Origin of the sequence: Pseudomonas sp. KB-10, from assembly GCF_018221585.1 — a bacterium.
GTDB lineage: Bacteria > Pseudomonadota > Gammaproteobacteria > Pseudomonadales > Pseudomonadaceae > Aquipseudomonas > Aquipseudomonas yangonensis.
On sequence record NZ_QYYB01000007.1, the window covers coordinates 170,943 to 281,913 of the forward strand.

Genomic DNA, 110,971 nt, shown 5'->3' on the forward strand with positions numbered 1-110,971 from the left:
CAGGGGTGATCGATATGCAGCTGGCCGACATCGTACTCGTGGGCCTGGGCCAGCATCGCGGGCAGGATCAGAGCGAGGCCCAGCAGGGTTTTGCGCAGGTTCATAGGGATTGTCTCCGGGTGGGTATGGTTGAAAACATGACACTTCTTCAGTTGGCGAATCGGGTTCCGGGCAGCAGACACAGCGAGCGGTCGAGCACCCACATCAGCAACAGCGAGACGCCCACCAGCGGAAAGATCATGCCCAGCACGATCATCACGCCGATGGCGGTCTTCCAGCGCGGCAGGTCATGGCGCAGCGGCGGTACGCCGAGACGACCGACCGGGCGGCGTTTCCACCAGATCACCAGGCCGCTGAGCGCACTGAAAATGATCAGCAGGCAGACCAGCGCCATCAGTATCTGGTTGGCCAGGCCGAACATCTTGCCTTCGTGCAGCTTCACCCCGCTCTCCACGGCCCGCGCTACCAGGCCGTAGTCCGCCCAGCGCACATCGGCCAGCACTGCGCCGCTGTATTGATCCAGGTGCAGGGTGGCGTCGTTGCGCGGGTCGTCGGCGAACAGTCCGATGCTGTAAACGCCCGTGGCGCCCTGCGGGAAGCTGATGCTGTAGCCGCGCTGCACGCCACGCGCATCGGCGGTGTCGACCACCTGCTGCAGGCTGATGCGCGGCGCAGCCGGGCCGTGATCCTGGCCGGCATGGCCGCGGTGCGCCGCATGCGGATCGGATGCCGGCAGCGGTGTGACCTCCGCCGCCCAGGACACGGTCTGCTCGCGGCTGCTGTTGAGGCTGCCGGCAAGCTGCCCGGATTTCGGCACGTCATCCCACATCGCCGCAGGAAACTGATTCCAGGCACCGGCGAACTGGGCGCCCCAGAAGCCGGTCCAGGTCATCCCGGTGAGCAGCATGAACAACAGCAGCAGCGAGCCCCAGAACCCGGTCACCGCATGCAGGTCGCGCCACAGCAGGCGCCCTCGCGCATGCAGGCGCGGCCAGAGTATGCCGGCCGGGTTGTTGCCGCGCGGCCACCACAGGTACAGGCCGGATACCACCAGCACGATGCCCCAGCCGGCGGCCAGCTCGATCAGCCGGTCGCCCAGGGTGCCGATCATCAGGTCGCCGTGCAGGGTGCGCGCCACGGCCTGCAGGTTCCATTGCCCGTCCTGCTCGCCGAGCAGCGTGCCGCGGTAGGGATCGACGAACAGGTTGAGCAGACGGCCATCCTGCTCGATGACGAACTGCGCGCTGCGCCCTTCGCCAACAGGGGGCAGGTACTTGCTCACCGAGGCACCGGGGTACAGCTGCTCGACCAGTGCCAGCTGCTGGTCGGCGCTGACGCGCTGCTCGGCCGCTGGCGCCAGCATCAGATGCGGGTACAGCCAGGTATCGAGCTGCGGCTTGAACAGATAGATCATCCCGGTGATCGACAACAGGATCATGAACGGGATGACGAACAAGCCGGCATAGAAATGCCAGCGCCAGGCCAGGTTGTAGAAAGACGGGGCCGCACGAACAGGTGCGGAGCTATCGGGGGAAGACGCCATGAAGCTTTCTCCAGCCCACCGCGGTCATGGACACGCGGTCAGGCATTCGCATGATAGGGACGCCCGGAGCGGGCGGACGGATCAGGCGAAAAAGGGAGAAGCGCGGGGATTGGCCGGAGGCCAGCGATAACGGCTGATGCGCGGCAGATGCAGCGCGGACGCCGACCAGCTGCGCTCGACAGTCAGCAGCCCGAGCAGGCCGAAGAAGGCCGCGAGAATGCTGGCACTGAACAGGCTGGCCAGGGCGCAGTTGGAGCCGGTGGCCGGGTTCGGCGCGACGATGCCGGAGCCGTCCAGATCAGCCCCTGCGCCGAAGTTGCCCTCGAACGAACAGTACTGCCCGTCCAGTCCGCTGAGCTGCATGCCGGCCATCTGGCCGTGGCTGATGGCACAGACGAACGCACTGAACAGAATGCTGAAGTACAGCACCCAGGCGGTCAGTGAGCGGTCTTTGCGGGCCAGTTTCATGGAGCGTGACTCTAAACAGAGGATGGCAGCGCGACACTGCGGTACGTTGCCGCAGAGGCCTGGTACGGGAGTCTAGCAGGCCGTTGAATAAACGTAGACGAGGCAGCCAATGCAAGGCAAAAACAGGCGAAAAAGCGGAGTTTACAAGCTGTAAATGAGTATTTTGAGCCTGTTTTTAACGCAGCAGTGGCAACGCAGATAGTTTTTCAACAGCCTGCTAGCAGGCGCCGGGCACTTTATCGTCAACGCCAGGGCGCTGCTGCCAGCAGGGTCTCGCAACGCACCTGGAGGAACTCGCGCAGCAGATGCACCGCCTTGCTCAGTTGAGCCCGGTGCGCGCAGACCAGATACAGCGGCGTCGGCTCGCCCAGCCAGCCAGGCAACAGCACCTGCAGGCGCCCTTCACGGACATCCTCGGCCACGTCCAGCCAGGACTTGTACACCACGCCCTGCCCGGCCACGGCCCAGCGTCGGGTGACATCGGCATCGTCGCACACCCGGTTGCCGGCAACGCTCATGACCATCTCGCGCTTGCCGTCCTGGAAGCGCCAGCGGTCATGCACGCGGCCGTGCAACATGTACAGCAGGCAGTTGTGCTGGCGCAGCTCCTCCACCGTCTGCGGCGTCCCCTGCCGTGCGAGATAGGCCGGCGAGGCGCAGAGCACGCGGCGATTGTCCAGTGCCACCGGCAAGGCGACCAGGCTGGAGTCTTCCGGTGCGCCATAGCGCAGGGCGATGTCCACCGGCTCGCGGAACAGATCGGCGACCCGGTCGGCCAGTAGCAGGCGCAGCTGCAATTGCGGGTGCTCGCCCTGAAATTCGTCGAGCCAGGGCAACAGGGTGTTGCGGCCGAAGTCCGAGGGTGCCGACAGCTGCAGCATTCCGCGAATGCCGTCCTGGCTGCCGGCCAGTTGCTGGCGTCCCTCCTCCAGGCTCTGCAAGGCCAGGCGCGCGTGCACCAGATACAGCTCACCCTCGGGCGTCAGGCGCAGGCTGCGCGTCGAGCGCGCCAACAGGCGCACCTGCAGTTGCTGCTCCAGGCGCTTGAGCGCGGCGCTGGCCACCGCCGGCGAGACATCCAGCAGCCGCGCGGCGGCCGACAGGCTGCCGGTTTCAGCGGTACGCACGAAGAGTTGCAGGTCATCGAAACGCAGCATGGCGGCTCACTTTCAAAATAATGATGAAAGAGACTCTATCCGCAGGCGCTTTTTTCAACCAGCAGAACAGATGACCATGGCCCCTATCGCCTGAACCCGTAAACCGGAGCCCTAGCATGAAAGCCGTCGCCTACTACCAATCCCTGCCTGCCGAGCACCCCGAAGCCCTGCAGGACGTACACCTCGATGCGCCGTCCCCCAGCCCGCACGACCTGCTGGTGGAAGTGCGCGCCATCTCGGTCAACCCGGTCGACACCAAGATCCGCAAAGGCGTCGCCCCCGAAAACGGCGCAGCCAAGGTGCTGGGCTGGGACGCAGCCGGCGTGGTCAAGGCGGTGGGCAGCGAAGTCAGCCTGTTTCAGCCCGGCGACCGGGTGTTCTATGCCGGTGCCATCGACCGTGCCGGGGCCAACAGCGAGTAGCATCTGGTCGATGAGCGCATCGTCGGCAAAATGCCGCAAAGCCTGTCGTTCGCCGAGGCGGCGGCTCTGCCGCTGACCGCCATCACCGCCTGGGAGCTGCTGTTCGAGCGCCTGCAGATCGCCGAAGGCTCGACCGATCAGGGCCAGAGCCTGCTGATCGTCGGCGCAGCCGGCGGCGTTGGTTCGATCCTCACCCAGCTGGCGCGACGCCTCACCGGCCTGACCGTGATCGGTACCGCCTCGCGCCCGGAAACCCAGGCCTGGGTCCGCGAGCTGGGCGCGCATCACGTGATCGACCACAACAAACCACTGAGCGAGGAGCTGGCGCGCATCGGTGTTGGCCAGGTTACCCACGTCGCCAGCCTGACCCAGACCGACCAGCACTATGCCCAGCTGATCGAGTGCCTGCAGCCGCAGGGGCGCCTGGCGCTGATCGATGACCCGCTGCAACCGCTGGACGTGATGCAGCTCAAGCGCAAGAGTCTGTCGCTGCACTGGGAGCTGATGTTCACCCGTTCGCTGTACCAGACCGACGACATGATCGAGCAGCATCGCCTGCTGCAAGGGGTATCCGGGCTGGTCGACAGCGGCGTGATCAGGACCACGCTCGGTGAGCATTTCGGCACCATCAATGCCGCCAACCTGCGCCGCGCCCATGCGCTGCTGGAAAGCGGCAAGGCCAAGGGCAAGATCGTCCTCGAAGGGTTCTGAAGCGCTTATGCATGCGCTGCAAGCAACAGAGTGACTGGCTGGGCCGGGCTGAAACAAAAGGCTGTCCGGCCCGGCAGACACCGTTCATCGCCAGGCCATGCGCAGGGTGATCGGCCGCTTGATCCAGGTCAGAAAAGAGTCATCCAAGGGGTCTAGCATGACCTTCCCTAGCAGGCGTCGACGAATCGACGCGCCTCAAGGAGGTGGTCAGCATGAAGATTGTCGTTCAACCACAGGGTCACGGCAGCAAATGTTGCTGGCAGGTTCGCCTGGACCAGCATTGCGTAAGTTTTCGCAGTGAAGAGGAGGCGCGCCAGTTCGTCGCCAGGCTGCAAGCCCGCCTGCGCGCACCGCATACCCTGCCCGACTGGCCCGCGCAACGACGGGCGAGCTGACGCTCAGCACAACGCCTTGCAGGAGCGGACGTGTCCGCGAATGGCCTGACACCCTGCCGGCTCTTGTCGCGAATAAATTCGCTCCTACATCGGCGCCTGGCGCAGCGCCGGGCTGCGCAGCATGTCCAGTACGGTGTCGACCAGCGCAGGCGCCTGTTGCGCCAGGTCGAAGTTGGGCACCAGCAGCCAGTTGGCCTCGATGCCCTCCATATAGGCATGCAGGCACACGGCCGCCCGCGCACAATCCAGATCCTCTGGCAGCTGCCCCTTGTTGACCGCATTGCCCAGCGCCTTGGCGATACGCTGATCGCACTCGAGGCTCAGCGCCTGCATGCGCTCGCGTAAGCCGAGCAGCTCACCGGTGTATTCACACTTGTAGCGCAGGATGTCGTGGGTGCGATGGGTTTGCGGCTCGCAAGCCAGGCGCGTCAGTGCCTTGATCAGCAACTCGCGCATGCAGCCCAGCGGATCGGGCTCGTCCTCGCTCTCGCTGGCCCGCGCCAGTTCTTCGAGCGGCAGGCGCAGGCGTTCGAGCATGGCCTGGAACAGGTCGATCTTGTTCTCGAAGTGCCAATAGATGGCGCCGCGAGTGACACCGGCCTCCTTCGCCACTTCGGCCAGAGACGCACGGGAAACGCCCTGGGCATGGAACACCCGCTCGGCAGCATCGAGTATCTGCACCCGCGTCGCCTGCGCTTCCTCTTTGGTTCGTCTGGCCATCTCTGCTACCTGTTTCAGCCTTGCCGTAACCCTCCGGTAAAGGAGGACGGGCGAGAGTATGCAGGCAGCTTTAGGCATTTACAAACATTCACGTACGTAAGTATATTCCTGCATCGCTTTTTTACCCCTGCCTTCGTCCCCTTCGCCCTTTGGGCCATGATTCGATAAAAACGAGGTTCTCAGATGCACTCGAAGCCAGCCTTCGCTGTCTTGGTTTCCGCCATCGCCGTGGCAATGCTCGGTCTCACCGGTTGCCAGGAATCCAGCGCCCCACAGTCCCAGCAAACGCCTCAGGTCGGAGTGGTCACGCTCGAAGCCAAACCCTTTACCCTGACCAGCGAGGTGCCGGGACGCACCAGCGCCTATCGCATCGCCGAAGTGCGCCCGCAGGTCAATGGCATCATCCAGAAGCGCCTGTTCACCGAGGGCAGCGAGGTCAAGGCGGGTCAGCAGCTGTATCAGATCGACCCGGCCACCTACGAAGCCGCTTTCAAGAGCGCCCAGGCCACGAAGTTGTCCGCCAAGTCGCTGTCGGATCGCTACAAGCTGCTGGTCAACGACAAGGCGGTCAGCCAGCAGGCCTACGACGAAGCCCGCGCCGCCAGCCTGCAGGCCGACGCCGCACTGGAGCAGGCGCGCATCAACCTGCGCTACACCAAGGTGATGGCGCCGATCAGCGGCCGCATCGGTCGTTCCGCTGTGACCGAAGGCGCGCTGGTCAGCAACGGCCAGGCGGGAGCCATGGCCACCATCCAGCAGCTCGACCCGATCTACGTCGACGTCACCCAGTCGAGCAAGGAATTGCTGCGTCTGCGCCGCGATATGGCCGAGGGCCGTCTGCAGAAGGCTAGCGACAGCGCTGCCAAGGTCGCGCTGAAGCTGGAAGACGGCAGCCGCTACGCCCATGAAGGCACCCTGGAGTTCTCCGAAGTCGCGGTGGACGAAAGCACCGGTTCGGTCACCCTGCGCGCCGTGTTCCCCAACCCCGATCACCTGCTGCTGCCGGGCATGTTCGTGCATGCCGAGCTGCTTTCCGGGGTCAAGCAGAACGCCATTCTCGCCCCGCAGCAGGGCGTGACCCGCAACCAGCGCGGCGAGCCGACGGCGATGGTGGTGGGTGCCGACAACAAGGTGGAGCAGCGCGTGCTCAAGGCCGATCGCACCGCCGGCAGCGCCTGGCTGGTCGAGGATGGCCTCAAGGAAGGTGATCGCCTGATCACCGAAGGCCTGCAGTTCGTGCAGCCTGGCGCCGAAGTGAAGGCCGTGCCGGCGAGCAACGTCAAGACCGAACAGCCTGGCCAAGACGCCGAACCCGCCAACGGCCAGGACTAACGGAGAAGTACTGAATGTCCAGATTCTTTATCGACCGGCCGATCTTCGCCTGGGTGATCGCCCTGGTGATCATGCTGGCCGGCGGCCTGTCCATCCTCAAATTGCCGATCAACCAGTACCCGAGCATCGCGCCGCCGGCCGTGTCCATCCAGGTCAGCTACCCGGGCGCTTCGGCGCAGACGGTGCAGGACACCGTGGTGCAGGTGATCGAGCAGCAGCTCAACGGCATCGACGGCCTGCGCTACGTCAGCTCGGCCAGCAACTCCGACGGCAGCATGGAAATCGTCGTGACCTTCGAGCAGGGGGTCAACCCGGATATCGCCCAGGTCCAGGTGCAGAACAAACTGCAGCTGGCCACCCCGCTGCTGCCGCAGGAAGTGCAGCAACAGGGTATCCGCGTGACCAAGTCGGTGAAGAACTTCCTCATGGTCATCGGCGTGGTGTCGAAAGACGGCAGCATGACTCGTGAGGATCTGTCCGACTACATCGTCTCCAACCTGCAGGACCCGATCTCGCGGACCAAGGGCGTCGGCGACTTCCAGGTGTTCGGCGCGCAGTACGCCATGCGCATCTGGCTCGACCCGGCCAAGCTCAACAGCTTCCAGCTGACCCCGGTGGACGTGCGCAGCGCCATCCAGGCGCAGAACGTGCAGATTTCCTCCGGCCAGTTCGGCGGCCTGCCCGCATCGCCTGGCAACCAGCTCAACGCTACCATCATCGGCAAGACCCGTCTGCAGACCCCGGAAGAGTTCCGCAAGATCCTGCTCAAGGTGCAGGCCGACGGCTCTCAGGTGCGCCTTGGCGACGTCGCCAAGGTCGAGCTGGGCGGCGAGAACTACGCCATCAATGCGCAGTTCAACGGTCTGCCGGCCTCCGGTCTGGCGGTTCGCCTGGCCACCGGCGCCAACGCCCTGGACACCGCCAAGGCGGTGCGTGAGACCATCTCCAACCTGGAGCCGTTCTTCCCGGCCGGCATGGAAGTGGTCTTCCCTTACGACACCACGCCGGTGATCTCGGCCTCCATCGAAGGGGTGGTGCACACCCTGTTCGAAGCCATCGTGCTGGTGTTCCTGGTGATGTTTCTGTTCCTGCAGAACCTGCGCGCCACCATCATCCCGACCATGGCGGTGCCGGTGGTACTGCTCGGCACCTTCGGCGTGCTCGCCGCGTTCGGTTTTTCCATCAACACCCTGACCATGTTCGCCATGGTCCTGGCCATCGGCCTGCTGGTGGACGACGCCATCGTGGTGGTGGAGAACGTCGAACGGGTGATGCGCGAGGACGGTCTGTCGCCCAAGGAGGCGACCAAGAAATCCATGGGCCAGATCCAGGGCGCGCTGATCGGCATCGGCCTGGTGCTCTCGGCGGTGTTCCTACCGATGGCCTTCTTCGGCGGCTCCACCGGGGTGATCTACCGGCAGTTCTCCATCACCATCGTCTCGGCCATGGCCCTGTCGGTGCTGGTGGCGCTGATCTTCACCCCGGCGCTGTGCGCCACCCTGCTCAAGCCCATCGACAGCGATCACCACGAGGCCAAACGCGGCTTCTTCGGCTGGTTCAATCGCACCTTCGAGCGCGGCAGCAATGCCTATCAGCGCGGCGTTGCGGGCATGATCAAACGCAAGGCGCCGTACCTGCTGCTGTATCTGGTGATCGTCGCCATCATGGCCTGGATGTTCACCCGCATTCCCACCGCCTTCCTCCCCGAGGAAGACCAGGGCGTGCTCTTCGCCCAGGTGCAGACGCCGTCCGGCTCCAGTGCGGAGCGCACCCAGGTGGTGGTCGACGAAATGCGACAGTACCTGCTGGAAGACGAGGCGAGCACGGTCAAGTCGGTGTTCACCGTTACCGGCTTCAACTTCGCCGGCCGCGGCCAGAGCTCGGGTATGGCCTTCATCATGCTCAAGCCCTGGGGTGAACGTCCGGGTGAGGAGAATGGCGTGGCGGCGCTGGCGCAACGTGCGCAGATGCACTTCTTCAGCTTCCGCGACGCGATGGTGTTCGCCTTCGCTCCGCCGGCGGTGATGGAGATGGGTAACGCCACCGGCTTCAACTTCTTCCTGCAGGACCAGGCGGGCGTCGGCCATCAGGTGATGAACGAGGCGCGCGACAAGTTCCTGCAACTGGCCAACCAGCATCCGGTGCTCGATAGCGTGCGCGCCAACGGCTTGCGTGACGAGGCGCAGTACCAGTTGCTGATCGATGACGAGCGCGCCCGCGCACTCGGCCTGTCGCTGGCGGATATCAACAGCACCCTGTCGATTGCCTGGGGCGCCAGTTACGTCAACGACTTCATCGACCGCGGTCGGGTGAAGAAGGTCTATCTGCAGGGCGTGGCCGACGCGCGCATGGCCCCGGAAGACCTGAACAAATGGTATGTACGCAACGACCAGGGTCGCATGGTGCCGTTCAGCGCCTTCGCCAGTGGCGAGTGGACCTACGGCCCGCCCAAGCTGGCGCGCTACAACGGCGTCTCGGCGGTGGAAATCCTCGGTGCACCAGCGCCCGGCTACAGTACCGGTGATGCCATGGCCGCCGTCGAGGAAATCGCCTCGCAACTGCCACAGGGCGTTGGCTACTCCTGGACCGGTCTGTCCTACGAGGAGCGCCTGGCAGGCTCGCAGACCACTGCACTGTTCGTGATCTCCGCCATCGTCGTGTTCCTGTGCCTGGCAGCACTCTACGAGAGCTGGTCGATCCCGTTCTCGGTGATGCTGGTGGTGCCGCTGGGGATCATCGGTGCCTTGCTGTTCACCGAACTGCGCGGGCTGTCCAACGACGTGTTCTTCAAGGTCGGCCTGCTCACCACCATCGGTCTGTCGGCGCGTAACGCGATCCTTATCGTCGAGTTCGCCAAAGCCCAATACGAGCAGGGCATGACCTTCGCTGAAGCCGCCATCGAAGCCTGCCGGATGCGTCTGCGCCCGATCATCATGACCTCGCTGGCGTTCATCCTCGGCTGTCTGCCGCTGGCCATCGCCAGTGGTGCCGGCGCGGGCAGCAAGCACGCCATCGGCACCGGGGTGATCGGCGGCATGCTCAGCGCGATGATCCTGGCGATCTTCTGGATTCCGCTGTTCTACGTAGTGGTCTGCTCGATTTTCGAGAAGAAGCGCCCCGAGCCGGCCAGTGAAAAAGAAAAGGAGGTACTGCAATGAGGCAGTCCCTGTTGTCCCTGGCCGTAGCCGCCGCTCTGCTCAGCGGCTGCAGCCTGATTCCCGACTATGAACGCCCTGACGCTCCGGTGGCCGCAGACTGGCCGCAAGGCGAAGCCTATGGCAGCGCCGCCAGCGAAGGCAGCCGTGCGGCGGCCGACCTGCAATGGCGCGAGTTCTTCCGCGACCCGGCGCTGCAGCAACTGGTGCAGGTGGCACTGGAGAACAACCGCGACCTGCGTGTCGCTGCGCTGAACGTCGAAGCCTATCGCGCGCTGTACCGCATCCAGCGCGCCGACCTGCTGCCTTCGGTCTCCGCCGATGGTGCCGGCACTCGCCAGCGCCTGCCGGCCGACCTGAGCCAGACCGGTGAAGCCCGCACCAGCGGCCAGTACAGCGCGACCCTGGGCGTCAACGCCTGGGAGCTGGATTTCTTCGGCCGTATCCGCAGCCTCAGCGAGCAGGCCCTGCAGCAATACCTGGCCACCGAACAGGCCGCGCGCAGCACGCAGATCAGCCTGGTCGCCAGCGTCGCCAACGCCTACCTGCAATGGCAGGCGGATCAGGCGCTGCTGCAATTGACCCAGGACACCCTGAAGACCTTCGAGGAAAGCTACCAGCTGACCCAACGCAGCTTCGACGTCGGTGTCGCCGATGCGCTGGCCCTGAGCCAGGCACGCAGCTCGGTGGACAGCGCCCGCGTCAGCCTGGCGCAGTACCAGCGCCTGGTCGCCCAGGATCGCAACGCCCTGGCTCAACTGCTCGGCACCGGCCTGCCGGCCGACCTGCCGCAAGGTCTGGCATTGAACGCCGAACTGCTGGAGCAGGTTCCGGCCGGTCTGCCCGCCGACCTGCTGCAGCGTCGCCCTGACCTGCTGCAGGCCGAGTACCAGCTCAAGGCCGCCAACGCCAATATCGGTGCGGCGCGCGCGGCCTTCTTCCCCAGCATCAGCCTGACCGCCAATGCCGGCACCGCCAGCAGTCAGCTGTCCGGCCTGTTCGACAGCGGCTCGGGCACCTGGCTGTTCCAGCCGCAGATCAGCCTGCCGATCTTCAACGCCGGCCGCCTGCGCGCCAACCTCGACTATGCCGAGCTGCAGAGCGATATCCGCGTCGCCGAGTACGAGAAAGCCATCCAGGTGGCGTTCCAGGAAGTCGCCGACCGCCTCGCCGCGCGCACCACCTACCGTCAGCAACTGGACGCCCAGCGCGCCCTGCTGGAAACCACCGAGACCTACTACGACCTGGCCGAGCGCCGCTACCGCACCGGCGTGGACAGCTACCTGACCCTGCTCGACGCCCAGCGCCAGCTGTTCAGCGTGCGCCAGCAGCTGATCACCGACCGCCTGGCCCAGCTCAGCAGTGAAGTCGAGCTGTACAAGGCTCTGGGTGGTGGCTGGAGCGATACGGGGAGCAACGCCCCACAAGGTTGATCGCGCGTAACCCGCTTCAAGGACGACCTTACCCAACGCGCCGCCCCCGCAGTCTTTGCGGGGGCGTTTTTTTGTGCTTCGTATTTCTTGTGCATATCGCTTACAGACCGAGCGTAATCCCCCTAGGCCTGCGGCGGCCGGGTCTTGGCTTTTGCTCTTGAAGCCCGGATCTCACAGACGACGCCCAAGCCCCCTTCAGGAGGCCGAGTGGAATCACCGTGGAAGGGGTTGAGCGACATGGATGTCGCGAGAGCCGTGATGGGCCAGGGATGGCCCTTCGTCGGTGGGCCGCATCCGGTCGTGCCCCTGGAGCGGTGATGGAGCGAGGGAACCCCGGCGCAGCCGGGGCCGTATGAACGGGGTGCCCTTCTCTTTGGTTACTTTCTCTTGGGCAAGCAAGAGCTACGAAGCGCAGCGAAGTAACAGCCGCAGGCTGGCCCGAAGGGTGAGCGCAGCGAATCAAGTGACTCGCCCGTAAGGGGCGAAACCCATCAGATCCAACAACGCGCCAATGGATAGTGCCAAGTCCCACGACGACAAAGTCCGGAAAAACGCCGTGAACCGCGAATGTCAGCCCAACGCAGCCAACAGCTGCGCGCAATCCTGCGCATGCAGCTCGGTCAGCTCCGGCCAGGGGTTGTCCGGCAGGTTGACCAGCACGCCGCGCGCACCCGCAGCCTGGGCACATTCCAGGTCGAAGCGGTAGTCGCCGACCATCACCAGCTCCTGCGGCTTGACCGCCCAGCGCTCGGCCAGGTGCAGCAGTCCGCCCGGATGCGGTTTGGGCGGCGCCTCATCGCGGCCAAGGATATCGGCCGTGGCGAAGCAGTCATCCAGGCCGATGGCCTGCAGGGTCAGCAGAGCCAACGGATGGGCATTGCGGGTCAGGATACCGAGCTGGCAGCCGCGCTCGCACAGCGCGCGCACCAGGTCGATAGCGCCCGGCGCCGGGCGCGAGGCCACGGCCAGTTCGCGCTCGTGCTCCAGCAGCCAGGCATGCTTGGCTGCAGCCTCCTCTGCCGGCAGCGCCGCCAGGTGATGGAGGATGTCGTCTTCCTCAGGAATGCCCAGCGCCCGCTTGATTGCGGGGAAATCATGCACCGCCAGAGTCAGGGTGCCGTCCATGTCGAACACCCAGTGGCGCGCGTCGCGCAGTGTTCTCACTTCCAGTCCTCACGTACGCGGGTCAGACCTTCCTGAGCAGCCGAGGCCACCAGTTCGCCCTGGCGGTTGTAGATGCTGGCGCGGGAGAAGCCGCGGGCATTGCCGGCCCAGGGGCTGTCCATGGCGTACAGCAGCCAGTCGTCCATACGCAGGTTGCGGTGGAACCACAGCGAGTGGTCGAGGCTGGCCACCTGCATGAACTTCTGGAACACCGACACGCCGTGCGGCTGCATCGAGGTGGTCAGCAGGTTGAAGTCGCTGGCGTAGGCCAGCAGGTACTTGTGCAGCTGCGGGTCATCCGGCAGCTCGCCGGCGGCGCGGAACCAAACGTACTTGACCGGCTCGCAAGGCTGCGGGGCGAAGGGGTTGATCAGGGTGACCGGGCGGATCTCGATGGGCTTGTCGCTGATCGCACGCTCGCGCATGCGCTCGGGGATCATCGGCGCCACCATGCGCGCCAGATCGGTTTCAGACTTCAGGTCCTCAGGGCCTGGCACATCCGGCATCTCGCTCTGATGGTGAAAGCCTTCCTCATCGTACTGAAACGAAGCACTGCAGAAGAAGATCGGCTTGCCCTTCTGCACCGCGACCACGCGGCGGGTGCTGAAGCTGCCGCCATCGCGGGTGCGCTCGACCTGATAGACCACTGGCAGGCTGGCATCGCCAGGGCGCAGGAAGTAGCCGTGCATGGAGTGCACGTGACGCGCCTCCTCGACGGTCTGGCTGGCGGCGGAAATGCATTGGCCAAGCACCTGGCCGCCGAACAGTTGGCGAAAACCGAGATCCTGGCTGCGGCCACGGAACAGGTTTTCCTCGATCTGCTCCAGGCTGAGCAGCGCCACCAGATTATCGAGAACCTGAGTCATGGGGTGTCATCTCCTTGCACGGGGTATACGCAATTGCGGGTAGGCCGGCAGCGACGTCAGGCGTTCATCCCAAACGGCGCGGCCAAGGGTGAAATGGTAAAGACTTTGCAGCCCGCTGTCGGCATCGCCGAGCAACTCGCGTAAGGCGTCGTCGAAGTAGCAACCGATACCCGTACCGGAAAGCCCTGCCGCTTCGGCTTCGAGATAGAGCAACTGACCGATCTGGCCACACTCCCAGTAGAGCCTGGGATAGCGCCAGGCGCCATTGGCCAGGGCGCCCTCCACCCGCGCCAGCATGGCCAAGGCCACACAGCCATCGGCGGCGATGTCCTGCCCGCAACTGAGAAAGCCCGCCAGACCACGGGCGTCGCCTTCTAGCAGGCGGTACAGCGGCAGCTCGTCATCGACCCGCTGCCACAGGTAATCCGCACGCAGTGGCTGCACGCCGTTGCCTGTGCGATCCAGCCAGTACAGCCCAGGCGCCAGACCCTGCACGCGGTGGACGAACAGCAGCAGGTCGATCTCGTTCGGCTCTCCGTTCACGGCGAAGGGCACCGGCGACTGCTGCGGCATCAGCCGGCGCAGCCAGGCCAGCAGCAGGTCAGCCTGGATGCCGCTGCGGCCGTCCATGGCCTGCGCACTGCGTCGGCGATGCAGGATTGGCCGCAGTGGCAGGCCGGGGTTGTCGGCCCGTGCGTTGGCCGCATCCAGGCTCCAGACCGCGCGAGGACGTGCCGGCGCGCGGCACAGCCCATGCACCCGCTGCAGCTCCGGCCAGTGGCGATACTCGCGCGACAGACGATTGGGCGCCCCGACCCGCTCGAGCTGCGCCAACCCGTTCAGCAGGGGTTCGGGCAGCGCGAACTCCATCGCCTGCGCCGGGCCGATCCACAGCAGGCAGTCGCCGTGTTCGGCCTCATGAAAGTCGTCTCCGTCCAGCCCTAGCAGGCCGTCCAGACGAGCCTCGGCCACACCGTGCAGCATGCGCACCTGCCAGCCCTGCACGCTGGCGGCGATGGCCAGCGCCGCCAGGGCATGCCCCAGGTCGTGCTGGCAGTAACGGTAGGCGCGCTCGCCGTACTTCCAGGCCTCGCGCCAGGCGATGCTGCTCAGCCCCAGGAGAAAACCACCGGGCGGCAGACTGTCGGCAAGCTGCCGGCCAAGCGGCGCGGGCAGCTCGCTGCGCACCTCCAGCGCATGGACATCCGCGGCATAGTGGGCCAGCACAGCGACCTCATCCACGGCACCTGGCGGCAACAGCAGATAGGCCTCGGTCGGGTGCAGGTTGCCGGATGACGGGTTGACCCGCAGCGCCCAGCGATTGCCGCCGGCTTCCTTCCAGGCGGAAATGGCCAGGCTGTCGTACAGCAGTTGCGAGACGCTGGCGCGATCCAGCGGCGCAGGCGGTGTCTGCGGCCCGGCAAAGGCCGTGTCGTAGCCCGGCCCCTCTTCCAGCGGGCGGTGGTACAGCTCGATCAGCCGCGCCCCCGCATAGCGGCGAAACGGCGCCGGCTGGGTCGCCCAGTCCAGCTGCCCCGGCCCCGGCGCGAAGCGTTCCGGCGCGTGCTTGCTGAGCTGGTGATAGGCGAGCACATCCTTCATCGTCCGGCCTCCCACTGCTCGCGACGAATGCGGTGGAGCACATGCAGTTGCAGCGGATGACCGTCCGGCAGTCGCGGGTGGAGAAAATCGCCGGCCTCGTCGCGCTGCATGCCGATGCTGCGCATCACCGCCTGCGACGGCAGATTGGCCGGCACGGTAAAGCTCACCACCTCGTCCAGCCCAAGCTGCTCGAAGGCCACGGCGAGCGCGGCGCGCGCCGCTTCGCTGGCATAGCCCTGGCGCCAGTGCGCCCGCGCCAGTCGCCAGCCGATCTCCATTGCCGGCACGAAAGGCGCCTCGAAGCCGACCTGCGCCAGGCCGGTGAAACCGATCAGCTCGCCGCTGTCGCGCCGCTGCAGTGCCCAGAAGGTGAAGCCATATTGCTCATGATGCGCACGCAAGCGCGCCAGCAGGTGTGCACTCTGTTCGGCGTCCAGTGGCGCAGGGAAATGGCGCATCACCTCGGCGTCGGCATTCAGCGCGGCCAGCGCCGGCAGATCAGTGTCGCGCCAGGCGCGCAGCAGCAGCCGTTCGGTGGAGGTTTCGATCAGGGGCATGGCAGTTGTCTCGATTGGCTGCGACCATAAGCCGTCAATTCGCTTGAGTCGTCATTGTATGCCGCTACCGCTGGTCTACCACGAGGATTACAGCCCGCCCTTCCCGGCCGGGCATCGTTTTCCCATGGAAAAATTCCGCCTGCTGCGCGATCACCTGGTCGATAGCGGCTTGACCACGGATGCAGAGCTGCAACGCCCGGAGCTGTGCCCGGCGGAGATTCTCGCCCTGGTTCACTGCCCTGATTACATCGCCCGCTACATGGCCGGCGAGCTGTCATACGAGGACCAGCGCCGCCTCGGCCTGCCTTGGAGCGATGCGCTGGCGCGGCGCACCGTGCGCGCCGTGGGCGGCTCGCTGCTGACTGCCGAACTGGCCCTGCAACATGGCCTGGCCTGCCACCTGGCGGGCGGCACGCACCATGCGCACTACGACTTTCCCTCCGGCTTCTGCATCTTCAACGACCTGGCGGTGATCGCCCGTTACCTGCTGGAAGCCGGCCGCGTGCACCGCGTGCTGATCTTCGACTGCGACGTGCACCAGGGCGACGGCACCGCGCGGCTGCTGGAAGACGAACCGGACGCCGTCACCGTGTCGCTGCATTGCGAGCAGAACTTCCCGGCACGCAAGGCGCAGAGCGACTGGGACATTCCCCTGCCGCGCGGCATGGGCGACGCCGATTACCTGAAGGTGGTGGACGACACCCTGAACTACCTGATGCCCATCTATCAGCCGGATCTGGTGCTCTACGATGCCGGCGTCGACGTGCACAGGGACGATGCCCTGGGCTACCTGCAACTGACCGACGCCGGTCTGGCCGCCCGCGACGAAGCCGTGCTGCAGCACTGCCTGGGCCGCGACATTCCCGTACTCGGAGTGATCGGCGGCGGTTACTCGAAGGATCACGCCGCCCTCGCCCGCCGCCACGGTATCCTGCATCACAGCGCCGCAAGGGTGTGGGCGGCGCGAGGGTTGCGCTGAGGATCAGCCCAGCACCTTGTCCAACGCCTGCTCCAGCGTCTTCACCGTGCGCTCGACGTTACCCAGCTTGTCCAGCCCGAACAGGCCGAGGCGGAAGGTCTGGAAGTCCGCCGGTTCATCGCATTGCAGCGGCACGCCGGCGGCGATCTGCAGGCCGACGGCGGCGAACTTGGCGCCGGTCTTGATCTGCGCATCGTCGGTGTAGCAGACCACCACGCCAGGCGCCTCGAAGCCCTTGGCGGCGACGCTTCTGAAGCCGCGCGCCGCCAGCAGCGCACGCACCCGGTCGCCGAGTTCCTGCTGCTGCTCACGCACCTTGGCAAAACCTATGGCCTTGGCCTCGAACATGGCGTCGCGAAAACGCGCCAGGGCATCGCTGGGCATGGTGGCGTGGTAGGCGTGGCCGCCCTGCTCGTAGGCCTGCATGATCTGCAGCCACTTCTTCAGGTCGCAGGCGAAGCTGGTGCTCTGGGTCGCCTCGACACGCGCCTGCGCCGCTTCGCTGAGCATCACCAGAGCGCAGCAGGGCGAGGCGCTCCAGCCCTTCTGCGGCGCGCTGATCAGCACGTCGACGCCACAGGCCTGCATGTCCACCCAGAGGGTGCCGGAGGCGATGCAGTCGAGCACGAACAGGCCGCCGACCGCATGCACCGCATCGCTCACCGCGCGCAGGTAGTCGTCCGGCAGGATCATGCCCGAGGAGGTTTCCACGTGCGGAGCGAATACCACCTGCGGCTTCTGCTCGGCGATGCTGGCCAGCACCTCGTCCAGCGGCGCCGGAGCGAAGGCGGCCTGATGGCCTTCGGCGACCGGGCGCGCCTTGAGTACATAGGACTCGGCGGGAATGCGGCCCATGTCGAAAATCTGCGTCCAGCGGTAGCTGAACCAGCCGTTGCGCAGCACTAGGCACTTCTGCCCGGTCGCCAGCTGGCGCGCCACCGCCTCCATGCCATAGGTGCCGCTGCCCGGCACCACCGCCACGGCATGGGCGTTGTAGACCTGCTTGAGGGTGGCGGAGATATCGCGCATCACGCCCTGGAACGACTGCGACATATGGTTCAGCGAGCGGTCGGTGTAAACCACCGAATATTCGAGCAGGCCATCGGGATCGATGTCGGGGCAGATCTGGGACATAGCGGACTCCAGCCGAAAAGGTTCGAGCTGAACCTGCCCCAACCCGGGGCAAATGACAAGGCCGGGGAGCACTCGGGTAGAATGCGCAGCCTTTCTCAGACCGTTCTGCTGCCATGACCACAAGCACTTCACCCAACGCTCATCACGTCGCCATCATCGGCGGCGGCCCGGCCGGGCTGATGGCTGCCGAGGTGCTGGCGCAAGGCGGCGTGCGCGTGGAGCTGTTCGACGCCATGCCCTCGGTGGGGCGCAAGTTCCTGCTGGCCGGCGTCGGCGGCATGAACATCACCCATTCCGAGCCCAAGGAAGCCTTTATCGGCCGTTACGGCGAGCGCCAGGCCGAGGTCGCAAGGCTGCTGCACGAGTTCGATGCCGACGCCCTGCGCGCCTGGATTCATGGCCTGGGCATCGACACCTTCGTCGGCACCTCCGGCCGCGTGTTCCCTACCGACATGAAAGCTGCACCGCTGCTGCGCGCCTGGCTGCGCCGCCTGCGCGAGCTGGGCGTGACCATCCACACGCGCAGCCGCTGGCTGGGCTGGAACCAGGACGGCAGCCTGCGTATCGCCGGCGCAGACGGCGAACGCGCACTGGCCGCCGATGCCTGCCTGCTGGCCCTGGGCGGCGGCAGCTGGGCGCGCCTGGGCTCCGATGGCGCCTGGACGGCCCTGTTGCAGCAGCGCGGCGTCGAAGTAGCGGCCCTGAAACCGAGCAACTGCGGTTTCGAAGTGGCCGGCTGGAGTGAATATCTCAGGGAGAAATTCGCCGGGGCGCCGCTGAAGAACGTCGCCTTGAGGCTGCCCGGCCAGGCGCCTCGCATCGGTGAATTCGTGCTGACCGCAGGCGGCATCGAAGGCAGCCTGGTGTACGCCTTTTCCGCCGATATCCGCCGCGCCATCGAGGCCGACGGCCAGGCCCTGATCCATCTCGACCTGCTGCCACAGATGCCGCTGGCCAAACTGCAGCAGGCACTGGCCAGGCCACGCGGCAAGCATTCCATGGCCAAGCACCTGCACCGCCAGGCCGGCCTCGACGGCGTGAAAGCCGCCCTGCTGCGCGAGCTGGCCCCGGCCGAGGCCTTCACTGATCCCGCCACGCTTGCTCCGTGGATCAAGGCGCTGCCCATCACCCTGCTGCGCACCCGCCCGCTGGACGAGGCGATCAGCAGCGCCGGCGGCGTGCCCTTCGAGGCTGTGGATGACGGCCTGATGCTCAAGGCGCTGCCCGGCGTGTTCTGCGCCGGTGAAATGCTCGACTGGGAAGCGCCCACCGGTGGCTATCTGCTCACCGCCTGCTTCGCCAGCGGGCGGGTGGCCGCGCAGGGCGTACTGAACTGGCTGCAGTAGCCCGGATGCAATCCGGGGAACATCGCGCCATGCCCCCTGATTTCATCCGAGCTACGGTTGAAAAAGCGCGCATGGCGCTGTGACACCGCTCGGCGTACAGCTATGCTCTTTTCCAGCGCTCCCCCACACAGGTAATCCCCCGCCGTGATTCCGCTGCTGGTCTGCGACGACTCCAACATGGCGCGCAAGCAATTGATCCGCGCCCTGCCGGCTGAATGGTCGGTTTCCCTCAGCCAGGCGAGCAACGGCGAGGAGGCGCTGGCCCTGATTCGCCAGGGCTTGGGCCAGGTCATGCTGCTCGACCTGACCATGCCGGTACTCGACGGCTATCAGACCCTCGCGTCGCTGCGCGCCGAAGGGCTGAGCACCCAGGTGATCGTGGTCTCCGGCGACGTGCAGGAAGAAGCCGTGCGTCGCGTACGCGAACTGGGCGCCCTGGCGTTCATCAAGAAACCAGCCGACCCGGAAATTCTGCGCCAGACGCTGATCGAGCTGAAACTGTTCGACCCTCAGGGCACACCGGCCGCGCAGGCCCAGGCTGCGGCGCTGTCGGAGCTTAAGGTGAGCTTCCGGGATGCGCTGCGCGAGGTGAGCAACGTCGCCATGGGCCGCGCTGCCGCCCTGCTGGCCAAGGTGCTCGGGGTGTTCGTGCAGCTGCCGGTGCCGCAGGTCAATATCTTCGAGGTCAGCGAACTGCACATGACCCTGCTCGACGCCCAGCGCGGCGAGCGCTTCAGCGCCATCTGCCAGGGTTTCATCGGCGAGGCCATCGCCGGCGAGGCGCTGCTGCTGTTCCATGATTCGGAAGTGAACGACATGGCGCGCCTGCTCGGCTGGCAGCCGAAGAACGAAGCGCAAACCTCGGAGATGCTGCTGGACCTGGCCAGCATCCTGATCGGTGCCTGCCTTGCCGGCGTTGCCGAGCAACTCGACCTGCGTTTTTCCCAGGGCCACCCGCAGCTACTGGGCCAGCATGCCAGCCTCGACCAGCTCATCCAGGTCAACCGCCAGCGCTGGCGCAAGACCCTGGCCGTGGAGATCAGCTACAGCCTGGAGGGCCACGCCATCCATTTCGACCTGCTGCTGTTGTTCACCGAAGACTCGATCAAGCGCCTGACCGCCAAGATCGGCTACCTGATGGAGTAAGGCCATGCCTGCGCAGATCGATATCAAGGAAGTCCACTGGCTGCTCGACATCGTGCAATGCATCGACGTCGGCGTGGTGGTGCTCGACCGCCAGTACCGCGTCGAGGTGTGGAATGCCTTCATGGAGAACCATTCAGGGCTTGGCCCGGATCAGGTACAGGGCCGCTCGCTGTTCGAGCTGTTCCCCGACATCGACCGCTCGTGGCTGGAGCGCAAGGTGGAAAGCGTGGTGCAACTCGGCACCCGCGCCTTCAGCCTGTGGCAGCAGCGCCCCTACCTGATGCGCTTCAAGAGCTACCAGCCGATCACCGGCCAGGCCGATTTCATGTACCAGAACGTCACCCTGCTGCCACTGGCCGGCCAGCCGGTGGAGCATGTGTGTCTGGTGATCTATGACATGACGGCGGCGGCCGTGGCGGCGCAGGCACAATCGACTAACTGATGCGCTCGTAGCCCGGATGCAATCCGGGGCCGATGCCAGATGCTCCCGGACTTCATCCGGGCTACGGTTCCGACGAAAAAGGGATTTACATGCTGCGCAGCGTTGAACTGAAAACCTTCGTCCCGGCGCGGGACTTCGAACTGAGCAAGGACTTCTACCAGGCGATGGGCTTCAAGCCCGGCTGGTCGGACGATCAGATGGCCTACTTCAGCCACGGCGAACACTGTGCGTTCCTGCTGCAGAACTTCTATGTCAAGGAGCAGGCAGAGAACTTCGTCATGCACCTGCTGGTGGAGGAAGTCGATACCTGGTGGGCGCAGATTCAGGCTGCACGCCTGGACGAGCGTTTCGGCACGCGCCTGATCGCGCCGCAGGATCAGCCCTGGGGCATGCGCGAGTTCATGGTATTCGACCCCAGCGGCGTGCTCTGGCGCATCGGCCAGAACAGCTGACTCGTCGCGGCTAAAGCCCCTCCCACATGCAACAAGCTGCGCCTGTGAGAATGAAGCTATTCACTTAGAGCTTTATGAGCTTGGCTCCGCTCTCCCATTTACTAGGGGCACGCCTGGTGGAGAGCAGTTGGGGAGAGGGCTGAAAACACCGCAAAACTGCCAATTCTCCCCTCTCCCTAACCCTCTTCCAGAGGGCGAGGGGACTGGTGGCGTTCGACCGTTTCCTGTGAGAGCGACATTACGCCTGTGGGAGGGGCTTTAGCCGCGAGCTTTTCCGATGACTACTTCTTGCCGCCCTTGGGCTTGCTGCCGAAGCTCGGCACCTTGCGTACTGCCCTGACCTTGGGCTTGGCGTCTTCTTCCTCGAACCAGCGGCCGAGGTGAATATTGCCTTTGCCAGCGGCCTTGCCCGCACCGGGGATCAGCTTCTGCTTGGGCTTCTTGGGTTTTTTCAGCACCTGGCCACCGACCGCAGTCAGCGGTACGCGGTGATCAGGAATGAAATCCGGTTCGTCGACACGCTTGATCAACTGCTGAGTCAGGTTCTCGATCGCTGCCAGTTGATCCACTTCGTCAGCGCAGACCAGGGAGATCGCCTCGCCCGTGCTGCCGGCGCGGCCGGTACGGCCGATGCGGTGCACGTAATCCTCGGCGTTGACCGGCAGGTCGAGATTGACCACCAGCGGCAGGTCGTCGATGTCCAAGCCGCGCGCAGCCACATCGGTGGCCACCAGGATCTGCACCTCGCCGGCCTTGAAGCGCTCCAGCGCGCGCAGGCGGCTCGGCTGTGGCTTGTCGCCATGGATCGAGTCGGCGGCCACGCCCATGGCCAGCAGTTCCTGCTCCAGCTGATCGACGCCCTTGCGGGTCTTGGCGAACACCAGCACCTGGCCCCAGCGTTTTTCCTGCAACAGGTGCAGGAACAGCTCGCTCTTGCGCTTCTTGTCCACCGGGATCAGCCACTGCCTGACGCTCTTGGCCGCAGCGTTGCGCGGGCTGACCTCCACTGACAGCGGGTCGCGCAGCAGCTCGCCGGCCATCTGCCGGATGGCATCGGAAAAGGTGGCGGAGAACAGCAGGGTCTGGCGCTTCTTCGGCAGCGCGCTGAACAGCTCGTCCAATTCGCGGGCGAAGCCCAGGTCGAGCATGCGGTCGGCCTCATCCAGCACCAGGGTCTGCAACTGGGAGAACTTCACCGCGTTCTGCCGGTACAGGTCGAGCAGACGGCCCGGCGTGGCCACCAGCACGTCGACGCCCTTGCGCAGCTTCATCATCTGCGGGTTGATGCTGACCCCGCCGTATACCGCATAGCTGGTCAGCGGCAGATTGCGGCCGTAGGCCTGGAAACTCTGCAGCACCTGCTCGGCCAGTTCACGGGTCGGCGTCAGCACCAGCGCACGCACCGAGTTGCTGGCCACCTGCGGGCCTTCCAGAGTCAGGCGCTGCAGCAGCGGCAGCGCGAAACCCGCGGTCTTGCCGGTGCCCGTCTGCGCCGCAGCCATCAGGTCGCGGCCCTTGAGCACGGCGGGGATGGCCTGGCTCTGCACCGGAGTCGGGGTCTGGTAATCGAGTTCGGCGAGAGTGCGCAGCAGCGGCTCGATCAAACCGAGGGAGGCGAAGGTCATGGGGCAACCGAATCGGAAAGGAAACAGGCGCGCAGTTTAACCTGTCCCTATATGTAGGAGCGGCTTCAGCCGCGAAAATCCTCGGCAAATCGCCGTAGGAGCGGCAGGGCAGCATTCCGCTTTAACCGCGACAAAAGCTCGCCGCTAAAGCGCCTCCCACAGAAACGAAAGACGTTGTAGCCCGGATGCAATCCGGGAACATGCGCCACTCTCCCCGGACTGCATCCGGGCTACCAACCCGCAGCAGCTTCAGCCGCAGCAATCCCCAACGCGCGAGAAAAACCGTGGGAGGGGCTTTAGCCGCGATAAAAGCTCGCGGCTAAAGCCGCTACTACAGGTATGAGGCCAGCTCAGCAAGCGCTGGCCAGCAACGCCCGCACCTTGGCCGCCGAGAGGTTCTGCAGCTGGCAGAGAAAGGCATGATCGGCCTGGTACCGGCCATGGCGTTCGCGTAGCAGGCCGAACAGATGCAGGGTCAGGTTCGCCGCCATCTCGGCATCGGCCAGGGCGCGGTGAGCGCGGCCGGTATCCGGCAGGCCGGCCCAGGTGTTGAGGTTGCCCAGCTTGTGGCTCGGCGCCTCCGGCAGCAAACGCCGTGACAGCAGCAGGGAACAGGCGAACGGCTGCAAGCGACGCCGGCGCACGCGCGCCAGCTCGGCGTCCCAGAACTTCTGGTCGAAGGACGCGTTATGCGCCAGCAACGGCCTTTCGCCGATGAAGTCGGCCACCTCGTTCATCACCTGCTCCGACGGCGGCGCCTTGCGCAGCATGGCGTTGCTGATGCCGGTCAGCTGCTCGATGAACGGCGGCACCCAGGCGCCACTGTTCATCAGACTCTGGTAGCGGTCGACGATGCGCCCGTCCTCGATGATCGCCACGCCGATCTCGGTGGCACGCGCCTTGGCCGGCGACACGCCGGTGGTTTCGAAGTCGATGACGGCGATGGATTCCACGTAAAACCTCGGAGCTTGTGAAGAAGTCGGCGCGAGCGGAGACCGGTGACGTTGGGGATGCGCACGACAGGCAGAGTGTATTGAACTGCATGAGCATTGCGAGCACAGCCGACGCGCGAGATGCGAACACCGTCGACTGACACGATCTCAGTGATTGCGCAGCAAAAGATTGCCTTCGATGGGCACGTACAGGCTGGCAGCCCGGATCAGCGACTGCGCCGTCAGCCCCGGCACACCGAAGGCGATGGCATCCAGGCCACGACTGCGCACGCGTTCGAGCAACAGGTCGAAATCACCGTCCCCGGAGGCCAGGACGATCTCGTCGACGCGCTCGGCGGCGTCGAGCACATCGATGGTGATGCCCACGTCCCAATCCCCTTTGGCCGAACCGTCGGCACGCTGGATATAGGGTTTGAGCTTCACGGTGAAACCCAGCTTGCGCAGGATTTGCTGGAACTGCTGCTGCTTGGCGTCACCACGGTCGATGGCGTAGGCGTAGGCCTCGACGATCACGCCACGGCGACTGACCTCGGCCCACAGCACGCTGTAGTCGAAATGGCAGCCATGCACCTGGCGCACCGTGTAGTAGAGGTTCTGCACATCGGCGAATACGGCGATCTTCTTCACCGGGAGTCCTCGGGGGCAACGAAGGCGCCAGTATGCCAGAGCCGGCGCCATCCTGCGTCCAGGGCTGGCCGGGGCGCGACGCAGCCCCTATGCTTGCCGCCATGACGCCTCTAGAACGCCTCTGCCAGCGCAACCTCGACCTGCTCCAGCGCCTGCAAATCAGCCATCGTCTGGTCGAGCACGAAGCGGTGCTCGACTACCCCACCGCCCACGCCGTACGCCAGCGTTTCGGCCTGCGCGGCGTGGAGAGCAAGAGCCTGTTCCTGCGCATCGATGCGCAGCGCTATGCCATGCTGGTCACCCTCGAAGGTGCTCGCGCCGACTGGGCCAGACTCAAAGCGTTGCTCGGCAAGCGCCCGCGCATCGCCAGCGACGAGGAACTGATCGAGCACACCGGCTGCGTGCCGATGTGCGCCTGCCCGTTCGGGCACGACGTCGCCATCACCCTGCTGATCGACCGCGCGTTGCTGGCCTGCGACTTTCTGCTGTATTCACCCGGCCCGCCGCAACTGACCCTGGAAGTGCCCGGCGATGAACTGCCGCGCCTGCTCGCCGCGCAGCCCAATGTGCAGCTGGAGTACCCTTGATCCCATCCCGGCAACCAGCCACAGTGCTGGAGCCCTGACACCTGGTAACCTGTCGATGAGCCCACTTTCCGTTTTGCGTGACGCCTGGTTCTTCTCCAGCCACAACCTCGCCGCTATTGCCCGCCTGACCCTGCCGCTGTTGCTGCTCGAAGCCATCGCCCAGACGATCCTCGCCGCTCAGCTCGGCGAAGGCGCCAACCCGGCCTATGGCGTGCTGCTCGGCATTCTCTTCTACCCGCTGTACGCCGCGCCGCTGATTCTCTTCCTGCACGCCCGCAGCATCGGCCAGACGCCCGGCAACGCGCAGCTGTTCGCGGCCGGCTTGCAGCTGTGGCCGTCCTTCGCCCTGATGACCGGGCTGAGCACACTGGCGATCATGCTCGGCCTGTCGTTGTTCATCGTGCCGGGCATCTGGATCATGATGCGCCTGGCCTTCTCCGAACTGATCCTGGTGCTGCGCCAGGAGCCGCCAATGCGCGCCCTGCAAGCCAGCTTCGCGTTGACCGACGGGCGCTTCTGGCCGGTGTTCGCCTGCCTGGCCAATGTGCTGGTGCCGCTGTGGCTGCTGGACTGGTGGACGCAGCCGAACCACAGCGACACCTTGCTGTGGGTGCTGCATCAGACCGGCAATGGCTTCCTGCAACTGTTCGCCCTCGTGGTGCTGTTCCGCCTGTTCATGCTGCTCGAACCCCAGCAGGCGGCAAATAGCGAGAACAGTGACTAGGCTTGCTGTTTTCCCGGCCCGGAGAGCGTCATGAGCGAAACCAACCCCAGCATCCTGTCCCACGTGTCCATCGGCACCAACGATTTCGACGCCGCCAGTGCCTTCTACGCCAAGGTACTGGCCACCCTCGGTTGCCGGGAAATCATGCGCCACCCGGGGGCGGTGGCCTTCGGCCGCGAGTATCCGGAGTTCTGGGTGCAAACGCCGATCAATGGCCAGCCGGCGACACTCGGCAACGGCAGTCACTTCGGCTTCGTCGCCCCGGACAAGGCCTCGGTGCATGCCTTTCACGAGGCAGCGCTTGCAGCGGGCGGCCAGGACGAAGGCCAGCCGGGACCGCGCCCCGAGTATGGCGAGCCCTACTACGGCTGCTTCGTCAGGGATCTCGACGGCCACAAGATCGAGGCGGCCTTCTGGGACATGGAGCTGATGCTGGCCAGCGCTGCACAGCACGAGCACGGCTGACCCGGCTCGCCTACTGGCGTGCCACCACCGGCTGATAGCGCAGCGCGGCATTGGCAATCCAGCCCTCGCGCAACAACTCCGCGAGCGCAGCGGCCAGTGCTGGCTGGCGCGCCAGGCGCTTGCGCGAGAAACCGATATAGAGCGCCGTGCGCGCATCGGGGTGATAGGCAGCCTTGACGATGCGCCCGGCCAGTTCGGGGGCAAGCAAGGCGTAGTCGACCTGACAATCGGTACCGACCAGTACATCGATACGACCGCGCACCAACATCTCCAGCAATTGCCGTTCGCTGCTGACGCCGACCTTGTCCAGCGACTTGTCATCGTCGAACGGCTGAAAGTAAACCGATTCCAGCACATAGCCGATGCGCAACCCGCGTAGCGATGCGTAGTCGTTCAAGCGCATGGCCAGCGCCGGGCTGGCATAGAAGCGCGGCGAGCAAGCGTAGTAAGGCGCGTCCAGGTAGCGAATGTAGCGCTCGCGCTCGGGCGTCCTGGCCAGACCGGTCATCAGGTCCGCTGTGCCCTGTTCCAACGCCGCCAGGCCACGCGCCCAGGGCGCCCGCTGCACCTCGAAGCGCAGGCCGGTGCGGCGCGACAGTTCAGCGAGCAAATCGATGTCCAATCCCTGCAGCTGGCCGTTATCGTCTTCCATGCGAAAGGGTGGCCACAGGTCGGTCATCACCCGCAAAGGCTCGGCTGCGCCGGCGCGGTACAGCGGCGACAGCATGAGCAGGACGAGTAGCCAGCGACGCATCAGTGGCGCCCCGAACCCTGCGGCCGCAACCCGGACAGACGCGGCAACAGCACACGCTCGAAGACTCTCGGGAAGAAGCGCGCCAGCACCCGCGCGCGCCAGTCGACATTCGACAGCACCAGCAAGCGCCGGCGTTTGAGCGCACCCTGATAGACGGCCTCGGCAACATCCTGCGGCGAGGCGACCTTACCCATCGCCAGGGGCGCCTGTGCGGCCACCGAGCCGTCACCAACCAGGGCGTTCTTGCGCAGGTCGGTGGCGGTGAAGCCTGGGCACACCAGCATCACGTTCACCCCCGAGCCCTTGAGCTCGTAGCGCAGCGTTTCGAACAGGCCATGCAACGCATGCTTGCTGGCGTTGTAGGCGCTGCGGTAGAGCAAGGGCGCGATACCCGACAGCGAACTGAGCACGATGATCTGCCCGCGCCGGGCGATAAGGCTGGGTAGCGCCGCCTGAGTGCAGTGCAGCGCACCGAAATAGTTGACCGCCATGACCCGCTGGAAGACCTCCAGACTGGTCTCGGCGAACGTGCTGCGGTGGGTGATGCCGGCATTGTTGATCAATACATCGATCCCGCCGAAACGCTCAACCGCCAGGGCCACGGCGCGCTGCACCGCCTCGGCATCGGCGACGTCGCAGAGCAGCCCCAGCGCCTCGGCGTTATGGTGATCGGCCAGGTGCTGCACCAGGCTGTCCAGCGCTGCCTGCTGCAGATCGAGAATCACCAGCCGCGCCCCGGCCTGCGCCAGACGCATGGCCAGCGCCCGGCCGATCCCCGCACAACCGCCGGTGATCAGCACCACCTTGCGGTCGAATACCTTGTTGGCAAATACCTTGCGATACATGGGTGACTCCCGGCGGCCCAGTGTCAACGACAAGCCCGTTCCATCGCCCGGCCTGTCGAACCTTCCGGCATGGTACTGCAGGCGCATGGCAGGGCGAAGCGGGCAGCGGTAGGCGCAGCTCGCATGCCTGGGACGATGCCGCGCGCTCGGGTATCCTCGCCAGCTTTGAGCATAGTCGCCCGCTTCGCCATGTCGCTGCCCCGCCCGCTTCGTCTGCTTCTGTTGATTGCGCTGCCTTCTCTCGCGGCGCTGATCGCGCTGATCTACAGCCTGACCTGGCGCCCGCTGCCACGGGAGGACGCGGTCGTGACCTGCACCGGCCAGGTAGCGCAGCTGCAGCCTGGCCAGGCGCTCAAGGTGATGACCTGGAACGTGCAGTACCTGGCCGGCAAACGCTATGTGTTCTGGTACGACCTGCCCGGCGGCGACGGTCCGGACGAGCGCCCGAGCAGCGAGGACCTGGCGCTGACGCTCGAAGAAGTGGTGCGCGTACTGCGCGCCGAGCAGCCCGACCTGGTGCTGCTGCAGGAACTGCACGACAACGCCAAGGCCAGCGACCACCAGGACCAGTTGGCCCTGCTGCAGGCGCGCCTGGGCGACCTCTATCCGTGCAGCAGCCAGGCGTTTTACTGGAAGGCCGCGTTCGTCCCCCATCCCCGCATTCTCGGCAGTGTCGGCATGAAGCTGGGCACCCTTAGCCGCTTCCAGATCGCCCGCGCCGAACGCCTGCAACTGCCCATGCTGGAGGCCGATCTGCTCAGCCGCCAGTTCCAGCTCAAACGCGCGCTGCTGGTCAGCTACCTACCGATTCGTGGCGGCGAAGAACTGGTGACGATCAACACCCATTTCGATGCCTTCGCCCAGGGTCAGAACACCATGCAACGCCAGGTGCAGATGACCGACGGCCTGCTCCAGCAACTGCAAGGCGCGGGCAAGACCTGGGTCCTGGGCGGCGATCTCAACCTGCTGCCGCCCGGCCAGTTCCGGCATTTGCCGGAGGACCAACGCAGCTGGTACGCAGCCGACAGCGAGCTGCAGGGCCTGGCTCGCCGCTACCCGATGATCCCGAGTCTGCAGCAGGCCAGCGGCACCAAGCAGGCGCAGTGGTACACCCACCACCCCAACGACCCGGCCGCACACGGCCCCGATCGCACCCTCGACTATCTGTTCTACAGCCCGCGCCTGACCCTGCTCGCCAGTCAGGTTCGCCAGCACGATACCCTGGCCATTTCCGACCACCTGCCAGTCATAGGCCGCTTCTTCCTGCCCAGCGAGGAATAGGCCGGGCTGGACAAGCCGGCCATCTCTTGTCCATCCTCGCGGTGCACCACTGAAGAATGAAAAGACGGCGAAGAGCCGCGAGCCAAATGCCAAGACGCTTCTGCCTGATATTCATCGCCCTGTGCTGGCTCTCGGCTGCCCACGCCGCCGAGACCAGGCAGCGCATTCATGTGGGTTACTACGAGTTTCCGCCCTACTCCTATACCGATGCGCAGGGTCAGCCAAGCGGCTCGGGGCTGGAGCTCACCGCGCGCCTGCTCGATGCGGCGGGCTATGAGGCCGACTTTCGCTCCTACCCCGGCGCCCGCCTTTACGCCGGCCTGCTCGACGGCAGCATCCAGCTCTGGGCCGGCGCATCCGGCAAGCCGGAGTTGGCCGGCCACACGCTGGAAGGCCGGCACCTACTGGGGGAGATCACCCTCAACCTGTATTTCCGCCTCGACACGCCGGCGCCCATCATTCCCGACGAGTTGCACGACCGCGGGGTGATCCTGATCACCGGCTACAGCTACTGGCAGGACGTCAATCAATGGCTGGAAGATCCGGTGCGTAACATCATCGCGCACCGCACCCGCAGCCACACCTCGGCTCTGGAAATGCTCCAGCGCCGACGTGCCAACTATTTGCTGGACTATCGCGCGCCGGTCGAACAGGCCATGCGTGAGCTAGGCATGGATGATCTGCCCTTCGTCGAAGTGCAACGCCTGCCGCTGAGGATGATCTACTCGCGCCATGCACCAGGCGCCGAGCGCCTGCGCGATGACCTGGATCGGGCCTATCAACAGCTGAAGGATACCGGCGAGGATCTGTGGCTGTACTGACCCTTCATTCGCCACGCAACCTGGCCAGCGCCCGCTCCAGGCTGGCGTGCGACAGCTCGCCGAGATGGCTGCCGATCTGACGCCCCTCGGCATCGTAGAACAGCGTGGTGGGCAGTGCGCGTGAGCCCACCAGTTGCCCCAACTTGACCTGTTCGTCGAGCAGCAGGTGATCCAGGCTCAGTTGCTGCGCAGCGAGATACTCACTTACCAGCGCGGCGCTTTCGCCCTGATTGACGAAGAGGATGGTAATCCCGGTTTCGCGCTGCTGCGCCTGCATCAGCACCGGCATCTCGCGCCGACACGGCGGGCACCAGGTGGCCCAAAGATTGACCACCAATGGCTGACCGGCGTAATCGCGCAGGTTCACCGGGTTACCCCGCATATCCTGCACCTGAAGATCAGGCAGCCGCGTGCCCTGCTCCAACGCGTGCAGCATCAAGTTGCCAGCGAGCCATAGCGCCACGCCGACAGACATCGCCACACCCAGCGGCCGCCGCAGCCCCACCTGGCGCCAGAGATACCAGCCACCCAGCGCCAGCCCGGCGAGCACACCCGGCCAGGCGATGAAGCCGCCATCACGAATATCCAGCGCGCGCCACGGCGCATCACGGTAGAACTCGGCATACGCCAGCACGAAGGCCAGCCGCGCCACCAGCAGCCCGAGCATGAGCATGCGGAACAACTGGCCTTCTGGATTGCAACCATGCCGACGGCCGATCAGCCAGCCGACCAGCGTCGCCGCGAGCAGGCTGCCGAACAGCAGCACATGGGTAACACCCAGGGCCATCGGCCCGACATTCAGGGTCAGCATCGGTTTCTCACTTTCTCGGCTTGGCCCGCGCCGTGGGCTCGGCAACCAAGGGGTCGTCGGGCCAGTAATGTTTGGGATAGCGGCCCTTCAGGTCTTTCTTCACCTCGGCGTAGGTGTTGGCCCAGAAGCTGGCCAGGTCCTGGGTCACCTGCACCGGACGGCGCGCCGGTGACAGCAGGTGCAGCATGAGCCCCAGGCGGCCGCCGGCGATGCGCGGCGTGGCGGCCAGGCCGAACAGTTCCTGCAGGCGTACGGCCAGCACCGGCGGGTTTTCCGTGTAGTCGATGGCGATGCGCGAGCCGGACGGCACACCCAACGTGCGCGGCGCCAGCTCGTCAAGGCGTTGCGGCAGCGGCCAGGGCAGCAGCGTTTGCAGGATCGATGGCAGGTCGAGATTGGCGAAGTGGCTGAGGCGGTTGACCTTGCCCAGGAAGGGCGTCAGCCACTGCTCGAGGCTGGCCAGCAGCGCAGCATCGGATAGATCCGGCCATTCGCTTTGCCGGTGTTGTTGCAAATCGAGCTCGCGCAGCAGCGCAACGCGCGCCTGCCACTGGCGCAGCTCCGGCGTCCAGGGCAACAGTTCAAGGCCCTTGCGCCGCACCAGGCCGACCAGGGCGCGGCTGCGCGTGTCCTCATCCAGTGTGGCCAACGCCTGACGCTCCAGCACCAGTTCGCCCACCTTGCGCTGACGCTCGGCGCGCAGCACACCTTCGCGCTCGTCCCAGTCGAGCACCTCCAGCGTCTGCACCTGCTCGGCCAGTTCGCGCTCGAACAGCGCCGGATCGAGATCGGCCGCCAGATAGATACGCTCCTCGCGCTGGCCCTGGCGGCTGCCCAGGTCTGCTACTACCAGCCATTCGTGCTTCATCAGCGCATCGGCTTCAGCGAACTGCGCGGCGCGACCGTTGGCCAGGCGGTAGTCGGCGCCACCGGCGCGGCGCTGCTGAGCGATGCGGTCGGGGTAGGCGAAAGCCAGCAGACAGCCGAGCCAGCGCGGGTGCTCGGGGTCGCTCACGGCCTGGCTTGCCGGCCGGCCCCGGAGCAGTCCCTGAAATTGCTTGGCCAACTGCCGCGCGCGCTGCACGCCGCCTTGAGCGCCGCGCGTGCCGCGGGTTTCGCCGCTGAGCAGGGCCAGGCGACTGTGCAGATCGGCGCCAGCCCCCCGAAAAATGTCGCGCTCGGACAGCAGCGCGGCCAAGTCGCAGGCCAGAGCGCCCAGGCCCAGCGCCTGGCCACGCAGCAGCAGATGAGCGATGCGCGGATGGCTGGGCAGCTCGGCCATGGCCTGGCCATGAGCGTTGAGCGCGCCACGCTCGTCAAGCGCGCCGAGGCGGCCGAGCAAGTCCAGCGCTTGGGCATAAGCAGCCGGCGGCGGCACGTCGAGCCAGCTCAGCTCCTGCGGCGTGACGCCCCAGCGCAGCAGTTGCAGAGCCAGCCCGGCCAGATCGGCCGCAAGGATTTCCGCGCCGGAATAGGCGCTGAGTTGTTCGTGCTGCGCCTGTGACCACAAGCGGTAGCACACGCCTGGCTCGAGGCGGCCGGCGCGGCCGGCACGCTGGGTGGCCGAAGCACGGGAAATGCGCTGGGTATCGAGGCGCGTCATGCCGCTGGCCGGATCGAAGCGCGGCACTCGCGCCAGGCCGGCATCGACCACCACACGCACGCCGTCGATGGTCAGGCTGGTCTCGGCGATGTTGGTGGCCAGCACCACCTTGCGCTTGCCCGCCGGCGCCGGCTCGATGGCCGCACGTTGCGCAGACAGTTCCAGCTCGCCATGCAGCGGGCAGAGCAGGATATCGTCGCGACCGGCCAGCGCCTCGCCCAGTTGCTCGGCCACGCGGCGAATCTCGGCCTGGCCCGGCAGGAACACCAGCAGGCTGCCGGACTCATCGGCCAGCGCCTGCTGTACCGTCTGCAATACGCGCGGCTCGACCCACTCGCCCGATTGGAACGGCGCGCCCCAGCGGATATCCACCGGAAACATGCGCCCTTCGCTGCGCAGTACCGGGGCGCCGCTCAGCAAGGCGGCCAGGCGCTCGCCTTCGAGGGTCGCCGACATCAGCAGCACCTTGAGCGGCGCCTCGCCGCTATCCTCGGCACGGAACATGGCGCGGCCATTGAGCGTCAGCGCCAGGGCCAGATCGGCATCCAGGCTGCGCTCGTGGAACTCGTCAAATATCACCAGACCAACGCCGTCCAGCGCCGGGTCATCCTGCAGGCGGCGGGCGAGGATGCCCTCGGTGACCACCTCGATGCGTGTGTTCGGTCCCACCTTGCTATCCAGGCGGATGCGGTAGCCGACCGTCTCGCCGACGCGCTCGCCCAGCTCGCTGGCCAGGCGCTCGGCGGCCGCGCGGGCAGCCAGCCGGCGCGGTTCGAGCATGAGGATCTTCTGCCCGCGCAACCAGGGCGCATCGAGCAATGCCAGCGGCACGCGGGTGGTCTTGCCGGCACCGGGCGGCGCCTCCAGCACCACTTCGTGGCGGGCGCTGAGGGCATCACACAGGGCGGGTAACAGGGCGTCGATCGGCAGGTCGTTCATGGTATCTCCACAACAGGCCGGCGATTATAACGGCGAACTGCCAGACGCCCCGCGAGTCATAAAAAGCGCACAGCAGTTTTACAATCAACGCCTTGCTATAGTTGCGCCACTTTTTTCTGGAGGTGCTCATGCGCACGAAATCCCGCGTTATTGCCGGCCTGGTCGCCGCTACCCTGTTCGCTCAACTGACCGCGTGCGGTTCGATTTTCTACCCGGATCGCCGGGGCCAGATCGAAGGCCGGATCGACCCGGTGATCGCCGGTGCCAACGCCATCGGTCTGCTGTTCTACGTGATTCCCGGCCTGATTGCCTTCGCCGTGGATTTCGCCACCGGCGCCATCTACCTGCCGGAAGGCCAGACCGCTCAGGTCGACCCGCAACAGCTCAAGCAACTGATCGGCGCAGACGGCAAGGTCGACCAGTACGCGCTGAAAACGCTGATCGAAACCAGCACCGGCCACCAGCTGCCGCTGGACGATCCGCGCCTGATCCAGCACAGCGGCAGCGCCGAGCAACTGGCTGCCTACGGCCTGCGCCCGGCTGCCTGACTTCATGCAAAACCCGCAGCACGCCAGGTTGATGCGCCTGGCCACCCGGGCAGCGCTGACGGTGGCGCTGACCCTGGTGCTGGCCAAGGCGATTGCCTGGTGGCTGAGCGGCTCGGTCAGCTTGCTGGCCGGCCTCACCGACTCGCTGCTCGACAGCGCGGCCTCGCTGATCAACCTGATCGCCGTGCACTTCGCTCTGCGCCCGGCCGACGAAGATCATCGCTACGGCCATGGCAAGGCCGAAGCGCTGGCAGGTTTGGGGCAGGCGCTGTTCATCGGTGTCAGCGCCATCCTCATCGGCCTGCAGGGCGTCGAGCGCCTGCAATCGCCGCAGCCGCTGGACGCCGAAGGTATAGGTGTCGCGGTGATGCTGCTGTCGCTGGCACTGACCGTGGCCCTGCTGCAGTTCCAGCGCAAAGTCGTGCGTGAAACCGGCTCTACCGCCATCCACGCCGATTCGCTGCACTACCGCTCCGATATCCTGCTCAACAGCAGCATCCTCGTCGCCCTGCTGCTGACCCGCTTTGGCTGGCAGCAGATGGATGCGCTGTTCGCCATCGGTATCGCCTTCTACATCTTCTGGAGCGCCATCAGCATCGTCCGCGGCGCGGTGGCCGTGCTGATGGACGAAGAACTGCCCGCCGACGTCAGCACTCAGATGCACGAGCTGGCGTGCGCCGTCCCTGGCGTGCTCGGCGCACACGATCTGCGCACGCGGGTTTCCGGCACACGCTGGTTCGTCCAATTGCACCTGGAGCTTCCCGGCGAAATGAGTCTGTCGCAAGCTCATGAGCATTGCGAAGCGGTGGAAAAGGCCATCCACGAACGCTACCCCCGCGCCGAGGTGCTGGTGCATGCCGACCCTCAGGAAGTGGTCAGGCACTGACCACGGCCGTCTGCTACCCGCAACTGCGGGCAATAAAAAAGGGGCCTCGCGGCCCCCTCGGGAAATCTGTCCGGTGCTGGCGATGTTGTCGCCGCTTTCGTCGCCCGCCTGGTTGGGCAGTGCGGACCCGGGTGCCGGTGCGATCCGGTAGGACCGTCGGCGCCGGCTCACCTGGTTGGGCGAGGCCGGTAGGACTTCTCGTCCGGGCCGTGAAACTGAGGTAAAGCTTACGCCTGCCGCACCGAAATAAGATTGCGAAGATTGCTTGCAAAACGTTTGATTGCGCAATTATTAGCTAAAGGAGCACTATTATTCGCAACTAGATAACGAGCCGATTAGAAAATGGACAAACTCGATCGCTACGACCTGAATATCCTCGCCGAATTGCAGCGCAACGCTGCCCTGTCCAATCAGGAGCTGGCCGAACGCATCGGCCTGTCGCCCTCCCCCTGCTCGCGCCGGGTCAAGCAACTGGAAGACGACGGCTACATCACTGGCCAGGTCGCCCTGCTCGACCGCAAGAAACTCGGTCTTAGCCTGACCGCCTACGTTCTGATCGGCATGGACCGGCATACGCCGGAGCGCTTCGAGCATTTCCAGGAAGAGATCCGCAAATGCCCTGAGGTACTGGAATGCTGCCTGGTCACGGGGATGGACGCCGACTATCAGCTCAAGGTGGTGGTGCCGGACATGGATCATTACCAGAAGCTGCTACTGGGCACCCTGACCCGTATCGACGGCGTGTCCAGCGTGCGCTCGAGCTTCGTACTGCAGCAGATTCTCTCCAGCACGCAGCTGCCGTTGCAGCACCTGCGCGACTGAAAGTCGCAGGGCGAAATGGATCATGCTGCGGTCCAATCCAGGGTGCGTATAATTCCCGCCCTGCGTTTTCCGTCCGAATCATGAGGCACCATGGAAACCGAACAATTCGAAGCGCTGATGATGTACGTCCTGGTGGGCGGCCTGATTCTGTTCATGTTCTTCATCATCTGGGACTTGGCGAAGAAGTCCAAGGCCGGCCGCCTGGGCACTGCCATTCTGTTCCTCGGCCTGGGCCTGTGCCTGTTCGCCTTCCTGGCCAAGCCGGTGATCACCTACATCATCGAGACCGCGCGCGGCATTCACGGTTGAGCGAGCTGAGTATCGCCAAGCCCGCGCGAGACGTCTGATCGTCTCCAGGCCGCCGCCTCGATGCGGCCGGCTGCCCACTCAAGGAGTTGCACATGAGCGCCGCCAATCTGGTGATGCAAAGCTATGGACGCTGCTGCGCCAGCCACACGTTCTTCGACGATTTCTACCGCCATTTCCTCGCCAGCTCACCACTGATCCGCGAGAAGTTCGCCGACACCGACATGCCCGCACAAAAGCAGCTGCTGCGTCAGGGCATCATGAACCTGGTGATGCACGCGCGCGGGATGCCCGATACCAAGCTGCGTGCCCTTGGCGAATCGCACTCGCGCCAGCACCTGGACATCCGCCCCGAACTCTACGACCTGTGGCTCGACGCTTTGCTGCTGACCATCAGCGAACACGACAAGGAGTGCGACGCGGACGTGCGCCAGGCGTGGCGTGAAGTGCTGAACAAAGGTATTGCCGTGATCAAGGCCGGTTATTGATTCAGGTCATCTCGCCAGGGCCCGGCCCTGCGACAAAACGCCCGACAGATCCACTGCAATGGTCGTCATTCCCGCCTTCGCGGGAGTGACGGCAAATGGATTCTTCAGTGTTTCCCCAGGCGACCGTGCGCCGCTACGGCAGTTGTGCCGGGATCTCACGCCACTGCCCGGGTTGCAGACCCTCCAGCGTCCAAGGGCCAATGGCCACGCGCACCAGGCGCAAAGTGGGCAGGCCAACCGCGGCGGTCATGCGCCGCACCTGGCGGTTGCGCCCCTCGCGGATCACCAGCTCCAGCCAACTGGTCGGCACGCTCTTGCGAAAGCGCACCGGCGGGTTGCGCTCCCACAGCTCGGGCTCGTCCAGGCGCCGCGCCTCGGCCGGCAGGGTCGGGCCATCATTGAGCGTGACGCCATCGCGCAGCTGCTGCAGCTGACCCTCACTCGGCTCGCCCTCCACCTGCACCCAGTAGGTCTTCGCCAGCTTGTGCTTGGGGTCGGCGATACGCGCCTGCAGGCGACCGTCGTTGGTCAGCAGCAACAGGCCTTCGCTGTCGCGATCCAGGCGCCCGGCCGGGTAGACGCCGGGCACAGCGACAAAATCCTTGAGGGTGGCGCGACCCTGCTCGTCGTTGAACTGGGTCAGCACGTCGAACGGCTTGTTCAGCAGGATCAGCCGCGGCTGGGTGGGCGGCGCCTTGGCCACACGGCGTGGCGCGGCGGGACGGCGGCTGGCGGGAGAACGAGGGCGAGACATGCGACAAACTTCAGTGGAAACTGGGTCGCGCAGTTTAACTCACGATAAGCGGCACTGATGGTGCTTCCCCGTCGCGCCGCGGCGACTAAGCTGCTGATTCCACCCCCCTAGAAACAGGAGTCAGCCATGAGCAACAGCGCCGAACTCGCTACCTTTACCGGCTGGGCCGCTACCGCCCCCAAGGCGCCGCTGGAGCGCCTGAGCTACGACCCCGGCCCGCTCGGCGCCGACGAGGTGGAGGTGGCGGTGGAGTACTGCGGCATCTGCCACTCCGACCAGTCGATGATCGACAACGAATGGGGCAACGCGCGTTACCCTTTCATCCCCGGTCATGAAGTGGTCGGCACCATCGTCCGTCTCGGCGAGCAGGCGCGCGGCCTCAAGCTGGGCCAGCGCGTCGGCATCGGCTGGTACAAGGGCAGCTGCATGCATTGCGGCTCGTGCATGGAGGGCGCGCACCAGCTGTGCCGTTCGGTCAAACCCACCATCGTCGGCAGTCACGGCGGCTTCGCCGACCGCCTGCGCTCGCATTGGGCCTGGGCCGTGCCGCTGCCCGAAGGGCTCGATCCGGCCCTGGTCGGCCCACTATTCTGCGCCGGTTCCACGGTGTTCAGCCCGCTGCTGGAATTCGACATCAAGCCCACCGACCGCGTCGGCGTGGTCGGCATCGGCGGCCTCGGCCACCTGGCGCTGCGCTTTCTCAACGCCTGGGGCTGCGAGGTGACCGCCTTCACCTCGTCGCTGAACAAGCAGGACGAAGCCAAGCGCCTGGGCGCGCACAAGGTGGTGGCCTCCACCGACAGCGTGGCGATGAAGGCGATAGCCGGCACGCTTGATTTCCTTCTGGTCACCGCCAGTGCCGATCTGGACTGGCAGGCGTTGATCGCCACCCTGCGTGGCAAGGGCCGCCTGCACTTCGTCGGCATCGTGCCCAGCGCCATCCCGGTGCACGTGTTCAACCTGATCCCGCAGCAGAAGAGCCTGTCCGGCTCGCCGGTGGGCTCGCCGAGCACCATGGCGACCATGCTGGAATTCTGCGCGCGCCACCAGATTCTGCCGCAGGTCGAGCAATTCCCCATGAGCCAGGTGAACGCGGCCATCGACCATCTGCGCAACGGCAAGGCGCGCTACCGCGTGGTGCTCGACGCCAGCAAATGACAGCACGGGCGCGGAGCTGGCATGCTCTGCGCCCCGTTTCATCCAAGATGCCTGCCGCCATGCCGCTGACTCTCGACACCCCCAGCCCTGCCGAACTGCCCACCCTGGTGGAGATCTGGGAGGCCGCCGTGCGCGCCACCCACCACTTCCTGCCGGAAAGCGACCTGCAGGTAATCAAGCCGCTGCTGCGCGAGCAGTATTTCCCCGCCGTGCAGCTGACCTGCGCACGCGATGGGTCGGGGCAAATCCTGGGTTTTCTCGGCACGGCCGAGGGCATGGTGGAAATGCTCTTCGTCGATCCGGCCTGCCACGGCCAGGGCGTGGGCAAGCGGCTGATGCAGCACGCCATCGACGAGCTGGGCGCCACGCGGGTCGACGTCAACGAGCAGAATCCGCAGGCCGTAGGTTTCTACCAGCACCTGGGTTTCGTGGTGACCGATCGCTCACGACTGGATGGCGGCGGGCGGCCCTTTCCTATCCTGCATATGACACTCAGCCGATAGGCCAGGCTGCGACTATCCCTTCCAGTGCGCGTTTGAGTTCGACCTGGCTGGCCGCCGCGGCGAGGCTGATGCGCACCGCCTGACCGGGGTTGGCCTCCACCGCGAACACCTCGGCCGGTACCACCTCCACGCCATGCTGCCGACAGGCCTCGGCCAGACCGGCAGGCGCCGCGCCATCCAGCCACAGGTGCGGCGCCACCGCCCTGCCCTGCGGCATGCGCGGCCCGAGCACTCGCGCAGCCAGGCGCCAGCGCTGTTGCAATTCTCCGATCTGCCAGGCCAGACGCCGTTCGGCAACGCCGCTTTCGACCCATTCGCAGGCCAGCGCCAGGCTCAGCGGCGTCACCGCCCAGCGGGTGGCCTGGGCTTCGGGGTCGATACGTTCGAGCAGCTCGGGTGCGCCGGCGATAAAGCCCAGGCGCAAGCCGGGTGCGACGCTCTTCGACAGGCTGCTGATCAGCAGGCAGCGCTCCGGTACCTGCACCGCCAGCGGCGCCGCGCTGCCGAGCACCCCGTAAACGTCATCCTCGACGATCCACAGGCCGCGTTGGCGCGCCACCGCCGCAATGGCAGCGCGGCGCTCGGCGTCCAGGCTGGCGCCGGTGGGGTTCTGCAGGCAGGGGGTAAGCACCACCACGCGAGCGCCGGTGGCACGCGCCTGGCGGTCGAGGTCATCGGGCAAGATGCCGCGTTCGTCCATCGCCACGCCATGCAGCGGCAGGCGCAGCTGGCGCGCGGCGGCCTTGATCCCCGGCGCGGTGAAGCGCTCCACCAGAATCGGCTCGCCGGCCTCGCACAGCGCCAGCAACGCTGCGGAGACGCCCTGCTGGGCGCCAGCGCAGAGCAGCAGGCCGTTCGGCGCCAGTTCCAGGCCGCGGCGGCGCAGCCAGGTGGCGCCGGCCAGATGCGCGCGCTCGACCAGCGCTGCCGAGGGATAGGCCTGCAGCCCATCCAATTCGCCCTGTGCAGCCAGTGCGGCAAGGCTGGCGGACAGGTCGCGGTTGTCCGGATCGTGCACCGGCACGTTGGTCGACAGGTCGATCAGCTCGCCCTGCGTGGCCGGTTGCTTGAGGCGGAACAGGCTCGCCTCGCGGCTGCCGGCCAGCACGTAGGTACCGCGGCCGACCTCGCCGGAGACCAGATGCCGACGCGCCGCCTCGCGGTAGGCGAGCATCACCGTGCTCGGGTTGATGCCCAGCGTCCAGGCCAGGCGTCGCTGCGGCGGCAGGCGTTCGCCGGGCTTGAGTTCACCGCGGCCGATGGCAGCGGCGATGGCCTCCACCAGGGCGAGGTAGGTGGGCAAAGCGCTGCTGGACAGGTCAGGGAGCCACATTGTTTGCCATGCAATATAAAGATTTACCCATACAATGCACCGCACTAGCATCGGGGTCAACGCCACCCGGAGTACCCGTCATGTTCGACCTCGCCCAACTGCGCCAGAGCGCCCAACTGGTTCACCGCCATATGGCGCCCACGCCACAGCTGAGCTGGCCGCTGCTGTGCCAGCGCACGGGTTGCGAGCTGTGGGTCAAGCACGAGAACCACGCGCCCACCGCCGCCTTCAAGGTGCGCGGCGGGCTGGTCTACATCGACGCCCTGCTGCGCCGCGAGCCGCAGGTGCGCGGCCTCGTCACCGCCACCCGCGGCAACCATGGCCAGAGCCTGGCGCTGGCTGCACGCGCAGCGGGACTGGCGATCCGCATCCTGGTGCCGCACGGCAACGCCCGCGAGAAGAACGCCGCGATGCGTGCCCTTGGCGCCGAGGTGATCGAACATGGCCGCGACTTCGACGAAGCCCGCGCCGAGGCCGCGCGTCTGGCCGAACGCGACGGCCTGCACTGGGTGCCGTCGCTGCACGAGGATCTGGTGCGCGGCGTGGCCACCTATGCCCTGGAACTGCTTGAGGCGGTACCGAACCTGCGCCGGGTGTACGTGCCCATCGGCCTCGGCTCGGGCATCTGCGGCATGATCCGCACCCGCGACCTGCTCGGCCTCGACACCGAAATCGTCGGCGTGGTCGCCAGCGGCGCCGATGCCTACGCGCAGAGTTTCGAACAAGGTTGCCTGGTACAGACCGAACGCGCCGTCACCCTGGCCGACGGCATGGCCTGCCGCCAACCGCAGCAATTGGCATTGGACGTTATCAGCGCGGGCGCGGCGCGCATCCTGCGGGTCGACGATGCGGAAATTCGCACCGCCATCCGCGCCTATCACGAGGACACTCACAACCTCGCCGAAGGCGCCGGCGCTGCCGCCCTGGCAGGCCTGCTACAGGAGCGCGAACGCAACGCCGGCCAGCGTGTTGCCGTGGTGCTCAGCGGCGCCAACATCGACCGGCTGGCGCTGGCCGACCTGCTGCGTGACGAAGCACCAGCCGCAGCCTGACTCAGGCCAGCGGCAGAGGCTCGGCAGGCAGCCGTCCGGGCGTCTGCCGTAACCGGCGCGAAACGCCCCATTCCGCAGCGATCAGAGCCAGCAGCAGACCAAGCTGAATCAGCAATGCGATATAGAACGGCTTGAACACATGGCCGATCTGCCGCTTGAGCAGGCCGAGGAGGAACTCGGCCTGAAAGAGCTGCTCGATACGCGCATCCAGCACCTGATTCAGCACCTTCTCGTTGAGCCCGCTGTAACGGGCGGTTTTCTCCACTGCCATCTCGCCTATCGCCTTGCCCAGCAGACTGGCACGCAGCCGGTCGAGCAGGTCGAAGGCGATGCGTTCAGTGGTCGAGGCTTCGGCGCGCTCGCCAGCTTCTTGCAGCCGCTCACGATGGACGTAGTCCAGCGCCAGCTGCTTGAGCAGCGTCTGCACACTGACATCACGCACGGCCAATAGTCCCTGCTCCTGCGCCTCGACATAGGCCTGGAAGTCGCTCCAGATATCGTCGGCCAGTGCCTGCACCAGAGGCGCATAGCTATCGAGATGGCGATTGATCTGCTGCTGGCTGCCGTACAACAGCCCACCCTGGACGCCGAGAAAACCTCCGGCCAGGGGCAGCAGCAGAAAGTAGAGTTTGAGCAGCCAGTGGTGCCAGCGCTTGTTACGTGCCAGCCAGCCCAACCGGTGCAGCTTGAACGCCAGCAACAGGCCAGCAACCGCGCCAAGCAGAAGCGCCAGACCGGTGTAGAGAAAAAGATTGAAGAAACTGAAGGGTTCCCACAGTGCCGTGAGCAGCAGACGTGCCTGCTCCATGCCTATCGCCTCGTTCGTCCATGACGGGCGCGAGTGTAAACCAGAACACTGCAGCCTAACGCCAGGGCGTGACCGGACTGTGCGTCAGGCCACACCCACCTCAGACGCTCAACGGAACGGTGGCTCGTCGAAGCTGCGCAACTTGCGCGAATGCAGCGAGTTAAGCTGACTGCGCATCAGCTCCAACGCCGCGATGCCGATATGCAGGTGCTGAGTCACCGCACGTTCGTAGAAGGCGCCCGCCGCGCCTGGCAGCTTGATCTCACTGTGCAGGGGTTTGTCCGACACGCACAGCAGCGTGCCGTAGGGCACCCGTAGGCGATAGCCTTGCGCGGCGATGGTGCCGCTTTCCATGTCCACCGCCACCGCACGCGACAGATTGATCAGCGGCCGCTCCTGAGCCCAGCGCAGCTCCCAGTTGCGATCGTCGTAGGTCAGCACGGTGCCGGTACGCAGGCGCTTTTTCAGCTCGTCACCCTCTTCACCGGTGACCAGCTTGGCGGCTTCCTGCAGCGCCTGCTGCACCTCGGCCAGCGCCGGCAGCGGGATGTGCGGCGGCAGCACGCGGTCAAGAATTCCGTCGCGGCGCATATAGGCGTGGGCCAGCACGTAATCGCCGATGGTCTGCGACTGCCGCAGGCCGCCGCAGTGACCGATCATCAGCCAGCAATGCGGGCGCAGCACGGCGAGGTGATCGGTAATGTTCTTGGCATTGGACGGACCGACGCCGATATTGACCAGGGTGATGCCATGGCCGTCATCCGCCTGCAGATGGTAGGCCGGCATCTGGTAGCGGTGCCAGACCACGTTCTCGATGATCGCCTGCATCTCGCCCTCGGCCATGCCGCGCTCGACCACCACGTTGCCCGGCAGCACCATACGGGTGAAGCGCGAGTCACCCACCAGCATATCCAGGCCATGGCGGATGAACTGGTCGACGTAGCGGTGGTAGTTGGTCAGCAGAATCCACGGCTGCACGTGGCTCCAATCGCTGCCGGTGTAGTGCTGTATGCGCTTGAGAGAAAAATCGGTACGCGCTGCGTCGAACAGAGCCAGCGGCAACGGGTCGATATTCTCCCAGTCATACAGGCCATCGGCGGTGCCGTCGGTGGCGGCAGACAGATCGGTGCTGGGGAACACTCGCGCCAGCTCGGCAGCGGTCACGCCACTGCCGGCCAGCTCGTCACCGCCCTCGACCACGTAGGGGTAGGGAATATTCTGCTGGCTGCGGCCGACTTCCACACGCAGGGTGAAGTCGTTCATCAGAGGACGCAGCTGCTCCAGCAGGTATTTGCGAAAGGCAGCCGGCTGGGTCACGGTGATCGCGTAGGTACCCGGAACCTGCACCTTGGCGTAGGCACGTACGGTGGTCGGCACCTCGCCCTGGCACAGGTAGGTCAGGCGCAATTCGGGATAGCGGAACAGGCAGTGCTCGCTGGCGTCCGGGCGGATGCGCTCCTTGAGGTAGCGCTTGAGTGCGTGACTCAGGGCGCCAGTGGCTTCCTGGTGCAACGCGGCGAGGCGGTCGACCGCCTCTTCGGGAGTGTGGGCAATGATGAAATCATCTGAGCAGGCTTTCACGGCGCATCTTCCTGACTGAACGTACGCGCCTATCTTGCCTGCATCCTTGTGGCAAAACATAGCGTGGCGACCGGCAATTCGGTCGCCACGCTGTCATCAGACGGCAGCCTGATGCAGGCGCGCGTTGAACAGCGGCCCCTGGCTGAAACGCGACAGCGCCTTGGCTGCGGCCAGCACGCCAAGATCGATCAGCGGCTCGATCAGGATCACGCTCATGTAGGCCAGGCCGAAGCTGCCCACGGCGGCCAGGTTGTCACTGGTGAAGCCGTGACCGTAAAAGGCCCAGAACGCGACCCAGGCAACGATGCCGCCCTGATAGGCAGTCGACAGCGCCAGCGCCTGCTTGTAAGAGAGATCGACGTAGGCGGTACCCGGAGCGACGATACGCTTGGCCAACAGACTGATGCCCCACAGCGGAATCAACAGGGTGGTGACGTTCATGCCGTACTGCGGCAAATCGAACTGGGCGAACAGCAGGCCCTGCAGCAGCAGACCTGCGGCCAGACCGATGGCGGTGGCGCCGGCGCCGAACAGCAGCAGCAGGGTCGAGCCAAGAATCAGGTGTACTTCGGAAACACCCACGGGGTGATGCGGCAATACCTCGAAGAAGCAGAATACCAGCGCGGTGGTCAGCAGGCTGCGCAGCGCCAGCGCGGTGACGCCGCCGTTGTCGCGGATGGCATCGCGCGCCAGTTTGGCGGTCAGGCCGAAGGCAGCGACCGCCGTTGCGTAACTGAGGAAAATCTTGGCGCCTTCGACGACGCCCGGTTCGATATGCATGCAAGTTCCTTGGCCGCGCCCACCGCGCGACGATTCGGATGAAGGATGGGCGAAACGCCCGTTGCCGATGGCAGGTCTCCTGGCTCACGGCTTGGCACTTCGCCCGCCTTCCCGACCGAAGTCAGTGGCATGAGGGGCTTCGTTCGCCGCTTACAGTTGCGGGGGCAGCCAGGGCATTGGCAAGATTCACCGCACCCTGTTCCCTTTTCATCCGCGTCACGACTGTGAACGCAGAACCATCGGCCGCCAGATTACCCGCCCGTCTGGCTAAAAAACAGCGGCCAGACTGATCGTCTCAGTCCTCTTCGCACGCACAGTTGTTCCCAAAAGAAAATCGGCTGAAAAAAACCAACTCCCCTGGTAAAAGATCGCTGCCACATCAAAGCAGATGCGGCGTGCTACGCGCCAGCAGCGCTTCGACGTCGATGCCGCGCGGCAGCGTGCCGTAGACGCGGCCGCGGCCCTCCAGGCGGCTGGCGATAAAGGCGTCGCTGACCAAGCTGTTGCCAGCTTCCAGCAACAGCTTGGCCTGCAGTGCCACAGCCATGTCCTCGGTGAGCTGACGGGCGCGGTATTGAACGTCAGCGGTGTCGCTGAAATCAGCCTTGAGCCTTTGGATATGCGCCTTGAGACGGGCATCGCCATGGCCATCGCCCAGTTCGGTGAACAATGCGTCGAGCACGCCGGGCTCCTTGGACAGGGCGCGCAGCACGTCCAGGCACTGTACGTTGCCTGAACCTTCCCAGATCGAGTTGACCGGCGCCTCACGATACAGACGCGGCATGATGGTTTCCTCGACGTAGCCGGCGCCGCCCATGCATTCACTGGCCTCGTAGATCATTTCCGGGGCGCGCTTGCAGATCCAGTACTTGCCCACGGCGGTGACCAGGCGGGCGAACTTGTCTTCCTGCTCGTCATGCAGATGATCGAGCGCGCGGCCCATGCGCATGCACAGCGCCAGCGCGGCTTCGCTCTCCAGCGCCAGGTCGGCCAGGACGTTCTGCATCAACGGCTGGTCGGCGAGGATCTTGCCGCCCACCTGGCGATGCGCGCAGTGGTGCGCGGCCTGGGTCAACGCCTGGCGCATCAGGCTGCTGGAACCGACCATGCAGTCGAAGCGGGTCATGGCCACCATCTCGATGATGGTGGGCACGCCGCGCCCTTCCTCGCCGAGCATCCAGGCGAAGGCGCCGCGGTATTCCACCTCGCTGGAGGCGTTGGCCCAGTTGCCCAGCTTGTTCTTCAGGCGCTGGATGTAGAACGCGTTGCGCGTGCCGTCCGGGCGGTGACGCGGCAGCAGGAAGCAGCTCAACCCCTTGTCGGTGTAGGCAAGGGTGAGGAAGGCGTCGCACATCGGGGCCGAGCAGAACCACTTGTGGCCGACCAGCTCGTAGCCCTGCCCCGGCCCGCCGAGACCGATGGCATAGGCGCGAGTAGTGTTGGCGCGCACGTCGGTGCCGCCCTGCTTCTCGGTCATGGCCATGCCGATGGTGACGCCGGCCTTCTGCTCCATCGGCAGATTGCGCGGGTCGTACTCGGTGGCAAGTATCTTCGGCAGCCACTGCTCGGCGATATTGGGCTGCAGGCGAATGGCGGGCACTGCGGCGAAGGTCATGGTCAGCGGGCAACCGCTGGCGGACTCGGCCTGGCTGTGCAGATAGGAAAGCCCGGCGCGGGCAACATGGGCACCGGCGCGCGGGTCGGTCCAGGGCAGCGACGGCAGGCCCTGCTCGATGGCTGTGCGCATCAGCTCGTGATAGGCCGGGTGGAATTCCACCAGGTCGATGCGGTTGCCGTAGCGGTCATGGCTCTTGAACACCGGCTTGTTCTCGTTGGCGAGAAAGCCCGCCTGCATCAGCGCGCCACCGGCCAATGCACCGTAGGTACTCAAACGCTCGTCGGCCCAGCCGCCATCGTAGCGGCGCACCCACTCCTGCAGTGGCAGATCGAGACGGTAGAGGTTGGCGCCGTCGAGGCTGGGCACCTGGTTGAACACCTCATGGGTTTCGGCGTGCAGACTGGGTTTCATCGGTTTGACTCCTTGGCGCCCACGGCGCGCAGGCAGAAGGTGACGAGGCTGGCGCTGACCTGCGCCAGTTGCAGAGTGGGTCTACCCGCTTCGCGAGCGGCGCGGGCAGGCGGCGACAGCGGTCCGACCAGAGCCTCGGCAATGGCGCCGACCAGGCAGGCCGCCACCAGGCCGATCTGCTCGACACGAAACTCACCAGCGCCGACGCCCTCCTCCAGCAGATCGCTGAACAGCTCGGCGTAGGCTTCACGATAGAGCAGGCGTTGCTCGTCGACCTCTGGATCGACAGGCTCGGCGATCAAGGCGAAGGCCAGACGGCGGCTATGCCAGGCGCGGGCAGCGAATTGTTCCAGACCAAGGCGCAGACGTGCGCTGGCAGTTCCCGGCCCACGCAAGGCAGCAGCCAGGGCATCCACTTCACGCTGACTGGCCGCGGCGAAGACTTCGGCAGCCAGTTCACCCTTGCTGCGAAAGTGCCGGTACAGGCTACCGGTGGCGATGCCAACGTCGTCGGCCAGCGCCTGCATGGTCAGGGCGGCGAAACCACCGGCACAGACCCTTTCCAGCGCGCAGCCGAGAATGCGCTGGCGCTGGGCCTGGTCGCGGTCGATTCGCGCTTCGGTGATGCGGTAAGCCATGGTCTGAATCCTGATTCACTCTGCAGCAGTGAATCAGGATTCAGATCATGGCTAAAGGGACGATCCGGCCAAATCTGCGGCCGAACAGACATCGGTAGACAGGTTGCGCCGAAGCCATCGATAGCGCGGCAGGACTTGTTGCGGCCAGGTACAAGTACCTGGCCGCAACGACTGCAGACATGGGCCGGTAACAGACCGGCCTGGCCTCCATGGCGGCTTGCACCGCCCTACCCAGGCGCAGCGCTAGGAGACGGCGGGCGGCCGGCACAACACCCAGTCGTGCAGCAATACGCGCAGCTCTTCGAACTTGACCGGCTTGGCCAGGTAATCGCTCATGCCGGCAGCCAGACAGCGCTCGCGGTCGCCGCTGTGGCTGTGCGCTGTGATCGCCAGCACCGGCAATTCAGCGCAACCGGGTAGCGCGCGAATTGCACGACAGGTGGCGAATCCGTCCATAACCGGCATCTGGCAGTCCAGAAGCACGGCGTCGACGCTTTCGCCGCGCAGCAGCTCCAGCGCCTCGGCGCCGTTGTCGGCCGTGCGCACGCGGTAGCCCAGCTTTAGCAGCATGCCGCGCGTTACCAACTGGTTGATTGCGTTGTCCTCGACGATCAGCACCCTGCACTGCTGCGCCTGACGTTGCGCGATGCCACTCGGCAAGCGCTGAGGGCGCACGACCGGTATCGCCTGCTGCTCCGGAAGCGTCAGCGGCACGTTGAGGCGGAAGCGGCTGCCGACCTCGGGCTGCGACTCATGGCTCAGACTGCCGCCAAGCAAATCGACCAGTTGCCGGCAGATCGCCAGGCCGATACCCAAGCCGCCGTACTTGCGAGTCATGGAACCGTCGAGCTGGTGGAAACGCTGATACAGGTCACTCTCGCCATGGGCGAAACCGATACCGGTATCACTGACGATCACGCTCAACGGCAGATTATTGCCCTGGCTGCCGACGCGACCGACCTGCAGCGTCACGCTGCCCTCGCTGGTGAACTTGATGGCATTGTCCAGCAGGTAGCCCAGGGCCTGGGCCAGCTTGGCGGCGTCGCCCTCCAGGGTGTCGGGCAAGCTGTCGTCCAGTTCCAGCGCGAAGGTCAGCCCCTTGTCCTCGGCGCGCGGCGCGTACTGCGCACGCAGCCCGTCGAACAGGCCGCGCAGACTGAATGCCTCTCGCCGTGGATAGAGCTTGCCGGCCTGCAGCTCGGTAAGCGCGAGGATATCGTTGACCATGCGCATCATGTCGCGTGCCGAGGCGGCGGCGGTCTTCTGGTACTGCTCCAGCTCGACGTCCATCTTCACCGTCTGCATCAGCTCCAGCGAGCCGATCACACCGTTCATTGGCGTACGCAGTTCATGGGTGACGGTGGCGAGGAACTCGTCCTTGAAGCGGTTGCTGTCGGCCAGTTCCTGGTTCAGCTCCTCGAGCTTGTGCCCCGCTTCCTGAAGGATGCGCGCACGCTCCTCCTTCATCGCGTTGATGCGATCGGCCAGTGCAAGCGACAGCAGGCTGACCTCCAGCGCCGAACCGATCTGGCTGGCATACATGGTAAGAAAGACGTTGGGCAGATAGCCCAGCACCATGAGCGTATTGACGATGCCGCCGACGAGGAAGGCCGTCCAGGCAAAGATGAAGTAGCGCGCCACGCGCATACCGCGCAGCCAGGCGAGGATACCGGCAGCGAAGATCACCACGGTGAACAGCAATGCCAGGTAGGTCGCCAGGCGCAACGCCGTCGCATAACTGATGCTTAGCGCCAGGATCATCACCACGGCGCCGCAGGCCATGAGCAGCAGCAACAAGCGGTCGACCCAGGGACTGTGCTCGGAGGTGTGCAGGAAGCTGCGCGCGAACTGGCAGCCGAACAGAGCGGCAGAGCCGATCAGAAACGGCGTCGCGGCATTGGCCCACCAGGGGCTGTTGGGCCAGAAGAATTCGATGCCGGCGCCGTTGACCGATATCTGATAAAGGCCGAACGAGGCGATGTAGAGAATGTAGTAGAGGTAGCTGGTGTCGCGCACGCTGAGGAAGATGAACAGGTTGTAGACCAGCATTACCAGCAACACGCCGTAGATGATGCCGAGGACGTAGATGCGCCCGGGCTGCTCCTCCAGATAGGCGTTGGGCGCCCACAAGGTCAGCGGCGCCTGGATCGAGCCCTGGCTTTCCAGACGCAGGTAGATGCGCTTGACCTGCCCCGGCTCCAGGTTCAGTTCGAACAGGTAGTTGTTCTGGCGGATCTGTCGGCTGTCGAACGGCAGCGCATCCCCGGTGCGCTGCGCCAGAGCGAAACTGCCGTCTTCGTCAGGCAGATAGAGCTCGAGGTGGTCGAGCGGCGGATAGGCCAGCTCCAGCAGCCAGTTGCGGTCGCCCTGCGCCTGCACGGGGCGATATTCGAGATCCAGACGCAACCAGAACACCGAGCGCGAATAACCGGCGTTGAGTACGGGCTTGTCATGCAGGCGGAAGCTGCCCTGCACGGCCGGCGAAGCGACGTCGTCGATGCTGGCATCGCCGCGCACGTCCTCAAACACATACATGCTCTGCCCCAGCGGCAGCATGCGCATCTGTTCGTCGAAGGTAACGGCGCCCACGAGCGAGGGAAAAACGAAGCTCAAGAAGAGCAGGAGCAGCCGGGACATACGACTCCACTAGCCTTGTCGAACGACACTCAGGCCCCCATCAGCCCTGGATGGCGCCGTCACGCATGGCAGACTTATATATGAATCGCCCTACTCTAGGGACTGTCGAGGCTATTTTCCAGATTCGGCAGGCAGTTTGAGCAAAGCTTGCGTGATGGATTCAGCCAGATACTGCAGGGAGAACACCCCGCCATAGGTCCAGGTCGAAGGCATTCCGGCGAAGCGCCGTTCGCGCACGAAGGGCATCGCCTGCCACAACGGCGAGGCGAACAGCTGCGCCTCCTGGGCAAAGGGCTCGATATGCAGCACCACCCCCTGCTCGATGCGCCCCAGCGCGGTGATCGGCACCTGAGTGATGCCCCACGGACTCGGCGCCAGTGACATCGCCGGCTGCAGGCCGAGCAACGTCAGCGCGTGCTGCGGCATGGAGTTGGGGCCGTTGATGAACACTGCCGTCGGCGATGAAAAGCGAATCACCGTGACCGCCGGCAGGTGCCCGCCGTAATGAGCCTGCAAGCGCTCACGCCACCGTGCCAATTCGGTCTCCATGGCCTGCAGGCGCTGATCGGCCAATGCCTCGCGGCCGAGAGCGCGCGCCAGATCGAGAAAGGCTTCGCGCTGCGCCTGCAGGTTGTCGTGCTGTTGGCTGAAGCCCTGGTACACCTGGACCGGCGCGATGCGTTCGAGCAGTGGCCGGATGTCTTCGAGCAGGGGCGGAATGACGATCAGCTGCGGCTGCAGTTCGGCCAGCAACTCGAGGTTGGGTTCCAGGCGCGAGCCGACCGAGGGCACCTCATCAGGCAGCGTCGGCCGCACCACCCAGGCGCGGTAGTCGCCGGCATCGGCCACGGCCAGCGGTGTTACATCGAGCATCAGCAGGTGCTCGGTGGCCTCCCAACTCAACGCGGCCACCCGTGGAGCCTCGCCGGCCCAGGCCGGCGTCAGCCAGAGCAGCAACGCGCCCAGCAGCCACTGCCTCATGCCAGCCTCCCGCGAATCAACAGAAACACGAAATAACCACCACACAGCACCGAGGCGACGATGCCCACCGGAATCTGCAACGGGAAGATCAACGTGCGCCCGACCCAGTCAGCCAGCAGCATCAGTACCGCGCCCAGCGCAGCGGCAAGCAACAATTGCGGCGCCACGCGGCGCGCCCCAAGCATCACCGCGATATGCGGCGCCAGCAGGCCGAGAAATGCCACCGGCCCGAGCAGGCTGGTGACCAGCGCGCAGAGCAGCGCCACCAGCACCAGCAACGCCAGACGCAGCCGCGGCACATTGAGGCCGCGACTGGCCGCCACGCCATCGCCGATACCGATCAGCGTCAGCGCGCGGTGGAACACCAATGCCAACGCGCCGAACAGCAGCACGCCGAGGGTCAGCCACAGCGCCTGCGCCGGCGTGGCACGGTAGGTGGAGCCGGCCAGCCAGCCGAGCAGCGCGAAGGAATCTCCCGTGCCCTTGGCCAGCACGAACTGCAGCGCAGCATTGAGCAGCGCCCCCAGGGAAATGCCCAGCAGCGCCATCAATGCCGGCGAATACTGATGGCCCCGCCCCAGCAGCATCAATACCGCCAGTACCACCAGGCTGCCGATGAACGCCGCCAGCGGCGCGACGGACCCGAGCAAGGCGCCGCCGAACCAGGTCAGCGCCAGCATCACGGCCAGCGTGGCACCGGCCGACAGGCCGAGAATATCCGGACTGGCCAGGGGATTTCGCAGCAGGCGTTGTAACAACAGACCGGAGATCGCCAGCCCGGCGCCCGCCGCAGCGGCGGTGAGCACGCGCGGCCAGCGCAGCGACCAGGCCAGCGCCGATGGCCATTGCAGGCGCCAGCCATCGAGCCCCCGGGCGAGTCCCAGAGCCAGCGTCAGCGCCACCGCAGTCAGGAGCACTATGCACAGCGCCCCGCGCCAGCCAAGACGTTCGGCGCCGGCTGGCAGCTGCAGCCCATGCGGGTCTTCGGCCGCCAGATGCCGACGCGCCAGCCACAACAGCACCGGGGCGCCGATCAGCGCAGCAGCCGCGCCGCTGGGCACCAGCTGGCCGCTGAGCTGATTGGCCAGCAACGCCAGGGCGTCGGTAGTCAGCAGCAGCAAGGCGCCGAGCAGCGCGCTGTACGTCAGCTCGTCACGCGCCGTGCGGGCACCCAGCATCTTCGCCAGATTGGGCGTGAGCAGACCGATGAAGCCGATCAGGCCTACTGCGGTGATCGATACCGCACACAACCACAGCGCTGCCAGAAACAGCACCAGCATCACCGGCCATAGCGCCAGGCCACGACCTTGAGCGGCCTCACTACCCAATTGCAGGAGACTGAGCGGCCGCGGCGCGAGGATCAGCAGCGGTACGGCCAGCAGCAACTTGGGCCACAGCCACTGCACCCAATGCCAGTCGATCTGCGCCAGGTCCCCTGCGCCCCAGACGAACAGGCCCTGGGTGTACTGGTTGTTGATCAGCACCAGCCCGGCAGCCAGTGCGCCGAGCAGCAGGTTCATGGCCATGCCGCCGAGCACCAGCGGCAGGCCGCCGATGCCGCTGCGCCCGGCAATCAGCAGCACCAGGCCGACCGCCAGCAGCGCTCCGCCGAGCGCCGCCCACTGACCGTGGCTGGCGGCGAAGGCCGGCACCAGCAGGGTGGCCAGCACCAGGCCGAGCCAGGCCCCCGACGAGGCGCCAATGGTCATGGGGGAAACCAGGCGGTTCTGGGTAATCTGCTGCAGCAGGCTGCCGGACAGCCCCAACGCAGCGCCCACCAGCAGGGCCATGCTCAGCCGGGGCAACGCCGACAACTGCAACTGCAGGCTCTCGAAACTCTCCCCGGCCGCGCCAAGCATGGCCCAGAGTTCGAGCGGGCTGAGGTCCGCGGCCAGCCACAGATGCAGCAGCGCCAGGGGCAATAACAGGGACAACGTCAGGATATGGCGTGATAGCGCCGTAACGGCCGTCATGTTCAGGCCACCACGGCAATCTTGCGTACGCTGCCGGGCTGCTCGATCAGCTGGATATCGATGTCGTAAAGCTGACTGAGCAGCGGACCGTCGAGCAATTCGTCCGGGCTGCCATCGAAGAAGATGCCCCCCTGCTTGAGAGCGATGACCCGGTCGGCATGCCGTGCAGTCAGGTTGATGTCGTGAAGAATGGCGACGATACCGCGCCCGCTGTCACGGTTGAGCTGGCGCAGCAGCCCCATCAGCTCGTACTGGTGGGCCAGATCCAGGGCCGAGGTCGGCTCATCCAGCAGCAGCAGTGGCGATTGCTGGGCCAACAGCATGGCGATCCAGGCACGCTGGCGCTCGCCGCCGGACAAGCTGTCGGCCAGGTGGTCGGCGTAATGGGCGACATCGGTCTGTGCCAGCGCCCGCTCCACCGCAGCATGATCCTCGGCACGCCAGCGACCGAGCAGCCCACGCCAGGGAAAACGCCCCAGGCGTACCAGCTCGCGCACGGTCAGGCCGGCGACATCGGGCAGATGCTGCGGCAGGAAGGCCACGCGCCGGGCGAAATCGCGCGCGGAAAAACCGGCCAGGGGGCGCTCGTCCAGCTGCAACGAACCCCGGCTTGGCTCGAGTTGCCGCGCCAGCAGGTTCATCAGGGTCGACTTGCCCGAACCGTTGTGGCCGAGGATCACGGTGAAGCGATCTCCCTCCAGCTGCAGCTCGTCCACAGCCAGCGTCACCCGCTCACCGCGGCGTACTTCGATATCGCGCAGCTTCAGCATGCCCGAGCGAGCTCCCAGCGCAGGCCAGTCGGTGCGCGGCCACGGCCGGCGAGCCAGGGCAGGTTATGGCGAATCACATCGGGCGTGGAATGGAAGTCTTGCATCGCGGCGGACCCGGATGGCGGTGGCAGTGCGGAGGGCGAGTTTAATCACCTATACGCACCTGCATCAAATTATCATTCGCCACTCAGACTCGGGCCGCAGCGGGTTTACGCACCAGCAGGGGGAACAGCGCCGCCGTCAGCAGCAGACCGGCAGCGCCAACCCAGAATGGCATGGCCTGGCCGTAATGGCTGACCAGCAACCCCGCGCCATAGGCCGAGCCCATGTTGCCCAGGCACTGGAAGATATTGATCTTGCTGAAGTCCACGGCGTAGTGCTCCGGCGAGCTGAGCTCGAACAGCAACGCATCGAGGCGCACGGTGACCTGATACAGCGCCCAACCGAACAGCACACGCCCGAGCAGGATCAGCCACTGATCGCCGAAGCCCTGGATGAAGGTCGCCGCCGCGCCCAGCAGCAAACCGGCAAGGATGCCGTCACGGGTATCGCCCTGCTTGGTCGCCCGGCGCCCCCACCACAGCGCCGCCACGGCCACCGCGCCAGGCAGGGCATAGACGAAGCCGGCGGCCATCTCGCTGTTCCACTGCGCCACCTGTTGCCAGTAGACGGCGAAGAACGGCCGTGTGACGTAGCCGACGAAGTAGAACAGCAGCATCACCAGGCACAGGCGGTAGATGGCCGGCAGGCTGCGCGCCTCGTTCTTCACCGGGGCCTCGTCGCTCGCCGGCTGCTCGCCCGGCGCAGGCAGGTAGCCGCGCACCAGATGCATGCAGATGGCCATCTGGATGAAGTCGCCGGCGGCCATCACCAGGAACACGTCGCCGATGTTCATCACCTGCAGGATCAGCCCGCCCAGTGCGGCGCCGAGAATGGCGCCGAAGTGCACCACCACCGACAGCGTGCCAATGGTCTGGGTGTGGTTGTCCTGCTGCTGCAGGCTCATCACGTAGGGGTACATCAGCAGGTAGCTGCCCTTGAACACCACCATCAGCAGCGACACCACCCAGAACAGCGGCAGCGAGTCGATGAAATAGCAGGCAGCGGTCAGGCTACCGGCCATCAGCTGGGCGCTGATCAGGATGCGCACCGGATGCACGCGCTTGGCCAGCCGTGCCCAGAGCGGGAACACCGCCATCACCACCAGGCTGACCACCGCCAGATAGAGGCCGACATGCTGCTCCGGCGGATTGCCGAAGCGCTCGGCGAAATACTGCGGATAGAAAGGAATGATCAGGTTGTCGGTGATCACCGCCAGGGCGGTCATCATGATCAGGCAGGTACGCAGCGTCATCGGGGCAGTCGGGCAGGCGGTAGGGCCGCGCATGATGCCATTTCCAGGACGGCTGACGCCAATACGGACAAGTATCAGAAGGCTGTCAAGCAGCACGTCATGCAGCGATCGACAGACTGTTAGTGATAAGCTCGCGCACCATGAAAACGCCAAACTCCCGCCCCGTAGTGCTGTGCATGTCCGGTCACGACCCCAGCGGTGGTGCCGGCCTGCAGGCCGATATCGAAGCCCTGCTGGCTCAAGGCTGCCACGCCGCCCCGACGGTGACCGCCCTGACCGTACAGGATACCGTCAACGTCTCCGACTTCCGCGTGCTCGACCGCGACTGGGTGCTGGCCCAGGCCCGTGCGGTGATCGCCGATATGCCGGTGGCCGCCGTCAAGCTGGGCATGCTCGGCTCGGTGGACATGGTCGATACCGTACTCGAGGTGATGAAGCAGCTGCCCGGCGTACCGCTGGTCTGCGATCCGGTGCTGCGCGCCGGAGGCGGCGGCTCGCTGGGCAAGGACGACGTCGGCTATGCCATGCGCGAGCGCCTGTTCGCCGTATCCACCATCGCCACGCCGAACCTGCCGGAAGCGCGCATCCTCGCCGAACTGCCGGAAGGTACGGCCGACGAATGCGCAAACAAGCTGCTGCCGTTCATCGAGCACCTGCTGATCACCGGCGGCCACGGCGACGAAGCCGAAGTACACAACCGCCTGTACAGCCGCGATGGCAGCCGCCACACCTTCACCTGCGCGCGCCTGCCCGGCAGCTACCACGGCTCCGGCTGCACCCTGGCCAGCACCCTGGCCGGTCGCCTGGCGCTGGGCGAAGAACTGGTCAGCGCCGTGAAGAGCGCCCTGGACTACACCTGGCGCACCCTGCGCGACGCCGAAGAGCCCGGCCACGGCCAGTACGTGCCGCGCCGCCTGCCGCTGGATTTCTGTTCGTGAATCTTCGCGGCCTCTACGCCATCACCGATACGCCATTGCTGGCCGGCGGCAAACTGCTGCCCTACGCCGAAGCGGCGCTGATCGGCGGTGCGCGCCTGCTGCAGTACCGCGACAAGTCGGGCGACGCCGCGCGTCGTCTCGATGAAGCGCAGGCCCTGGCCGAACTGTGCCGGCGCCATGGCGCCACGCTGATCATCAACGACGACCTGGAGCTGGCTGCATGTCTGGGCGTCGGCCTGCACCTGGGCCAGACCGACGGCTCGCTGGCTGCCGCCCGCGTCCGCCTTGGCGCAGATGCCGTAATCGGCGGCACCTGCCATGCCCAGCTGGAGCTGGCCGAGCGCGCCGCCTGCGAAGGCGCCAGCTATATCGCCTTCGGCCGCTTCTTCAACTCCAATACCAAGCCCGGCGCCCCGGCCGCCACCGTGGAGCTGCTGGATCAGGCGCGCACGCGCTTTGCCCAGCCCATCGTCGCCATCGGCGGCGTGACCTTGGAGAACGCCCCCGGCCTGATCGCCCGCGGCGCCAGCATGGTGGCCGTGATCCACGCCCTGTTTGCCGCGGACTCCGCCCTTGAGGTGCAAGACCGCGCCCGCGCCTTCGCCGCGCTGTTCGATTGACCCTTTTCAGAGAGAACTTGCCATGTCCCGCTCCGAAATTCTCTTCGCCAACGCCCAGAAACATATCCCCGGGGGCGTCAACTCGCCGGTGCGCGCCTTCCGCAGCGTCGGCGGCACGCCGCTGTTCTTCAAGCACGCCGAAGGCGCCTACGTAGTGGATGAAGACGACAAGCGCTACGTCGACTACGTCGGTTCCTGGGGCCCAATGATTCTCGGCCACAGCCATCCGGACGTGCTGGATTCCGTGCGCCGCCAGCTGGAGCACGGCCTGTCCTACGGCGCGCCGACCGCCCTGGAAACCGAGATGGCCGAGCTGGTGTGCAGCCTGGTGCCGTCGATGGAGATGGTGCGCATGGTCAGCTCCGGCACCGAGGCGACCATGAGCGCCATCCGCCTGGCCCGCGGCTACACCGGCCGCGACAGCATCATCAAGTTCGAGGGCTGCTACCACGGTCACTCCGACAGCCTGCTGGTCAAGGCCGGCTCCGGCGCCCTGACCCAGGGCGTGCCGAACTCCGCGGGCGTGCCGGCGGCCTTCGCCAAGCACACCCTGACCCTGCCGTTCAATGACATCGGTGCCGTGGCCGAGTGCCTGGCGCAGGTGGGTCAGGAAGTCGCCTGCATCATCGTCGAGCCGGTGGCCGGCAACATGAACTGCGTGCCGCCGGCGCCGGGCTTTCTCCAAGGCCTGCGTGAGCAGTGCGACAAGCACGGCGTGGTACTGATCTTCGACGAGGTGATGACCGGTTTTCGCGTCGCCCTCGGCGGCGCCCAGGCGCACTACGGCGTTACCCCGGACCTGACCACCTTCGGCAAGATCATCGGCGGCGGCATGCCGGTGGGCTGCTTCGGCGGCAAGCGCGCGATCATGGAATGCATCGCCCCACTCGGCCCGGTCTACCAGGCCGGCACCCTGTCGGGTAACCCGCTGGCCATGGCCGCCGGTCTGACCACGCTGAAGCTGATCAGCCGTCCGGGCTTCCACACCGAGCTGACCGATTACACCACGCGCATGCTCGACGGCCTGCAACAGCGTGCCGATGCCGCCGGCATTCCCTTCGTCACCACTCAGGCGGGCGCCATGTTCGGCCTGTACTTCAGCGGCGCTGACGACATCGTCACCTTCGCCGACGTGATGGCCAGCGACAGCGCGCGCTTCAACCGCTTCTTCCACCTGATGCTGGAAGGTGGCGTGTACCTGGCGCCAAGCGCCTTCGAAGCGGGCTTCACCTCCATCGCCCATGGCGACAAGGAGCTGGAGATCACCTTCGCCGCCGCCGAGCGCGCCTTCGCCGAGCTGAAAAAAGCCTGATGCAATACAGCACTGCCTTCAGTGATGCGCTGCTGGCCCTGACCTGCGCCGTCTGCGTCGTGTGGATCGGCCGGGCGCGCGGGCGCTACGGCGAGGGCGATCAGCCGGCGCTGTTCTGCGCCCTGCTTGGCTTCCTGCTGCCGGCTGCGGCGGCCGGCGTCGGCGTGATTCGCTACGGCTTCGATCCGAGCTGGCAGGCCGCGCATCTGTGGCTCACCCAGGCCAGCAGCTTTCTCGGCCTGCCTTTGCTCGGCGCCGCGGCATTGGCACTGGGTCGCGGCTGGGCCTGGAGTCGGCCGAACTGGGGGCGCATCGTCCTCGGACTGTGCGCCTTCTTCGAGCTGTTTCGGCAGATGGGCTACCTGGAGGATTACCGCCTGGCGCTGAACCTGACCGCGCTGGTGCTGATTCTCTATGCCGGCGCAGTCCAATGGCCGCGCCGGGCGCCGACGATCAGCGCAGCCGTGGTGGTGGGCCTGTTTCTGCTGGCCGGCCTGGCGGTCGGCACCGAGGGCATGATCGGACCGCTGCGCCGTATCGACCTGTTTCACGTGCTGCTGATACCGGCCTATCTGTTGCTAGCCTGGCTGCTGTTGAGCCTGCCAGGAAACGCGAATAAACAGCCTTTGTAACAAGCGCGCGGTTTATTCATAATGCGACGGTCGGCACGTTTTGCGCCGACCGGGCACGACACCCGCCCTGAACTGCCGAGGTCCCGTTATCCAGATGAACCGCACCGGCCGCACCCTGTCCCTGGGCTGCCTGTTGCTTTTCCTCCCGCTGTTTGCGTTCGCAGGCGGCAACTCCCTGCTGATCCCCGCCAGCGGCAGCTGTGCTCTGAACGCCTCTCCCGAAGAAATGCCCGATGCCCTGGCCAGTTGCCAGGAAATGGCGCGCGCCGGCAACATGCAGGCCGCCTTCGAGCTGGGCGAGTACTACTACGACGGCAAGCGCACCCCGCGCGACCTCAAGCAGGCCCTGACCTGGTTCGAGCGCGCTTCGTTGCAAGGGCACGCCGAAGCGCAACTGCGCCTGGGCACCATGTTCTTCCGCGGCGAAGGCGTACCGGCCAACAATGTGCAGGCCTACATCGTGTTGAAGATGGCATCGGTCAATGGCTCGGACGAAGCCATGGACAGCGCCGATGTGGTATCGGCACAGATGCGTCGCGATGAACTGGAAATCGCCAGCCAGGTGCTGGGGCAGATCTTCCGCAGCTACCTGCTGGAGCTGCAGACCGCCGAAGGCCGTTCGCCCTTCTCGCCGCTGCCTTAAAGGTCGCGTCAGGCGTAGGGCGGGCTGAAGCCCACCCTACCTTATCCCGTGCAACCGCTTACTTGTCCGGCATCGGCATGGGGAACGGCATCACGTTGCCGCCGCCCTTGGCCTCGCTGATCTTCGCCGTGCCCAGGCGCTCCACCTCGTCGATGCGGATGATCGCGTGCATCGGCACGAAGCTGCGCACAACGCCTTCGAACTGCGCCTTGAGCTTCTCCTCGCTGGGGTCCACCACCAATTGGCTGCGCTCGCCGAAGACGAACTCTTCCACCTCCAGAAAGCCCCACAGATCGCTTTGAAAGATCTGTTTGGCATACATCTCGTACACCTGGCCCTGGTTCTGGAAAATCACCTTGTAGATGGGGTCGCGCTTGCTCATGGAGACTCGAAGTCAGGAAAAACGGGGCGCGCAGGATAGCACAGCGCCGCACGCGTAGCCTGGGTGCCATCCGGGGATGGACGACGACGCGCTTGCCGTGGCCGCAAGCTTGTAGCCTGTCGCCCACCTCTCCCCTATAATGCGCGGTCATTTTTTAACCACCTCAGACAGTGCCATGACCAAGAAGCTCTATATCGAAACCCACGGTTGCCAGATGAACGAGTACGACAGCTCGCGCATGGTCGACCTGCTGGGCGAGCATCAGGCTCTGGAGGTTACGGAAAAACCCGAAGAAGCCGACGTGATCCTGCTCAATACCTGCTCGATCCGCGAGAAGGCGCAGGACAAGGTGTTCTCCCAGCTTGGCCGCTGGCGCGAACTGAAGCAGGCCAACCCGGACCTGGTGATCGGCGTCGGCGGTTGCGTGGCCAGCCAGGAAGGCGCGGCGATCCGCGACCGCGCGCCCTATGTCGACGTGATCTTCGGCCCGCAGACCCTGCACCGCCTGCCGGAAATGATCGACGCTGCGCGCGTGACCAAGACCGCCCAGGTGGACATCAGCTTCCCCGAGATCGAGAAATTCGACCGCCTGCCCGAGCCGCGCGTCGATGGTCCCAGCGCCTTCGTCTCGGTGATGGAGGGCTGCAGCAAGTACTGCACCTTCTGCGTGGTGCCCTACACCCGCGGCGAGGAAGTCAGCCGCCCGCTGGTCGACGTGCTGATGGAAATCACCTCCCTCACCGAGAAAGGCGTCAAGGAAGTCACCCTGCTCGGGCAGAACGTCAACGGCTATCGCGGGCAAGCCCCGGACGGCCATATCGCCGACTTCGCCGAGCTGCTGCATGCCGTGGCGGCGCTCGACGGCATCGAGCGCATCCGCTACACCACCAGTCATCCGCTGGAATTCTCCGATGCGATCATCGCCGCCCACGCCGAGATCCCGCAGCTGGTGAAATACCTGCACCTGCCGGTGCAGTCAGGCTCCGACCGCATCCTCGCGGCGATGAAGCGCAACCACACCGCGCTGGAATACAAGTCGCGCATCCGCAAGCTGCGCGCCGCCGTGCCGGACATCCTGATCAGCTCGGACTTCATCGTCGGCTTCCCCGGCGAAACGGAAAAAGACTTCGAGCAGACCATGAAACTGATCGAGGACGTCGGTTTCGACTTCTCCTTCTCCTTCATCTACAGCTCGCGCCCCGGCACCCCGGCCGCCGATCTGGTCGACGACACCCCGGACGAGGTTAAGAAGCAGCGCCTGGCACTACTGCAGCACCGCATCAACCAGAACGGCTTCGAGAACAGCCGACTCATGGTCGGCACGGTGCAGCGCATCCTGGTCAGCGACTACTCGAAGAAGGACCCGGGCATGCTCCAGGGCCGCACCGAGCAGAATCGCATCGTCAATTTCCGCGCAAGCAACCCGCGCCTGATCGGCCAGTTCGTCGACGTGCACATCGACGATGCCCTGCCCCATTCGCTGCGCGGCACTTTGCTGGATGCCAGCACTCTCAACTAAAGGCGCAGGCGCCCACACTTTGCGTTGTGGGCGACCGGCGTTATGCTGCCCTTCAACCCCAGACAAGTGACGATCACACCATCACCTTGAACGCCTCTCTAGAACCTCATCGTTTCACCCTCGAACCCTTCGAGGCCCGCCGTTTCGCCAACCTCTGCGGCCAGTTCGACGAGCACCTGCGCCTGATCGAAGAGCGCCTCGGCCTGGAAATCCGCAACCGTGGCAACCAGTTCGAAATGCTCGGCAGCGCCGACAAGACCCAGGCCGCCGAGACCCTGCTGCGCAAGCTGTACCGCGAAACCAAAGCCACCGAACTGTCGCCCGATCTGGTGCACCTGTACCTGCAGGAATCCGGTATCGAAGAACTGGTCAACCCCAGCAATGTGCCGCAGGTGACGCTGCGTACCAGGAAGGGCGTGATCAAACCGCGCGGCGCCAACCAGCAGCGCTACGTCAAGGCCATCCTCGACAACGACATCAACTTCGGCATCGGCCCGGCCGGCACCGGCAAGACCTACCTGGCCGTGGCCTGCGCCGTCGATGCGCTGGAGCGCGAGCAGGTGCGGCGCATTCTGCTGGTGCGCCCGGCGGTGGAAGCCGGCGAGAAGCTCGGCTTCCTGCCAGGCGATCTGGCGCAAAAGATCGACCCCTACCTGCGCCCGCTGTATGACGCACTCTATGAAATGCTCGGCTTCGATCACGTCGCCAAGCTGATCGAAAAGCAGGTGATCGAGATCGCGCCGCTGGCCTACATGCGTGGCCGCACCCTTAACAACAGTTTCATCATTCTCGACGAGAGTCAGAACACCACCGTCGAGCAGATGAAGATGTTCCTCACCCGTATCGGTTTCGGCTCCACTGCGGTGATCACCGGCGACATCACCCAGGTCGACCTGCCACGCGGCACCAAGAGCGGCCTGGCGCACGTCATCGAAGTGCTGCGCGATGTGCCCGGCATCAGCTTCACCCACTTCAAGCCCAAGGACGTGGTACGCCACCCGCTGGTGCAGCGCATCGTCGAAGCCTACGAGCGCCACGACGCGCGCCTGAATGGCAAGGGCGACGGCAACGATGCTTGAACTGGATCTGCAACTGGCCACTGACGGCCAGCACCCGGATGAAGCGCAATTGCGCCGCTGGTGCGAACTGGCGCTGCGCCAGCGCACGGCCGATTCGGAGCTGACTATCCGCCTGGTCGACGAGGAAGAAGGCCGCGAGCTGAACCGCACCTGGCGGCACAAGGACTACGCCACCAACGTCTTGTCTTTCCCCGCCGAGATTCCCGATGGGATTCTCGACATCCCGCTGCTGGGCGATCTGGTGATCTGCGGGCCGGTGGTCGAGCGCGAAGCGGCCGAGCAGGGCAAAACGCTGGAAGCTCACTGGGCGCACCTGGTGATCCACGGCTGCCTGCACCTGCTGGGCTATGACCATATCGAGGAAGACGAAGCCCTCGAGATGGAAGACCTGGAACGACAATTGCTCGCCGAACTGGGTCACCCCGACCCGTATGCCGACGATGAACGACCTACCTTGTAGGAGCGCCGCCCCGGCGCGAAACGATAGTCGCAGCGGCGCGAGATCGCTGCTGCCCTGTCCGTTCGCCCCGAGGGCGTGGCTCCTACAAAAGCCTACTTGCGACCTCAACAGCTAACGCGTACATAGCCAATAACTTTTCCTGACAAGGAACCCCGAGTAAAACGCCATGAGCGAAGACCGATCGAGCAACGAGCAGAAGTCCTGGTTCAACAAGCTGACCCAGGCTTTTGCTCATGAGCCGAGAAACCGCCAGGAACTGCTGGAAGTCCTGCGCGAAGCCCACCAGAACAAACTGCTCGACAGTGAAGCGCTGGCCATCGTCGAAGGCGCCATCCAGGTAGCCGACCTGCAGGTACGCGACATCATGGTGCCGCGTTCGCAGATGATCAGCATCAAGGCCAACCAGAGCCCGCGCGAATTCCTGCCCGCCATCATCGATGCCGCCCACTCGCGCTACCCGGTAGTCGGCGAGAGCCTCGACGACGTCATCGGCATTCTCCTGGCCAAGGATCTGCTGCCGCTGATCCTGCAGGGCGAGCAGCCCAACTTCAACATCAAGGACCTGCTGCGCCCGGCCACCTTCGTGCCCGAGTCCAAGCGCCTGAATGTGCTGCTGCGCGAGTTCCGCGCCAACCACAACCACATGGCCGTGGTCATCGACGAATACGGCGGTGTCGCCGGCCTGGTGACCATCGAGGACGTGCTGGAGCAGATCGTCGGCGACATCGAAGACGAGCACGATGTCGAGGAAGACGGCTACATCAAGCCACTGCCCTCCGGTGACTACCTGATCAAGGCGCTGACGCCCATCGACAGCTTCAACGAGACCTTCGACAGCGAGTTTTCCGACGATGAGTACGACACCGTCGGCGGTCTGGTAATGAATGCGTTCGGCCACCTGCCCAAGCGCAACGAGGTCACCGAGATCGGCGAGTTCCGCTTCCGCGTGCTCAACGCCGACAGCCGCCGCATCCACCTGCTGCGCCTGACCCCGGTCAGCCGCTAAGCCTTAGCCGCCCTTGCCCAGCGAGGGCGGCCGCTTCCCCCTGCGCCATTTCCGCTCTACCCTTGCGCCACCCCGATTCCAAGGATCACCCCATGCTGCAATGGATCACTCGTCCGGGCTGGCCCGGCCACCTGCTCGCCTGCGGCGCCGGCGCCCTGACCACCCTGGCGCTCGCCCCCTTCGACCTGTGGCCGCTGGTGGTGCTGTCCATCGCCCTGTTCTACCTCGGCCTGCGCCATCTGCGCCCAGGCCAGGCAGCGCTGCGCGGCTGGAGCTACGGCTTCGGCCTGTTCGCTGCCGGCACCAGCTGGGTGTATGTCAGCATCCACGACTATGGCGCCGCATCGCCGGCGCTGGCAGGCGTTCTCACCCTGGGCTTCGTCGCCGGACTGGGCCTGTTCTTCGCCCTGACCGCCGCGCTGTGGGCGCGCTGGATACGCCGCAGTGAAGCCCCGCTGGCCGACGCCCTGGCGTTCACCGCGCTGTGGGTCGTGCAGGAGGTGTTTCGCGGCTGGTTCCTTACCGGTTTTCCCTGGCTCTACGCCGGCTACAGCCAGCTCCAAGGCCCGCTGAGTGGTCTGGTACCGGTCGGCGGCGTCTGGCTGGCGTCCTTCGTCATCGCCCTGTCGGCGGCGCTGATCATCAATCTGGAGCGTCTGCGTGCGCACAAGCCGCGCTACGTCTGCGCCCTGCTTCTGCTGCTGAGCCCCTGGCTCGCCGGCCTGGCCCTGAAGGGTCACGAGTGGACCCGCGCAGCAGGCGACAGCCTGACCGTCGCTCTGGTACAGGGCAATGTCGAACAGAACCTGAAATGGGACCCGGCCCAGCTCAACGCGCAACTGGCGCTGTATCGCGATCTCAGCTTCAGCTCCAGGCAGGTCGACCTGCTGGTCTGGCCGGAGACCGCCATACCGGTGCTCAAGGACATGGCCCAGGGCTATATCGGCGTGATGGATCGCTTCGCCCGTGACCGCAACAGTGCACTGATCACCGGCGTGCCGGTGCGGCAGTCCAACGAGCGTGGAGAGATTCGTTACTACAACGCCATCACCAGCTTCGGCGAAGGCCAGGGCACCTATCTCAAGCAGAAGCTGGTGCCCTTCGGCGAGTACGTACCGCTGCAGGAAGTGCTGCGCGGATTGATCGCCTTCTTCGACCTGCCCATGTCCGACTTCGCCCGCGGCCCGGCCGACCAGCCGCCGCTACTGGCCAAGGGGCATCGCATCGCGCCGTTCATCTGCTACGAGGTGGTCTACCCGGAATTCGCCGCGGCGCTGGCGGCAGACAGCGACATCCTCCTGACGGTGAGCAACGACGCCTGGTTCGGCACCTCCATCGGCCCGCTGCAGCACCTGCAGATGGCGCAGATGCGCGCACTGGAAGCCGGGCGCTGGATGATCCGCGCCACCAACAACGGCATGACCGTGGTGATCGACCCGCAGGGCAGAATCCAGACGGCACTGCCACAGTTCGAGCAAGGCGTGCTCTACGGGGAAGTGGCGCCGATGCAGGGGCTGACGCCCTACCTGCAATGGCGCATCTGGCCGCTGGCGATTCTCTGCGTCCTGCTGCTGGGCTGGGCGCTGCTGGCCAGCCGCATGGCCAAAACGGTGTAGGCCGCCTGCTGGCGAGCGTAGCCCGGATGAAATCCGGGAGTTAGCGCCACGATTCCCCGGATTGCATCCGGGCTGCGCACTGCCAGCCCAGTTCGCGGCTGAAGCCGCTCCTACGCGAACGCTCAGCCTCAGTCAGCGCCGTATACCCGCGGGTAGACGAGCAATCCGATGGCCTCGTTGAGCAACTGACTGCTCTGCCAGATCACCCGCGACTCCGGCAGCCAGCCGCCCAGCGGGCGTTCATAACCGGCGCTGAGATAGCCCATCGGTGCAGTGATCACCTCGAAGCCGGCCTGCTCGAAACTCCAGCGTGCCCGTGGCATGTGCCAGGCCTGGGTTACCAGCACCACGCGACGCACGCCCTGCGGCTGCAACAGCTCGGCACTCAGCAGCGCGTTTTCCCAGGTGGTGCGGCTCTGCTCCTCCAGCCAGCGAATCTCCAGAGCGTAATCGCGCTTCATGGAGTCGGCCATCAGCGCCGCTTCACTGGGCGGCTGGCCGTAATGCAGGCCACCGGTAGCCGCCATCGGCAGCCCGGATGCGCGCGCCAGGCGAGCGGCATAGCGCAGGCGCTCCAGGGCCATTAGCCCCGGCTGATCGGTTCCGCCCCAGCCCGGATCGTTCTGCTCGCGCCCGGCGCCGAGAATCACGATGGCATCGGCGCGCTGCGCCAGCGTCGCCCATTGCGCCTCCTCCAGCACCGGCTCACGTTCGAGCAGGCCCGCGCTCCATTGCATCACCGCCGGCAGGCTCATCAGCCAGAGTCCGCCGAAGCCGGTGGCAAAGCAGGTGAAAGCCAAACGCGGAAAGCGGCGGCGCAGCCACCAGCCCAGCAGCATCAGCAGAAGCAGGATGCCTGGCGGCATCAGCAGTTGTTTGAGAATGTAGCGAATCGGCATCAGGCACCTCCCCGGGCGCCCAAGCCTAACAGCTCGTCAGAAAATCAGGCGAGACACCAAGCCCGGCCGCAACTGCGGCCAATGCGATCTAGCAGGCTGTTGAAAACTACCTGCGTTGCCATTGCTGCGTTAAAAACAGGCGCGTGCGCGAGTCCGAGCTAGGCGCCCCCATCAAAATGCTCATTTACAGCTCGTAAAGTCGAGCGCGACTCCGACCGTTTTTCGCCTGTTTTTGCGGGCCGCCATCGGTATTGCACTGGCTGCCTCGCCTACGTTTTTCAACGGCCTGCTAACGGGAACTGCCGCTGCGAAACAGCTTGGAACCGCAAGCCTGGCAGGCTCGCGCATCCTGCCCGCGATGCCAGCTGACCGGCGCACCGCAGAGTGCGCAACACAGCGCCTGGCGACGCTTCATCAAGGGTTTTAGCTTGCCCAGCGGCTTGCCACCAGCGGCCTTGGTGCTGCGCAATGGCTGACGCTGAATCAGCGCCAGTTCCTCGGCCGCCGCGTGCCAGCCGCGCAGCCAGTGCAGGTCACGGTTGAGATAGGCGCGGATCAGTTCCAGCTCCGCCGGGCTCAGCCCATCCAGCTCCAGTTCGCGCAGCGGCTCTGCGTGCAGGCGGCTGGCGGTATCGGCCTCCTCCAGTGCCAGGGCAAGCCTGTGCAGCAGCCGCTCGTAAAGACCACCGCCCCGTTCCGCCTGCCGTGCATCGACCATCTGACACCTCGCGAGCCCTGAAAACCGCGGGCCTTGAATCAAGCTTAGCGAAGGCAATGGGTGCAGCCCGGCGCCGCGACAAACGGCGGACGCAGCGCAATCTGGGTTTCCCTCGATAGACGGCGCTCATGTATGCTACGACGTTTTCCGCAAGCCCCATTCCTTCAGCGCCAGAGCCATGCACGAACAGTACTCGCCCCGTGAAATAGAAGCCGCCGCGCAGTCCCACTGGGACGCGCAGAACTCCTTCGTCGTCAGCGAACAGCCCGGCAAGGACACCTTCTACTGCCTGTCGATGTTCCCCTACCCCAGCGGCAAGCTACACATGGGGCACGTGCGCAACTACACCATCGGTGACGTGATCGCCCGCTACCAGCGCATGCAGGGCAAGAACGTGCTGCAGCCGATGGGCTGGGATGCCTTCGGCATGCCGGCGGAAAACGCCGCGATGAAGAACCAGGTGGCGCCGGCCAAGTGGACTTACGAGAACATCGCCTACATGAAGTCCCAGCTCAAATCGCTGGGGCTGGCCATCGACTGGACGCGCGAAGTCACCACCTGCAAGCCGGACTACTACCGCTGGGAGCAGTGGCTGTTCACCCGCCTGTTCGAGAAGGGCGTGATCTACCGCAAGAACGGCACCGTGAACTGGGATCCGGTGGACCAGACCGTACTGGCCAACGAGCAGGTCATCGACGGCCGCGGCTGGCGCTCGGGTGCGCTGATCGAGAAGCGCGAAATCCCGATGTACTACTTCAAGATCACCGCTTACGCCGATGAGCTGCTGAGCAGCCTGGACGAGCTGGATGGTTGGCCCGAGCAGGTCAAGACCATGCAGCGCAACTGGATCGGCAAGAGCTTCGGTGCCGACATCGTGTTCGACTACGACGTCTCCAGCATCGGCATCGATGGTCAGCTGAAGGTCTACTCCACTCGCCCCGACACCCTGATGGGTGCCACCTACGTTGCCGTGGCCGCCGAACACCCGCTGGCCCAGCGCGCTGCCGAATCCAATCCGGCCATCGCCGCCTTTATCGCCGAGTGCAAGGCCGGCTCCGTGGCCGAGGCCGACATGGCCACCATGGAGAAGAAAGGCCTGGCCACCGGCCAGTTCGTCATTCATCCGCTGACTGGCGACAAGCTGCCGGTATTCGTCGCCAACTACGTGCTGTGGGGCTACGGCGAAGGCGCGGTGATGGCCGTGCCGGCGCATGACGAGCGCGACTTCGAGTTCGCAGGCAAATACGACCTGCCGATCAAACAGGTCTACACCGGCGAAGGCAAGGACTACGACGCCAGCACCTGGCAGGACTGGTACGGTGATAAGGCCGGCCTGACCACCATCAACTCCGGCAAGTACGACGGTCTGGATTTCAGCGCCGCGTTCGACGCCATCGTCGGTGATCTGGAAGCCAGCGCGCACGGTGCGCGCAAGACCCAGTTCCGTCTGCGCGACTGGGGCATCAGCCGCCAGCGCTACTGGGGCTGCCCGATCCCGATCATCCACTGCGACAGCTGCGGCGACGTACCGGTGCCGGAAGACCAGCTGCCGGTGGTGCTGCCCGAAGACGTGGTGCCGGATGGCGCAGGCAGCCCGCTGGCCAAGATGCCTGAGTTCTACGAGTGCAGCTGCCCGAAATGCGGCGCCCCGGCCAAGCGCGAAACCGACACCATGGACACCTTCGTGGAGTCGTCCTGGTATTTCGCCCGCTACGCCAGCCCAAACTACGAGGGCGGCATGGTCGACCCGCAAGCGGCCAACCACTGGTTGCCGGTGGATCAGTACATCGGCGGCATCGAGCACGCCATCCTCCACCTGCTCTACGCGCGCTTCTTCCACAAGCTGATGCGCGACGAAGGCCTGGTGTCGTCCAACGAGCCGTTCAAGAACCTGCTGACCCAGGGCATGGTGGTCGCCGAGACCTACTACCGCACCCTGGAAAACGGCGGCAAGGACTGGTTCAACCCGGCCGACGTGGAAGTCGAGCGTGACGCCAAGGCCAAGGTCATCGGCGCCAAGCTGAAAAGCGACGGTCTGCCGGTGGAAATCGGCGGCACCGAGAAGATGTCCAAGTCGAAAAACAACGGTGTCGACCCGCAGGACATGATCGATGCATACGGCGCCGACACCTGCCGCCTGTTCATGATGTTCGCCTCGCCGCCCGATCAGAGCTGCGAATGGTCGGATGCCGGCGTCGAGGGTGCCAACCGCTTCCTGCGCCGCGTCTGGCGCCTGGCCCACGGCCATGTCAGCGCCGGTCTGCCGGGCAAGCTGGATGTCGCCGGCCTGAACGACGAGCAGAAGGCCGTGCGCCGCGCCATTCACCTGGCGATCAAGCAGGCCAGCAACGATATCGGCCAGCATCACAAGTTCAACACCGCCGTCGCCCAGGTGATGACCCTGATGAACGTGCTGGAAAAGGCCGCCACCGCAACCGAACAGGACCGTGCGCTGGTGCACGAAGGTCTGGAGATCGTCACCCTGCTGCTGGCACCGATCACCCCGCATATCAGCCACGAACTGTGGCAGCGCCTGGGACACAGCGATGCGGTCATCGACGCGCAGTGGCCGCAGGTCGACGAATCCGCCCTGGTGCAGGACAGCCTGACCCTGGTGGTGCAAGTCAACGGCAAGCTGCGCGGGCAGATCGAAGTTCCGGCCAGCGCCTCGCGCGAGGACGTCGAGGTCGCCGCTCGTGCCAACGAGAACGTGCTGCGCTTCACCGAAGGCCTGAGCATTCGCAAGGTCATCGTGGTGCCAGGCAAGCTGGTCAATATAGTCGCCAACTGATTAAGCTCGGCGCCACACATGTGTGGCGCCGTGATCCGCCAAGGGGATATGAGAATGATGAAACGGAATCTGCTGGTCATCGGCCTGGCCGGCCTGCTCAGCGCCTGTGGCTTCCAGCTGCGTGGCACCGGCGATGTGCAGTTCGCCCTCAAGGAGCTCGACGTCACCGCGCGCGACGCCTATGGCGACACCGTGCAGCAGGTACGTGAAGTGCTGGAGGACAACGATGTTCGCGTTTACGCCGGCGCGCCTTACAAGCTGGTGATCACTCGTGAAACCGAAAATCGTCGCAGCGCCAGCTACAGCAGCGGCGCTCGTACCGCCGAGTACGAACTGACCATGGCGCTGGACTACGAGATCCGCGGCGCGCAGAACCTGTTGCTGACCGGCAACAAGGTGGAGGTACAGAACTACTACCAGCAGGATGACAACAACCTGGCCGGCTCCGACCAGGAGGCTGCGCAACTGCGCAGCGAACTGCGTCGCGAGATGATCCAGCAGCTCACCCAGAGCCTGCAGCAGATCACCCCGGCCCAGCTCGACCAGCTGCAGCAGACTGCAGAAGCCCGCGCCAAGGCGGAAGCCGAAGCGCTGGAAGCGGCTCGCCGCGCTCGTGAGAGCCAGGTCGCGCCGCAGCAGTCGCCGATCGAACTGCCAATCCAGTAAGGCACCGGGGCCGCGCCTGCGGCCCTCGCCACCCGCCTCATGACCTCGCCTCGATGAAGCTCGCTCCCGCCCAGCTCGGCAAACACCTGCAAGGCTCGCTTGCACCTGTCTATGCGATCAGCGGTGACGAACCGCTGCTCTGCCAGGAAAGCGCTGACGCCATCCGCAACGCCTGCCGGCAGCAGGGTTTCGGCGAACGCCAGGTGTTCAATGCCGAGGCCAACTTCGACTGGGGCAACCTGTTGCAGGCCGGCGCCAGTCTCTCGCTGTTCGCCGAGAAGCGCCTGCTGGAGCTGCGCCTGCCCTCAGGCAAGCCAGGCGACAAGGGTGCCGCAGCGCTGCTGGAATACCTGGCCCGCCCGCCGGAAGACACCGTTCTGTTGCTGAGCTTGCCCAAGCTGGACGGCAGCACGCAGAAATCCAAATGGGCCAAGGCGTTGATCGACGGCCAGGCGAGCCAGTTCATCCAGATCTGGCCGGTGGATGCCAACCAGTTGCCGCAGTGGATTCGTCAGCGCCTGGCTCAGGCCGGCCTGAATGCCAGCGCGGATGCGGTGGAAATGATCGCCGCCCGGGTGGAAGGCAACCTGCTGGCCGCTGCTCAGGAAGTGGAAAAGCTCAAGCTGCTTGCCGAGGGCAACCAGGTCGATGCCGAAACCGTTCAGGCCGCCGTTGCCGACAGCGCCCGCTTCGACGTATTCGGTCTGATCGACTGCGCACTGGGCGGCGACGCTGCACATGCCCTGCGCATGCTCGAGGGGCTGCGTGGCGAAGGCGTGGAAACGCCAGTGATCCTCTGGGCGCTGGCGCGCGAGATTCGCCTGCTGGCCAGCATCGCCCATCAGTACAGCCAGGGCGTCCCGCTCGACAAAGCCTTTTCCAGCGCCCGCCCGCCGGTCTGGGACAAACGCAGGCCACTGGTCTCCAAAGCCCTGCAACGCCATAGCGCCAAGCGCTGGGGCCAGTTGCTGCAGCAGGCGCAGCTGATCGACGCGCAGATCAAGGGCCAGGCCCCTGGTGATCCGTGGAGCGACCTGGCCATGCTGACCCTGCAGTTGGCCGGACAGCGCCTGCGCCTGTAATTGTTGCTGCCTGCTTCCATGTAGCCCCATTCAGACCGCAATCTGGACATTTTCCGTACAGCGGCGCATAGTCCGCGCCGTCTGCATTGGCGCAGGCCAGTTCGCATGAGGAAACGCCATGAGCAAGAAAGCCGGCAAACGGCCGAACAAGGCCAAATCCATCGTCGCCCAGCCCCTGTTTCGCTCCCGTCAGGAACGGCCACAGAAAGGCAAAGGCAGCTACCGCCGTGAAGCCTCCCACAATTGGGAGGCTTCTTGCTTTATGGGCTTCTTCGCTACGCTGGTAGCCCAGAATCCGGCGCGGGCATGCTAAGGTAGCAGCCTGCTTAAACGCCTTGAGATAGACATGCCACACCAGCTTCCGCGTCGCGCCCTGGCCCTGCTTCCTCTCCTGCTGCTGGCGGCCTGCGCCCAGGCCCCGGCGGAAAACCTGCCTACCGCAACACCCCCGGCTGCGGCCCAGACCACAGTCGAAGAACCGCTGGCCAGTTTCGCCGACTGGCGACAGGCGCTGCGCAACGAAGCGATTGCCGCCGGTATCGACGCCGCGCTGTTCGATCGCGTATTCGCCGGCGTTACTCCTGACCCGGCGGTGCTCAAGGCCGACAGCAGCCAGCCCGAATTCACCCGCCCGGTGTGGGAATATCTCGACGGCGCTGTTTCCTCGAGCCGTATCGGTCGCGGCCGGGTGTTGCTGGCGCAGCACAGCCTGGTGCTGCAACGCATCGAGCAGCAGTACGGCGTGGAAGCTCCGATCCTGGTGGCCATCTGGGGTCTGGAAAGCAATTTCGGCAACAACATCGGTAGCCACAGCGTGATTCGCTCCCTCGCGACGCTGGCCTACGATGGCCGCCGCCAGGGCTTCTGGCGCGTGCAGTTGCTGGCCGCGCTGCAAATCCTGCAGAACGGCGACATCACCAGCGAACGCATGATTGGCTCCTGGGCCGGCGCCATGGGCCAGACCCAGTTCATGCCGACCACCTACAACCAGCATGCAGTGGATTTCGACGGTGACGGCAAGCGCGATCTGTGGGGCTCCTCGACCGATGCCCTGGCTTCGGCTGCTCATTACCTGCAGGCATCCGGCTGGCAGCGCGGCCAGCCCTGGGGCTTCGAAGTGAGCCTGCCGAACGGCTTCGATTATTCGCTGGCCGACCCGGAACAGCGCCGCAGCCTGGCCGAGTGGGCCGAGCTGGGCGTGCGCCCGTTAGCGCCCACCGGTGCAGCCGCCAATGCCCGCGCCAGCCTGCAGCTGCCCGCCGGCCATCGTGGCCCGGCCTTCCTGTTGCTGGACAATTTCCGCAGCATTCTCAAGTACAACAACTCCACCTCCTACGCACTGGCCATCGGCCTGCTGGCCGATAACCTGCTGCGTCCAAGCGAAGTCAAAGGACAGTGGCCACGCGGCGAGCGCCAGCTGGGCCGCAGCGAACGCGTTGAACTGCAGGAACTGCTGACCAGGGCGGGATTCGATCCCGGCCCGGCTGACGGCATCATCGGCGCCAATACGCGCAAGGCCATCCGCGCCCTGCAGTTGCAGCTGAACTGGCCTGCCGATGGCTACCCGACGACCGAGCTGTTGCAACAGTTGCGCGCTCGCTGAGACCGGGCGCTGCTGACAGCAGCCGCCTCGCCGATGCGTTTGTCGACAGGTGGCCTCAGCGTCTGCATACACCTTCTGTGGTAGACTGGCGGGCGGCCAAAAGCCACCTGCCCACGGAGCCTCTACCGGAGCCCAGATTTCCGATGTCCGACACTTCCTCGCCCAAATCCGTCGCCAGCGGCGAAAAATTCCGCACCGCCCAAGGCATCACCGCGATCAAGGATGGTCAGAAGCGCCGCGCCTCGGCCGAACCCCAGGTTTTCGAGCCCAAGCCCAAGTGGTTGCGGGTCAAGGCCCCGGGTGGCAGCCGTTTCGAGGCGGTCAAGCGCAACGTCGGCGAGCACCGCCTGAGCACCGTGTGCCAGGAATCGCATTGTCCGAACATGGGCGAATGCTGGTCCAACGGTACCGCCACCATCATGCTGATGGGTTCGGTGTGCACTCGCGCCTGCCGCTTCTGCGCCGTGGACACCGGTAACCCCAATGGCTGGCTGGATCTGGAAGAGCCGCAGAACACCGCCAAGTCGGTGGAGCTGATGGCCCTGCGTTACATCGTGCTCACCTCGGTGGACCGCGACGATCTGGAAGACGGCGGTGCCGGCCACTACGCGGCCTGCGTACGCGCGATCAAGGAAAACACACCGCAAGTGGTGGTCGAAGCCCTGACCCCGGACTTCGATGGCGATCATCAGGCTATCGAGCGTGTCGTCGATTCGGGTCTGGAAGTCTTCGCGCAGAACGTCGAGACGGTCAAACGCCTCACCCACGTAGTCCGTGACCCGCGTGCCGGCTACGAGAAGACCCTCAAGGTGCTCGAACACGCCAAGAAGCACCGTCCGGACGTGCTGACCAAGACCAGTCTGATGCTGGGACTTGGCGAAACCGATGAAGAAATCATCGAGACCATGGATGACCTGCGCGCCATCGGCGTGGACATCCTCACCCTCGGTCAGTACCTGCAACCCACCCGCAACCACCTCAAGGTGCAGCGCTGGGTAAGCCCTGAAGAGTTCAACCGCCTGCGCGACATCGGCCTGGAGAAAGGCTTCATGGAAGTCGCCGCCGGCCCGCTGGTGCGCTCCAGCTACCGCGCCGACCGTGTGTTCGAGAAGAACAACCTGGGCCTCGCCGCTCCGGTTCCGGTGCCGGGCCAGGAAGTCAACGCCAGCCTGATTCCGGCACTGAACCTGAACTGACGGCTATAGGCTATATCTGGATAAAAGAAAGGGGCGCCATGGCGCCCCTTTCTGCTTTTCAGCCTAATGCTTTACCGATATCCCAGCCTCTGGCGCAGGGCCTGTTCCAGGCGTTGCGCCACCTCGTCGAACTCAGGCGGCGCTGACAGCAGATCGCGCATCTGCACCATCTTCAGTCCGGCATAGCCGCACGGATTGATGCGCAGGAAGGGCGTCATGTCCATATCGACGTTCAGCGCCAGGCCGTGGAAGGAGCAGCCACGGCTGACACGCAGGCCCAGGGACGCAATCTTGTCGCCTGCCACGTACACGCCCGGCGCATCGGCCTTCGGCGCAGCCTCGATACCGTAGCCGGCCAGCAGATCGACCAGGCTCTGTTCCATGGCGGTGACCAGTTCGCGCACGCCGAGATCGAGGCGGCGCAGATCGAGCATCAGGTAGGCCACCAGCTGGCCAGGGCCGTGATAGGTCACCTGGCCGCCGCGCTCGACCTGCACCACCGGAATGTCGCCCGGCGCCAGCAGGTGCTCGGCCTTGCCGGCCTGGCCCTGGGTGAACACCTTGGGGTGCTGCAGCAGCCAGATCTCGTCCGCCGTCTGCTCGTCACGCTCGCGCGTCAACTGGCGCATGCTTTCCAGGGTGGGCTGGTACTCGACCAGCCCCAGATGACGCACGACAAGCTCGGGCATGAGGATCACAGCACCATGTGCACGCGGCCGGTGGCCCGCAGGTCGACGTGAATCGCCTGCAGTTGCTCGACGCTGGTCGCAGTGATCAGCACCTGCACCGACAGAAAGTTGCCATTGCGGCTGTCGCGCATTACCAGGGTCGAGGCATCCAGGTCCGGGGCGTGACGCTGGATCACTTCGATCACCAGATCGGAGAAACCGTCACCGGCAGTGCCTATTACCTTGATCGGGTAACGCTCGCAGGGGAATTCGATTTTGGGTGGTTGAACGTCGCTATCGGTCATGTCATCAGCGGGCTTATGGCCCGTCCAGAAAGGGCCGCCCCGGATTGGAGCGGACTGGATAAGTCAGGCGCCTCGACGAGGCGGTCAGCACAGGGCGCAGCAACCTGCAAACAGGTTGAATGAAACGGCGAAGCAGCGCCCTCTACCAGAGGTAAATGGGCCCTGCTCCGCCGTTTTCAATGCTCAGCGACAACCAGGGTCGCTGCCGACGTCTGCGGTCAGTTGAACAGACCGAAGAAGAACAGGCGGATGCTGTCCCACAGACGGCGCAGCAGGCCACCTTCTTCTACAGACTGCAGGGCCACCAGATCGGTGCTGCGCACCACCTCGTCACCCAGTTTGACTTCGACCTTGCCGATCACGTCGCCCTGCTGGATCGGCGCGACTAGCTGCGGGTTGAGCGTCATGCTGGCCTGCAGCTTTTCCAGCTGGCCCTTGGGCAGGGTCATGGTCAGGTCTTCGGCCAGACCGGCCTTGACCTGGTTCGCGGCGCCCTTCCAGACAGTGGCCTGAGCCAGCTCGGTCCCTTTCTGATAGAAGGTGCGGCTTTCGAAGAAGCGGAAGCCGTAGGTCAGCAGTTTCTGGGTTTCCGCAGCACGGGCCTGCTCGCTGTCGGTACCGAATACCGAGGTGATCATGCGTGCGCCATCACGCACCGCCGAGGCCACCAGGCAGTAGCCGGCCTCGGAGGTGTGCCCGGTCTTCAGACCGTCGACAGTGCGGTCACGCCACAGCAGCAGGTTGCGGTTGGGTTGCTTGATGTTGTTCCAGAGAAATTCCTTCTGCGAATAGATCGCGTAGTGCTCGGCGTCTTCGTTGATGATCGCGCGGGCCAGGATCGCCATGTCATGGGCGCTGGAGTAGTGCTCGGGATGCGGCAGGCCAGTGGCGTTCATGAAGTGGCTGTTCTTCATGCCCAGGCGCTCGGCAGTGGCGTTCATCATGTCGGCGAAGGCGTCTTCGCTGCCGGCGATGTATTCGGCGATGGCAATGCTCGCATCGTTGCCGGACTGGATGATGATGCCGTGCAGCAGGTCGTCGACCGTGGCCTGGCTGTTCACCGGCAGGAACATGGTGGAACCACCGGAAGCGGCACCGCCGGTACGCCAGGCGTGCTCGCTGATGGTTACCAGATCCTGTTCGCCGATCTTGCCATTGCGGATTTCCAACGTGGCGATGTAGGCGGTCATCAGCTTGGTCAGGCTCGCTGGTGGCAGGCGCTCGTCAGCGTTGTTCTCGACCAGGACATTGCCGCTGGCGGCGTCCATCAGAACGTAGGATTTGGCGGCCAGTTGCGGCGCCGCAGGCACCACCTGCTGGTTGGCCATGGCGAGTGGCGCAGCCAGAAGGGTAAGAACCAGTGAAGCACGTTGCACGAAGCTGGTGATGTTCATCCGTCTCTCGAAAGTCGTTGCATGGGTTGTACGGCCCCGAGGGGCCATCTTTCGACTCGCCACCAGGCAAGCCTCGGATTAGTCCGGCAAAAGCCGGTTAAGTTGCCATCAGTCGGCGCGGACCAGCGTGGGCTGACCGAGGTTGGCCAGGCGCACGCTGCTCTGCAGCTGCTCAGCCTCGCCCTGATTGCTGATCGGCCCCATTCGGACCCGATGCAGAATCTGCTGGTCGCGTACCACTGAGCTGATGAACACCGGCACACTGCTGGTCTGGGTCAGCTTGGACTTGAGCAGCTCCGCAGCGTCCGGATTGGCGAAGGCTCCCACCTGGAGATACAGGCCAGAGGCTCCGAGTGAATCGTTTTTTTTTGCGTCGATCTGCACCGGCACCACCGCAGCGGCGTGCTGGGCAGGTGGCGGCGCGTACTGCTCGACGACCTGCGGTGCAGGCTGTGCGACGGGCTTGGCAACGGCGGCCTTGGCCGGCTGATTGTTGGCCAGTACCAGCGGCACCGGGCGGCCCTGCTGCGCCCACCACTCGTGAGGGTCGATGCCTTCGACCTTGACCCGCGCCGTGCCCTTCTCGGCATAGCCCAGCTTCTTCGCCGCAGCGAAGGACAGGTCGATGATCCGGTCGGAGTAGAACGGCCCACGGTCGTTGACCCGCAGGATCACCACCTTGCCGTTCTCCAGGTTGGTCACGCGCACGTAGCTGGGTAGCGGCAGGGTCTTGTGCGCCGCAGTCATGCCGTACAGGTCGTAGGTCTCACCGTTGGCCGTGGCCTGGCCGTGGAACTTGGTGCCGTACCAGGAAGCGGGGCCGACCGCCTGATAGCGACGGGCATCCTGGATCGGGTAGTACTGCTTACCGAATACCACGTAGGGGCTGGCCTTGACCGGCCCGTAGTGCGGCATGGGAATGGCGTCCTGGATCTTCGAGACATCGACATCCCACCAGGGCGCGCCATCGCGATGCGGACGGTTGAAATCATCCGGGCCGGAGATACCGGCCGACTGACCGGGCGTCACCGCAGGTTGCGGTGCCCGGTTGGAAGAGCAGCTCGCCAGCAACAGCGCTGCCGTTACGCAGGCTGCCAGCGGCAGCAGTTTGGACGCACTCATCGATTACCCCGTGCTTCGACCAGTAGCTCGGCCAGTTGGTTGACCGCCATGGCATACATCACGCTGCGATTGTAGCGGGTGATGGTGTAGAAGTTGGGCAAACCGAACCAGTATTCGTCGCCTTCGGCACCTTCCAGACGAAACGCCGTCACCGGTACGTCTTCGGCCAGCTTGTCCCGGCTCTTCCAGCCCAGTTCGCGCAGTTCGGCGACATTCTTCACCGGGTCCAGGCCCTGAGTCAGGCCTTCGTCGACGCGTGCTCCGCTGACCTCGACGCGACTGGCCACCTGCCCGCCGGCCTGCCAGCCGTGGCGTTTGAAATAGCTGGCAACGCTGCCGATGGCATCGGTCGGGTTGCTCCAGATGTTGATGTGGCCGTCGCCATCGAAGTCCACGGCGTAGGCGCGGAAGCTGCTCGGCATGAACTGCGGCAGGCCCATCGCACCGGCATAGGAGCCCTTGAGCGAAAGCGGATCGACCTGCTCCTCGCGGGTCAGCATGAGAAACTCGCGCAGCTCCTTACGGAAGAACGGCGCGCGCGGCGGATAATCGAAGGCCAGGGTCGACAATGCGTCCATCACCCGCCAGCTACCGGTATTGCCGCCGTAGAAGGTTTCTACGCCGATGATGGCGACGATGAATTGCGGTGGTACGCCATACTCGGCCTCGGCCTTCTGCAACGCAGCCTGGTTCTTGTTCCAGAACTCCACGCCCTGGGCGATGCGCTTGTCGGTTATGAAGATCGGCCGGTATTCCTTCCAGGGTTTGACCTTCTCTGCCGGACGCGAAATGGCATCGAGAATCGCCTGCTTGCGCTCGACATCAGCGAAAAGCGCGTACAACTGCTCGCTGGCGAAACCGTAGTCACGGGTCATTTCCTCGACGAACTCGGTCACCTGCGGCGAGTTCTGATAGTCGGCCGCCAACGCCTGGGCGCCGCTTCCGAGCATGCCGGCGATGCCGACTCCGATGAACGTACGAGCGGCCCAACTGCGCAGAGAATGCATTGACTCAAAACCCCCAAATCAAACCTGAGCGATCCACTTTCTGTGGGTGTGGATCGCCATCAATATCCCGAAGCCTGACAACAGCGTGACCAGGTGGGTTCCGCCATAGCTAATGAACGGAAGCGGCACCCCAACCACCGGCAGCAGCCCGCTGACCATGCCGATGTTGACGAATACGTAGACGAAGAAGGTCATGGTCAGCGCCCCGGCCAGCAGCTTGCCGAACAGCGTCTGCGCCTGGGCGGTGATCACCAGGCCGCGCGCCAGCAGCAGCAGATAGAGCAGCAACAACAGACAGACGCCAACCAGGCCGAACTCCTCCGCGAGCACGGCAATGATAAAGTCCGTATGGCTTTCCGGCAAAAAATCCAGGTGCGACTGAGTGCCCAGCAACCAACCCTTGCCGAGCACGCCGCCGGAACCGATCGCAGCCTTTGACTGGATGATGTTCCAACCCGCCCCCAACGGATCGCTTTCCGGGTTGAGAAAGGTCAGCACGCGGCGCTTCTGGTAGTCGTGCATGAGGAAGAACCACATGCCCACCGCAACCGGCACTACGGCGGCTACCGCACCGAAAATCCAGCGCCATTGCAGACCGGCCATGAAGACCACAAAGGCCCCCGAGGCGAGGATCAGCAACGAAGTACCCAGATCCGGCTGCTTGGCGATCAGCACCACCGGCACGCCGATCATCGCCAGGCTGACGACCAGATGCTTGAAACGCGGCGGCAGGTTGTGTCGCGCCATGTACCAGGCGATGGTCATCGGCATGATGATCTTCATCAGTTCCGAGGGCTGGAAGCGGATCACCCCAGGTATGTTGATCCAGCGCGTCGCGCCCATCGCGGTGTGGCCCATCACCTCAACCACTACCAGCAGCACCACGCCTATCACGTAGGCCAGCGGCACCCAGCGCGCCATGAAGCGCGGGTCGAACTGGGCGATCACCACCACCGCGAGCATGCCGATGCCGAAAGAGGAGGCCTGCCTGAGCAACAGGTCGATGTTCTTGCCGCTGGCCGAATAGAGGATGAACAGGCTGCCGGTGCCGAGAATTAGCAGCAGCAACAGCAGCCAGCCATCGATATGCAGGCGCTGCAGCAGGCTGGCGCGCCGGCGCAGTACGTCCTCGTCGGACAGGGTACGGTCGAAATTGCTTATCATCGCTGGCTGACCTCGGCAGGCTTGGGCATCGCGAACTCGGCCTTGAGCTGACCGGTTTCCTTGTCCAGCAGCCAGGCGTCCATGACCTGCTTGACCACTGGCGCGGCGACGCCAGAGCCGGACTCGCCGTTCTCGACCATCACCGCGATGGCAATCTGCGGGTTGTTCGCCGGTGCAAAACCGACGAACAGGGCGTGGTCGCGGTGGCGTTCCTGCACCTTGTTGCGGTCGTATTTCTCGCCCTGCTTGATCGCCACCACCTGCGCCGTACCGCTCTTGCCGGCGATGCGGTAGACCGCGCTGTCACCGACCTTGCGTGCGGTGCCGCGAGCGCCGTGCAATACCTCTTCCATGCCGTGAATGCCGTACTCCCAGAATTTCGGGTCGCGCAGCACGATGTCCGGCATCGGGTTGGGGTCTACAGGCAGACGACCGTCGACGCTCTTGGCCAGGTGCGGGCGGATCCACTTGCCGCGCGTGGCCATCAACGCGGTGGCCTGCGCCAGCTGCAGCGGCGTGGTCTGCATATAGCCCTGGCCGATGCCGAGAATCAGCGTCTCGCCCGGATACCAGGGCTGGCGATAGCGCGCCCGCTTCCAGTCGCGCGAAGGCATCAGACCAGCGGTTTCCTCGAACATGTCCAACGCCACACGCTGACCGAGGCCGAAGCGGCTCATGTAGTCGTGCATGCGATCGACGCCCATCTTGTGCGCCAGATCGTAGAAATAGGTGTCGTTGGAACGGGCGATGGCCAGGTTCAGATCCACCCAGCCGTCACCGGTACGGTTCCAGTTGCGGTACTTGTGGCTGTGGTTGGGCAGCTGATAGAAGCCAGGGTCGAACACCCGTGAGGTGGGCGTGACCACGCCGGCATCCAGGCCGGCCACGGCAACCATCGGCTTGATGGTCGAGCCAGGCGGGTAAAGACCGCGCAGTACCCGGTTGTACAACGGCTGATCGATGGAGTCGCGCAACTCGCCATAGGCCTTGAAGCTGATACCGGTGACGAAGGGGTTGGGGTCGAAGCTGGGCTGGCTGACCATCGCCAACACTTCGCCGTTGTTCGGATCGATGGCCACCACCGCGCCACGGCGACCGCCCAGGGCGTTCTCCGCGGCCTCCTGAAGGTGCACGTCGAGGCTCAGGACGATGTCCTTGCCCGGTTTCGGATCGATGCGATTGAGCACGCGCAGTACACGGCCACGGGCATTGGTCTCGACCTCTTCATAGCCGACTTCGCCGTGCAGCTCGTCTTCGTAGAAGCGCTCGATACCGGTCTTGCCGATATGGTGGGTGCCGGCGTAGTCGGTCGGATCGAGACGCTTGAGCTCCTGCTCGTTGATGCGCCCGACATAGCCGACCGAATGAGCGAAGTGCTCCTGCTGTGGGTAATGCCGTACCAGCTGCGCGGCCACCTCGACGCCGGGCAGGCGGAACTGGTTGACCGCGATGCGGGCGATCTGCTCCTCGGAGAGCTCGAACAGGATCGGTACCGGCTCGAACGGGCGCCGCCCCTGGCGCACGCGGCGTTCGAACAGCGCGCGCTCGTCCTCGGTAAGCTCCAGCACCTCGACCACGGTATCGAGCACGCTGAGCCAGTCACCGGCACGCTCGCGGGTCACGGTCAGGCTGAAACTGGGGCGGTTGTCGGCGATGATCACGCCGTTGCGGTCGAAGATCAGCCCACGGGTCGGCGGGATCGGCTGCACGTGGATGCGGTTGTTCTCCGCCAGGGTGCTGTGATGCTCGTACTGGATCACCTGCAGGTAGTACATGCGCATGATCAGCACGCAGGTCAGCAGGATGATCGCCACGCCGCCGACGAGCACCCGGCGCTTGACCAGACGAGCGTCCTTTTCGTGATCCTTGAGGCGAATCGGCTGCGGCATGACTAGGTGATCACTTGTGGTACGGGTGACCGGACAAGACGGTCCAGGCTCGGTAGATCTGCTCGCCAAGCAGGATGCGCACCAGCGGATGCGGCAGGGTCAGCGGCGACAGCGACCAGCGCTGTTCGCTGCGCGCGCAGACCTCCGGCGCCAGCCCTTCCGGACCGCCGACCATGAGGTTGACGTTACGCGCGTCGAGACGCCAGCGATCGAGCTCCGTCGCCAGTTGCTCGGTGCTCCATGGCTTGCCATGGACCTCCAGCGTGACGATACGTTCGCCGGGCTGCACCTTGCTCAGCATGGCCTCGCCCTCCTGACGGATCAGGCGGGCGACATCGGCGTTCTTGCCGCGGGTATTGAGGGGAATTTCCACCAGCTCCAGCGGCAGCTCGGCCGGCAGGCGCTTGACGTACTCCTGCCAGCCCTCCTCGACCCAACGCGGCATGCGCGAACCGACAGCGATCAGTTTGATTCGCACGGCTAGCGCTTACTCGGCCGAGTGCTGGGCGCGGCTCTGCTCGGCGCCCTGCCACAGGCGCTCCAGATCATAGAACTGACGCGCGGTCGGCAGCATCACGTGGACGACGATGTCGCCCAGGTCGAGCAGGGCCCATTCGCCGCTGTCCAGACCTTCGCTACCGATGGGGCGTACGCCCTGCTCCTTGACCTTTTCCAGCACGTTTTCCACCAGCGACTTGACCTGACGGCTGGAGCTACCGCTGGCGATCACCATGAAATCGGTGATGCTGGTCTTGTCCTTGACGTCGATCACGGTGATGTCGGTCGCCTTGATCTCTTCCAGCGCCGCCACGGCGATCTTGACCAGCTCGTCGCTGGGCATGTTCTGCTTACTCATAAAAACTCATTTGCCTCGTGTAATGGACGCCAGCGCACCTGCACGGCGTTTCAAGCATTGGGCGCACGGTAAAGGTCGTGCGCCTGGATGTAGGCCAGTACCGCATCGGGCAGCAGATAACGCGCCGAGCGGCCGGTTGCCAGTAAATGGCGAATCTGCGTGGCGGAAATCGCCAACGGAGTCTGCCAGATGAAACTGATTTGCCCGCCTGCGCCCTCCAGGCTCAGCGGGTCGCTGACACTGCGCGCGGCCAGCAGATCGCGCAGCGCCTCCGGCGCTTCGCTGTCGGCGTCCGGCCGCTGCAGCACCAGCAGATGGCAGTGCTCGAGCAATTCCTGCCAGCGATGCCAGCTCGGCAAGCTGCAGAAGGCATCCCAGCCAAGCAGCAAAAACAGCTGATCGTCCGCCGCCAGCTCGGCACGCACCGACTCCAGGGTGTCCACCGTGTACGACGGCTTGTCGCGACGCAGCTCGCGGTCATCGACCGCCAGCCGCGGCTCGCCGGTGACCGCCAGTTCGACCATGGCCAGACGCTGTTCGGCCGTCGCCTGCGGCGTATCGCGGTGCGGCGGCCTGGCGCTGGGGATCAGCCGCAGCTCGTCCAGTGCCATGAACTCGGCCACTTCCAGCGCCGCACGCAAATGCCCGATATGCACCGGGTTGAAGGTACCGCCGAGCAGGCCGATGCGTCGGGCGCCGATCCGTTTCATTTATGTGCGAATGTGTCCGTCGCCGAAGACCACGTACTTCTCGCTGGTCAGGCCTTCCAGGCCGACCGGTCCGCGTGCGTGCAGCTTGTCGGTGGAAATACCGATCTCCGCCCCCAGGCCGTACTCGAAACCATCGGCAAAGCGGGTCGAGGCATTGACCATCACCGAGGAAGAATCCACCTCGGTGAGGAAACGCCGCGCGTCGCTGAAATTCTCGGTGATGATCGAGTCGGTGTGCTGCGAGCCGTAATGATTGATGTGCTCGATGGCCGCATCCAGCGAATCGACGATGCGAATGGCCAGGATCGGCGCGTTGTACTCGGCGAACCAGTCGTCCTCGCTCGCTTCCAGCACGTCGTTACCAAGCAGTTCGCGGGTAGCGGCATCGCCACGCAGCTCCACGCCCTTGTCACGGTAGATGGCGGCCAGCGGGGGCAGCACACGTGCGGCGATGGCCTGATGCACCAGCAGGGTCTCCATGGCATTGCACGGCGAGTAGCGCTGGGTCTTGGCGTTGTCACAGACGCGGATGGCCTTGTCGAGATCGGCGGCAACGTCGACATAGACGTGGCAAACGCCGTCCAGGTGCTTGATCACCGGTACCTTGGCGTCGCGACTGATGCGCTCGATCAGGCCCTTGCCACCGCGCGGGACGATCACATCGACGTATTCGGGCATGGTGATCAGCTCACCGACTGCGGCGCGGTCGGTGGTTTCCACCACCTGCACGGCGGCTGCCGGCAGATCCGCTTCGGCCAGGCCCTGCTGGATGCAGCGGGCAATCGCCTGGTTGGAGTGAATAGCCTCGGAACCGCCACGCAGGATGGTGGCGTTACCGGACTTCAGGCACAGGCTGGCGGCATCGATGGTCACGTTCGGACGCGACTCGTAGATGATGCCGATCACCCCCAGCGGCACACGCATCTTGCCGACCTGGATGCCGGACGGCAGGTAGCGCATGCCCTGAATCTCGCCGATCGGATCGGGCAGGGTCGCCACCTGGCGCAGCCCTTCGATCATGCTGTCGATCACCTTCGGCGTCAGCGCCAGGCGGTCGACCATGGCCGGTTCCAGACCGCTGGCGCGGGCAGCGGCCAGGTCCAGTTCGTTGGCGGCAGTCAGTTCGGCGCGAGCGGCGTCGAGGGCGTTGGCAGCGGCCTGCAGCGCGCGATTCTTCTGCGCGGTGCGGGCGCGGGCAAGCACCCTGGAAGCCTGGCGGGCGGCCTGGCCCAGGCGGGTCATGTAAGCGTGCACGGACTCGGTCATGGCGGCGGAGGTCTGGCAGTTGGAAAAAGGGGCTGATTATAGCGGGCTCGCAAGGCCGCGCCCAGCGGCGTCTGGCAAGCGGTAGACAGCGCGTCCGCTTAGCGCCCGCGGTAACGCCCGCAGCCGCGCCACGCAAGCGCCGCGCCTGCAACGGTGACACTCGCAGGCAGGGGCCGCCCGAAGGTTGGGTAAACAAATCGCCGCCCGATGTTTACCTTGCAATCGAGGTTTTGCCGACCCGGCGAGACGGCAGCGCATGCCGCCCCACCAGAAGAACAACAACAGAGACTGGAGTGCCCCATGCGTTACCGCACCGACTACAGCGCCGCCTTGCTCGCCAGCCCACCCGCAGTCATCGATATCGCCGGCTGGCGCCTGCACTACCAGGCCTATTCCGCCCGCCAGCGCGATGGCCGCGCGCCGGTCCTGATGCTCGGCGGGGCCTTCCAGAGCTTTCGTTCATTTGCTGCAGAGGTCGACGAGCTGCTACGCGAGCATCCAGTGATCCTGCTCGACCTGCCCAGCCAGGGTAGCAATCTGCAGCTGGCCCCCGAGCTCGGTCTGGAACAGCTGGCCGACCTGATCGCCGCCTTCGCCGAACAACTGCAATTGCCGCCGCTGATGCCCATCGGCCTGTCCTACGGCTCGGCGCTGGCGGCCCTGTTCGCCGCACGCCATCCGCAGCGCTGCGCGCGCCTGCTGCTGGCCGGCATCACCGCCTTCGGCCGTCCCGGCGCGCGGCGGTTGCTGGAGGAAAGCCTGGCGCTGCTCGCAGAAGGACGCATCGGCGAGTTCGCCCAGGGTGCCCTGAGCGGCCTGCTCAACCCACTGCGACTACAGGCGACCGGCATTTCCCCGGTATTTCGCAAGGCGTTGCTACGGCAGATTCAACGCCTGTCACCAATCGAGGTGGAACGTTACCGGCAGAACAGCCAGCGCCTGCTGGCTTTCGGCGGCTTCAGCCAGCACCCGCAATGCCCGACCCTGATACTGGCCGGCGAGCACGATCACTTCACCCAACCCTGGGAGCACGCCCATTTCGCAGCAGCCTGCACCAGCGCCGACTGCGTGCTGATCCACCATGCCGATCACCTTGCCCAGTTCGAACAGCGCGAGGCCTGCGCAGCGCTGTATCGCCCCTTCCTTGGCGAGCGCCCGCTGCCTATGCGCAGCGCGGACAGCACTCGCCTGCACAAAGAGCAGCTGCTGCGGCTGGAGAAACGCTGCGAACCGCGTCTGGCGCCGCGCCAGCGCCAGGCGCTGCTGCACCACGTCGAAGGCCGGCAGTGGACGGTGGAGTTGAGCGAGCTGGGCTTCTTCGGCGGGCTGCTGCGGGGCGACCTGCCACGAGACCTGCCGCTGCGTGACTGGCAGCTGAGCCAGGCCGACCTGCCGAGCCAGCCTCTGCTGCCACTGCGGCACGACGACCAGGGGCTGGCCTTCGTCTTTCCGCATACCGATGCTGTGGCCAGCCTGGCGCTGGCCGATCACATCCATCAGCCCCAGCTGCCGGCCGCGGCCTGCGCCTAGATAAGCCGGCACAGCCGCGGAGCGCAGCGCTTCCTAGGTCCGCGCCTGAATCACCCGCACCAGTCCGGGCAGGCGTGAAGGCGCGAGCCCCAGACGGGTAGCGTCGGCACTGGGATCGAGCACCTGCACCTGAGCGAAGCCGCAACGCCGGAAGCCCGCGTCGATCTCGTCATGATTTCGGTAATGCAGCGGGTAACTGCCGCGGGTCAACCGGCCGATCAGATCGACGCCCCAACGCAGCTGGCGGTAGCGCGGGTGCTCACGCAGGTCCGGATAAAGCTCGGTCAGGTAGGTAGCAGCGGGGAACTCGCCAAGCTCTTTGGCGAGACGGCTCCAGAAGCCCTCGATCAGCGCCAACGGGAAATAGTTGACCAGCCCCTCGGTGATCACCACCACCGGCTGAGTGCGATCGAGATCCGCGAACAGCGCACTCAGGCGCTGATTACCGCGTTCGGCCAGGATATCCACAGCGCGCACCTGGTGCCGGCCGTCCAGCCAGCCTTCGCCGTGCAACAGCAGACGCTTGCGTGCGGCCATGGCGGGCAGGTCCGCCTCCAGATAACGAAGGTGTGGATAGCGCGAGCAGAAGCGCCGTCCACGGGGCGACAGGCCACAGGCAATTTCCACCACCTGGCGTACCCCCTGCTGCTCGATGGCCTCAGTCAGTTGCGCGTCGATCTGCAGATGGCGCTGCAGCAGAAAAGCCTCTATATCCAGGCCGAAACCGGCCCTGGCGCCCCAGGTGACGGGCCACAGCAGCTTGTGCACGAAGCGGCCGAAGGCGGTGGCGAACGCCGGTTCGGCCAAGCGGTGGCGATACCAGACGTAGCCGGTGTAATGCGCCGAAGGACTGATATGGGCGCTGCTGGCGCGGGAACGTTCAGGCATCTTTAAGGTTCTTGTTGTTATGCTCGCGGCCCCAGGTTAGAACGCTGCGAGCGCCTTCGACAGATCATGCCCGCCGAACCCACCCTTAGTTTGCCCTGGCCCGGCGCCAGACCGTTGCCCGACACCTTCTTCGACCGCGATGCGCAGTTGCTCGCCCGCGAGCTGCTCGGCAAGGTGATTCGTCACCGCGTCGGCAAGCGCTGGCTGAGCGCACGGATCATCGAGACCGAGGCTTATTACCTGGTGGACAAGGGCAGCCACGCCTCGCTCGGCTACACCGAGAAACGCAAGGCGCTGTTCGCCGATGGCGGGCACATCTATATGTATTACGCACGCGGCGGCGATTCGCTGAACTTCAGCGCCTTTGGCCCCGGCAACGCGGTGCTGATCAAATCCGCGCATCCCTGGGTCGATGCCATCAGCGGCGCCGACTCGCTCGCTGCGATGCAGTGCAACAACCCGGACAGCCTTGGCCGTCCGCGTGCGCCCGAGCGCCTGTGCGCCGGGCAGACCCTGCTGTGCAAGGCGCTGGGCCTGAAGGTAACGGACTGGGATGCACGCCGCTTCGATCTGCAGCGATTGTTCGTCGAGGACGTCGGCGAAAGGCCGCATTCGATCATCCAGTGCGCGCGCCTGGGCATTCCCCTGGGGCGCGACGAACACCTGCCCTACCGTTTCGTCGACGCGCTGTACGCCCGCCATTGCACGCGCAACCCTTTGCGCCGTGGACAGGTCGAAGGCCGTGATTATCGATTGTTGAGCGTTTCGGGAGCAGCACAATGAGCGTCTGGCTGGACAACCTGACCACCTGGCTGGGTGGCAACCCGCAGTGGCTGGGAATGGCGATCTTCCTCATCGCCCTGCTCGAATGCCTGGCGCTGGTAGGTATCGTGCTGCCCGGCGTGGTGCTGCTGTTCAGCGTCGCGCTGCTGGCCGGCAGCGGCGTACTGACGTTGTGGCATACGCTGCTGCTGGCCTACGCCGGTGCACTGTGTGGCGACATGATTTCCTACGCGCTGGGCAGGCGTTTCAAGCGCAACATCGGCCGCCTGCCGGTGCTGCGCCACCACCCGCAGTGGATCATGCGCGCCGAGCTGTATTTCCGCCATTACGGGGTGGCCAGCCTGCTGGTCGGGCGTTTCATCGGCCCGCTGCGGCCGATGCTGCCCATGGTGGCCGGCATGCTGGACATGCCGCCGCTGCGCTTCATCCTGGTCAGCCTGGTGGCGGCGGCCGGCTGGGCCCTGGCCTACCTGTTGCCGGGCTGGGCCACCGGCGCTGCACTGCGTCTGCCGATGGCGGAAGGTTTCTGGACCGAGGCGGCGGTGCTGCTGGCCGGCATCGGCGTGATCCTGCTGCTGACCATCCAGGCCAGCCTGGCGGAAAAACAGCGGGCCAGCCTGCTGGGTGGCGGTCTCAGCCTGGCGCTGCTACTGGCCATTGTCATCGGCTGGCCGCATCTCGATGCGCTGGATCAGGGCCTGATGACCCTGGTGCAGGAGCAGCGTGAGGTACACCTGGACCGATGGATCGGCACCCTGACCCGGCTGGGCGACTTCCATATCCAGTTTGTGGCGGCCACGGTGTTGTGCGCCCTGCTGCTGCTCGCGCGCCAGTGGCGTCATCTGCTGTTCGCCGGTTCGACCCTGCTGGTCACGGCCATCGGCAACAGCACCCTCAAGCATGGCTTTGCCCGGGCACGCCCCGACGTGCTGAGCGAACCGCTGACCACCTTCAGCTTTCCCAGCGGCCACAGCTCGGCAGCCTTTGCCTTCTTTCTGGTGCTGGGGGTGCTGGCCGGACGCGGACAATCGGCACGCCTGCGCCTGGCCTGGCTGGTGGTAGCCTGTCTGCCGGCCGCAGCGATTGCCCTGTCGCGGATTTACCTGGGCGTGCACTGGCCCAGCGACATCATCGCCGGCGCCCTGCTGGCCTCGGCCATTTGTGGCCTGAGCCTGACGCTGTGCCAGCGCCGCGAGGTACTGCCGGCACTGCCCGCGCGTCTGTGGTGGATCATCCTGCCCGCCTGCATCGCGGTACTGGGCGGTATGGCGACCTGGCAGCTGTCCAATGCGCTGCTGCGCTACGCCTACTGACGCGTCGCTTCAGGCATCGCCCTGAAGCATTTCCAGCATGGTGTGCAGCTGGTCCAGGCGCTGGGCCGGGTCATCGAGCGCAAGCAGCTGCAGCTTCTGCGCCGGCTCCAGCGGCAACAGGTAAGCCAGTTGATTGGCCAGTTGCTGCTGGCCGGTGACCACCCCCGCCATGGCCAGCTCCTCCACCAGCGGATGTTCGGCCAATGCGGCGTGCAGGGCGGCAAGGTCGGCATGCTCGGCCTGCAGCGGGCAGTCTGGCGGCTCCTGCAGCCACTGCACATCGGCAACGGTCAACTGGTCAGGCAGAACCTGGGCACGCTCGACGCGAAAGCGCCGCCCGCCCTCGACACGAATACCCAGCAGTCCATTGGTGCGCTGTTGAAAGTCACGCACCAGCGCCTCACAACCAATGGCCGCGAAGCGGCTGGCGGCTTCGCCCACTTCCTCGCCCTCGACGATGCACACCACGCCGAACCCCGTGCCCTGCTTCATGCAGCGGCTGATCATGTCCAGATAGCGCGCCTCGAATATCTGCAGATCGAGCACACAGCCGGGGAACAATACGGTGTTGAGCGGGAACAGCGGGAGAGTCATGAGCGCGGCCTGTTATCAACTCGATCCGGGGCATCAGGGATGGTCAGTCAGACTCTCACAGGAACATGACGATCGCCAGAGGCAACAGCACGGCAGTGATCACCCCCATCAGACTCATCGCCAGCGCCGCGAAGGCGCCGCATTCGTCGCTCTCCTGCAGTGCGCGCGCTGTGCCCACGGCGTGGGCGGTGATGCCCAGCGCCATGCCCTGCGCCGCCGGGTGATGAACCCGGCACAGACGCAGAATGGACGGCCCGACGATGGCGCCGATGACACCGGTGATCATCACGAACACCGCTGCCAGCGCCGCGATACCACCGATCTGATCGGCCACCAGCATGGCGATCGGCGAGGTCACCGATTTGGGCGCCATGCTCATCAGCATCAGCCGTTCGGCACCGAACAACCAGGCCAGCCCTGCCCCGAGCACGGTGGCGAAGGTGCCGGCGATCAGCAGGGTGAGGATGATGGGCCAGACCAGCTGGCGAATCCGCCGCAGGTTCAAATACAGCGGCACGGCCAGGGCCACGGTGGCCGGGCCGAGCAGCAGGGTCAGCGCCGCGACGCTGCTGCGGTATTCGGCGAAGCTCAGGCCGCACAGCAGCAGGATGCCGATGACCGTGAGCATCGAGACCAGTACCGGCTGCAGGAATACCCAGCGGGTGCGCTCGTAGGCGGCCATGGCCAACTGATAGGCACCGAGGGTGATGCCGATACCGAACAGCGGGTGATGGGTCAGCGCCTGCCAGGCGCCCTGCCAATCCGGACTCATGCGTCCTCCCGGCGCTGCTGGCGCTCGATCAGTTTCTGCATCAGCCAGCCGGCGAAGGCCAGCGATACCAGCAGCGACAGCACCAGCGCGCCGACCACCGCCCAGAAATCGGCGGCAATATCACTGGCATAGGCCATCACACCCACCGCGGGCGGTACCAGGATCAGCGGCAGGTACTTGAGCAGACTGCTGGACGCCACGCTGAGCGGCTCGCCCACCTCGCCACGGACGACAAGAAAGACGAACAGCAGCAGCATGCCGATGATCGGCCCAGGCAGCATCGGTAACAGCAGCACGTTAAGAACGGTACCCAGCAACTGGCACAGCACCAGCCAGGAAAGGCCGCGAAGCAGCATGTTTGAGGTCTCCACAAGACGAGCGATGGCCGCGCTTCCGCTCGCGAGTAGGCCGTTGAAAAATGTAGGCGAGGCAGTCAGTGCAAGGCAAAAACAGGCGAAAAAGCGGAGTTTACGAGCTGTAAATGAGCATTTTGAGCCTGTTTTTAACGCAGCAATGACCACGCAGGTAGTTTTTCAGCGGCCTACTAGAGGGGATTCCGGGCATCTATTGAGGCATGTCGGCCATTATAGGCGCGATGCACCTTCGCTGGCCTCTGTATTGCTTCGTCAGGCTGACCTATGCCGCATCATTCAGTCCGCCTGGGCAGGCTTGACCCGCTGTCCACCTCGTGCTGATCTAGGCCGCAACGGTTCCACGCACACAAGAAAAACACCCGCGTCCTCAAGGAGGAACTATGCCGTTCGTACCCGTAGCAGAGCTCAAGGACCACGTTGGCAAGGAACTCGGCAAGTCCGAGTGGCTGACCATCGATCAGGAGCGCATCAACCAGTTCGCCGAGTGTACCGGCGACCACCAGTTCATCCACGTCGACCCGGAAAAGGCCAAACAGACCCCCTTCGGCACCACCATCGCCCACGGCTTCCTCTCGCTGTCGCTGGTGCCAATGCTGATGGAAAAGATCATGATCATGCCGCAGGGGCTGAAGATGGCAGTGAACTACGGCCTCGACAGCGTGCGCTTCATCCAGCCGGTCAAGGTCAACTCCAAGGTGCGCCTGGTGGTCACCCTGACCGACGCCACCGAGAAGAACCCCGGCCAGTGGCTGCTCAAGGCCCGCGCCGTGCTGGAGATAGAAGGCCAGGAGAAACCGGCCTATGTCGCCGAGCCGCTGACCCTCTGCTTCGTCTGATCCCACCCGGGCATCCTCTGTCGCTCCCGTTTTCCGTGCCATGCGCCGGAGCGGGAGCGATCCTGCATCCGTAAAGCGTGCGACTCGGCAGCGCAAGCCTGCAGGCTTGCGGCATACTGCGGAGCAAAGCACCGACCTGGACGTCCGCCATGCATCCCCTTGCCCTGCGCCTGCTGCCTCTTTGCCTGTCCCTGCTGATCGCCGGTTGCGACGAAGCGCGCCCGCTGTTGCCGGCCAATGCCACCCTGCCCGATGGCGGCCAGTATCGTGGCGAGATCGTCGACGGGTTGCTGCAAGGCCCGGGACGTCTGGACTACCGCAATGGCAGCTGGTTCGTCGGCCAGTTCAGGGACGGCATGCTCGAAGGCAGCGGCGAGTGGCAGGGCCCCGGTGGCGAACACTATCTGGGCGAGTTTCATGAAGGCATGTTCCACGGCCAGGGTACCCTGACCTACAGTGACGGCAGCCGCTACGAAGGGGGGTTCGAACGCAACAGATTCAGCGGCGTCGGCCTGCTGGAACAGGGCGGCCAACGCTACCAGGGCGAATTTCTCAACGACCGCTTCCACGGCCTGGGCAAACTGGAAATGGCCGACGGCAGCAGCTTCCAGGGCCAGTTCGTCAACGGTCAGCCGGAGGGCCAGGGCGTACGCATCGACGCCTATGGCAACCAGTTCAGCGGCGTATTCGCCCTGGGCCTGCTCAGCGGCCAGGGCAGCTACCACAACGCCGATGGCGACAACTACAGCGGCGGGTTCAAGAATGACGAGTTCCATGGCAAGGGCCGCTACCAGAGCGCCAGCGGCGAGACCTGGGCCGGAGAGTTCGTCGAAGGCGTGATGCAGGGCCCCGGCGAATACACCGACGGCGACGGCACGCGCTACCTCGGCGAATTCGCCGACTGGCAGTACCAAGGCCAAGGCCTGCTCACCCTGCCCGACGGCAGCGCCTACCGCGGCCATTTTTCCGGTGGTGAATACAATGGCGAGGGCACCCTGACTCTGGCCGATGGCAGTCGCCAGTCCGGCACCTGGCAAGGCGGGCGACTGATACGTGACGAACAGGGCCAGGTGTTGCCCGACAGCCTCGAGCTGGGTCTGCTGCGACAGGGACAGCTGCTCGATGAGGCCATCGCCGCACTCCCCGCCTCGACACCGGCACGCGAACTCTATGCGCTGACCCTGGCGGGTGACGGCAAGCAGAGCGTATTCATGCGCGAGGCCGACTATGTCAGCAGGCTGATGCGCGATCGTTTTGGCGCCTACGGCAGCATCGACCTGGTCAACCACCGTGATCATCTCGCCGACCGTCCGCTGGCTACGCGCGAGAACCTTGGTCGCGCGGTCCAGGCTCTTGCCGAACGCAGTGGCGAGGAAGATCTGATCTTCATCTACCTGACCAGCCATGGCTCGCGCCGCCACGAACTCAATCTCGACCAGCCGCGCCTGCAACTTGCCGACCTGCCGGCCAGCGAGCTGGCGGCGCTGCTGGCGCCACTCAAGCAACGCAACAAGGTGGTGGTGATTTCGGCTTGCTACTCCGGCGGTTTCATCCCACCACTGAAAGACGAAAAGACCCTGGTGATGACCGCCGCACGCGCCGACCGGGTTTCCTTCGGCTGCAGCGAGGAGAACGACTTCACCTATTTCGGCCGCGCCCTGTTTGCCGAGGCCCTCGGCGAAACCGACAACCTGGAACGGGCCTTCGAACTGGCCAAGGAACGCGTCGCCGAGCGTGAGCAGAGCGATGGCTTCGAGCCTTCCGAACCGCAGATCTGGGCGCCACGCGGCGTACTCCAGCACTGGCGCGATCTGCGTCAGAGCCAGGCCGAGCGCGCGCTCGGTGCCGTGGCCAGTGGTCCGGCAAAGGACTAAGCTGAACTGTAACGGACAAGAGACAATTGCATGTACCTGACCCCGCAGCACATTCTTATCGCCGGCGCCACCGGACTCACCGGTGAGCACCTGCTCGACCGCCTGCTCAGCGAGCCGACGGTCGCCCGCGTGCTGGCGCCGACCCGTCGGCCACTGGCCGCCCATCCGCATCTGGAAAACCCGGTGGGTGATCTGCAGGCACTGCTGCCGCAACTATCCGGCCAGGTCGATACCGCCTTCTGCTGCCTGGGCAGCACCATCAAGCAGGCAGGCTCGCAGGAGGCCTTTCGCGCCGTCGACCACGACCTGGTGCTGGCTTTCGCCCGTCGCGCTCGCGAGCTGGGCGCACGGCATCTGGTGGTGATCAGTGCACTGGGCGCCAATCCCAACTCGTCAGTGTTCTACAACCGCGTCAAGGGCGAGACCGAGCAAGCGTTGAAAGCCATGGACTGGCCACAACTGACCATCGCCCGTCCGTCGCTGCTGCTCGGGGCACGCCATGAGTTTCGTCTTGGCGAGCGCCTCGCGGCTCCCCTGCTGCGCTGGCTGCCAGGCAAGTACCGTGGCATCGACGCCTGCGCCCTGGCCCGCGCCCTCTGGCGCCTGGCACTGGAAGAGGAAGACGGTGTGCGCGTGATAGAGTCTTCCGACCTGCGCCGACTGGGGCGCTGATGCCGTGGATGAAGCGATGAAACCGACAAGCCTGATCGAGGCCCTGCAAGACGCCGACATGCTCGAGATCGACGGCCTGTATGCCTGGCAATTCGACCTCGACACCGAACTGCTGGCGCAAATCAGCGCCGGCACGGCTGGCAGCGATAGCGCCGCCAAACCCTTGCTGCAGGTGCACTGCATAGATGGTCGCGAGCGCCGCCTGTGGAAGTTCTCCCTGGCGTCGGTGCAGGCTGCGCGCTATAGCGAAACGGACGACAGCTGGATGATCGAAGGCAGTGAAGTCAGTCATACCCTCAAATGCTTTGCCGCCTATCGCGGCGACAACGATGAGGACGATGAAGGGCAGGACGAAGCCTGAACCATGGGCCTTTATGACCGCCATATCCTGCCGCACCTGATCGATTTCGCCTGCGGCATGGGCGCGGTAATGAAGGCGCGTTCGCAGATCGTGCCGCTGGCGCACGGACGTGTGCTGGAAATCGGCATCGGCAGCGGACTCAACCTGAGTTTCTACGACCCACAGCGGGTCGAGGTGGTGGTCGGCGTCGACCCGTCCGCGGAAATGCAGAAGCTGGCCCGCGAACGCGCCGCACGCTGCCAGGTGCCGGTGGAAATGATCGCCCTGGAACTGGGGCAGATTCAGGCGGCGGACGCCAGCTTCGACGACATCGTCTGCACTTTCACCCTGTGCACCATCCCCGATGCCATCGCCGCCCTGCGCGAAATGCGCCGCGTACTCAAGCCTGGCGGGCGCCTGCTGTTCTGCGAACACGGTCTGGCGCCGGATCTGCCGGTGGTGCGCTGGCAACAACGCCTGACGCCGCTGTGGAAACCGCTGGCCGGCGGCTGCCATCTGGATCGCGACATACCCGCGCTGATCGGAGCCGGCGGCTTTCATATCCGCGAGCTGAGCACCGGCTACCTCAAGGGGCCAAGGCCGATGACCCACGTCTATCGCGGCTGGTCAGACTGAACGACTAGCTGCTTACCGCGCCGGAACGCAACGCCAGCGGATCGACCAACCCGGCGGCGATAACCATGCCCACCAGCTCCGGCAGCGTCTCGGCCTGCATGCGCTTCATCACCCGCGAACGATACAGGTCGACGGTCTTCACGCTGATATCGAGCTGCTCGGCCACTTCGCGGTTGGTGTAGCCGCGCACCAAGGGCAGCAGCACGTCACGCTCACGCGGGGTGAGCTGATCGAGCCGCGCCTGCACCTCGGCCAGACGCGCGTCGCGCTTTGGCCGGGCCGGGCGGCGATCCAGCGCCTGCTGCACGCTGTCGAGCAATAGTTGCTCGTTGTAGGGCTTCTCGATGAAATCCACCGCGCCGGCCTTGAACGCGCGCACCACGATCGGCACGTCGGCATGGCCGCTGACGAAGATCACCGGCAAGTCGATACCACGCGCGCGCATCTCCTCCTGCACGTTCAGCCCACCCATGCCGGGCATGCGCACATCGAGCAGCACGCAGGCATTGGCAGTCGGATCGCAAGCCTCGAGAAAGGCCCGACCGCTGGTGAAGGGCACGCCTGTCAGACCAACCGACTCCAGCAGCCAGAGCGTCGAGTCGAGCATGCCCTGGTCGTCATCGACCACATAAACCCGTTGTTGCATCCCTGTACTGCTCCTCTTGTTGTTATACGTCGTCCCTGCCCAACGGCAAACGACATTCCAGGCACAACCCGCCCCCCTCGGCCGGGAACGCCTCCAGCGCCCCGCCGAAGCCTTCGATGATGCTGCGGCTCATGGACAGGCCGAGCCCCAGGCCATCGGCCTTGCTGGTGTAGAAAGGCGTGAACAGCTTGGCCATCTGCTCGTCGCTGACGCCCGGCCCCTGATCCATCACCCGGATGGCCAAGCAGCCATCAGCTTCGCCAGCCTCCAGACGCACCTGCGAAGGCGCGCCGGGGTGACGTTCGCGGTTGGCATCGATGGCATTGCGCAGCAGGTTGAGCAGCACCTGTTCGAGCAGGACGCGGTCGGCGAATACCGGCGGCAGATTGTCCGGCAAGACGTCGCTCACCGCCACCTGCGCCGTACCGGCCTCCCAGTTGCACAGACGCACTGCTTCGCGCGCCACCTCGGCCAGATCCAGCGCCTGCATGCGCCGCTGGCCCTTGCGCAGGAAGGCGCGCAGGCGCTTGATCACTGCCGAGGCGTGGTTGGCGTGCTCGGTGATGCGCGCCAGGCCCTGGCCCACCTTGTCCACACCGGCCTGATCACCGCCGATGCCCTGCAGGTAGCGCTGGCTGGCGCTGGCGTAGTTGACCACCGCTGCCAGCGGCTGGTTGATCTCGTGGGCGATACCCGATGCCAGTTCGCCCAGGGTGATCAGCCGCGTGGTGTGCGCCAGCTCGTCTTCAAGGCGGCGCTTGTTCTCCTCGGCCTGGATACGCGCGGTAATGTCGCGCGACACGCTGACCACCTCGACCACCGCACCGGTGTAGGTCTCGCGAATGGCGCGGCTGGCGGTCTCGAACCACAGGTAATGGCCGTCGCGATGACGAATGCGATAGGTCATGGTGTGGTAGCCATCCTGCTCCAGCGCCTCGCGCGCCTGCTTGGCCTGCTGCAGTTGGTCCTGCGGATGCAGCAGGCTGTCGACGGCCATGCCGCGCAGTTCTTCCGGCCAGTAGCCGAGCAACGTCCAGCTGGCAGGCGTGGCGTCGAGGAACACGCCCTCCGGCGTGTGCCGGGAAATCAGGTCGGTGGTGTTCTCGGTGATCAGCCGATACAAGCGCCGCGCCCGCGCGGCCTCACGCTGCTCACGAACCTCGCGGGTGGCCTCGCGACAGCGCGCCAGCACGCGGCGCTCGGCGACATCGGGAATGAAACTCCAGATCAGGATGCGCTCGCCATCCTGCGCTTCCACCGACTCCACGGCGCGCGACTGCTCCAGGCAGGCGCGCACCAGCGGCAAATGGTTCACCGGCAGCAGCTCGCCCACCTGCGTCAGCGCGCGTTCACCAAGCAGCTCCTGCAACGCCGCGTTGCTCTCCAGCAGACGCGCCTCGGCGTCGAGCAGCAGCGCCGGCTGCGGGTCGGATGACAGCAGCGGCGCACTGCGCGCCAGCCCCGAGGCCAGTTCGACCATCTGCACCAGCAGCTCGCGCAACCAGGGCAGCCATTCCAGCCCGGCCGCCTCGTCGACCTGCAACAGCAGCACGCCGGGCTGGCCGGGCTGCAGCTGCAGGGCCAGCGCCTGGCCATGATGCAGCGCGGCGCGGCGCAGACGCCCGGCCAGCCAGCAGGGCAGCCGGCGCAGGGCGTCGAAGGTCAGGCTCGGTTGCTCACCAAGCGCAGCGAACAGCGTCTCGTCACTGGCCTCCAGCGGGTCGCCCATGCCCGGTGGCAGACGCGGCCCGTCGTCCATCTGAGCGTAGGTACGACTGGCCGGCTGCCAGGCCAGGTACCAGGCCTGGCGCACCTGCGGGCAGCCCAGCAGGGCCTGGCGCAGGGCCTCGGCCCGCTCGCCCAGGGGCGGCGCCTCGCGCTGGATGCGCAGCCAGGACTGCAGGGGAACCGCGGAAAGATGAGCGTCAGTCTTCATATAGTAGTTATTCTATAAAACCTTGGTACAACTTCCATACAAAATAGAAATGACCTATAAATTATCACCAGCAAGCTTCGGTAATGCCTGCATCATTACCGGAATAACCAGAGCTAACAATCAGCCAAAGGTGTATCCGCCATGTCGATCTACGAGCAGGGCCTCGGCCGCGCCGCCGTCAATCACGTCGCCCTCAGCCCCCTGAGCTTCATCGAACGTACCGCGGCGGTATACCCGCACTATCCGGCGGTGGTGCATGGCTCGATTCGCCGCAACTGGGCCGAAACCTACGCGCGTTGCCGACGCCTGGCCTCGGCGCTGGCCGGCCGTGGCATCGGCAAGGGCGACACGGTAGCGGTGATGCTGCCGAACATTCCGGCCATGCTCGAAGCGCATTTCGGCGTGCCGATGATCGGCGCGGTGCTCAACACCCTCAACGTGCGCCTGGATGCCGAGGCGATCGCCTTCATGCTGCAGCATGGCGAAGCCAAGGTGGTGATCGCCGACCGCGAGTTCTTCGATGTGATCCACGCCGCCATCGGCATGCTCGATCACCCGCCGCTGGTGATCGACGTTGACGACCCCGAGTACGGCGAGGGCCAGGCAGTCCGCGACCTGGACTACGAGGCCTTCCTCGCCGAGGGCGACCCCGAATTCGCCTGGCAGTGGCCCACCGACGAGTGGCAGGCGATCAGCCTCAACTACACCTCGGGCACCACCGGCAACCCCAAGGGCGTGGTCTATCACCACCGCGGTGCCTTCCTTAATGCCATGGGCAACCAGATGACCTGGAACATGGGCAACCACCCGGTCTACCTGTGGACCCTGCCGATGTTTCACTGCAATGGCTGGTGCTACCCATGGACGATCACCGCACTGGCTGGCGTGCATGTGTTCCTGCGCCGCGTCGACCCGGCGAAGATCCTCACCCTGATCCGCGACGAACAGGTCACCCACCTGTGCGGCGCGCCCATCGTGCTCAACGCCCTGGTGAACATGCCGGCCGAAGCCAAGGCGGCCATCGATCACCCGGTCAAGGCCATGGTCGCCGGCGCCGCGCCGCCCGCCAAGGTGATCGGTGCGGTGGAGGAAATGGGCATCCATGTCACCCATGTGTACGGCCTTACCGAGGTCTACGGCCCGGTGACCCTGTGCGCCTGGCACGCCGAATGGGACGAGCTGCCGCTGGAAGAACGCGCCACCATCAAAGCGCGCCAGGGCGTGCGCTACCCCACTCTGGAAGGGGTGATGGTGGCCGACCCGAAAACCCTGGAGCCGGTGCCGCGTGACGGTCAGACCATCGGCGAGATCTTCATGCGCGGCAACACCGTGATGAAGGGCTACCTGAAGAACCCCAGCGCCACCGCCGAAGCCTTCGAGGGCGGCTGGTTCCACACCGGCGACCTGGGCGTGTGCCACGCCGACGGCTATGTGGAAATCCGCGACCGCCTCAAGGACATCATCATCTCCGGCGGCGAGAACATCTCCACCATCGAGGTCGAGGGCGTGCTCTATCGCCACCCGGCGGTGTTGGAGGCGGCGGTGGTCGCCCGCCCGGACGAGAAATGGGGCGAGACGCCCTGCGCCTTCATCACTCTCAAGACCGGCCAGCAGGCCAGTGAAACCGAGATCATGACCTTCTGCCGCGAGCATCTGGCCGGCTTCAAGGTGCCCAAGACCGTGGTCTTCACCCAGTTGCCCAAGACCAGCACCGGCAAGATCCAGAAGTTCGTCCTGCGCGATATGGCCAAGGCGCTCTGATCACGTAGCCCGGATGCAATCCGGGGACAGCGATTCGGATCCCCCGGATTGCATCCGGGCTACGGCAAAACCGCACCGTTTTCACAACAACAAGAACCGGCCCAGGCGGCCGACGGAGAACCCTCATGCAAATTTTCAAGCGCCGTGACGGCGACGAGCAACCGCACTGGCCCCTCGGCCCCTTCAAGGTGCGCCTGCCCTTCGTGCATTACCGTTGGGAAACCGCCGAGATGCTGCAGGCACTGATCATGTTCGTGGTCAGCCTGGCGATGATCCCGCTGCTGGAGAAATACCTCGGCCTGCCCTACGACGTGGCCCTGGCCTACGTGGTGGTTTGCGGCATCGGCTTCATGCTGCCGGCGCTGCTCGGCGTGCCGCTGGTACCCGGCTGGATCACTCCCGGCATCCCCGTGGTGCTGCTGTTTCTCGGCAACTACGAGCCGGGTCCTGCGGCCATCCAGGCGCTGTTCGCCCTACAGTTCCTGGTGTTCGTGATCTTCCTCTTCCTCGGCGTCACCCGCCTGGGCAGCGCGCTGGTGCGGCTGATCCCCAACTCGATGAAGGGCGGCATCATCATCGGTGCCGGCATCGCCGCACTGATGGGCGAGATCAGCGCCGGCGGCCGCCTGGCCAACACGCCGATCTCTCTGGTTCTCGGCAGCCTGATCTGCCTGTACCTGATGTTCTCGGTGTCGTTCAAGGGCCTGACCGAGCGCGTGCCCTTCGCCCGCAAGATCGTCAACTACGGCATGGTGCCAGGCATGCTGATCGCCATCTTCATCGGCATCGCCGTGGGCGAGTACAAGATGCCGGACGTGAAGTGGGGCATCACCGCGCCGGCCTTCGGCGAGATGTGGAACTACCTGCCGTTCAACGTCGGCTTCCCCGGCCTGGACGTGTTCATGCTGGCCGTGCCCACGGCGGTGATCGCCTACGTGATCGCCTTCGGCGACATCATCGTCGGCCAGTCGCTGATGCAGCGCGCCGATGAACTGCGCACCGACGAGGTGATCGAAAACAACGTTGACCGCATCCACCTGGTGACCGCCATCCGCAACGCCCTGCACGCCTTCTTCGCGCCCTACCCGGGCCTGGCTGGCCCGTTGTGGACGGCGGTGGCGGCGACCATGGCCGAGCGCTACAAGTACGGGCGCAAGGCGATGGACTCGATCTACAGCGGCGCCGGCACCTTCTGGATTACCGGCTTCGCCGCGCTGTTCATGCTGCCGCTGGTCAGTTTCTTCCAACCGGTACTGCCGATCGCCCTGTCGCTGACGCTGATCCTCACCGGCTACATCTGCCTGATGGTCGGCTTCGAACAACTGAACAACAACACCGAGCGCGGCATCGCCGGCACCATGGGTGTGGTGCTCGCCGTCTACGGCGCGGGCTGGGGCCTGGCCGCGGGTGCGGCGCTGTACATTCTGGTCGAACGCACCCATCTGCTTAAATTCACCAGCATCAAGGATAAGTCGCGTAGTCCGGCGGAAGCCGACTGACGCATTTCGTTCCACGCGCCGCGCCTGTCGCGGCGCCTCCGCTGTCGAGGTTGCACCATGCCCGAATTCAACGCCCCGCTGCGCGATATGCGCTTCGTCCTCCATGACGTCTTCCAGGCGCCGAGCCTGTGGGCACGTCTGCCGGCCCTGGCGGAAACCGTCGATGCCGACACCGCCGACGCCATCCTCGAAGAAGCGGCCAAGGTCACCGGCAGCCTGATCGCCCCGCTCAACCGCAGCGGCGACGAGGAAGGTGCCCAGTGGGTCGATGGCGACGTGCGCACCCCGGCAGGTTTCCGCGAGGCCTATGCCACCTACACCGAAGGCGGCTGGGTCGGCCTGTCCGGCAACCCGAATTACGGCGGCATGGGCATGCCCAAGATGCTCGCCGTGGCCTTCGAGGAGATGCTCTACGCCGCCGGCTCCAGCTTCGCGCTGTACTCGGCGCTGAGCTCCGGCGCCTGCCTGGCCATCGACGCCCACGCCAGCGAAGAACTCAAGACCACCTACCTGCCGCCGATGTACGAAGGCCGCTGGGCAGGCTCCATGTGCCTGACCGAGGCCCATGCCGGCACCGATCTGGGCATCATCCGCACCCGCGCCGAGCCGCAGGCCGATGGCAGCTACAAGGTCACCGGCAGCAAGATCTTCATCACCGGCGGCGAGCAGGACCTGACCGAAAACATCATCCATCTGGTACTGGCCAAGCTGCCAGACGCGCCAGCCGGGCCGAAGGGCATCTCGCTGTTTCTGGTGCCCAAGGTGATGGTCAACGCCGACGGCAGCCTCGGCGCGCGCAACGCCGTGAGCTGCGGCTCCATCGAGCACAAGATGGGTATCAAGGCCTCGGCCACCTGCGTGATGAACTTCGACGGCGCCACCGGCTACCTGATCGGCGAGGTCAACAAGGGACTGGCGGCGATGTTCACCATGATGAACTACGAGCGTCTGTCCATCGGCATCCAGGGCATCGGCTGCGCCGAGGCTTCCTATCAGTCGGCGGTCAGCTACGCCCGCGAACGCATCCAGAGCCGCGCCGCCACCGGCCCGGTGAACCACGACAAGGTCGCCGACCCGATCATCGTCCACGCCGACGTGCGTCGCATGCTGCTGACCATGAAAGCGCTGAACGAGGGCGGCCGGGCCTTTGCCTGCTACGTCGGTCAGCAGCTCGACCTGGCCAAGTACGCCGAGGACGCCAGCGAACGGCAGAACGCCGAAGCCCTGGTGGCCTTGCTGACACCAGTGGCCAAGGCCTTCTTCACCGACACCGGGCTGGAAAGCTGCGTGCACGGCCAGCAGGTCTTCGGCGGCCACGGCTATATCCGCGAATGGGGCCAGGAGCAGCTGGTGCGCGACGTGCGTATCGCGCAGATCTACGAGGGCACCAATGGCATTCAGGCGCTCGACCTGCTGGGTCGCAAGGTAGTGGCCAACGGCGGCGCCGCGCTGCGCCTGTTCGCCGCCGAGGTGCGCGACTTCGCCCACACCCATGAGTCGCCTCACGGCGAGCGTTTGGTGGAAGCACTGGAGCGCCTGGAAGCGGTCAGCGGCTGGCTGCTGGAGCAGGCCAAGAGCGAGCCCAACGCCGTCGGCGCCGCCTCGGTGGAGTACCTGCATCTGTTCGGCTATGTCGCCTACGCCTACATGTGGGCGCGCATGGCGGCAGTGGCGCAGGGCAAGCAGGGCGAAGACGAGGCCTTCTATGGCGGCAAGCTGGCCACCGCCGAGTTCTTCTTCGCCCGTCTGCTGCCACGCACCCTGAGCCTGGAGGCGAGCATTCGTGCCGGCAGCCAATCGCTGTATGGCCTGGCTGCCGAGCAATTCTAAGAACCCGCTCATGATCAGCTGCGCGTCGGCCCTGCTGCGTTACAGACAGGCTCGGACTGCTCATTTGCAACAGCAAAGTCGAGCGCGACTCCGACCGTTCCTCGCCTGCTTGTGCCTTGCAGGGCTCTAGCTCGCAAGACCATGAACAAGTTCTGCAACTGTTGAGCGTGTTGCGCGGCGCTTCGGCGCCGCGCTTTTTTATTCGAGCCTCGGCTGGCGCTGCCCAGCCGACGAGGAGTCCTTATGCGTGAAGTCGTGATAGTCGCCGCCTGCCGTACCGCCATTGGCAGCTTTCAGGGTGCGTTGAGCCGCATACCCGCGCCACAACTGGGCGCCGCGGTGATCCGTGAACTGCTAGCCCGCACCGGCATTGCAGGCGAGCAGATCGACGAGGTGATTCTCGGCCAGGTGCTCACGGCAGGCTCCGGGCAGAACCCGGCCCGGCAGAGCCTGCTGCTCGCCGGTCTGCCGCATACGGTGCCGGCCATGACCCTGAACAAGGTCTGTGGCTCCGGCCTCAAGGCGGTGATCCTTGGCGCTCAGGCCATTCGTGGCGGTGACGCCGAGATCATCATCGCTGGCGGCCAGGAGAACATGAGCCTGGCGCCCTATGTCATGCCCGGCGCCCGCAGCGGCCTGCGCATGGGCCATGCGCAATTGGTCGACACGATGATCCAGGACGGCCTGTGGGACGCTTTCAACAATTACCACATGGGTATCACCGCCGAGAATCTGGCCGAGCAGTACGGCGTCACCCGCGCCGAGCAGGACGCCTTCGCCCTGCGTTCGCAGCAGCGCGCCCAGGCCGCCATCGACGCCGGACGCTTTGCCGGCGAGATCGTCCCGGTGGAAATCCCCCAGCGCGGCGCCGAACCGCTACGTTTTGCCCAGGATGAACAACCGCGCGCCGGCACCAGCCTGGACGGCCTGGGCAAGCTGCGCCCGGCGTTCAAGAATGACGGCACGGTGACCGCCGGCAACGCCTCGACGCTCAACGATGGCGCCGCCGCCGTACTGCTGATGAGCGCCGAGAAGGCCGACGAACTGCAACTGCCGGTGCTGGCGCGTATCGCCGCACACGCCAGCGCCGGGGTCGATCCGGCGGTGATGGGCATCGGCCCGGTATTCGCCAGTTGCAAGGCGCTGGAGCGCGCCGGCTGGAGCCTGGAACAGCTCGACCTGATCGAGGCCAACGAAGCCTTCGCCGCCCAGGCCATCGCCGTCGGTCGCGAACTGCATTGGGACAGCGCCAAGGTCAACGTCAACGGCGGTGCCATCGCCCTCGGCCACCCCATCGGTGCATCCGGCTGCCGCATCCTGGTCAGCCTGGTGCACGAGATGCAGCGCCGCGATGCCCGCCGCGGCCTTGCCACCCTGTGCATCGGTGGCGGCCAGGGTGTGGCCCTGGCCATCGAACGCTGAAACAATCGCCACGACGGACAAGAACAAGAGAAAACCATGCGAACCCTGACCACCCTGACCGGCAACAGCCAGAAACTCGATGGCGGCGCCATGTTCGGCAACGCGCCCAAGGCCCTCTGGCAGCGCTGGACGCCGGCCGACGAACTGAACCGCATCGATCTAGGCTGCCGCGCCCTGCTGGTGCAGGAAGACGAGCGCAACATCCTGGTGGAAACCGGCATCGGCGCCTTCTTCAGCCCCGAGCTGAAACAGCGCTTCGGCGTGCAGGAAGACCACCACGTGCTGCTCGACGAACTGGCGAAGGTCGGTTTGAGCGATGCCGACATCGACATCGTGGTGCTGACCCACCTGCACTTCGATCATGCCGGCGGTCTGCTCGCCGCCTGGCAGGCGGATCAACCCGCGCGCCTGCTGTTTCCCAACGCCCGCTTCCTCACCGGCCGTCGCCAGTGGCAGCGCGCCTGCAATCCACACGCCCGGGATAGAGCCTCCTATATCCCGGAACTACTCGATCTGCTGGAAAACAGCGGCCGCCTGCTGCTGATCGACGAAACCGACCGCTGCGAGCTGCTCGGCCCAGACTGGCGCCTGCACTGGAGCGACGGCCACACGCCCGGCCAGTTGCTGCCGGAAGTGGCCATGCCGGGCGGGCCGGTGGTGTTTCCCGGGGACCTGATACCCGGCGCGCCCTGGGTGCACCTGCCGATCACCATGGGCTACGACCGCTTCCCCGAAGGCCTGATCGAGGAAAAGGAGGCGCTGCTGGCCAACCTGGTAGCCCGCGGCGGCCGCCTGGTATTCACCCACGACCCCGACGTGGCCATGGGACGGGTGACGCGAGATGAAAAAGGTCGCTACGGGCTCGATGAAGCGGTAAAAGCGGCCCATCTGCTGGCAAACTGACGCCATCGGACCTTGACGAGCCGGCCATGCAGCGCGAGCATGGCCGCTTGTTTTTCGCCGTGGTCATGACCGCACCAGCATCTGACTGGACTCTGCGTCGTGCCCATTTCGACAGCCCTGGGGAATCGCTTCATGAGCCTGGCCTCTGTACGCGCCTTCTTAGCCGCCAAGGCGCCCGACATCGCGATCATCGAACTGCAGACCAGCACCGCTACCGTGGCGCTGGCGGCCGAAGCGCATGGCGTATCGCCGGGGCAGATCGCCAAGACCCTGGCCTTTCGCATCGCCGAGCGCGACGTGCTGATCGTCGCCCGCGGCGACGCGCGTATCGACAACCGCAAGATGAAGGAATGCTTCGGCGCCAAGGCGCGCATGCTCGACGCGCAGACGGTGATCGAGCTGACCAGCCACCCGGTCGGCGGCGTCTGTCCGTTTGGTCTGGCCACGCCCTTGAGCGTCTACTGCGACCGCTCGCTGCTGGCCTTCGACGAAGTGCTACCGGCTGCCGGCGCCACCCACAGCGCCGTGCGCATCACCCCGCAACGCCTGGCCGAGCTGGTGGACGCCGAGTGGATCGACGTGTGCCAGGAAGTGGAAACGGAAGCCTGCTGATCCCGGATTGCATCCGGGCTACAAATTTCCAGACACCACAGCCTTCCGTAGCCCGGATGCAATCCGGGGCCGGTTATCAGAAAGTGGCGTATCTCGTTGGCCTACAACCCGCCGCTGACGCCCAGGCTCACACCCAGCGCAGTAGCCAGCGAAAACGGCAGCAGCAAGGTATCGAGCAGCGCGCTGGCCGGCAAATCCAGCCCCGGATAACGCGGTGCCTCGGCGCCGAAACGATCCAGCGGGCAGCAGCCGCCATTGATGGTGTACCAGTCCAGCCGGGTACCGGCGTAGACAACCGGCGCACCGGGCTTGGCCGCGTCCAATGTGCGTACCGTGGCGCAGCCGGTAAGGCTCAGCAGCGCCAGGCCGGCGACCAGCCCTCGCCTCATCCGCGCGTGACCCGGATCTCTACCAACTTGCCGTCGAGAAAGCGCAGGTAACGATACATGCCGTTGCTTGGCCCGTAGACCCACTGTTCCACCGTTACCCCGCCACCTTGCGGACTGCTGGGTGGGATCACCTCGCGGTGGTCAGGCTCGCCGCATTTGCGTCGGACATCCACCGTCAGATCGCCCTCGTTTATCAGCGTAGTGCCGCAGCGCATCGAAGCCTGCGCAGCAGGCATCATAGAAAGGGCCAGCAGGCAGCCCAACAGGTAACGATTGGCCATGGACATTGATCTCCCTATTCGTCCGACACCATATGATGCTCGCCCCAACGCGGCAGCATGTCCTGGGGTATGCTCAGGCAGTTGAGGATACGCGCAACCACGAAATCCACCAGGTCATCCAGCGTTTGCGGCTGGTGATAAAAGCCGGGCGAAGCCGGCAGGATGGTTACGCCCAGGTTGGACAGCTTGAGCATGTTCTCCAGATGAATGCTCGAATACGGCGCCTCGCGCGGTACCAGAATCAGCTGGCGACGCTCCTTCAACGCCACGTCGGCGGCGCGTTCGATCAGGTTGTTGCAGGCGCCGGTGGCGATGGCCGACAAGGTGCCGGTTGAGCACGGCACCACCACCATGGCCGTCGGCGCGCCGGAGCCGGAAGCCGCTGGCGCCATCCAGTCTTCCTTGCCGTAGACGCGGATCTGCCCCGGCGCTGCGCCTGTGTATTCGGTGAGGAACTGCGCCATGGCCTGCGGCTTGGCCGGCAGCGCCACGTCGGTTTCGGTGGCCATCACCAGTTGCGCGGCCTTGGAGATCAGAAAGTGCACCTCGCGCTCTTCCTGCACCAGGCAATCGAGCAGGCGCAGGCCATATTGCGCACCGGAGGCGCCAGTCATGGCCAGGGTTATTCTCTCAGGGCCAGACATCTATCCCTCCAGAGCTGCTGCCAGCTTGCCGTGCAGGCCGCCGAAGCCGCCGTTGCTCATGATCACCACCTGGGTACCGGGGCGCGCCAGGGCCTTCACACCGTCGATGATCGATTCCAGCGAGTCGCACACGCGCGTCGGATTGCGCGCCTGCGCCACGGTGGCGGCCAGGTCCCAGCCAAGATTCGGCGGCGCGTACCAGAACACCGCATCGGCCTGCTGTGCCGACTCGGCCAGGCCGTCGCGATGGGCGCCGAGCTTCATCGAATTGGAGCGCGGCTCGATCACTGCGATCACCTGGGTGTCATCGCCGACACGCTTGCGCAGGCCATCGAGCGTAGTCGCAATAGCCGTGGGATGGTGGGCGAAATCGTCGAAAATGGTAACGCCGCCGGCTTCGGCAACCTTTTCCATGCGCCGCTTGGCGTTGATGAACTTGCCCAGCGCCTCGATGCCCAGCGCCGGCACCACGCCAACATGGCGCGCTGCCGCAAGCACGGCCAGGGCGTTGGCAACGTTGTGTTGGCCGGTCAGCTGCCATTCCACCACGCCCTCGACCTTGCCATCGAAGCTCACCTCGAAGCGCGAGCCATCCGCACTGAGCAGGCGTGCCTGCCACTGGCCGTCTTCGCCGGTGGTCTGCACAGGCGTCCAGCAGCCCATCTCGATCACCCGCGCCAGCGCGGTTTCGCTGGCCGGGTGGATGACCAGGCCCTCACTGGGAATGGTGCGTACCAGATGATGGAACTGCCGCTCGATGGCCGCCAGGTCCGGGAAGATGTCCGCGTGATCGAACTCCAGATTGTTTAGGATCGCCGTGCGCGGGCGGTAGTGGACGAACTTGCTGCGCTTGTCGAAGAAGGCGCTGTCGTACTCGTCGGCCTCGACCACGAAGAACGGGGTGCCGCCCAAACGCGCCGAGATACCGAAGTTCTGCGGCACGCCACCGATCAGAAAGCCGGGGCTCATGCCGGCATGCTCCAGCACCCAGGCCAGCATGCTCGAGCTGCTGGTCTTGCCGTGAGTGCCGGCCACCGCCAGCACCCAGCGCCCCTGCAGCACATGGTCGGCCAGCCACTGCGGGCCGGAAACGTAGGGCAGGCCCTTGTTCAATACATATTCGACTGCGGGATTGCCACGGCTCATGGCGTTGCCCACCACCACCAGATCGGGCGCTGGCTGCAGGTGCGCCGGGTCATAGCCCTGCATCAGTTCGATGCCCTGGGCTTCGAGCTGGGTGCTCATGGGTGGGTAGACATTGGCGTCGGAGCCGGTGACGCGGTGGCCGAGCTCCTTGGCCAGAACGGCGAGCGAGCCCATGAAGGTGCCGCAGATGCCGAGAATATGGATATGCATGAATGACCTCTATGAAGCCCGACGCAGGGGCGTGAAGCGATGGCGGCAGGTTAGCACAGCGCCCAGCGGGCGGCTGCTGTGCCCTGCTCAGACCCAAGCGCCGCGGGCAAGTTGCCGACCAGCCGAAATCAAACGCTTGCTTGGATTGCGCATTCAACTGGCTTTGAGGCAGCATCGGCTGGTCTGCTGGCACAACAGCTGCATCGTCCATCCAGTCAATCACAGAAGCCGAGGCCCGCCATGCGCATCGTCCAAGCCACCCTGGAGCACCTGGACCTGCTGACCCCGCTGTTCGTCAAATACCGCGAGTTCTACAACGAACTGCCCTACCCCGAGTCGTCGCGCAAGTTCCTCGAGAAACGCCTGCGGCGCAAGGAGTCGGTGATTTACCTGGCCCTGGCCGACGACGAGGACAAGCTGCTCGGTTTCTGCCAGCTCTACCCCAGCTACTCGTCGCTGTCGCTCAAGCGTGTGTGGATCCTCAACGACATCTACGTGGCCGAGGATGCGCGGCGCCAGCTGGTCGCCGATCGCCTGCTGCAGACCGCGAAGAAGATGGCCAGGGACACCAATGCCGTGCGCATGCGCGTGGCCACCAGCCGCGACAACGAAGTGGCGCAGAAGGTCTACGAGTCCATCGGCTTCGTCGAGGACGAGCAGTTCAAGAACTACGTGCTGCCGATCAACGTCGACTGAGCCTGTCAGCGCAACGGCAGCTGATCATCAGCCGCCAAGACTGAGCAGTAGCCCCAACAGCAGCGGTAAGGTGATAAGGCCCAGGGCGGGCAGGCGCGCCGGCTGCAAAGGCACACGCCGCAGGGCCTGGCTGCGTCGTTCGTGCAAGGGCTGCTGCAGCGCCAGCTGAAATTCCGAAAGCGCTTCGAAACGCGCCTGCGGCTGCGGCGCCAGCGCACGGGCCAATACCCCATCCCAACCTTGCGGCACCTGAACAGCGAAGCTGGCCAAGGGCACATAACAGTGGCCGGGGCCGACGTCCTCACGCGCCGCTGCTGGCCATTGTCCGCACATCAGCCAGTAGACCAAAGCCGCCAGGGCGAATTGATCCGCGCGACCGTCCAGCGCACGGCCACCTCGCAGCTCAGGCGCCAGCGGCACCGCGTGTTCGGGTAGCGGCTGCCGCGCAACGCCCGGAAGAATCGCGGCCGCGCCTGGCAGCAGCATCACCTGTCCGTCATCGCCGAGCAGTATCTGCCTGGGGTCGAGCCACAGCCCCTGCATGCCGCGGCGCTGCAGCGAGCGCACGGCGGCGATCAACTGCGTTACCGTCCGCAGCAGCGCCTGCGCGTCCGGCGCTCCCCGCGCCGCCGCCCAGTCGAACAGGTTGCGCATGCCGCGTGTCGGCATGGCCAGCAGCAGGTAAGCATGGCTGCGCGCCTCATGTGTCGACAGTATCTGCGGCAGAGCCTGTTGCGGGCTGCGTCGCAGGGCCCACTCGCGCTGCCAGAAGGCCTCGTCGGCGTCCTCGTCGGCGAACCAGAGCACGGCTTCTCGCCCGTCCGCATCGCGGCCGACGAACATGCGCCCTGGCGGGCCATAGGGACATTCGCGCAACAACGTCCAGCCATCGACTTGCTGACCGCAGACAATCTGCCTCAGTGCGGGTCTTGCGGGCGCTGGTAGCAGCACTGGCGGACATTGTCTTTCACCGATGCGTAGCAATACCGCAGCACCTGGAGCCTGCAGCAAGGGTTGCAGCATCGCGTCCAGCGTCATCTCCGCCGGAGTACGCAGCCGTTGCAGATCGCTGACGTCGAGCAGCGGCTGTGGCGCCAGCAACAGATGTTCATAACGCCTCGGCAGAAGACTGTGCTGAACCAGCGCCAGCTCGGCCTGGGTGCCGAGGGCCTGGCCCTCGCGTCCGGGCAGGATCTGCAGGCCATTCGCCTGCGCACGCGCCAGGCCGATACTGCCGGCCTGCAGAAACTGCCAATCGTCGTCCTGAACCAGCAGGACACCGGCATGCAGCTCGGCGATGCCGCGTCCGGTCTGCTGGCGGCGAAACAGTTGCAGATTCAGCGCCGCCAACACCTGGCGCGCTGCCTGGGTTTCACTCCAGCCCTGCGGCGTGCAACGAAAATCGGCGAACAGCGCATCGAGTTGGCGCTCCAGGCTTTGCACCACGTCGGGGCAGTGGCGCGCCCAAAGGAGCATGACCAGCAGTAGCGGCGGGCGCTGCTGGCGTCCTGCCAGCCACATCGCCCGAGCCCGCGCGGCCTGGTGCGGCAGGTCCAGCCCGGTACCGGATGCCAGGGTGATTCCGGGATGTTCCAGCAATTGCAGCGCCATGCTCAGCCCTCCTGCTGCAGCGAAGCTGCCGGTGGTGTTGCAGCCTTTGTGCCGACTTGTCGCCAGGGCCGGGCCCCCTTATGGTGGCCGGATGTTTCCAACGAGCCTGCATGCATGTGGTCCTTCAAGGCCTGGCGCCGTCGCCGCACCCTCGAACGCAACCCTGTCGACCCCAGCCACTGGGCGGAAGTACGCAGGCGCCTGCCGATTCTCGATGGCCTCGACGAACGCGAGGAGCAGCAGCTGCGCGAACGCGCCGTACTGTTCCTGCATGACAAGCACCTGACGGCCCTGCCCGGCCTGCAGCTCGGCCCGGTCGAGCACCTGCTGCTGGCCGCCCAGGCCCAGTTGCCACTGCTGCACCTGGGCGATCTGGACTGGTATCAGGGCTTTCACGAAATCGTGCTCTACCCCGATGACTTCCTCAGCCCGCAACGCCACCGCGATGCCAGCGGCATCGAACATGAATGGGACGACGCGCGCAGCGGCGAAGCCTGGCAGCAGGGTCCGGTGATCCTCGCCTGGCCCGGTATCGAAGCCAGCGGCGGCTGGGAAGGCTACAACCTGGTAATCCACGAGCTGGCGCACAAGCTGGACATGCTCGAAGGCGGCGCCAACGGCCTGCCGCCGCTGCACCGCGACATGCGCGTGCAGGACTGGGCCCACGCCATGCAAAGCGCCTATGACGCCCTCAACGCAGAGCTGGATGCCAACCCCGAGGCGGAAACCGCCATCGACCCGTACGCGGCCGAAGACCCGGCGGAATTCTT

At 65.3% G+C, this 110,971-nt stretch carries 107 protein-coding genes, 2 pseudogenes and 1 riboswitch (2 of these 110 only partly in view); of the genes and pseudogenes, 55 read left to right on the forward strand and 54 right to left on the reverse strand.

Annotated elements, in window-relative coordinates; genetic code table 11:
* From DXK50_RS19100 to DXK50_RS19115, 4 genes are all read right to left on the reverse strand, one after another.
* A protein-coding gene (locus DXK50_RS19100) for a copper chaperone PCu(A)C (protein ID WP_212631419.1) crosses the window boundary here: on the reverse strand, positions 1-104 show its beginning. It extends 391 nt beyond the left edge of the window; only the first 104 of its 495 coding nucleotides appear in the window; it begins with the start codon at positions 102-104; its stop codon lies off the left edge, out of view.
* 44 nt (positions 105-148) lie between these two features.
* On the reverse strand, positions 149-1,543 hold the full coding sequence (locus DXK50_RS19105; RefSeq protein ID WP_212631420.1) for a PepSY-associated TM helix domain-containing protein: 1,395 nt from the start codon (positions 1,541-1,543) through the stop codon (positions 149-151).
* An 81-nt stretch (positions 1,544-1,624) separates the two neighbouring features.
* Complete coding sequence (locus DXK50_RS19110; protein ID WP_212631421.1) at positions 1,625-2,011, reverse strand: DUF2946 domain-containing protein; 387 nt, start codon at positions 2,009-2,011, stop codon at positions 1,625-1,627.
* 242 nt (positions 2,012-2,253) lie between these two features.
* Positions 2,254-3,168 (reverse strand): LysR family transcriptional regulator, encoded by a 915-nt coding sequence (locus DXK50_RS19115; protein WP_212631422.1) that lies wholly within the window; start codon positions 3,166-3,168, stop codon positions 2,254-2,256.
* A 116-nt stretch (positions 3,169-3,284) separates the two neighbouring features.
* Between DXK50_RS19115 and DXK50_RS19120 the strand changes: the two are divergent.
* Positions 3,285-4,301 (forward strand): annotated as a pseudogene (locus tag DXK50_RS19120) (zinc-binding alcohol dehydrogenase family protein).
* Positions 4,302-4,513: 212 nt separating this feature from the next.
* Positions 4,514-4,696 carry a hypothetical protein gene (locus tag DXK50_RS19125; RefSeq protein ID WP_212631423.1) on the forward strand — a complete coding sequence of 61 codons (183 nt, stop codon included), beginning with the start codon at positions 4,514-4,516 and terminating at the stop codon, positions 4,694-4,696.
* 84 nt (positions 4,697-4,780) lie between these two features.
* On the opposite strand, the gene DXK50_RS19130 is transcribed toward DXK50_RS19125, so the two are convergent.
* Complete coding sequence (locus DXK50_RS19130; protein ID WP_212631424.1) at positions 4,781-5,416, reverse strand: TetR family transcriptional regulator; 636 nt, start codon at positions 5,414-5,416, stop codon at positions 4,781-4,783.
* 183 nt (positions 5,417-5,599) lie between these two features.
* Here DXK50_RS19130 and DXK50_RS19135 point away from each other — a divergent pair, with 183 nt between their 5' ends.
* From DXK50_RS19135 to adeC, 3 genes are read left to right on the forward strand one after another with little or no spacing between them, the layout of a single operon-like run.
* A complete protein-coding gene (locus tag DXK50_RS19135) occupies positions 5,600-6,748 on the forward strand; it encodes an efflux RND transporter periplasmic adaptor subunit (RefSeq protein ID WP_212631425.1) in 1,149 nt (382 codons plus the stop codon).
* A 14-nt stretch (positions 6,749-6,762) separates the two neighbouring features.
* Positions 6,763-9,906, forward strand: coding sequence for an efflux RND transporter permease subunit (locus tag DXK50_RS19140; protein ID WP_212631426.1), 3,144 nt, complete (start codon positions 6,763-6,765; stop codon positions 9,904-9,906).
* Positions 9,903-11,336 carry an AdeC/AdeK/OprM family multidrug efflux complex outer membrane factor gene (gene adeC, locus DXK50_RS19145; RefSeq protein ID WP_212631427.1) on the forward strand — a complete coding sequence of 478 codons (1,434 nt, stop codon included), beginning with the start codon at positions 9,903-9,905 and terminating at the stop codon, positions 11,334-11,336. Before DXK50_RS19140 ends, adeC begins: the two co-directional genes overlap by 4 nt.
* A gap of 570 nt (positions 11,337-11,906) precedes the next feature.
* Here the strand turns inward: adeC and DXK50_RS19150 are convergent.
* The 4 genes from DXK50_RS19150 to DXK50_RS19165 are packed head-to-tail and all read right to left on the reverse strand — an operon-like array spanning position 11,907 to position 15,525.
* Positions 11,907-12,500 (reverse strand): HAD family hydrolase, encoded by a 594-nt coding sequence (locus DXK50_RS19150; protein ID WP_161867294.1) that lies wholly within the window; start codon positions 12,498-12,500, stop codon positions 11,907-11,909.
* Positions 12,497-13,366, reverse strand: a complete 870-nt coding sequence (gene tesB / locus DXK50_RS19155) for an acyl-CoA thioesterase II (protein ID WP_212631428.1) — start codon at positions 13,364-13,366, stop codon at positions 12,497-12,499. The genes DXK50_RS19150 and tesB overlap by 4 nt, the downstream gene beginning before the upstream one ends.
* Positions 13,367-13,372: 6 nt before the next feature.
* Positions 13,373-14,968, reverse strand: coding sequence for a nitroreductase family protein (locus DXK50_RS19160; protein WP_212631429.1), 1,596 nt, complete (start codon positions 14,966-14,968; stop codon positions 13,373-13,375).
* Complete coding sequence (locus tag DXK50_RS19165; protein WP_212631430.1) at positions 14,965-15,525, reverse strand: GNAT family N-acetyltransferase; 561 nt, start codon at positions 15,523-15,525, stop codon at positions 14,965-14,967. The genes DXK50_RS19160 and DXK50_RS19165 overlap by 4 nt, the downstream gene beginning before the upstream one ends.
* A 58-nt stretch (positions 15,526-15,583) precedes the next feature.
* Here DXK50_RS19165 and DXK50_RS19170 point away from each other — a divergent pair, with 58 nt between their 5' ends.
* Entirely contained in the window at positions 15,584-16,504 is a 921-nt protein-coding gene (locus DXK50_RS19170) for a histone deacetylase family protein (protein WP_212631431.1), read from the forward strand.
* A gap of 3 nt (positions 16,505-16,507) precedes the next feature.
* Here DXK50_RS19170 and DXK50_RS19175 read toward each other — a convergent pair whose 3' ends face one another.
* Positions 16,508-17,638: an aminotransferase class V-fold PLP-dependent enzyme gene (locus tag DXK50_RS19175; protein WP_212631432.1), complete on the reverse strand. Its 1,131-nt coding sequence runs from the start codon at positions 17,636-17,638 to the stop codon at positions 16,508-16,510.
* A gap of 113 nt (positions 17,639-17,751) precedes the next feature.
* On the opposite strand from DXK50_RS19175, the gene DXK50_RS19180 reads away from it, so the two are divergent.
* The 4 genes from DXK50_RS19180 (at position 17,752) to DXK50_RS19195 (ending at position 21,024) form a co-directional block, all read left to right on the forward strand.
* Complete coding sequence (locus DXK50_RS19180; protein WP_212631433.1) at positions 17,752-18,984, forward strand: TIGR03862 family flavoprotein; 1,233 nt, start codon at positions 17,752-17,754, stop codon at positions 18,982-18,984.
* Positions 18,985-19,128: 144 nt separating this feature from the next.
* Positions 19,129-20,130, forward strand: a complete 1,002-nt coding sequence (locus tag DXK50_RS19185; protein WP_212631434.1) for a response regulator — start codon at positions 19,129-19,131, stop codon at positions 20,128-20,130.
* Between the two features lie 4 nt (positions 20,131-20,134).
* Entirely contained in the window at positions 20,135-20,572 is a 438-nt protein-coding gene (locus DXK50_RS19190; RefSeq protein ID WP_212631435.1) for a PAS domain-containing protein, read from the forward strand.
* A gap of 89 nt (positions 20,573-20,661) precedes the next feature.
* Entirely contained in the window at positions 20,662-21,024 is a 363-nt protein-coding gene (locus DXK50_RS19195; RefSeq protein WP_212631436.1) for a VOC family protein, read from the forward strand.
* 281 nt (positions 21,025-21,305) lie between these two features.
* Here the strand turns inward: DXK50_RS19195 and DXK50_RS19200 are convergent, their stop codons facing one another.
* From DXK50_RS19200 to DXK50_RS19210, 3 genes are all read right to left on the reverse strand, one after another.
* On the reverse strand, positions 21,306-22,649 hold the full coding sequence (locus tag DXK50_RS19200; protein WP_212631437.1) for a DEAD/DEAH box helicase: 1,344 nt from the start codon (positions 22,647-22,649) through the stop codon (positions 21,306-21,308).
* Between the two features lie 350 nt (positions 22,650-22,999).
* On the reverse strand, positions 23,000-23,602 hold the full coding sequence (locus DXK50_RS19205) for a 3'-5' exonuclease (RefSeq protein WP_212631438.1): 603 nt from the start codon (positions 23,600-23,602) through the stop codon (positions 23,000-23,002).
* A gap of 147 nt (positions 23,603-23,749) precedes the next feature.
* Positions 23,750-24,280 (reverse strand): LabA-like NYN domain-containing protein, encoded by a 531-nt coding sequence (locus DXK50_RS19210; protein ID WP_212631439.1) that lies wholly within the window; start codon positions 24,278-24,280, stop codon positions 23,750-23,752.
* 50 nt (positions 24,281-24,330) lie between these two features.
* Here DXK50_RS19210 and DXK50_RS19215 point away from each other — a divergent pair, with 50 nt between their 5' ends.
* Genes DXK50_RS19215 through DXK50_RS19225 form a run of 3 tightly spaced genes read left to right on the forward strand, consistent with a single transcriptional unit; the run spans position 24,331 to position 26,005 of the window.
* Positions 24,331-24,816, forward strand: coding sequence for a YbaK/EbsC family protein (locus DXK50_RS19215; RefSeq protein ID WP_212631440.1), 486 nt, complete (start codon positions 24,331-24,333; stop codon positions 24,814-24,816).
* A 55-nt stretch (positions 24,817-24,871) separates the two neighbouring features.
* On the forward strand, positions 24,872-25,540 hold the full coding sequence (locus DXK50_RS19220; RefSeq protein WP_212631441.1) for a YciC family protein: 669 nt from the start codon (positions 24,872-24,874) through the stop codon (positions 25,538-25,540).
* A 30-nt stretch (positions 25,541-25,570) separates the two neighbouring features.
* On the forward strand, positions 25,571-26,005 hold the full coding sequence (locus DXK50_RS19225) for a VOC family protein (RefSeq protein ID WP_212631442.1): 435 nt from the start codon (positions 25,571-25,573) through the stop codon (positions 26,003-26,005).
* Between the two features lie 10 nt (positions 26,006-26,015).
* Here the strand turns inward: DXK50_RS19225 and DXK50_RS19230 are convergent, their stop codons facing one another.
* Entirely contained in the window at positions 26,016-26,759 is a 744-nt protein-coding gene (locus DXK50_RS19230) for a substrate-binding periplasmic protein (protein ID WP_212631443.1), read from the reverse strand.
* The gene (locus DXK50_RS19235) at positions 26,759-27,604 is read right to left on the reverse strand and encodes an SDR family oxidoreductase (RefSeq protein WP_161867311.1); all 846 of its coding nucleotides are present in this window, start codon (positions 27,602-27,604) and stop codon (positions 26,759-26,761) included. The genes DXK50_RS19230 and DXK50_RS19235 overlap by 1 nt, the downstream gene beginning before the upstream one ends.
* A gap of 189 nt (positions 27,605-27,793) precedes the next feature.
* Between DXK50_RS19235 and DXK50_RS19240 the strand changes: the two genes are divergently transcribed.
* The gene (locus DXK50_RS19240) at positions 27,794-28,885 is read left to right on the forward strand and encodes an endonuclease/exonuclease/phosphatase family protein (protein WP_212631444.1); all 1,092 of its coding nucleotides are present in this window, start codon (positions 27,794-27,796) and stop codon (positions 28,883-28,885) included.
* Between the two features lie 86 nt (positions 28,886-28,971).
* A complete protein-coding gene (locus DXK50_RS19245; RefSeq protein WP_212631445.1) occupies positions 28,972-29,706 on the forward strand; it encodes a substrate-binding periplasmic protein in 735 nt (244 codons plus the stop codon).
* Positions 29,707-29,710: 4 nt separating this feature from the next.
* Here the strand turns inward: DXK50_RS19245 and DXK50_RS19250 are convergent, their stop codons facing one another.
* Both DXK50_RS19250 and hrpB read right to left on the reverse strand, forming a co-directional pair.
* Positions 29,711-30,517, reverse strand: coding sequence for a TlpA disulfide reductase family protein (locus tag DXK50_RS19250; protein WP_212631446.1), 807 nt, complete (start codon positions 30,515-30,517; stop codon positions 29,711-29,713).
* 7 nt (positions 30,518-30,524) lie between these two features.
* Positions 30,525-33,059: an ATP-dependent helicase HrpB gene (gene hrpB / locus DXK50_RS19255; RefSeq protein WP_212631447.1), complete on the reverse strand. Its 2,535-nt coding sequence runs from the start codon at positions 33,057-33,059 to the stop codon at positions 30,525-30,527.
* Positions 33,060-33,187: 128 nt separating this feature from the next.
* Between hrpB and DXK50_RS19260 the strand changes: the two genes are divergently transcribed.
* The 5 genes from DXK50_RS19260 (at position 33,188) to DXK50_RS19280 (ending at position 36,109) form a co-directional block, all read left to right on the forward strand.
* The gene (locus tag DXK50_RS19260; RefSeq protein WP_161867316.1) at positions 33,188-33,607 is read left to right on the forward strand and encodes a polyribonucleotide nucleotidyltransferase; all 420 of its coding nucleotides are present in this window, start codon (positions 33,188-33,190) and stop codon (positions 33,605-33,607) included.
* 4 nt (positions 33,608-33,611) lie between these two features.
* On the forward strand, positions 33,612-34,493 hold the full coding sequence (locus DXK50_RS19265) for a cation diffusion facilitator family transporter (RefSeq protein WP_161867317.1): 882 nt from the start codon (positions 33,612-33,614) through the stop codon (positions 34,491-34,493).
* A gap of 342 nt (positions 34,494-34,835) precedes the next feature.
* Positions 34,836-35,315, forward strand: coding sequence for an Lrp/AsnC family transcriptional regulator (locus DXK50_RS19270; protein ID WP_037051675.1), 480 nt, complete (start codon positions 34,836-34,838; stop codon positions 35,313-35,315).
* 90 nt (positions 35,316-35,405) lie between these two features.
* Positions 35,406-35,624 carry a DUF2788 domain-containing protein gene (locus DXK50_RS19275; protein ID WP_161867318.1) on the forward strand — a complete coding sequence of 73 codons (219 nt, stop codon included), beginning with the start codon at positions 35,406-35,408 and terminating at the stop codon, positions 35,622-35,624.
* 92 nt (positions 35,625-35,716) lie between these two features.
* Positions 35,717-36,109 (forward strand): globin, encoded by a 393-nt coding sequence (locus DXK50_RS19280; RefSeq protein WP_161867319.1) that lies wholly within the window; start codon positions 35,717-35,719, stop codon positions 36,107-36,109.
* Positions 36,110-36,242: 133 nt separating this feature from the next.
* Here DXK50_RS19280 and DXK50_RS19285 read toward each other — a convergent pair whose 3' ends face one another.
* Entirely contained in the window at positions 36,243-36,812 is a 570-nt protein-coding gene (locus DXK50_RS19285) for a pseudouridine synthase (RefSeq protein WP_212631521.1), read from the reverse strand.
* A gap of 177 nt (positions 36,813-36,989) precedes the next feature.
* Between DXK50_RS19285 and ahr the strand changes: the two genes are divergently transcribed.
* Both ahr and DXK50_RS19295 read left to right on the forward strand, forming a co-directional pair.
* Positions 36,990-38,021, forward strand: coding sequence for an NADPH-dependent aldehyde reductase Ahr (ahr, locus tag DXK50_RS19290; protein WP_212631448.1), 1,032 nt, complete (start codon positions 36,990-36,992; stop codon positions 38,019-38,021).
* Between the two features lie 59 nt (positions 38,022-38,080).
* Entirely contained in the window at positions 38,081-38,524 is a 444-nt protein-coding gene (locus DXK50_RS19295) for an acetyltransferase (protein ID WP_212631449.1), read from the forward strand.
* On the opposite strand, the gene DXK50_RS19300 is transcribed toward DXK50_RS19295, so the two are convergent.
* A complete protein-coding gene (locus DXK50_RS19300; RefSeq protein ID WP_212631450.1) occupies positions 38,514-39,857 on the reverse strand; it encodes an aminotransferase-like domain-containing protein in 1,344 nt (447 codons plus the stop codon). The genes DXK50_RS19295 and DXK50_RS19300 overlap by 11 nt on opposite strands.
* A gap of 80 nt (positions 39,858-39,937) precedes the next feature.
* Here DXK50_RS19300 and DXK50_RS19305 point away from each other — a divergent pair, with 80 nt between their 5' ends.
* Positions 39,938-40,909, forward strand: coding sequence for a threonine dehydratase (locus tag DXK50_RS19305; RefSeq protein WP_212631451.1), 972 nt, complete (start codon positions 39,938-39,940; stop codon positions 40,907-40,909).
* A 1-nt stretch (position 40,910) separates the two neighbouring features.
* Here DXK50_RS19305 and DXK50_RS19310 read toward each other — a convergent pair whose 3' ends face one another.
* From DXK50_RS19310 to DXK50_RS19355, 10 genes are all read right to left on the reverse strand, one after another.
* Entirely contained in the window at positions 40,911-41,717 is an 807-nt protein-coding gene (locus DXK50_RS19310) for a hypothetical protein (RefSeq protein WP_212631452.1), read from the reverse strand.
* A 108-nt stretch (positions 41,718-41,825) separates the two neighbouring features.
* A complete protein-coding gene (gene amn, locus DXK50_RS19315) occupies positions 41,826-43,298 on the reverse strand; it encodes an AMP nucleosidase (RefSeq protein ID WP_161867325.1) in 1,473 nt (490 codons plus the stop codon).
* 96 nt (positions 43,299-43,394) lie between these two features.
* Positions 43,395-44,078 (reverse strand): energy-coupling factor ABC transporter permease, encoded by a 684-nt coding sequence (locus DXK50_RS19320; protein ID WP_212631453.1) that lies wholly within the window; start codon positions 44,076-44,078, stop codon positions 43,395-43,397.
* Positions 44,079-44,130: 52 nt separating this feature from the next.
* Positions 44,131-44,334: riboswitch (cobalamin riboswitch) on the reverse strand.
* Positions 44,335-44,457: 123 nt separating this feature from the next.
* Positions 44,458-46,107 carry an acyl-CoA dehydrogenase family protein gene (locus DXK50_RS19325; RefSeq protein ID WP_212631454.1) on the reverse strand — a complete coding sequence of 550 codons (1,650 nt, stop codon included), beginning with the start codon at positions 46,105-46,107 and terminating at the stop codon, positions 44,458-44,460.
* Positions 46,104-46,745 carry a TetR/AcrR family transcriptional regulator gene (locus DXK50_RS19330; protein WP_212631455.1) on the reverse strand — a complete coding sequence of 214 codons (642 nt, stop codon included), beginning with the start codon at positions 46,743-46,745 and terminating at the stop codon, positions 46,104-46,106. The genes DXK50_RS19325 and DXK50_RS19330 overlap by 4 nt, the downstream gene beginning before the upstream one ends.
* A gap of 243 nt (positions 46,746-46,988) precedes the next feature.
* On the reverse strand, positions 46,989-49,382 hold the full coding sequence (locus DXK50_RS19335) for a hybrid sensor histidine kinase/response regulator (protein WP_212631456.1): 2,394 nt from the start codon (positions 49,380-49,382) through the stop codon (positions 46,989-46,991).
* 111 nt (positions 49,383-49,493) lie between these two features.
* Positions 49,494-50,363: an iron-siderophore ABC transporter substrate-binding protein gene (locus DXK50_RS19340; protein ID WP_212631457.1), complete on the reverse strand. Its 870-nt coding sequence runs from the start codon at positions 50,361-50,363 to the stop codon at positions 49,494-49,496.
* Positions 50,360-52,336 carry a Fe(3+)-hydroxamate ABC transporter permease FhuB gene (fhuB, locus tag DXK50_RS19345; RefSeq protein ID WP_212631458.1) on the reverse strand — a complete coding sequence of 659 codons (1,977 nt, stop codon included), beginning with the start codon at positions 52,334-52,336 and terminating at the stop codon, positions 50,360-50,362. The genes DXK50_RS19340 and fhuB overlap by 4 nt, the downstream gene beginning before the upstream one ends.
* Positions 52,337-52,338: 2 nt before the next feature.
* Positions 52,339-53,106, reverse strand: coding sequence for an ABC transporter ATP-binding protein (locus tag DXK50_RS19350; RefSeq protein ID WP_212631459.1), 768 nt, complete (start codon positions 53,104-53,106; stop codon positions 52,339-52,341).
* Between the two features lie 187 nt (positions 53,107-53,293).
* A complete protein-coding gene (locus DXK50_RS19355; RefSeq protein WP_212631522.1) occupies positions 53,294-54,460 on the reverse strand; it encodes an MFS transporter in 1,167 nt (388 codons plus the stop codon).
* A 140-nt stretch (positions 54,461-54,600) separates the two neighbouring features.
* Between DXK50_RS19355 and DXK50_RS19360 the strand changes: the two genes are divergently transcribed.
* The 5 genes from DXK50_RS19360 (at position 54,601) to DXK50_RS19380 (ending at position 58,605) form a co-directional block, all read left to right on the forward strand.
* Positions 54,601-55,398 (forward strand): hydroxymethylpyrimidine/phosphomethylpyrimidine kinase, encoded by a 798-nt coding sequence (locus DXK50_RS19360; protein ID WP_212631460.1) that lies wholly within the window; start codon positions 54,601-54,603, stop codon positions 55,396-55,398.
* The gene (gene thiE, locus DXK50_RS19365; RefSeq protein WP_212631461.1) at positions 55,395-56,018 is read left to right on the forward strand and encodes a thiamine phosphate synthase; all 624 of its coding nucleotides are present in this window, start codon (positions 55,395-55,397) and stop codon (positions 56,016-56,018) included. The genes DXK50_RS19360 and thiE overlap by 4 nt, the downstream gene beginning before the upstream one ends.
* Before the next feature lie 22 nt (positions 56,019-56,040).
* Complete coding sequence (gene hemL / locus DXK50_RS19370; protein ID WP_212631462.1) at positions 56,041-57,330, forward strand: glutamate-1-semialdehyde 2,1-aminomutase; 1,290 nt, start codon at positions 56,041-56,043, stop codon at positions 57,328-57,330.
* Positions 57,330-57,962: a DUF6962 family protein gene (locus tag DXK50_RS19375; RefSeq protein ID WP_212631463.1), complete on the forward strand. Its 633-nt coding sequence runs from the start codon at positions 57,330-57,332 to the stop codon at positions 57,960-57,962. Before hemL ends, DXK50_RS19375 begins: the two co-directional genes overlap by 1 nt.
* A gap of 94 nt (positions 57,963-58,056) precedes the next feature.
* The gene (locus tag DXK50_RS19380) at positions 58,057-58,605 is read left to right on the forward strand and encodes a tetratricopeptide repeat protein (RefSeq protein ID WP_161867475.1); all 549 of its coding nucleotides are present in this window, start codon (positions 58,057-58,059) and stop codon (positions 58,603-58,605) included.
* Positions 58,606-58,663: 58 nt separating this feature from the next.
* On the opposite strand, the gene DXK50_RS19385 is transcribed toward DXK50_RS19380, so the two are convergent.
* Positions 58,664-58,987, reverse strand: coding sequence for a DUF1820 family protein (locus DXK50_RS19385; RefSeq protein ID WP_197855491.1), 324 nt, complete (start codon positions 58,985-58,987; stop codon positions 58,664-58,666).
* 175 nt (positions 58,988-59,162) lie between these two features.
* Between DXK50_RS19385 and miaB the strand changes: the two genes are divergently transcribed.
* From miaB to lnt, 5 genes are all read left to right on the forward strand, one after another.
* Entirely contained in the window at positions 59,163-60,506 is a 1,344-nt protein-coding gene (miaB, locus tag DXK50_RS19390; RefSeq protein ID WP_212631464.1) for a tRNA (N6-isopentenyl adenosine(37)-C2)-methylthiotransferase MiaB, read from the forward strand.
* 86 nt (positions 60,507-60,592) lie between these two features.
* Complete coding sequence (locus DXK50_RS19395; protein ID WP_161867473.1) at positions 60,593-61,585, forward strand: PhoH family protein; 993 nt, start codon at positions 60,593-60,595, stop codon at positions 61,583-61,585.
* Positions 61,578-62,045 (forward strand): rRNA maturation RNase YbeY, encoded by a 468-nt coding sequence (gene ybeY, locus DXK50_RS19400; protein WP_212631465.1) that lies wholly within the window; start codon positions 61,578-61,580, stop codon positions 62,043-62,045. Before DXK50_RS19395 ends, ybeY begins: the two co-directional genes overlap by 8 nt.
* A 166-nt stretch (positions 62,046-62,211) precedes the next feature.
* The gene (locus DXK50_RS19405; protein WP_212631466.1) at positions 62,212-63,051 is read left to right on the forward strand and encodes an HlyC/CorC family transporter; all 840 of its coding nucleotides are present in this window, start codon (positions 62,212-62,214) and stop codon (positions 63,049-63,051) included.
* Positions 63,052-63,143: 92 nt separating this feature from the next.
* Positions 63,144-64,667: an apolipoprotein N-acyltransferase gene (gene lnt, locus DXK50_RS19410; protein WP_212631467.1), complete on the forward strand. Its 1,524-nt coding sequence runs from the start codon at positions 63,144-63,146 to the stop codon at positions 64,665-64,667.
* Positions 64,668-64,795: 128 nt separating this feature from the next.
* On the opposite strand, the gene DXK50_RS19415 is transcribed toward lnt, so the two are convergent.
* Together DXK50_RS19415 and DXK50_RS19420 are read right to left on the reverse strand one after the other, a co-directional pair.
* Positions 64,796-65,566: a YdcF family protein gene (locus DXK50_RS19415; protein ID WP_212631468.1), complete on the reverse strand. Its 771-nt coding sequence runs from the start codon at positions 65,564-65,566 to the stop codon at positions 64,796-64,798.
* Positions 65,567-65,855: 289 nt separating this feature from the next.
* Entirely contained in the window at positions 65,856-66,284 is a 429-nt protein-coding gene (locus DXK50_RS19420; protein WP_212631469.1) for a TFIIB-type zinc ribbon-containing protein, read from the reverse strand.
* Between the two features lie 178 nt (positions 66,285-66,462).
* On the opposite strand from DXK50_RS19420, the gene leuS reads away from it, so the two are divergent.
* From leuS to lipA, 6 genes and pseudogenes are all read left to right on the forward strand, one after another.
* Positions 66,463-69,075 (forward strand): leucine--tRNA ligase, encoded by a 2,613-nt coding sequence (gene leuS, locus DXK50_RS19425; protein ID WP_212631470.1) that lies wholly within the window; start codon positions 66,463-66,465, stop codon positions 69,073-69,075.
* A gap of 54 nt (positions 69,076-69,129) precedes the next feature.
* On the forward strand, positions 69,130-69,741 hold the full coding sequence (locus tag DXK50_RS19430) for an LPS-assembly lipoprotein LptE (protein ID WP_178101896.1): 612 nt from the start codon (positions 69,130-69,132) through the stop codon (positions 69,739-69,741).
* Positions 69,742-69,794: 53 nt separating this feature from the next.
* On the forward strand, positions 69,795-70,823 hold the full coding sequence (gene holA, locus DXK50_RS19435; protein ID WP_161867466.1) for a DNA polymerase III subunit delta: 1,029 nt from the start codon (positions 69,795-69,797) through the stop codon (positions 70,821-70,823).
* Positions 70,824-70,941: 118 nt separating this feature from the next.
* Positions 70,942-71,088: pseudogene (gene arfA, locus DXK50_RS19440) on the forward strand (alternative ribosome rescue factor ArfA); the annotation flags it as partial.
* Between the two features lie 81 nt (positions 71,089-71,169).
* Positions 71,170-72,426 carry a lytic murein transglycosylase gene (locus DXK50_RS19445; protein WP_161867464.1) on the forward strand — a complete coding sequence of 419 codons (1,257 nt, stop codon included), beginning with the start codon at positions 71,170-71,172 and terminating at the stop codon, positions 72,424-72,426.
* Positions 72,427-72,569: 143 nt separating this feature from the next.
* Positions 72,570-73,622 (forward strand): lipoyl synthase, encoded by a 1,053-nt coding sequence (gene lipA, locus DXK50_RS19450; RefSeq protein WP_161867463.1) that lies wholly within the window; start codon positions 72,570-72,572, stop codon positions 73,620-73,622.
* Between the two features lie 71 nt (positions 73,623-73,693).
* Here lipA and lipB read toward each other — a convergent pair whose 3' ends face one another.
* From lipB to DXK50_RS19505, 11 genes are all read right to left on the reverse strand, one after another.
* The gene (gene lipB, locus DXK50_RS19455) at positions 73,694-74,311 is read right to left on the reverse strand and encodes a lipoyl(octanoyl) transferase LipB (RefSeq protein ID WP_212631471.1); all 618 of its coding nucleotides are present in this window, start codon (positions 74,309-74,311) and stop codon (positions 73,694-73,696) included.
* A gap of 5 nt (positions 74,312-74,316) precedes the next feature.
* On the reverse strand, positions 74,317-74,595 hold the full coding sequence (locus tag DXK50_RS19460) for a DUF493 domain-containing protein (protein ID WP_161867461.1): 279 nt from the start codon (positions 74,593-74,595) through the stop codon (positions 74,317-74,319).
* Positions 74,596-74,813: 218 nt separating this feature from the next.
* Entirely contained in the window at positions 74,814-75,989 is a 1,176-nt protein-coding gene (locus tag DXK50_RS19465) for a D-alanyl-D-alanine carboxypeptidase family protein (RefSeq protein ID WP_161867460.1), read from the reverse strand.
* A gap of 108 nt (positions 75,990-76,097) precedes the next feature.
* Positions 76,098-77,111: a septal ring lytic transglycosylase RlpA family protein gene (locus DXK50_RS19470; protein WP_161867459.1), complete on the reverse strand. Its 1,014-nt coding sequence runs from the start codon at positions 77,109-77,111 to the stop codon at positions 76,098-76,100.
* A complete protein-coding gene (gene mltB, locus DXK50_RS19475) occupies positions 77,108-78,118 on the reverse strand; it encodes a lytic murein transglycosylase B (RefSeq protein ID WP_212631472.1) in 1,011 nt (336 codons plus the stop codon). Before mltB ends, DXK50_RS19470 begins: the two co-directional genes overlap by 4 nt.
* Before the next feature lie 18 nt (positions 78,119-78,136).
* Complete coding sequence (rodA, locus tag DXK50_RS19480) at positions 78,137-79,240, reverse strand: rod shape-determining protein RodA (protein WP_178101898.1); 1,104 nt, start codon at positions 79,238-79,240, stop codon at positions 78,137-78,139.
* A 38-nt stretch (positions 79,241-79,278) separates the two neighbouring features.
* Positions 79,279-81,171 (reverse strand): penicillin-binding protein 2, encoded by a 1,893-nt coding sequence (mrdA, locus tag DXK50_RS19485; RefSeq protein WP_161867456.1) that lies wholly within the window; start codon positions 81,169-81,171, stop codon positions 79,279-79,281.
* A 10-nt stretch (positions 81,172-81,181) separates the two neighbouring features.
* A complete protein-coding gene (rlmH, locus tag DXK50_RS19490; RefSeq protein WP_161867455.1) occupies positions 81,182-81,649 on the reverse strand; it encodes a 23S rRNA (pseudouridine(1915)-N(3))-methyltransferase RlmH in 468 nt (155 codons plus the stop codon).
* Positions 81,650-81,658: 9 nt separating this feature from the next.
* Positions 81,659-82,012, reverse strand: coding sequence for a ribosome silencing factor (gene rsfS, locus DXK50_RS19495; RefSeq protein WP_026042034.1), 354 nt, complete (start codon positions 82,010-82,012; stop codon positions 81,659-81,661).
* 65 nt (positions 82,013-82,077) lie between these two features.
* Positions 82,078-82,737: a nicotinate-nucleotide adenylyltransferase gene (gene nadD / locus DXK50_RS19500; RefSeq protein ID WP_161867454.1), complete on the reverse strand. Its 660-nt coding sequence runs from the start codon at positions 82,735-82,737 to the stop codon at positions 82,078-82,080.
* Positions 82,738-84,003 (reverse strand): glutamate-5-semialdehyde dehydrogenase, encoded by a 1,266-nt coding sequence (locus tag DXK50_RS19505; RefSeq protein ID WP_212631473.1) that lies wholly within the window; start codon positions 84,001-84,003, stop codon positions 82,738-82,740.
* Positions 84,004-84,303: 300 nt separating this feature from the next.
* Between DXK50_RS19505 and DXK50_RS19510 the strand changes: the two genes are divergently transcribed.
* The gene (locus tag DXK50_RS19510; RefSeq protein WP_212631474.1) at positions 84,304-85,533 is read left to right on the forward strand and encodes an alpha/beta fold hydrolase; all 1,230 of its coding nucleotides are present in this window, start codon (positions 84,304-84,306) and stop codon (positions 85,531-85,533) included.
* 33 nt (positions 85,534-85,566) lie between these two features.
* On the opposite strand, the gene DXK50_RS19515 is transcribed toward DXK50_RS19510, so the two are convergent.
* On the reverse strand, positions 85,567-86,421 hold the full coding sequence (locus DXK50_RS19515) for a class I SAM-dependent methyltransferase (RefSeq protein WP_212631475.1): 855 nt from the start codon (positions 86,419-86,421) through the stop codon (positions 85,567-85,569).
* 66 nt (positions 86,422-86,487) lie between these two features.
* On the opposite strand from DXK50_RS19515, the gene DXK50_RS19520 reads away from it, so the two are divergent.
* Together DXK50_RS19520 and DXK50_RS19525 are read left to right on the forward strand one after the other, a co-directional pair.
* A complete protein-coding gene (locus DXK50_RS19520; RefSeq protein WP_212631476.1) occupies positions 86,488-87,204 on the forward strand; it encodes a DNA-3-methyladenine glycosylase in 717 nt (238 codons plus the stop codon).
* On the forward strand, positions 87,201-88,517 hold the full coding sequence (locus tag DXK50_RS19525) for a bifunctional DedA family/phosphatase PAP2 family protein (protein ID WP_212631477.1): 1,317 nt from the start codon (positions 87,201-87,203) through the stop codon (positions 88,515-88,517). The genes DXK50_RS19520 and DXK50_RS19525 overlap by 4 nt, the downstream gene beginning before the upstream one ends.
* 9 nt (positions 88,518-88,526) lie before the next feature.
* Here the strand turns inward: DXK50_RS19525 and DXK50_RS19530 are convergent, their stop codons facing one another.
* Genes DXK50_RS19530 through DXK50_RS19540 form a run of 3 tightly spaced genes read right to left on the reverse strand, consistent with a single transcriptional unit; the run spans position 88,527 to position 90,239 of the window.
* Entirely contained in the window at positions 88,527-89,111 is a 585-nt protein-coding gene (locus DXK50_RS19530; protein WP_161867448.1) for an LON peptidase substrate-binding domain-containing protein, read from the reverse strand.
* 55 nt (positions 89,112-89,166) lie between these two features.
* On the reverse strand, positions 89,167-89,883 hold the full coding sequence (locus tag DXK50_RS19535; protein ID WP_212631478.1) for an LrgB family protein: 717 nt from the start codon (positions 89,881-89,883) through the stop codon (positions 89,167-89,169).
* Entirely contained in the window at positions 89,880-90,239 is a 360-nt protein-coding gene (locus tag DXK50_RS19540) for a CidA/LrgA family protein (protein ID WP_161867446.1), read from the reverse strand. Before DXK50_RS19540 ends, DXK50_RS19535 begins: the two co-directional genes overlap by 4 nt.
* Before the next feature lie 398 nt (positions 90,240-90,637).
* Here DXK50_RS19540 and DXK50_RS19545 point away from each other — a divergent pair, with 398 nt between their 5' ends.
* The 5 genes from DXK50_RS19545 (at position 90,638) to DXK50_RS19565 (ending at position 94,615) form a co-directional block, all read left to right on the forward strand.
* Entirely contained in the window at positions 90,638-91,093 is a 456-nt protein-coding gene (locus DXK50_RS19545; protein WP_161867445.1) for a MaoC family dehydratase, read from the forward strand.
* Positions 91,094-91,242: 149 nt separating this feature from the next.
* The gene (locus tag DXK50_RS19550; RefSeq protein ID WP_212631479.1) at positions 91,243-92,967 is read left to right on the forward strand and encodes a C13 family peptidase; all 1,725 of its coding nucleotides are present in this window, start codon (positions 91,243-91,245) and stop codon (positions 92,965-92,967) included.
* A 30-nt stretch (positions 92,968-92,997) separates the two neighbouring features.
* Positions 92,998-93,639: an oxidoreductase gene (locus DXK50_RS19555; RefSeq protein ID WP_212631480.1), complete on the forward strand. Its 642-nt coding sequence runs from the start codon at positions 92,998-93,000 to the stop codon at positions 93,637-93,639.
* 16 nt (positions 93,640-93,655) lie between these two features.
* The gene (locus DXK50_RS19560) at positions 93,656-94,000 is read left to right on the forward strand and encodes a DUF5629 family protein (protein ID WP_212631481.1); all 345 of its coding nucleotides are present in this window, start codon (positions 93,656-93,658) and stop codon (positions 93,998-94,000) included.
* Positions 94,001-94,003: 3 nt separating this feature from the next.
* A complete protein-coding gene (locus tag DXK50_RS19565) occupies positions 94,004-94,615 on the forward strand; it encodes a class I SAM-dependent methyltransferase (protein ID WP_212631482.1) in 612 nt (203 codons plus the stop codon).
* Between the two features lie 4 nt (positions 94,616-94,619).
* Here the strand turns inward: DXK50_RS19565 and DXK50_RS19570 are convergent, their stop codons facing one another.
* Together DXK50_RS19570 and DXK50_RS19575 are read right to left on the reverse strand one after the other, a co-directional pair.
* Positions 94,620-95,261: a response regulator transcription factor gene (locus DXK50_RS19570; protein ID WP_024309590.1), complete on the reverse strand. Its 642-nt coding sequence runs from the start codon at positions 95,259-95,261 to the stop codon at positions 94,620-94,622.
* Between the two features lie 22 nt (positions 95,262-95,283).
* Positions 95,284-97,197 carry a sensor histidine kinase gene (locus tag DXK50_RS19575; RefSeq protein WP_212631483.1) on the reverse strand — a complete coding sequence of 638 codons (1,914 nt, stop codon included), beginning with the start codon at positions 97,195-97,197 and terminating at the stop codon, positions 95,284-95,286.
* 141 nt (positions 97,198-97,338) lie between these two features.
* Between DXK50_RS19575 and DXK50_RS19580 the strand changes: the two genes are divergently transcribed.
* From DXK50_RS19580 to DXK50_RS19605, 6 genes are all read left to right on the forward strand, one after another.
* On the forward strand, positions 97,339-98,958 hold the full coding sequence (locus tag DXK50_RS19580) for an acyl-CoA synthetase (protein ID WP_212631484.1): 1,620 nt from the start codon (positions 97,339-97,341) through the stop codon (positions 98,956-98,958).
* A 125-nt stretch (positions 98,959-99,083) separates the two neighbouring features.
* Positions 99,084-100,457, forward strand: coding sequence for a solute carrier family 23 protein (locus DXK50_RS19585; RefSeq protein WP_013717197.1), 1,374 nt, complete (start codon positions 99,084-99,086; stop codon positions 100,455-100,457).
* A 57-nt stretch (positions 100,458-100,514) separates the two neighbouring features.
* Entirely contained in the window at positions 100,515-102,287 is a 1,773-nt protein-coding gene (locus DXK50_RS19590; protein ID WP_212631485.1) for an acyl-CoA dehydrogenase C-terminal domain-containing protein, read from the forward strand.
* Between the two features lie 243 nt (positions 102,288-102,530).
* Positions 102,531-103,709 (forward strand): acetyl-CoA C-acetyltransferase, encoded by a 1,179-nt coding sequence (locus DXK50_RS19595; RefSeq protein WP_212631486.1) that lies wholly within the window; start codon positions 102,531-102,533, stop codon positions 103,707-103,709.
* Positions 103,710-103,745: 36 nt separating this feature from the next.
* On the forward strand, positions 103,746-104,612 hold the full coding sequence (locus tag DXK50_RS19600) for an MBL fold metallo-hydrolase (protein WP_212631487.1): 867 nt from the start codon (positions 103,746-103,748) through the stop codon (positions 104,610-104,612).
* Positions 104,613-104,744: 132 nt separating this feature from the next.
* Positions 104,745-105,224, forward strand: coding sequence for a YbaK/EbsC family protein (locus DXK50_RS19605; protein ID WP_024309596.1), 480 nt, complete (start codon positions 104,745-104,747; stop codon positions 105,222-105,224).
* A gap of 101 nt (positions 105,225-105,325) precedes the next feature.
* On the opposite strand, the gene DXK50_RS19610 is transcribed toward DXK50_RS19605, so the two are convergent.
* The 4 genes from DXK50_RS19610 to mpl are packed head-to-tail and all read right to left on the reverse strand — an operon-like array spanning position 105,326 to position 107,894.
* The gene (locus tag DXK50_RS19610; protein ID WP_012019737.1) at positions 105,326-105,613 is read right to left on the reverse strand and encodes a YceK/YidQ family lipoprotein; all 288 of its coding nucleotides are present in this window, start codon (positions 105,611-105,613) and stop codon (positions 105,326-105,328) included.
* Positions 105,610-105,894, reverse strand: a complete 285-nt coding sequence (locus tag DXK50_RS19615; protein WP_232005492.1) for a DUF2845 domain-containing protein — start codon at positions 105,892-105,894, stop codon at positions 105,610-105,612. Before DXK50_RS19615 ends, DXK50_RS19610 begins: the two co-directional genes overlap by 4 nt.
* Positions 105,895-105,908: 14 nt before the next feature.
* A complete protein-coding gene (gene ubiX / locus DXK50_RS19620) occupies positions 105,909-106,538 on the reverse strand; it encodes a flavin prenyltransferase UbiX (RefSeq protein ID WP_212631488.1) in 630 nt (209 codons plus the stop codon).
* On the reverse strand, positions 106,539-107,894 hold the full coding sequence (mpl, locus tag DXK50_RS19625; protein ID WP_212631489.1) for a UDP-N-acetylmuramate:L-alanyl-gamma-D-glutamyl-meso-diaminopimelate ligase: 1,356 nt from the start codon (positions 107,892-107,894) through the stop codon (positions 106,539-106,541). It lies immediately after the preceding gene.
* A gap of 240 nt (positions 107,895-108,134) precedes the next feature.
* Here mpl and DXK50_RS19630 point away from each other — a divergent pair, with 240 nt between their 5' ends.
* The gene (locus DXK50_RS19630) at positions 108,135-108,590 is read left to right on the forward strand and encodes a GNAT family N-acetyltransferase (RefSeq protein ID WP_212631490.1); all 456 of its coding nucleotides are present in this window, start codon (positions 108,135-108,137) and stop codon (positions 108,588-108,590) included.
* A 27-nt stretch (positions 108,591-108,617) separates the two neighbouring features.
* On the opposite strand, the gene DXK50_RS19635 is transcribed toward DXK50_RS19630, so the two are convergent.
* Positions 108,618-110,201, reverse strand: a complete 1,584-nt coding sequence (locus tag DXK50_RS19635) for a serine/threonine-protein kinase (protein ID WP_212631491.1) — start codon at positions 110,199-110,201, stop codon at positions 108,618-108,620.
* A gap of 114 nt (positions 110,202-110,315) precedes the next feature.
* On the opposite strand from DXK50_RS19635, the gene DXK50_RS19640 reads away from it, so the two are divergent.
* Positions 110,316-110,971, forward strand: partial view of a M90 family metallopeptidase gene (locus DXK50_RS19640; protein ID WP_212631492.1) — the 5' portion only. The gene runs 172 nt beyond the window's last position; the window shows 656 of its 828 coding nt (coding positions 1-656); the start codon lies at positions 110,316-110,318; its stop codon lies off the right edge, out of view.

What these genes read in the sequence shown, in the direction of transcription:
- DXK50_RS19105 (WP_212631420.1), bottom strand. Translation starts at nt 1,543, where the DNA reads ATGGCGTCTTCCCCCGATAGCTCCGCACCTGTTCGTGCGGCCCCGTCT.
- DXK50_RS19110 (WP_212631421.1), bottom strand. Translation starts at nt 2,011, where the DNA reads ATGAAACTGGCCCGCAAAGACCGCTCACTGACCGCCTGGGTGCTGTAC.
- DXK50_RS19115 (WP_212631422.1), bottom strand. Translation starts at nt 3,168, where the DNA reads ATGCTGCGTTTCGATGACCTGCAACTCTTCGTGCGTACCGCTGAAACC.
- DXK50_RS19125 (WP_212631423.1), top strand. Translation starts at nt 4,514, where the DNA reads ATGAAGATTGTCGTTCAACCACAGGGTCACGGCAGCAAATGTTGCTGG.
- DXK50_RS19130 (WP_212631424.1), bottom strand. Translation starts at nt 5,416, where the DNA reads ATGGCCAGACGAACCAAAGAGGAAGCGCAGGCGACGCGGGTGCAGATA.
- DXK50_RS19135 (WP_212631425.1), top strand. Translation starts at nt 5,600, where the DNA reads ATGCACTCGAAGCCAGCCTTCGCTGTCTTGGTTTCCGCCATCGCCGTG.
- DXK50_RS19140 (WP_212631426.1), top strand. Translation starts at nt 6,763, where the DNA reads ATGTCCAGATTCTTTATCGACCGGCCGATCTTCGCCTGGGTGATCGCC.
- adeC (WP_212631427.1), top strand. Translation starts at nt 9,903, where the DNA reads ATGAGGCAGTCCCTGTTGTCCCTGGCCGTAGCCGCCGCTCTGCTCAGC.
- tesB (WP_212631428.1), bottom strand. Translation starts at nt 13,366, where the DNA reads ATGACTCAGGTTCTCGATAATCTGGTGGCGCTGCTCAGCCTGGAGCAG.
- DXK50_RS19160 (WP_212631429.1), bottom strand. Translation starts at nt 14,968, where the DNA reads ATGAAGGATGTGCTCGCCTATCACCAGCTCAGCAAGCACGCGCCGGAA.
- DXK50_RS19165 (WP_212631430.1), bottom strand. Translation starts at nt 15,525, where the DNA reads ATGCCCCTGATCGAAACCTCCACCGAACGGCTGCTGCTGCGCGCCTGG.
- DXK50_RS19170 (WP_212631431.1), top strand. Translation starts at nt 15,584, where the DNA reads ATGCCGCTACCGCTGGTCTACCACGAGGATTACAGCCCGCCCTTCCCG.
- DXK50_RS19175 (WP_212631432.1), bottom strand. Translation starts at nt 17,638, where the DNA reads ATGTCCCAGATCTGCCCCGACATCGATCCCGATGGCCTGCTCGAATAT.
- DXK50_RS19180 (WP_212631433.1), top strand. Translation starts at nt 17,752, where the DNA reads ATGACCACAAGCACTTCACCCAACGCTCATCACGTCGCCATCATCGGC.
- DXK50_RS19190 (WP_212631435.1), top strand. Translation starts at nt 20,135, where the DNA reads ATGCCTGCGCAGATCGATATCAAGGAAGTCCACTGGCTGCTCGACATC.
- DXK50_RS19195 (WP_212631436.1), top strand. Translation starts at nt 20,662, where the DNA reads ATGCTGCGCAGCGTTGAACTGAAAACCTTCGTCCCGGCGCGGGACTTC.
- DXK50_RS19200 (WP_212631437.1), bottom strand. Translation starts at nt 22,649, where the DNA reads ATGACCTTCGCCTCCCTCGGTTTGATCGAGCCGCTGCTGCGCACTCTC.
- DXK50_RS19210 (WP_212631439.1), bottom strand. Translation starts at nt 24,280, where the DNA reads ATGGCGCCGGCTCTGGCATACTGGCGCCTTCGTTGCCCCCGAGGACTC.
- DXK50_RS19215 (WP_212631440.1), top strand. Translation starts at nt 24,331, where the DNA reads ATGACGCCTCTAGAACGCCTCTGCCAGCGCAACCTCGACCTGCTCCAG.
- DXK50_RS19220 (WP_212631441.1), top strand. Translation starts at nt 24,872, where the DNA reads ATGAGCCCACTTTCCGTTTTGCGTGACGCCTGGTTCTTCTCCAGCCAC.
- DXK50_RS19225 (WP_212631442.1), top strand. Translation starts at nt 25,571, where the DNA reads ATGAGCGAAACCAACCCCAGCATCCTGTCCCACGTGTCCATCGGCACC.
- DXK50_RS19230 (WP_212631443.1), bottom strand. Translation starts at nt 26,759, where the DNA reads ATGCGTCGCTGGCTACTCGTCCTGCTCATGCTGTCGCCGCTGTACCGC.
- DXK50_RS19235 (WP_161867311.1), bottom strand. Translation starts at nt 27,604, where the DNA reads ATGTATCGCAAGGTATTTGCCAACAAGGTATTCGACCGCAAGGTGGTG.
- DXK50_RS19240 (WP_212631444.1), top strand. Translation starts at nt 27,794, where the DNA reads ATGTCGCTGCCCCGCCCGCTTCGTCTGCTTCTGTTGATTGCGCTGCCT.
- DXK50_RS19245 (WP_212631445.1), top strand. Translation starts at nt 28,972, where the DNA reads ATGCCAAGACGCTTCTGCCTGATATTCATCGCCCTGTGCTGGCTCTCG.
- DXK50_RS19250 (WP_212631446.1), bottom strand. Translation starts at nt 30,517, where the DNA reads ATGCTGACCCTGAATGTCGGGCCGATGGCCCTGGGTGTTACCCATGTG.
- hrpB (WP_212631447.1), bottom strand. Translation starts at nt 33,059, where the DNA reads ATGAACGACCTGCCGATCGACGCCCTGTTACCCGCCCTGTGTGATGCC.
- DXK50_RS19260 (WP_161867316.1), top strand. Translation starts at nt 33,188, where the DNA reads ATGCGCACGAAATCCCGCGTTATTGCCGGCCTGGTCGCCGCTACCCTG.
- DXK50_RS19265 (WP_161867317.1), top strand. Translation starts at nt 33,612, where the DNA reads ATGCAAAACCCGCAGCACGCCAGGTTGATGCGCCTGGCCACCCGGGCA.
- DXK50_RS19270 (WP_037051675.1), top strand. Translation starts at nt 34,836, where the DNA reads ATGGACAAACTCGATCGCTACGACCTGAATATCCTCGCCGAATTGCAG.
- DXK50_RS19275 (WP_161867318.1), top strand. Translation starts at nt 35,406, where the DNA reads ATGGAAACCGAACAATTCGAAGCGCTGATGATGTACGTCCTGGTGGGC.
- DXK50_RS19280 (WP_161867319.1), top strand. Translation starts at nt 35,717, where the DNA reads ATGAGCGCCGCCAATCTGGTGATGCAAAGCTATGGACGCTGCTGCGCC.
- ahr (WP_212631448.1), top strand. Translation starts at nt 36,990, where the DNA reads ATGAGCAACAGCGCCGAACTCGCTACCTTTACCGGCTGGGCCGCTACC.
- DXK50_RS19295 (WP_212631449.1), top strand. Translation starts at nt 38,081, where the DNA reads ATGCCGCTGACTCTCGACACCCCCAGCCCTGCCGAACTGCCCACCCTG.
- DXK50_RS19300 (WP_212631450.1), bottom strand. Translation starts at nt 39,857, where the DNA reads ATGTGGCTCCCTGACCTGTCCAGCAGCGCTTTGCCCACCTACCTCGCC.
- DXK50_RS19305 (WP_212631451.1), top strand. Translation starts at nt 39,938, where the DNA reads ATGTTCGACCTCGCCCAACTGCGCCAGAGCGCCCAACTGGTTCACCGC.
- DXK50_RS19310 (WP_212631452.1), bottom strand. Translation starts at nt 41,717, where the DNA reads ATGGAGCAGGCACGTCTGCTGCTCACGGCACTGTGGGAACCCTTCAGT.
- DXK50_RS19320 (WP_212631453.1), bottom strand. Translation starts at nt 44,078, where the DNA reads ATGCATATCGAACCGGGCGTCGTCGAAGGCGCCAAGATTTTCCTCAGT.
- DXK50_RS19325 (WP_212631454.1), bottom strand. Translation starts at nt 46,107, where the DNA reads ATGAAACCCAGTCTGCACGCCGAAACCCATGAGGTGTTCAACCAGGTG.
- DXK50_RS19330 (WP_212631455.1), bottom strand. Translation starts at nt 46,745, where the DNA reads ATGGCTTACCGCATCACCGAAGCGCGAATCGACCGCGACCAGGCCCAG.
- DXK50_RS19335 (WP_212631456.1), bottom strand. Translation starts at nt 49,382, where the DNA reads ATGTCCCGGCTGCTCCTGCTCTTCTTGAGCTTCGTTTTTCCCTCGCTC.
- DXK50_RS19340 (WP_212631457.1), bottom strand. Translation starts at nt 50,363, where the DNA reads ATGAGGCAGTGGCTGCTGGGCGCGTTGCTGCTCTGGCTGACGCCGGCC.
- fhuB (WP_212631458.1), bottom strand. Translation starts at nt 52,336, where the DNA reads ATGACGGCCGTTACGGCGCTATCACGCCATATCCTGACGTTGTCCCTG.
- DXK50_RS19350 (WP_212631459.1), bottom strand. Translation starts at nt 53,106, where the DNA reads ATGCTGAAGCTGCGCGATATCGAAGTACGCCGCGGTGAGCGGGTGACG.
- DXK50_RS19355 (WP_212631522.1), bottom strand. Translation starts at nt 54,460, where the DNA reads ATGACGCTGCGTACCTGCCTGATCATGATGACCGCCCTGGCGGTGATC.
- DXK50_RS19360 (WP_212631460.1), top strand. Translation starts at nt 54,601, where the DNA reads ATGAAAACGCCAAACTCCCGCCCCGTAGTGCTGTGCATGTCCGGTCAC.
- hemL (WP_212631462.1), top strand. Translation starts at nt 56,041, where the DNA reads ATGTCCCGCTCCGAAATTCTCTTCGCCAACGCCCAGAAACATATCCCC.
- DXK50_RS19375 (WP_212631463.1), top strand. Translation starts at nt 57,330, where the DNA reads ATGCAATACAGCACTGCCTTCAGTGATGCGCTGCTGGCCCTGACCTGC.
- DXK50_RS19380 (WP_161867475.1), top strand. Translation starts at nt 58,057, where the DNA reads ATGAACCGCACCGGCCGCACCCTGTCCCTGGGCTGCCTGTTGCTTTTC.
- DXK50_RS19385 (WP_197855491.1), bottom strand. Translation starts at nt 58,987, where the DNA reads ATGAGCAAGCGCGACCCCATCTACAAGGTGATTTTCCAGAACCAGGGC.
- miaB (WP_212631464.1), top strand. Translation starts at nt 59,163, where the DNA reads ATGACCAAGAAGCTCTATATCGAAACCCACGGTTGCCAGATGAACGAG.
- ybeY (WP_212631465.1), top strand. Translation starts at nt 61,578, where the DNA reads ATGCTTGAACTGGATCTGCAACTGGCCACTGACGGCCAGCACCCGGAT.
- DXK50_RS19405 (WP_212631466.1), top strand. Translation starts at nt 62,212, where the DNA reads ATGAGCGAAGACCGATCGAGCAACGAGCAGAAGTCCTGGTTCAACAAG.
- lnt (WP_212631467.1), top strand. Translation starts at nt 63,144, where the DNA reads ATGCTGCAATGGATCACTCGTCCGGGCTGGCCCGGCCACCTGCTCGCC.
- DXK50_RS19415 (WP_212631468.1), bottom strand. Translation starts at nt 65,566, where the DNA reads ATGCCGATTCGCTACATTCTCAAACAACTGCTGATGCCGCCAGGCATC.
- DXK50_RS19420 (WP_212631469.1), bottom strand. Translation starts at nt 66,284, where the DNA reads ATGGTCGATGCACGGCAGGCGGAACGGGGCGGTGGTCTTTACGAGCGG.
- leuS (WP_212631470.1), top strand. Translation starts at nt 66,463, where the DNA reads ATGCACGAACAGTACTCGCCCCGTGAAATAGAAGCCGCCGCGCAGTCC.
- DXK50_RS19430 (WP_178101896.1), top strand. Translation starts at nt 69,130, where the DNA reads ATGATGAAACGGAATCTGCTGGTCATCGGCCTGGCCGGCCTGCTCAGC.
- holA (WP_161867466.1), top strand. Translation starts at nt 69,795, where the DNA reads ATGAAGCTCGCTCCCGCCCAGCTCGGCAAACACCTGCAAGGCTCGCTT.
- DXK50_RS19445 (WP_161867464.1), top strand. Translation starts at nt 71,170, where the DNA reads ATGCCACACCAGCTTCCGCGTCGCGCCCTGGCCCTGCTTCCTCTCCTG.
- lipA (WP_161867463.1), top strand. Translation starts at nt 72,570, where the DNA reads ATGTCCGACACTTCCTCGCCCAAATCCGTCGCCAGCGGCGAAAAATTC.
- lipB (WP_212631471.1), bottom strand. Translation starts at nt 74,311, where the DNA reads ATGCCCGAGCTTGTCGTGCGTCATCTGGGGCTGGTCGAGTACCAGCCC.
- DXK50_RS19460 (WP_161867461.1), bottom strand. Translation starts at nt 74,595, where the DNA reads ATGACCGATAGCGACGTTCAACCACCCAAAATCGAATTCCCCTGCGAG.
- DXK50_RS19465 (WP_161867460.1), bottom strand. Translation starts at nt 75,989, where the DNA reads ATGAACATCACCAGCTTCGTGCAACGTGCTTCACTGGTTCTTACCCTT.
- DXK50_RS19470 (WP_161867459.1), bottom strand. Translation starts at nt 77,111, where the DNA reads ATGAGTGCGTCCAAACTGCTGCCGCTGGCAGCCTGCGTAACGGCAGCG.
- mltB (WP_212631472.1), bottom strand. Translation starts at nt 78,118, where the DNA reads ATGCATTCTCTGCGCAGTTGGGCCGCTCGTACGTTCATCGGAGTCGGC.
- mrdA (WP_161867456.1), bottom strand. Translation starts at nt 81,171, where the DNA reads ATGCCGCAGCCGATTCGCCTCAAGGATCACGAAAAGGACGCTCGTCTG.
- rsfS (WP_026042034.1), bottom strand. Translation starts at nt 82,012, where the DNA reads ATGCCCAGCGACGAGCTGGTCAAGATCGCCGTGGCGGCGCTGGAAGAG.
- nadD (WP_161867454.1), bottom strand. Translation starts at nt 82,737, where the DNA reads ATGAAACGGATCGGCGCCCGACGCATCGGCCTGCTCGGCGGTACCTTC.
- DXK50_RS19505 (WP_212631473.1), bottom strand. Translation starts at nt 84,003, where the DNA reads ATGACCGAGTCCGTGCACGCTTACATGACCCGCCTGGGCCAGGCCGCC.
- DXK50_RS19510 (WP_212631474.1), top strand. Translation starts at nt 84,304, where the DNA reads ATGCGTTACCGCACCGACTACAGCGCCGCCTTGCTCGCCAGCCCACCC.
- DXK50_RS19515 (WP_212631475.1), bottom strand. Translation starts at nt 86,421, where the DNA reads ATGCCTGAACGTTCCCGCGCCAGCAGCGCCCATATCAGTCCTTCGGCG.
- DXK50_RS19520 (WP_212631476.1), top strand. Translation starts at nt 86,488, where the DNA reads ATGCCCGCCGAACCCACCCTTAGTTTGCCCTGGCCCGGCGCCAGACCG.
- DXK50_RS19525 (WP_212631477.1), top strand. Translation starts at nt 87,201, where the DNA reads ATGAGCGTCTGGCTGGACAACCTGACCACCTGGCTGGGTGGCAACCCG.
- DXK50_RS19530 (WP_161867448.1), bottom strand. Translation starts at nt 89,111, where the DNA reads ATGACTCTCCCGCTGTTCCCGCTCAACACCGTATTGTTCCCCGGCTGT.
- DXK50_RS19535 (WP_212631478.1), bottom strand. Translation starts at nt 89,883, where the DNA reads ATGAGTCCGGATTGGCAGGGCGCCTGGCAGGCGCTGACCCATCACCCG.
- DXK50_RS19540 (WP_161867446.1), bottom strand. Translation starts at nt 90,239, where the DNA reads ATGCTGCTTCGCGGCCTTTCCTGGCTGGTGCTGTGCCAGTTGCTGGGT.
- DXK50_RS19545 (WP_161867445.1), top strand. Translation starts at nt 90,638, where the DNA reads ATGCCGTTCGTACCCGTAGCAGAGCTCAAGGACCACGTTGGCAAGGAA.
- DXK50_RS19550 (WP_212631479.1), top strand. Translation starts at nt 91,243, where the DNA reads ATGCATCCCCTTGCCCTGCGCCTGCTGCCTCTTTGCCTGTCCCTGCTG.
- DXK50_RS19555 (WP_212631480.1), top strand. Translation starts at nt 92,998, where the DNA reads ATGTACCTGACCCCGCAGCACATTCTTATCGCCGGCGCCACCGGACTC.
- DXK50_RS19560 (WP_212631481.1), top strand. Translation starts at nt 93,656, where the DNA reads ATGAAACCGACAAGCCTGATCGAGGCCCTGCAAGACGCCGACATGCTC.
- DXK50_RS19565 (WP_212631482.1), top strand. Translation starts at nt 94,004, where the DNA reads ATGGGCCTTTATGACCGCCATATCCTGCCGCACCTGATCGATTTCGCC.
- DXK50_RS19570 (WP_024309590.1), bottom strand. Translation starts at nt 95,261, where the DNA reads ATGCAACAACGGGTTTATGTGGTCGATGACGACCAGGGCATGCTCGAC.
- DXK50_RS19575 (WP_212631483.1), bottom strand. Translation starts at nt 97,197, where the DNA reads ATGAAGACTGACGCTCATCTTTCCGCGGTTCCCCTGCAGTCCTGGCTG.
- DXK50_RS19580 (WP_212631484.1), top strand. Translation starts at nt 97,339, where the DNA reads ATGTCGATCTACGAGCAGGGCCTCGGCCGCGCCGCCGTCAATCACGTC.
- DXK50_RS19585 (WP_013717197.1), top strand. Translation starts at nt 99,084, where the DNA reads ATGCAAATTTTCAAGCGCCGTGACGGCGACGAGCAACCGCACTGGCCC.
- DXK50_RS19590 (WP_212631485.1), top strand. Translation starts at nt 100,515, where the DNA reads ATGCCCGAATTCAACGCCCCGCTGCGCGATATGCGCTTCGTCCTCCAT.
- DXK50_RS19595 (WP_212631486.1), top strand. Translation starts at nt 102,531, where the DNA reads ATGCGTGAAGTCGTGATAGTCGCCGCCTGCCGTACCGCCATTGGCAGC.
- DXK50_RS19600 (WP_212631487.1), top strand. Translation starts at nt 103,746, where the DNA reads ATGCGAACCCTGACCACCCTGACCGGCAACAGCCAGAAACTCGATGGC.
- DXK50_RS19605 (WP_024309596.1), top strand. Translation starts at nt 104,745, where the DNA reads ATGAGCCTGGCCTCTGTACGCGCCTTCTTAGCCGCCAAGGCGCCCGAC.
- DXK50_RS19610 (WP_012019737.1), bottom strand. Translation starts at nt 105,613, where the DNA reads ATGAGGCGAGGGCTGGTCGCCGGCCTGGCGCTGCTGAGCCTTACCGGC.
- DXK50_RS19615 (WP_232005492.1), bottom strand. Translation starts at nt 105,894, where the DNA reads ATGGCCAATCGTTACCTGTTGGGCTGCCTGCTGGCCCTTTCTATGATG.
- ubiX (WP_212631488.1), bottom strand. Translation starts at nt 106,538, where the DNA reads ATGTCTGGCCCTGAGAGAATAACCCTGGCCATGACTGGCGCCTCCGGT.
- mpl (WP_212631489.1), bottom strand. Translation starts at nt 107,894, where the DNA reads ATGCATATCCATATTCTCGGCATCTGCGGCACCTTCATGGGCTCGCTC.
- DXK50_RS19630 (WP_212631490.1), top strand. Translation starts at nt 108,135, where the DNA reads ATGCGCATCGTCCAAGCCACCCTGGAGCACCTGGACCTGCTGACCCCG.
- DXK50_RS19635 (WP_212631491.1), bottom strand. Translation starts at nt 110,201, where the DNA reads ATGGCGCTGCAATTGCTGGAACATCCCGGAATCACCCTGGCATCCGGT.